The following is a 115,343-nucleotide window of genomic DNA, read 5'->3' on the forward strand; positions in this document are numbered from 1 at the left end:
GACCAGCTCCGACGACCCGAGCGCTCCCAGCAGAGCACGCCGATCAAAGGGGTCCCTTTTGGATGCCGATAGGGGGTCCCAGTCGAACGCCGATTGACACTGAAAAAGCGGGGTCTGCCACGATCATTGATAGTATGAGGCTGATGAGCCCGAATGTTAAGCCTCCGAGAGCGGATCGACGATCGTACAGCGCAAAGATCCTCGGACATCCTCGCCGAAGAAACGCATCTGTCGTAGTTCTGGAGCCGCGACACGCCGCAGCACAACGTAAGAACTCGCGCATCAGCTGCACCTTGCCGAGGGGGCCGGCAGCTGATTCTGCAGATGAGAAGAGATCCCAGGCGCGTGAATTGTTTAGCTCTCGCGGGCTATTGTCGAGCGCTTCTGGTCCGCAAGATGTGGTTCTGGTTGCCAGCAGGCAGGTTGCTCGGGCGAGTTGCGCGACGGCGCGTGACTGCTGCAGCTCTCTGCGGAGCGGGCCGTAGCCATATGCAGCCGCGCGCGCTCTCGTCGGCTGCGAAAACGCCGAGTGCGGACGCCGTAGCTGGCCCCACCGGCGGCGACAATCGAAAGGACAATAAGAGCTGCCATCATCATCTCAAGCGCGCCTCGCAGATCCTCAATGTGCCGCGCCGGCACCTTGAGCCCGGAATGTGTCTCGGTTCGAAGAATCGAACCGCTAGTTGGTACAACTTGACGCTAGGTACGATTCAAGGTGTCGGTTCTTGTTAGTTGTGATCATGCAGCGTAGTGGGGCTGCGAAATGCTCTTGCACCACGAACTTGCATGACGGCGGCGTAACGATTGCAACGTGGCTTAAATGGCGCAAATCATGCTCCGCGCTTCGCTATAAGCAGTGCAGCAACTAGGCCTTCATTGGGAAGCTGCAAAAACAAACGCCAACGCGCGAGTTCATAGAAGTGCAATTGTCAACCCACATCAAGATCGTCCCGATTTAGCCGATTTGGCGAGGAGCCCACATGCAGCGTCTTTTGTCCGACAAGAAATCCGCCTGGTGGCCGAGGCATCCGACCAGTCCGGCTTAATCCGCCTGCAGCGCGCAGCCGGCGCGTCTGGCCCGCCCTTTGCTGTAGTGATGGACCAACTGTAGAGCTGAATGAAGCTGACCACCGATTTTCGGGGAGCTCGGTCCGGCGCGGTCTCACTGTGCGGTCGACAGCGCTTTCGATCTGGGAAGAGAGCTGCTCCAAGGTTGGGATACGATACAGAGTTCTCGAGTTGTAGCGCCTGAGACGAGTTGCAGATTTATAGTAGTGGGCATTCGCCGCGCATTTAAGCGACGCGATCCCAGATAGGAGAGGTATGGATCGCATCGCTTGGGATAAACTCTTGCCAGAGCCCAACACGCAATTGTCTCATCTCGGTCGCGCGCCCGCTAAACACGCCGGGATGGTCAATGTTCCTGTCTATCGAGGTTCCACGATCGTTTCGGAAACCCTCGAAGAGTGGGATAGGCGCAAGCAGAATCCAGTGACGAACTACGGACGATTCGGCTCACCGTTGTCTCGTGCTCTCGAGGCTGCCATTTGTGAACTGGAGGGCGGGTATCGTTCGATCTTGTTCCCTTCGGGGCTCTCTGCGTGCTCCCACGCACTTCTCGGGATCCTGAAGGCCGGGGATCATGTTTTGATCTGCGATAACGTCTATGAACCGGTGAGGATGTTCGCGAACCAGGTTCTAACTAGATTTGAGGTCAAGGTGGAGTACTTCCATCCCACTCAGCCTTCGGATCTACTCGCGAAGATTGGGACAAAAACGCGAGCTGTGTACCTGGAATCCCCGGGGTCCATGACGTTTGAGGTACAGGATCTGCCCGCGCTGTGCGCGATCGCACATCAATCGGGTGCGCTCGTGCTCATGGACAATACTTGGGCGACGCCGCTCTATTTCAAACCCTTTCTCCATGGCGTCGACATCTCGATCCATGCCGCGACCAAGTATATCGTTGGTCATTCCGACGCCCTTCTGGGCATTGCTACCGCTAACAAGGAAGCGTGGCCGCTCCTGCAGCAAAGCGCTCATCATTTCGGGGAGATTGCTGGGCCAGATGACATCTATTTAGCTCTTCGTGGACTGCGCACACTAGCCGTTCGCATGAGGCAGCATTACGAAAATGGCCTCAAGCTGGCTCAAAGCCTGGAAGACCACCCGGCAGTGGGCCGGGTTCTACACCCTGCGCTCCAAAACCATCCTGGCTACAATATTTGGAAGCGGGATTTCTTGGGTGCAAGTGGCCTATTCGGCGTCGTTCTGAAGCCTATCTCCAAGGCCCAGCTTTCGGTTTTCTTCCAGAAACTGCGCCTTTTTGGAATCGGATTGTCGTGGGGTGGGTACGAAAGCCTTGTGCTGCCTGTCGATGGTCCTCAACGAACGGAAGCAACGGTTTCATTTGATGGACCATTGATTCGTATTCACGCCGGCATCGAGGGGCCGAGTGATCTCATTGCGGACATGCATCAGGCGCTGCAAGCCGCCTGCGAACACTGCGTGAGCGACGCTGCTTACCAGGATGAGAGCAGAGACGGGTGATTTCAAGGGCAGTATTGATGGCGCGGAGGAGACCGATAAAAGCGACGCTTGGGGGTGCTATGCTTACCGCACAACGAGCCACTATCGTCGCGAGATCACGCCCGAACTCGTCTCCGCCCGAAACGCGGCAACTGGAATCCGAGCAGATGTCAGTAGTGCAGACGGTCGCGAGTTCTGGGCATGTTGGCCGAGCGGACCGATGATCTACCATTTGTAAAGCGGATTTATGGCCGTGCATCTCCGAGGTGGAGCACCAGCCCCGTGCAGGAAGACCATGCGCACGGCTTCTGTCTGTCAATGTGCGTGAACAGAACGCCCATGATGTGCGGTCAGGTGAATGTCATTTAAGCCGCAGGTGCCATTGCCGTATTCGGATGATTCGCTCGCCCAAACATGTCCGGGTGCTTTTGAACACGAGCGCTTGGCAAGACGCGATCGCGCAACCGGGGATCTCCAGGGTTGCGTTCGGTACGGCGCGACCGCCATGGCAGACCGGTATCGCAGCGGATGCATGCCATTTCTGCGTCTAATTGCCTCTGCGCCCTATGACGCGGGCGCGGCCTAGCTAGCTCGGCTGGCCCCCGGGGCAGGGGCGGGAGGCTGACCAACGCGTAAACGATCGTTCGCGTACTTGCCGATGCAACATATATTTTTCAGCTAGCGCGAACAAGGTTGTCTCTCTTGCGACGAATGTCCGAATTCTAACAGTGAACGTTGCGTCCCCAGTTCTCCAGCACTCGTGCTTTTGCGGCACTGCTCCTGGCGCCTCAGCTGGTACGACATTTGCTGGACGCTTCAGGTCCGCCTCCTCCCGAAGAAGCGCATGCACAATGTTCTTTATCGAGCAACTATCCGATCTCAGCCAAGCCGATTGCAGCTCATGACGAGAAGTATGATTGTCGCGTTCGGTCGGGCACTTCGCAGAGAGGAGGCTGAAGTGGCGCAGGGCCCCTGCCCAAATCGATCCACTCAAAAGACGCAGCACCGGTTGCCTAAGTCGGTGGCGGAGGCACCAAATGGATCTATTTTGCTTCATCGAATGCGCAAAACAGAGTCGATCTCCCGAGGTGTTGTTCAATCTGCTTGTGAGCTGTTCGAGCGAACAGGGCTTCAGTCAAGTCGCTTACGGGACGCTGACGGACGCGGAGCCGACCCGCCGGCCAGAGTATCTGCCAGCCGCCGTGACAGTGAACTTTCCTTCCGCGTGGTGCGAGCGCAATGCTGAACGCCGATACAATGCCATCGATCCCGTGGTTCGGCGTACGACGATGCAGTCGGCTCCGTTTCTATGGGATCAACTTGCTCACAAACATCAATTGCAACCCGGCGAAATGCGTGTGTTGAACGAGGCCAAAGAGGCCGGTCTGAAGCACGGCGTAACCGTACCACTGTTCGGACCATTTGGACAACTATCTGTCGCATCCTTTGCATCCAGGTTCGACGATGTCGACCCTGAGTATCGCTTCAGTCGTCTCAACGCATTGGCTTGGCAGTTTCATCATGCATTTGCAGAAATCGCGCCGTCATCGGAGGGCAGATGCCATATCCAATCCAAGTGGCCCTATCCGAACGAGAAAAGGATTGCCTCCGCTGGGTGGAAGAGGGGAAATCATCCTGGGAAATCGGAGTCATCCTGAGAGTAAGTGAAAATACCGTGAACTTTCACCTGAAGAACGCGATGCGAAAGCTAGAGACGAACAGCCGTACCCACTGCGTTGCCAAGGCGATTCGCCTCGGTCTTATCTGACGTTTCGGCGCCGCTGCCCCGTATCGAGCTATGCCGGAGTCACGAGCGAGCGATCTGACCAGCGTGACAATATGACAATAGCAGCGAGGACGTTCAGCCCAAGGTGGAGAAGATGCTGTTGCCGCGAATAGCTGACAAGCCTGTCATCTCGATCGTCTTCGGGAGCCTCGATGCGCATCCCGCCGAGGGTTGTTTGTGTCTTCGATGCGTGAGAGGTTCGCACGATTGCCTAAATCCGACGTGGACTGGCCATGACGGGACACCATTCGCCGCATCGATGACACGCGTGCGACAGTGATCTTCGCAAGCTGGTTGGTTGTGGATGCCGCCACTCGTCCAATATGGGAGCAGTTTTTGGGCTTGAATTGCGACAACCTAGTCGCCTGGGACCCGCCCTCGCAAAAAACAAGCCCCGGCCATGGCCGGGGCTTCCGCCGTTCGTACTGCGGATCAATATTTCAGAAGAAACGGGCCGCCGAACTTATAGTTGAGCCGTGCAGTCAGAAGATCGAGATCCTGGCGGATGCGATCGGTTCCGCCTGCGGGCGTGGGGAAGTGCACCGCTCCGGGCTGCATGAACAGGTGGTCGTACTCGAGACTGACCGACCAGTTCGGCGCGAAACCGTACTCAATCCCAGCTCCCAATGCACCACCCCAAAAAATGTGGTCGCTCTTCCCAAGCTGCGCGCCCGTGAGGGTCGGGCTAATCTGATAGGTATTGCTCGTCACTGCGGCACCAGCTTTGGCGTAAAATAATACGTTGTCCATGGCATAACCGAACTGCCCCGTTACCACGCCGAACGCATCAATCTTGGTCTTGTTGATATCCGCAAACGCGACGCTGTCATTCGAGCCGGTCAAATCAGCCCAGTTCCCCTGGCCTTCAACACCAAGCACGATCTGGCCCATCTGCCTTCGATAGCCGATCTGGCCACCCACAGTAGCGCCGGTCGCATCATGGCAGCCCTCAGGCGTGCCGCCATTGAAGTCCCAGCAATTCGAGCTTGAGCCGAAGCCGCCGTTCATACCGACGTAGTAGCCGCTCCAGTCGTAGATCGTAGCCGCAACAGGCTGCGGAGCTTTGGTATAGAGAGGCTGGACAGGCTGCGCAGCCAGATCCGCACCGAATGCGGGCGCCACCGCGCCAAGCGCCACAATGCTTACAGTCGCAAGCAACAAGTTCTTCATTTCTACTCTCATGTCTTGAGTGCCCCGAGCCTCGCGCGTCTTAACAACATCCGCGCGAATAGCTGTAGCTGCATCGCAACATTTGGGCCGAAAGGAATGCTTGAACCGAACCCTGCGTCAGGTTGCGGCGTTGCGGATCATCTTCAACTGCCTCGCTATGCTCCTTCGCGTGCGAACGTAGATTGCGCAAGCGTGGGCGAAAAGCGGGCTGCTGATCTCAGCGGATGAAGCGCACCGCAAGCCACATGACGCCCAGCCACACCGCAACCGAAAAGAGCAAAGCGCTTTGCAACGCTCTTGCTCTGATCCTGTGACGCCATCGAAGGAGTTGCGATGAGCAACCGGTGAAGCGCCGACCCCGTACAACAGCTGTCACTTCATCGTAATCTGCGAAACGGAAGTGAGAGCGATGCTTGCGAATATACGCCAGCCGCTCAGTGGGTGAGAGGCACTGTGCCCACACCTCCCCTGCCTCATCATCAAAACACGCGCTATTCTCAAGGACCTCGGCTAGGCGCTCGTCAGGTTTCATGATGCATCCGCTGTACTGACTATCGCGGATCGAGTTCTAGGAGGGAAGCCTCACCTTCGAAACCTCTCAGTTTAGGTAGGCGAGTTCAGGTGAATCGAACTCGGCCAGGAAGCATTTGTCACGGTCATGCGGTGCTGATCCTGCGCGAGATGAAAGTCGAAGTCGTGCGATCACTCTGGATCTCTCTTCTCGCCCAGTGCAGATAGCCACGGGCATCGAAGCGGCGTAGATGCCGCGGGAGAGTGAAAGGTGCTCCTTGTCGATGCTGTCGCAATCGTGCTCGCCGTAGCGTCACGTCGTAGGAACCAGGCATCCGCCGCCTCGCGCCGACCAACTAGTCAACCACCGATGACGGGAGTGTGACGTCGAAAGGACCGCACTTTCGCTACGCTTCTCCTTCAGCTTGAATGACGGCTGAAGAAGTTGATGTAGAGCCGTGCCGCCGCATAGAGGCGCCCCATCATACGCGCCGTCTCGACGCCATCGAAGCGGCCATAGCCCATCAGGCGGCGGACGACGGCACCATTTTCTGCTCGACAAACGCTTGGTCGTTCTTCTTATAGGCGCGCGAGCGAGTGACTTCGATCTTCTGTTCGCGACACCATGGCACGACGACATCGTTCATGAAGGCGCTGTCGTTGTCAAAGTCCACGCCGCGCAACAGCCAGGGGAACAGGCTCTGTGCGCGGTTGATCGCCTCGACGACCAGCGAACCTTCCCGCGTCAGCAACGGCAGGCACTCCGTCCAGCCGTTGGCAACATCGAGCATCGTGAGGGTTTGGATGAACGAGCCAGCCACCGACGTGCCGCCATGGGCGACCATGTCGACCTCGCAGAAGCCGGGCACCAGGCTGTTCCAGTCATTGAACGTGCGGATCGGGACCTCGCGCCGGATTGCCGAATAAAATTCGGCACGGCGCCGCCTGCAGCCGCTCGCCGCGATCTTCACATCGACGAGCAGGCGATGGATGGTGGCGGCGCTGATAGCCAGAACACGATCACGGTCCGACTGGCCGAGCTGCAATCGGCCATGTTGCTCAAGGGCAGGCAGCAAGGTCGGCATCATCATCTTGAGCCACTTGCCGCACCACCCGATCCGACGCCTCCCACAGCGCCGTCAACGCGTCCTTGATCGTCGCGCGCGGACCATTAAAGGTGGGCAGAGAAGCCTGCTTCGGGATGCTCGAGAAAAACAGCCTGCAGCATTTCGGCAGCTGCGCACCCAAGCTTGCTCCATTCCCATCAGCTTCATAGCTGCTCAGGAGCTCAATCGAAGCCGCTCGGCTAACCAACGCTGCACAGAAAAGTGTCCGGGCAAGGGCTCGCTGGAGCGGGGCATGGATCAATGCATCTTGGGATGAGCGCTGCAGATACCGACTTCCTTAAGAGGTCCTTAGGGCGGCGCGGTTCTGGTCATGAACATTTTCATTGCAAAGTCGAGCGACCTGTATGCTCGATCGCGGACCGCCTGAGGCGAACCAGGAGTTGCGTCAATCGCAGCGCGCGCGTCGCTCATAATCTTATCTTTTGCGGAAAGAAGCTTTGCATCTAGTATTACATGAAGCGTCTCTCGAACTTCAGGTGAGATCGACCTATCGCCATCGATCAGTTCTCGAAGTTTCCAAAACATGCGCTCGACTGCTGCCATCGACCCGAGGACTGATATCAGTCTTGGTGACATCATTGGCTATCTCCTTCTCCAGCCAGACTCTGGCGACCATCCCAGCGAAATCAGACCTGTCCCCTTTGACAGCGGCGCGCTAGGCGACCTTGAACAGGCGAATGACTGGGATACATGTCCCCTGCTACGCCCCAGCGGGCGTGAGACGGACGTTCAAGATATGCTCAGGGGAACTCACAAACTGTGCGATTTGCGAGCAAGGCATTTATCTTTCCTGTGCTCTAGGCCGTAACACGGTAGCGTGCGGCGGCTCACGTGCAAAACTGACATCGAGGGTGTGCGCCGCTGTCCATTTGCCGCAATGCATGCAGCTGCATCGGAGTTGGACTTCTGCCACGCATCCGTGCTCTTCCGCTTTCTCACTCGGATCGCTCTGTTGACGAGGCCGAATTGAATGAGTGATCCCGGTCACGCAAAGGTGGTCATCCGATATCCCGGTGCTCGGGGCGCCCACCCGTTTTGTGATTGCGTGGGTGCATCGAGATCGAGCCTTCCGATTTGGCGATGGTGTGTTGGTCGTGCGCCACGTCGACCTCGATCGATCTCTCGAGTCTCCACCGGCTGTCCGGTCGAGCTCAAAAAAGTTAGCGACTTAAACGCGCAGATCATTTCCATGTCCTGGATTCCCGATCTCGGATTGGTTCATTTCGTCTGTCTTATTGTCCTCGCCACTGCACGGCCATGCTGTGCAAACCGTGCATTTCACCCACCAGCGGCCACCGCGCTTCTCCGCGCGCAACTTGCCGCGGCGGATCCGAGAGAGCACGCCTTCGGGGCTTATGTGGTTCATCGCTGCGAATCGCTGAACAGTGAGGTAGTCCTCATGCAGAGGTGGAGGGGTGCTAATTCCGTGCGCAGCCAGCAGAATGCGCAGCGAAGCCAACTCCGCCAGCACGATCTCGAGCTTACGCGCGATCTCCTCCGTCTGGTCGGAGCGCTGCCAGGACCGCGTCACGACAGGCCCGCCCGGGCTATAAGCCAAACCTTGGATTTGTGTGGAATGCAATTGACGAACTGGCGCGCCAAAGCGTGATGTAGTCGAAAGGGTCTCATGCGCGTAAGAGCCATTTGAATCATAAGAGCGGCTTGACAAATGCATCCGGCTGCGGTGCTCACGGCCCTCGGTGTTGCCATTTATTGCCTGGTCAAGGACGAACTTATTGGAACCGATGTTGGGTCACCGTCAGTGCTCTGCCGCTATGAGCTCGGAGTGAATCGCAGTTGCTGTGCTGAGGCAGGCATCCAGTGACAGAGATCCAAAGGCGAGCTGGCAAAGGAGATAGTTGGCGCCTGCCTCTTCCACATGATCGAGAAGAGTTTGGCGCACCGAAGCGCGCGTTCCGACAACGCACAGTTCACTCTCAATTGCGGCATCCAAGGTTAGGGGCAGGTTGGATGGAGGCGGGATGTCATTGAGCTCGTATAGGAACTTAAAGCTCTTGAGCCATGTTTCGTAGGCTGGCGCGGCGAGGGAGCGGGCGGCTGCTTCAGAGCTGGCAATTACGATCATGCGAAGTAATGCGAGAAATGGTGCTGAACCGTTGGCGTCATGCTTGGCGTTCTGATGAGCGCGGTAGCGATCTGTTACCTTGCGAACGGCAGAAGAGGGCCCCATGCACGCCAGATTAGCGCCATTCGCCGCCGCCCAATGCGCGGACTCTGGCCGATTTGTAGCAATCCATGTCGGGGGACAAGGACGCTGATGAGGTGAAAGCGTCAAAGGAACGTCGCTCAGCGCAAAATGTTGCCCTTCGTACGAGAGCGGGCCGCCATTCATCGCGTTAACGAAGATTTGGGAAGCTTCCTCGTAACGGCTTGAGGCAACATCGGCTCCAACTCCAAAATAACTCAGTTCGATCGGTAGGGAGCCGCGACCAAGACCGACCTCGACCCTGCCGCTGCTCAGGTGATCCAACATGCAGATCTCCTCGAATGCCCGCAACGGGTGGTAGAGGTTGAGCAGCATGACCAATGGACCAACGCGAAGTCGCCGTGTGCGTTGTATGACGCTTGACAGAAACAAGTTCGGCGATGGACCGCGTCCATGGGGGGTGCAATGATGCTCCGCCAGATGATAGGCATAGAAACCGAGCCGGTCGTAGGCCTCCGCCAGCGCGAGGCGGTCCGCGTATTGCCGCGCGATATCGGGGCCGTCCTCGTCAAGATGATCAAAGATGCCGCAGGTCAGGTTTGAGGGAAGAACGTTTCTCACTCAGTTATCTCCTATAGAGAGGACCGGAGTCCTCCGGGTCTTGGGGTGCAAGAGGCGCTCGCTGGCACTGCGGTGCATATGCTGCGAAGCCGTTCTCAACAGCTCGCAATGCGCCGATCGGACAAAAACTGACTCCGGCTGCGTCGCGAAGCTTCATCATGTGTGGGTCCGGATCGATGACGAACGGGGATCTGTGACCTGAGTGCAAGGGGTCACTAGCCACGGCATCCCATTTTCTTAAGAATGCGGCCGACAGCCGCAAGAAACTCATCCATCTGGCGCGTTGTACCGATGCTAACCCGAATGCACTCTTGCAGGCCGGCATCCGGAAAGAAGGCAACGAGGACGCTCTGGTCTTGCAACGCCGCCTGCCACCATCTGCCACCCTGGCCTACCGGCACACGGGCGAGAAGGAAGTTCGCGTGGGAAGGCGTTACGGAGAACCCAAATTCCGAGAGGGCGGCCGCTACGCGCTGACGCTGAAGCCTTACGTGGCGATGGTTCTCCTCGTAGGCGTCGCGATGCGCAAGGATGCTCATGCCAACGGCATGAGCGACCACATTCATGTTGAAAACATTCTGGATGTTGCGAAGCCGCCCAATCAGCTCGGGATGGCCGAAACCGAAGCCGACGCGAATGCCAGCGGCGGAATAACTCTTGGAAAACGTGCGCAAGACCAAAAGATTCGAATGGCGCTCAACGAGGCGTAGGCCGTCCTCAGGTGCGAAATCGACATAAGCTTCGTCCAATACGATCAATCGGTCAGATCGTATAACGAGGCGCTCGATCTCAGCGAGCGGAACAAAGCTTCCGGTCGGATTGTTCGGATTGGCCAGCAGAATGAACTTGGCATGTTTAGCCGGACCGAAAAGCAGCTCGTCCATCGGCAAGCAGTCGGGTTCAGACCAGGGAATTTCAATGAACCGGGCCCCTTGCAACATGGCAAGCTTGCGATTGAATGAGAAGCCGGGCGACATCATTGCGATGCCGTCGCCCGGGGCAAGAAAGGCTCTGTAAATGAGACTGAGGAGTTCAGACGATCCATTGCCAGCCATCACGCGATCAGTGGCAATCCCATAGGCCGCTGCGGCCGCTTGTCTCAAGCTGACATTGTCGTCTTCTGGATAGAGGTATTGCGCCTCAAGAGCTGCAATTGCGCTTCGCATCACAATGGCTGGCAAAGGAAATGGGTTCTCATTCGTGTTCAGTTTCACGCAAGTATTATCCAGAGTGGGTCGCCTGGATGGCAGAGCATCCAATTCGCGAGCCACCGGCGAGAGCGAGGAAAGCATAGTTTGTAGTTTTGCATCCAATTTGGTGTTCTCCCTTTTGTCGACGAGAGCAGTTGACGGCCTTCATCGAGCCTATGTGATGCGCGCGCTGTGTTCGGAGCCGGGAAGCGCAAGGTGTGCATGAATGTGAGGGGTGGGGTGCCATAGGCGGGCTCAGATCTAAGCGCAGCACCGGATCAGAGCCCGTCTCAAAATCCGGCAGCGATCAGCACGGATCAGGCGGCGCGTGGCGTTATTCCAGCGAATACCTGTTTCACGAGGGGAGGCAACGCCACGTCCACTCGGCCGAACAGCGCTGCTAACGCTTGGCTTGAACTCGCGTAATCCGCAGATAGACTGCGCAAGACTGACATCTTGCCACAAGCTACGTTCCTCCTAAAGAGGTCCTGGCAGCTCACTCCCGAGAGCGAGGTGCGCATCAGTTTCACCAGCGGGAAGAAGTCACCGATGTTCGTCGGCCTTACGAATGTGGAAGTGATGCTCACTCTAGTGGCACCAGGCGAATGGGAACGTACTCTTCGGGCGGCCGTTCGGGCGTGCACGACAGCTTTGATAGCATTGCCGCCAGGGCGAGAAATGCTGCGACTGCGGCGACTGCGACGCACGTGAGCAGCGCGTAATCGCTATGTCGAGGATGGTTGATCATTCGAACGCTCCGTGCGGTGTTGGTGCGGGCGGTCAGGTCTGCGCGACCGCTTCGACGGTATTGTCGCGCCAGCGGTAAACGATGAACCCAGAAGCGGCATTGTCTCCCTTGGAGTCGAATTGGACGTGGCAATGGCCGTATCGATTGAGCCCGAAGTAGGGACCGCAGCGACCCGCGTGGCATCGAAGGTGCCCGTCCGTTTGACTGAGCCTGCCTATGCTTGAACTGCGGCATCTAGAGCGTGCAACCTGCGGCAGATAGGCTCGTACCCTTGAGCTTGGCGACGACGGTTGCCCCTGCAGCATTCGTCGTCGGGTCCGGCATAAAGGTAAAGAGCGTGCCGTTTGTGCAGTCGCCGGCAACGGCCAAAGACGATCATCCACCGACTTGTTCTCGCTCAGCGCTCTCACCGGGAATTTCCGAAAGTGATGCCGATCATTGGAGTCTCCGTCGGCCTAGCCGGCGCTCTGTCGGTCGCCCCGCTGCTGCGTCGATGCTTTTAGAAGGTACAATGTGACGCTACGTGCGAATCAAGTACTTCGAAGGGTGCTCGTCGAGGGCGATTGTCAAAATCCACAGAGCGAAGAACCCCAAAGAGTGCCGACAACGCGGATTCGCAGCGAATTGCTACGGGCCAACGATCCTCAGTCAGACAAGGATCAGCATCACTTCATTGGGTTTAGAGACATTGCAGTAACCGAGTCGCGGGCAACCCCGTGCGTCAACTCTTTCCCAGCTGGTCCTCCAGCGCGGCGAGAGCGAGATCCAGGTATCGCATGAGGCTCGCATCCCAGCCCGCGAGATTGTGTGGTTCGGTCAATCGCGTCAGCACCTTAAGTATCATCGAGACAGTCGAGTCAACTCCTGCGATCTCAGTCAGCAGCGAACGGGCCTGACGCGCGACCGCATTTGCCCGATCACTGCATGGAGGCTCGCCCCGATCCATGCAGCTACGTAGCTCGTCCCGAATCTTGCGCCACCGATCTTCGCGGCTAGCGTTAGAGGCGCACGTGCAGATGGCCGAGGGGGTACGCTCCTCAATCCGCGACATTGCATCTAACGTGGCCGGCAGCTCGTCAACACTGACTTCTGTCTCACCTTGGGTCGTCATATTGCGCAATCGATCCCGTAATAGTGTCGCCCGCGCGACTTGAACTTCAATTCGCTCCAGATGGTTGCGCAATAGGTCCGTGAGAGATGTCCGCCCCTCGATGGCTTTGCGGATCTCAGGAAGCGAGAAGCCGAGCTCACGTAGCGCGCGAATCTGAGAGACGCGTTGTAGGCTTTCACGATCGTACATGCGGTGACCGCCATCGGTACGTTCCGAGACCGTCAGCAACCCGGTATGTTCGTAGTGATGCAGAGTGCGTACCGTTACGCCGGTCGCCTCTGCAAGTTCTCCAATGCGCCATCGGCGCCGTCGTGGTGTGGCGTTTGTCATGGTCCTCAATTTGCAAGCCTACAACCTGACGTCACGTGAGAATCAAGTTATTTCAATGATCTAGATGATGGTCTCTTGCTGCGAACCCCCGGGAGGACTGAGCGCATGCAGTTGATCAAGCGGCCGAGACAAGTGAAGCATCAAGTTCGCCAGCGACGCCAATTCGTCCCTCGCTGCGCGTTGCATCACAAGTCTTGCGATCGCCACGCGATTCTCGCTGGTTCGCATGCATGCCGGTAAAAACGCGATTGCTCGATCAAAAAGGTTTCCCAAGCTCGCGAGATCCTCCGGATCGTAGACTCCGCTCGGCTTATCCAACAGTAAGCTCCTTTGATTGTCGCACCGGCGCCGCACGTGACGAAGCCGTTTGGCTGTGGTGGGGCAAAAAGGAGACGGAGCGGCGACGTGCGCGAAAGAATGTGACAGGACGTTCGTGTGGTGCCGTTGTGCAACAGGCGTTTGCTTCCCTTTTGTCCAACACTGCCCTAACCGAAACTGTGCAATTTCTGCTGGATGCTGGCGCAGCGGTGGCCATCTGCTGTCTGATCGCCACGCGAAGCGAAAGCAGATACATGCAGCCCCGCTTGCTCTCGAGAGACAGCTTCACGAACGGCGGCCCAGACACAGTGCTGATCTGATCAGATGGGCCTCTTTCGGTCGAATTCTTGCTGTGATGTCTATCGTCGAGCCGGCGTTGGCTGGTCAATCAACGCAGATTAGTCGTACCACCACATCGTGGCGCGGCCGCCCGCTCGGCGCCTAAGAGCATTTTCGACACGCTGCTAGTCCTGTTGAGATGGCTTTGTGGGCGCGAAGGCGTTGTTCGCGCATGGCAACATCGGGTTTTGGAATGCCACAAGATGATGGCTGCTCTTCAACGGCGCAAGTCCGCGACGCAAAGCGTCGGTAGAATGAGAGAAGGCGGGCCGCAAAACCATTCCCGGCATGTATCTCAACGCAAGCGCACCTCGCGCGGCTGGCGAAAGGTTACTCGCGATTGAGGACCGAGCCTCGAAGGCTCGCTCCGATATCCGTTGGACCTGGAGGCGCTCAAAACGGGTCAGCAGGCACCGGGCGCCGCGCGGCCGCGCCGGGAAAACAATGACGTGCCATAGCTCCTACAGCAATAACTCGCATATCCAGACGTGAGCCGGATCAGTGTTGGGCAGCACAGTCCAGCTGTCGCGGGTAATGGCTTGCTCGTCCAGAAGCTCACTCACTTTCATCCTCGAACAGTATCGATTTTGGTCTGCGAGCGCTGGACATAGATGCTTTTGGTAAGATAGGCAAATCATGTTACCGCACCGAAGTAGCTCTTCGGGGACAGCGGTGAGGGGCCGCAACTCGGGGCTAACGGCGGCATCCCGCGCGCCACGCGCCACGACACTTTCGAAAAGAACACGACTGTCGCGAGATCCGAAAGGTCAACCCTGTGGGGCGGCCCGCGAAGAGGCGTCTAGCTACTGACATGCTTCGGCATTACTGCTGCGATCGCCGGGACAGTAGACCGCAAGGAGAATGCCCACCGGCAGGCGAAGAGCGGTGCGGGTGCGCTGCCAGTGTCCACGTTTGCAGCCTCGATCGCAGGTCTTGGGCTACAACCTGACGCGGTGTACGATTCAAGAGATCTTAGTGCCGAGGCCGGATCTCGTTTATCTGACCGGCCGGATCATTTCGCGAGCTCTGAGCTCAGCTCATGTAGAACAGTGCGATGCAGCCCGTCGGATCCGCGGAAAGTCATTGCGGAGCGCCGCCGAACGAGCTGTATGACGCGCAAAATCGTCACGCCACGGCGAAATCAATAGCGCCGCCGACCCGATCAGCGCGCCAATCCGAACACCAGCGAGGACCGGAGCTTCGAGCCTGGCGTAGATCTGGTTAACGAAGAGTAGGTCGCAAACGGCCGAACAATCCTAGAACGATCCGTGACATTGGTTGGTCTCGGACGGAGAGACCATCATGGATGCCTCTTGGAAGAACATGTTGCGCATCCAAATGCTTGCAGGATCAGTATTATGAATGGCGGGCCATTGGACGGCCTCGGTGAATGTGAGAAGTCGCAGCGGAGGTTCGATGACCCGCAGGGGCATCGTGTTTGCGAAATGGCTGACCAATCTTGAGGGCATGCTGGCTATGCGGTTGGTGCCCAATATCATAGGCGGAATCATACCAAAACCCTGCACAGCGACCTCGGTGCGTACCTTGAAACCATGCTCGAGCAAGAGCCATTCGTGGAAGGAGGGCCTCAGGGAGCGCCCGAACTGGGCTTCCACGTGCCCGATCGACATGTACTTCTCGAACGTAAGTCGCGGCGCCAGCTGCTTGTTCATGGGGCAGCCCACGCAAACGAAAGTGTCCTCGAACAGTGCCGCCTTGGGATGCGCACTCGACATGAACATCTCCGGATACATGAGAAAATCGACTTCACCGCGCCGGAGAAGTTCATCGGGTTCCTCTACGGGCGGCAGCAACTCGAAATTGATTGTCGGAGCTTCCCGCGCGACGCGGTCCACGATTCGTCGAAGAAACACGACAGTCATGAAGTCGGACAGGATGATTCTGAATCGCCGATTCGATTGAGACGGAGCGAAGCCGTCCGGAGAAATGATGGAGAGCTGAATGTGAGCGAGAGCCTCGCGAATCGGGACTGCGAGCGCTTGAGCCCGCGGCGTTGGGACAAGCTTCCGGCCCCTCATCGTGAATAGCTCATCGCGAAAGTAAGTGCGAAGCCGCGCGACGGCAGCACTCATGGCAGGTTGACTGAGGTTGATGCTTCTTGCCGCCGCAGTGAGATTGCCTTGCGTCACCAGGGCGTCGAACGCGACGAGGAGATTCAGATCGAGGCCCTTGAAACGCATAATCTTGAGTGATCCACGGTATGAATGTGTTCGATCGATACAATCGATTTTACCATTTGTACCGAATGAGGATAGCAAAGGATAGTTTAGCGAGATGTCAGATCTATCAGAATGGTTACAAATCGTAGCGCGTCTCAGCCCAGCGCCAGGGATCGATCAAGACATCTGGACCGTGCGGTCGCAGTTTCGCGCGTGTTGCGCAAGTCATATCTCGGCGAGCTAGCACGGTGGGGATCCGAAAATGTGCGTGGGCGTATAGGACGAGCAAACCATCGTATGGCTTCGCCAACCCATTCTATACCGGCCGTGTACCGCCGTAGAATTGAGCGAACGCTCAACCTGGCCGTAGATTTCCCTCCAGTTGAACCCCTTCGGTTGCGGGTGCCAAATGTGTTTTGGTCGCATCCGGTTGCGTCCTTGCTGCGGAGAAATCGTGCGGAACATGCAAGCGAAGGCGTCCCTGGCGAACCTCATGCGAGTTGCGCACACGCTCGACGTCGTGTCCATTGTGAATGCAGATCGGTCAGTGCGTGAAGCTCTGACAGACATGGTGTTTTCTGCGGGTTACGTACCTGAACCCTTCGAGAGCGCAGACGAATTCTTGAAATCGGGCCGCCGTTTGATCACGTCGTGCTTGATCGCGGACATGCAGCCGAGCGTGATGAGTGGCTTTGAGCTTTTCCATCATCTGGCTGCATCCGGAGGCGCGATTCCCACCGTTCTGCTCACAGACAACTCCGAAGACGACTTGAGGCGAGTCCTGCAAGCTGGACTCCAGTTCTTGAGCAAGCCTTTCGAGCGTAGCGAACTGCTGGCCTGCGTCAGGAGCCAGATAATGAATAGGAATTACTCTCTATGAAAATGATCGCGCCCGAATCCACACGAGGTGTTTCGGCGCGCCCTCCAGTTCGTTGGAGGCTGTGCTGGGAGAATGAGCTTCAACTTGCTGACCATATTGAATTGTCCGACTTCTTCCGGAAGACCTATGGTCCGACCGGGGCATTCAATGCAAAGCCCTTTGAAGATCATCGAAGCTGGGCCGGCGCAAGGCCTGAGATTCGGGCAATCGGCTACGATGATCGTGGCGTCGCGATTCACGTCGGCGCACTGCGCCGCTTCATAAAAGTTGGTGAGATCGATCTGCTTGTGGCTGAACTCGGATTGTACGGGGTACGCCCGGATCTCGAGGGGCTCGGCATCAGCCACTCCATCCGCGTGATGTATCCCGTATTGCGAGATCTTGGGGTGCCGTTCGGCTTTGGCACGGTCCGATCCGCCCTGCAGAAACATATTACCAGGCTGCTCGGGCGACAGGGATTGGCGACTGTTTTGCCAGGGCTCCGTGTCCGGTCCACTCGTCCGGATATCTATCTCACTGTGCCTCCCACGCGCGTGGAGGACGTGGTCGTCCTGGTTCTGCCGATTGCAAGGCCAATGAGCGAATGGCCGGCCGGTGAGATGATTGAGCGAAACGGGCCAGAACTGTGACGTCCGCAGACGACGAAACTAAAGCGCGGAGCGACTACGCCGACCTCGGCGGAGAGCACTGCGTCTATCTGACATTTGATGATGGGCCCAACCCGCATTGCACGCCGGCCATCCTGGATGTGCTGGCGCAGCATCGGGCCCCCGCCACCTTCTGCGTGATCGGTGCATATGCCGCGGGTCAGCCGGGGCTGATCCAGCGCATCATTGCAGAAGGGCACGAAATCGCAAACCACACAATGACGCACCCGGATTTATCCAAATGCATGCCGGATGAGGTGGAATACGAGATCCTCACGACGAACAAGGTCATCGGAATGGCTTACCCCCGAGCCTCTGTGCGGCACATGCGTGCGCCGTATGGGGCTTGGACCAAGGAGGCCCTCGCCGCGTCGGCGAAGGCCGAACTGGCAGCCCTGCACTGGTCAGTCGACCCGCAAGACTGGTCTCGTCCTGGCGCCGAGGCGATTGTTGCCGCGGTGCTGGCCTCGGTCCGGCCGGGGGCCATCGTGCTCCTGCACGACGGGTGTCCTCCCGACGAGTTGGAACGCTGCCCTCACTCTGGTCGGCGCGACCAGACTGTGACGGCGCTCGCCCAGCTCATTCCAGCACTGCATGACCGTGGATTTGCAATCCGGTCGCTTCCTCAAACTCACTGAATAGATCAATTCCCATGAGCCTGCTTGCCACCATCAGCACCGTTGCTGTTGCCTCCTACGCGTTGCTCTCCAGCGTCCATAAGAGCGCGCAGGCGCTTTATGCGCTGCGAACCGACGCCTCACTGCCGCCGTACGACCCGGTCGACACCGGTGCTCTGCCCAGCGTGGACGTCATCGTGCCCTGCTTCAACGAGGACCCGCTCACGCTGGCGGCCTGCCTGAAGTCTCTCGCAAGCCAGGACTACCCAGGGCGATTGCAGGTCTATGTGGTCGATGACGGCTCTGCAAATGTCGCTGCAGTGGCCCCGGTCCATGCGAGCTACGCATATGACCCGAGGTTCAACGTCATTCTGCTGCCGAGCAACGTTGGAAAGCGTAAGGCGCAGATCGCAGCGATACGCCGGTCGTTCGGCGATCTCGTGCTCAATGTCGATTCCGACACGGAAATCGCCAGCGACGTGGTCAGCAAGCTCGTACGCAAGATGCAGGATCCAGCCGTCGGCGCGGCCATGGGGCAATTGACGGCCAGCAACCGGGAGGCAAGCTGGCTGACCCGATTGATCGACATGGAGTACTGGTTGGCTTGCAACGAGGAGCGCGCGGCGCAGACGCGCTTTGGTGCCGTCATGTGCTGCTGCGGGCCGTGTGCCATGTACCGCCGCTCCGCGCTGCTGTCGCTGCTGGACCAGTACGAGACGCAGTTCTTCCGGGGAAAGCCGAGCGACTTCGGTGAGGACCGCCATCTGACGATCCTCATGCTCAAGGCAGGGTTTCGAACCGAGTACGTTCCGGACGCCATCGCCGCCACGGTGGTCCCGGACAGGCTCTTGCCGTATCTGCGGCAACAGCTCCGCTGGGCGCGGAGCACTTACCGCGACACGCTGCTGGGTTTGCACCTGTTGCCCGGACTGGACCGGTACCTTACGCTCGACGTGCTCGGACAAAACCTCGGGCCGCTGCTGCTCGCCATCTCTTCGATTGCCGCGCTCGCTCAGCTCGCACTAATCGGCACCGTACCCTGGTGGACCGGTCTGACCATTGTCGCGATGACCATGATTCGATGCAGCGTGGCGGCCCTTCGTGCCGGCCAGCTTCGATTTATTGGCTTCTCGCTGCACACCCCGATCAACATCTTCCTCCTGCTCCCGATGAAAGCCTATGCGCTCTGTACCTTGAGCAACAGCGACTGGCTCTCGCGCAAAGTAGCGAAATCATCACACGTTGACGAATCGAAGGCCTCGATCGAAGACGCCACAACTGGACCAAGCCTTAACCCGGCATCGAAAACGCCTGGCTCAATTCGCGCGGCAGGTCTTTCGCGCGCTCCCTCGCAGCTGATCGCGACTGATGGCATCGCGGCCGAGACTGACTGACAGCTTTGTTGAGGATTGAGTGGTGAGCGTGGACAAGACATATCAATCGCTGCAACGGGAGCTGACTAACGATGACCCGTGGCGGCTTGACGACAATCCGTTCGAACGTGAGCGTCACACCCAATTGCTACGGCTATCGCTGTCGAACGGCGCCGTCTCAACCGGTCTCGAGATCGGGTGCGCGGCCGGTGCATTCACAGAGAAGCTTGCTCCTCACTGCAAACGGCTCACGGTCATCGATGTTATGCCGCGAGCGATCGGTCGAGCGGTCCAGCGGACCAAGAGGTGGTCGCATATCAGCTGGGCGGCGACCGATATTCTGCAGTTCTCGACCGAAGAGCTGTTCGATCTGATCGTGGTCGCCGAAGTTCTCTACTATCTCGAGGACATGACACGGATGCGTACCGCAATCGACAAGATGGTGAAGATGCTTGCTCCAGGTGGGCATCTGGTCTTCGGATCTGCACGTGATGCCACCTGCAGGCGATGGGGGCATGTCGCTGGCGCCGAGACAGTCATCACGATGTTGACTGAAGCGCTCATTGAGGTCGAACGCGTGCAGTGCCAGGGGCAGTCGGCTGACGAAGACTGCTTGTTGGTCCGCTTTCGCAATCCGGAGCGATCTTCGATCCGTCCTAACGGCCGAGCTTGAAAGGAGCCACTATGCGTATCTGCGGTATCAAGCTGACGCATGACGGGGCAGTCGCTCTCATCGAGGACGGCCGGGTGGTGTTTTGTGTCGAACAGGAGAAGCTAAACAACAATCCGCGTTATCAAACCATCGACAACCTGGATGCCGTTGTTAGCGCCTTGGCGGAGCACGGGCTGGACCCGAGCGATGTTGATCAGTTCGTCATCGATGGCTGGGATGGAGAGTTCGAGTCGCAGTTTGAAGTCCTTAGTGGGACGACGACCATCAAGCTCAAGGGCGCGCCGTATGTCGAACGGCAAGGCGATAGCCCCCTGACGTCGCGCGATCGGATCGGTCTCATGCTTGATGGGAAGCTATATCCCTACCAAAGCTATCCCCATGTCACCGGGCACGTAGCGTCCGCATACTGCGTCAGCTCGTTTGCCAAATCCGCACAATCTGCTTTCTGCTTGGTGTGGGACGGCTGCATGTTCCCACGCCTCTACTATGTCGAGCCCCACGGCATCCGGTTCATCGAGTGCCTGTTTCCGATGATAGGTCACGCCTATGCGACGGCAGGACATCACTTTGGACCTTACAGGCGGGCAGACCGGACCAGCTGGGATCTCGGTATTGCCGGCAAGCTGATGGCCTATATCGCGCTGGGGTCGCCCGACGAGGACTGTATTAAGACGTTTCATGAACTTTATGAAGCGCACTTTGCCACGGATGCTGAGGGCGCTTGTCCTGAGCTTGAACAGATCAACAGCTCACAATCGCCGCTTGAAGCTCTGCACGACTTCTTCGAAGCGTGCGCAATGCGATTGAAGGAAAAGCAAGCCGAAGACGTCCTTGCGTCATTTCACGTTTTTCTAGAGCGTCTGCTGGTTCGCACCATTGCTGATGTTGTGGAGCGGCATTCGGATCTTGCGGGGGCGCGTAACCTCTGCATAGCCGGCGGCTGTGGCCTAAATATTAAGTGGAATAGTGCATTTCGTGCGACCGGCCTGTTCGATGTCGTGTGGGTGCCGCCCTTTCCGAACGACAGCGGCTCAGCCATTGGTGCTGCTTGCTCTGCGCTGGCGGCACAGCAAGGCTTTAGAGCTCTGGAATGGTCGGTCTACAGTGGACCGGCCGTGCGTCCCAGCGAAGTCCCGCCCGAATGGGAGGGCGCGCCCTGCACTATGGGCGAACTTGCGGCAATCCTCGCTTGCGACAAGCCAGTGGTCTTCCTTGCCGGGCGTGCCGAGCTCGGACCACGAGCCTTGGGTGGCAGAAGCATTCTCGCGGCTGCGAGCTGGGAAGGAATGAAAGATCATCTCAACGACATCAAACTTCGCGAGCATTTCAGGCCGGTAGCGCCGATATGCCTGGAGGATCGTGCGGCGGAGATTTTTAGCCCTGGAATACCCGATCCGTACATGCTGTTCGATCACCAGACGCGACCGGAATGGCGGGACAAAATTCCCGCCGTCGTACATCTCGACGGATCTGCTCGTCTACAGACCGTTTCCAGAACCTCTCAGCATAAAGTGGCCGAGCTTCTCGTCGAATACGAGAAGCTCACAGGCATTCCGCTGCTTTGCAATACCAGCGCCAATCTGCATGGACGCGGCTTTTTCCCGGATGCTGCCGCCGCGTGCCAGTGGGGACGCGTCGATCACGTATGGTGTGACGGGCTGCTTTGGACAAAAAAACGCGCAAGCGAGGAAGCGGCGCGAATAACGTCCGTCGCGATGGCGTAAGCAAATGTCAACCGCGGCAGTCGACCTTTTCCAGGTGAGCAAGTTCTACGACGACAGGGTCGTCGTGGACGCTCTTTCGTTTATGGTCTCGCCGGGAGAGTGCTTCGGTCTGCTGGGACCAAACGGCGCGGGTAAAAGCACGCTCGCGCGTTTGATCCTGGGTGTTGCATCGCCCGACGCAGGTAAGATATGCGTGCTCGGCGAGCCAGTGCCGGCACGGGCGCCCTTGGCGCGGCGGGGGATCGGGGTTGTCCCACAGTTCGATAACCTTGATCTTCAGCTCACGGTGCGCGAAAACTTGCTCGTTTTCGGGCGCTACTTCGCCATGAGCGCGGCTGAGGTGAAAGCGGTCACGCCGTCACTGCTCGAATTCGCGCGCCTGGAGAACAAGGCGGATGCCCGCGTCGCCGAACTGTCCGGCGGCATGAGGCGACGCCTGACGTTGGCACGGGCCCTCATTAACGACCCGCAGCTCTTGGTGCTTGATGAGCCGACGACCGGCCTTGATCCGCACGGCCGTCACCTGATCTGGGAACGCTTGCGCTCGCTATTAGCGCGCGGCAAAACGATCCTTCTCACCACCCACTTCATGGAAGAGGCGGAGCGATTGTGCGACCGCCTGTGCGTGCTTGAGCACGGCCGTAAGATCGCCGAAGGTCAGCCCCACGCGCTGATCGAGCAGCAGATCGGCTGCCAAGTGATCGAGATTTACGGCGGTAATCCGCATGAACTGCTGCCGTTGGTCAGACCCCAAGTGCAGCGCGCTGAGGTGAGCGGGGAGACGCTCTTCTGCTATGTCACGGATCCAGAGCAGGTGCGCCTCCGGCTTGCCAACCGCACGGATCTCCGCTTTCTGCAGCGTCCTCCAAATCTGGAGGATGTCTTCTTGCGGCTAACCGGGCGAGAGATAAAGGACTGAACGATGTGGCAACGTTTTGCGCCGGCGCTCCCTGCTAATCCATGGAACTGGATCGCGGTATGGCGCCGCAATTTTTTGGTTTGGCGGAAAGTCGCTCTGGCATCGATTCTTGGGAATCTGGCCGAGCCGATGAGCTCTCTGTTCGGTCTCGGGTTTGGCCTTGGAATGATCATAGGTGGTGTTGAGGGGACCTCATACATCTCGTTTCTGGCGGCTGGCATGGTCGCCACAAGCGCGATGGTCTCCGCAACCTTCGAAACGATCTATGCGGCTTACGCTCGCATGCAGACAAATTGCACGTGGGAGGCAGTGCTCTGTACGCCCCTTACGCTCGGCGACATTGTTCTCGGCGAAGTGGCGTGGGCAGCGAGCAAGGCCTTGCTCGCCGGGACCGCGATCACGATTGTCGCCGTCGCGCTGGGTTACGCAGAGTGGTCATCCATCCCCTATGCGTTACCAGCCATCGCCCTCACTGGCGTGACTTTCGCGAGCCTCGCAATGGTCGTTTCAGCACTTGCACCGAGCCACGACTATTTCATCTTCTACCAGTCGCTCATTCTCACGCCCATGATGTATTTGAGCGGGGCGATCTTCCCAATGAGCCAGTTGCCCGGTTCATTTCAACGCATCGCGGCCTTATTGCCGCTGACTCATTCGGTCGATCTCATTCGTCCGGCAATGCTCGGTCGGCCGGTCGACAGCGTCGGATTGCATGTGGGCGCACTTTGCATCTACGCAGCATTTCCCTTCCTCGTCTCGGCCATGCTGCTTCGGCAGCGCCTGATGCGGTGAGAGGAACAAGACCTAAAGCGAAGCATCGCGCGTGCGAGATGAGATATCGGGCGTAACGAACTTCCGATCGCGTGCGACGCTTATGTGAGTCTTGTCACGCTAGCGACGCCTGATCGGCCCCGCGACGACGTGCGGCCTACTCCCAAAGCAAGCGATACGAAATAGGCCGACAGGCCTCTCAGGATTAACGGAGAACAAGATGCTGTGTCTAGGATTGAGTGGCGGCCTCGACAGGGTCTATGAAAACCCCCTTGGACTACCGAACACGTTTCTGCACGACGGCGCCGCAGTACTTGTCAAGGACGGGCGCGTGCTCGCTGCCGTGGAAGAGGAGCGCCTCAACCGGATCAAACATTCAAACAAGCTCCCGAGCAGTGCGATTGAATACTGTCTTGCAGCCGCGGGTGTGGAGCTTCGCGACGTCGATCGTATTGCGTTCTACGCTACTGAAGCCTATTGCAATGCGATGCTCGAACGGTTGTTCATCTCACAACCGGAAATCTCAATTCCGCTAGATGCCAATCTGCTGTTACGGCACCTTCTAGCCACGGAGTTCGGTACCCAAGTTGATCCTTCGCGGGTGTCATTCGTAGGCCACCATCAGGCCCACGCCGTGAGCGCTCTGGCGATGTCGGGTTTTGAAGAAAGCCTGGTCCTCGCGATCGACGGTTGTGGCGACTTCCTGTCGGGTCTGTTGGCGGTCGGGTCGGGCACCGAAATGACCGAGCTTATGACCTTTCCAGAGAATAACTCTCTCGGACTGTTCTATCTGGAGACGATCCGATATCTCGGCTACGGCCTGTTCGACGAGTATAAGGTTATGGGGCTGGCTCCTTACGGAGATCCCGCACGCTATCGCGAGCTCTTTTCCCAATTCTATGAGCTCTCCGCAAACGGTGGCTACCGCGTTCACCTCGACCGTATCGGTCCGGCATTGCTGCGCAATATTGAGGTCCGGCGAAAGGGAATGCCGTTCACGCAACAGCATCGAGATGTGAGCGCATCGTTGCAGGAGGCGCTGGAGCGGATCGTGTTTCACATTCTTCGGCATTACCGTGAGTCGACTGGAATGAAACGGTTGTGCCTGGCTGGCGGGGTGGCTCACAACTGCACGCTGAACGGAAAACTCCTGTATTCAGGCCTGTTCGAAGACATCTTCGTGCAGCCGGCTGCGCATGACGCCGGATGCGCATTGGGCGCGGCACTGATGGTGTCGAACGAGGCCGGGCAGCCTGCGCCCCGCGAGCGACTACAGGCGGTTTATTGGGGGCCAGATGTCGGCAGCGACGACAGCATCGAACAGGAACTGAAGGGATGGGCTGCACACCTGGAGATTGAACGGACCGCTGACGTCGCAACCAGAGCAGCCGAGTGGATGGCTGATGGCGCCGTGATCGGCTGGGTACAGGGCCGATCGGAGTTCGGCCCTCGCGCGCTCGGCAACCGCAGTATTCTTGCAGACCCGAGACCCGCGGCGAACAAGGACCGGATCAATGCGATGGTCAAGAAGCGCGAGAGTTATCGACCATTTGCGCCATCGGTTCTGGAGGAGGATGCGGGCGCGTTCTTTGAGTTGCCGCATGGTCGCGCAGAATATCCCTTCATGAATTTCGTCGTTCGCGTGCACGAATCCAAGCGTGCTTTGCTAGGCGCGATCACGCATATCGATGGTACGGCTCGGCTGCAGACGGTTTCCCGCACGAACAATGCCGCCTATTGGGAACTCATCAATGCGTTCAAGAGCCGGACAGGCGTCCCGATTCTGCTTAATACGTCCTTCAACAACAATGCCGAACCGATCGTAGATTCCGTTGCCGATGCGATTACGGCGTTTTTATCGACCGAGCTGGATGGTCTTGTAGTCGGGTCATTCCTCGTCAAGAAGCGGGCAACAACGCTCGAAAGCTGGACTGCACTCACCGTATCACTGCCGCCCCATGTATCTCTTTACCGGGTTCGCGCTCATGCGGGCCGAGAACGCCAGGAGACAGTCTGCGAGATCCGCATGGGTCACTCCAGCCAGGACAGCGTGCGCGTCTCGCATGACCTGTTCGACATGCTGATGCAAATTGAAAAGGAAGCTGTTCTTGCCGATCTTCTCGCCAGGGTCACCTCTGACAGGACTAGGCGAGAAGCGCTCGTGAACGAACTGCGCGGGCTCTGGGATCTGCGCCGTATTCGGCTGCATCCGTCACAGACTGCGCGGTCGTAAAAGGTGGGCAATGCGGAAGAGGGCTCCTTGGACGCTCTTGCATGACCTGCCAATCGCGGTGCCGTGGAGGAGGGCTTGCGGGTTGATCGCCTTGCGTCCAGGTGACCAGCCGTCCATTTGGCGTGGATCGGAATCGCAGGAGTAGGTGCGCCACACAAAACTAATCTTGCGCAACGAGAAGGGTTTATAACTTGACGAAGGAACGCTTTGTTATTTCGCGCAGGCGTACCGGCTTTGGTGACTGCCTCTGGTCGCTGGCCTCAGCCTGGTCGTACGCGCAGCGGACCGGGCGGACGCTCGTCGTTGACTGGCGCGGTTCCTGCTACATCGACCAACCGTTCAGCAACGCCTTTCCGGTGTTCTTCGAGCCGCTTGAGGACATCGCTGGGGTGCCGGTGATTTGCGATGACCGGATCAACCAGCTCTCGTTTCCCGGACCGTTCTTCCCGCGGTGGTGGAATAGGCCGTCGATCGACTGCATCCATCGTCCGGATGAGCAGATCTTCAAAGAACGTGACGAACTGACCGAGCTGTTCCAGGCAAGAGAAGATAACGAAGCCAACACCATTGTCTGTGACGCCTGCCTGATGTGGCGTTGTGGCGAGGAAGCCGAACGACTGATCTTTCGGAACATCAAGCTCAGGTCCGAGATTCAAGCGCGGGTCGACGCCTTGTATGAGGAACACTTTAGCGGCCATAGCATTATTGGCGTTCATGTTCGGCACGGCAATGGCGAAGATATCATGGAGCATGCGCCGTACTGGGCCGATTCGGAGCTCGCCCTTCGTCAGGTCTGCATGGCAATCCGTAGAGCCAAGGCTTTGCCATATCCAAAGCCTGTAAAGGTCTTCCTGTGCACGGACAGTGCACAGGTGCTCGATCGACTATCGGATCTGTTTCCCGATGTCTTCGCCGTACCAAAACGTTTCCAGGCCGATCGGGCAGGGCCGTTGCATAGTGCGGAAATGGGAATTGAAGGTGGAGCTTCCGCTCTCATCGACATGTATCTTCTTGCGCGATGCGCTACAGTGATCCGCTTTCCCCCCACCAGCGCCTTCACGCGCTATGCCCGTCTGCTCGTGCCACGGATTATTGAATTCGACCAGAGCAAGCCGGAGCACTTGACCATGATCGATAACCCATACGAGCATTTCGCGGCTTCATGAAGCGCCAGAATGTGAGCCTGAGCAATGGCGGGCTAGATCATCGGTCTGATACTGCTGGCTTCGACACCATCGCGTTTCGCAACGTCTCGCAGGATCGGTGGATGGCTACTTCCGTCCCGCAAGCGACGGCTGACCGGCGCACCACCACGGATGCGGTGCGGTGGGAGGGCGAACACCTGCGAAGCGTAAGGCCAATGCCCGCGGGCACCGGCGGCCTTGCCCCGCAATGCTTCGGGCCCTCCTGTGTAAGTCGAGTCGCGCGGAAAGGTTATGGTTCTGTCATCCACCGGCCAAATCCGCCACCGCTGGCCAGACGGTGAAAAGCACGGCAATGGCGGTTCGGGTCGCCGAGGAAATCTGACGTAACAGACAGTCACGTCAGAATGTCCCAGCAGCAAGGAGGCGCGTCCGGTAGATGGATCGCCTTTGCTTGGCAACCCTTTTACGGTCAGCTCGTTATCTGGACGACGGCCTTGTTCATGCGCCGCTCGCAGAGTCCTTTCGGACGGAGGTGGATGAACCGCGGGGCCGGCGGCCCGTCGATATTGCTCAAGAGCCGCATGTGCGGCCGCGCGTACCATGGCCGAGAGCAACTTGGACGAACTGGCCATTAAATCCTGATCTCCGCCAAAGGCAGCTTACCTATCTCGTCCAGCCCGCATGACCCACAGACCACTCATGGAGGACGACGCAGTCAGCTCGCGATGGAAACACCAGCCTCTCGGCTCGAAGCCTTAGCGCACGCAGTGGGCAGCACCGGGAGCTCGACGACAGCCATTGCTGCGTGGTTGGTGTCGAAAAGCAAACAGGCCAGATGTTCGGAACCTGCCATTTGCGTCCTACAAGCGCGCCACCTGTGCCCTGCATCGCTCTGGCCCGGATCCTGCACCAGGTGCACAGGCGAGGGGAGCGGAGGGGAGTCGCGTGTGAATCTAGGTCTACCAGATGACAATGCGGTCACAGCTCAATCGTCGGAAACGGACGCTCGCGGTCCAATTCACGCCGATGGAGGGGGCCGTCCGCTGCGTGAGCGGAAAACGCTGGTATTGACCGGGGCATCGCGCGGTATCGGTCGCGCCACGGGAAGATTGTTTTCGGAAGCCGGTTGGCGCATCATTTCTTGCGCGCGCCAACCATTCGAGGCGGTGCGCTGCCCATGGGACTCAGAGGGGGATAGCTATATCGAAGTCGACCTGAGCGATCATCGGACGTTACCGCGCGTGATTGCCCAGATAAAGGAGCGCCTTGCCGGCGCACCGCTGCAGGGACTGATAAACAATGCCGGAAACTCACCAAAAACGCCAAACGGTGCCCGGCTTACGTCGCTGGCGACCTCAGTCGATACCTGGATGAGCGTGTTCCACCTCAATCTGGTGGCGCCGATCCTGCTCGCTCAGGGTCTGTTCGATGAGCTAAAAGCGGCTTCAGGCTCGATCGTCAATGTGACTTCGATCGCCGGAGCGCGGGTGCATCCATTTGCAGGAACGGCATATGCCACGTCGAAAGCTGCGCTCGCTTGTCTCACGCGCGAAATGGCGCACGATTACGCCTCACATGGCATTCGCGTCAATGCAATCGCGCCCGGCGAAATCAAGACGGACATTTTGTCGCCTGACACGGAAGCGTATCTTGTGCCAAAGATCCCACTACGCCGGGTGGGTACACCCGAAGAGGTCGCCAAGGTCATTTTCTTCCTATGTTCAGATGCGGCGAGTTATGTCACTGGCGCCGAAGTGCCGATCAATGGCGGGCAACACTTGTGAGTGAATTCGTCCCTGAACCCGGCTAACTGAGTTTCATCGGTGGAAGCCATGTTGGCCGGGGCGAATCCGCGCAGCGAGTTGGAAAGAATAAAGCGGCAAATCTAGCACTGTAAGTGCTGCCGGCGTGCCATGAAGAGGCGTCATCTCTCGCCCCGCCCTGAGAACCGGATGTCAGATCGAGGCAGGCATGCAACACGAGTCCAACAAGTCCGATCGAGGTGATGGGGAGGATCAAGAAAGGAACGGAGAAGTCATTATGCTGGACAGCGTTTCCCTGCGCGAAAGACCAAACTCAACCTCCGACGCGGGCCCTTCCGCTTCTGCGGGCCCTTCCGCTTCTATTCTGCCGTCGCAAGAGAAATCGCTAAGCACGATCTTTGAAATAGCGCACACGCTCACCGGCCTATGCCGGCTCGAAGCCAAGCTAGCGAGCGTCATCGAGCGTCTGCCATCGCTCGTGCAGATGCGGCGCGGCATCGTATGTCTGTTCGAACATGACGGGGTGCCCCAGATCATCGTAGACGAGGGCCGGAGCGCAGGGCGCGACGCGCGTTGCGGGGGGCGCTTGCCGCAAGGAGCAATTGATCAAATTGTGGCGACGGGGCGGCCGCTCATCGTCGAGAACGTAGCGCTGCAGCCGATCTTCAGTTCTTCGGACGTCGAGATGCTGGACGCCGCCGGTAATACGTGTGTTGCGTTCATCGGCGTTCCCATAGAGATTGACGAGAAGGTTGTGGGTACGCTGAGCATCGACCGCATCGCAGACAACGGGACGCATGCGCAGCTCGAGGACGACCTCCGCGTGCTGACGATGGTCGCAAGCCTTGTGGGCCAGACGGCGAAGCTGCATTGCGTTTTTGCGCGCGATCGCGGGCGGCCTACGGACGAGGAGTTCCGGCCGCAGAAGCAGCTGTCCGAACTCAAGCCTCATGGGTGGGAGCGTAAGAAGGTCCAAGTCGATGGAATTATCGGCGACAGCCCGGCGCTGCGCGCGATGCTTGAGAAGATCGAGCTGATCGCAAAATCGAATAGCACCGTTCTGTTGCGTGGCGAATCGGGTACCGGCAAAGAGCTGGTCGCGAAGGCTATTCACGAGCGTTCAGCGCGCGCCAAACGCCCCTTTATCAAGCTGAATTGCGCAGCCCTCACCGAGACAGTGCTGGAATCCGAATTGTTCGGTCACGAGAAGGGGGCGTTTACGGGCGCATTCAACGCGCGGAAGGGGCGCTTTGAACTCGCCGACAAGGGAACGTTGTTTCTGGATGAGATTGGCGAGATCTCGGCCTCGTTCCAGGCGAAACTCCTGCGCGTACTTCAGGAGCAGGAGTTCGAGCGGGTGGGCGGCAATCAGACGATCAAAGTCGACGTCCGCGTGATTGCAGCCACGAATAAGAATCTTGAAGAGGCGGTGGCAAGGAAGGAGTTTCGTGCCGATCTCTATTATCGCATCAGCGTGGTTCCTCTGCTACTGCCGCCGCTGCGCGATAGACGCACTGATATTCCGCTTCTCGCCACTCGATTCTTGAAGAACTTCAACAATGAGAACGGCCGTGCTCTGGTCTTCGATTCAAGTGCGGTTGACGTTCTTATGAATTGCGGATTTCCCGGTAATGTCCGCGAGCTGGAGAACTGTGTGCAGCGGACCGCGACGCTGGCGCACGGATCATCGATCGGAAGAGACGATTTTGCCTGCTGGCACGGGCAATGCCTGTCGGCCACGCTATGGAAGTGCGGGCCGGAGCAAGTGGCGCGACAGCCGAGCCCGATAATCTCACTTCCCACAAGGCTGAGCATGCCGCCGACACATCCTGTGGCACACGATCAGCCGGTCGGTAGCGAACTGACGCCGCTAGAGCCACCCGGCCGACCTAGCATAGGTGCCGCCAAGGTCACAGATCGCGAGCGTGTAGTCGCGGCGATGGAAAGGTCCGGGTGGGTACAGGCCAAGGCGGCGCGCTTGCTTGGACTGACGCCGCGCCAGATTGGCTATGCCTTGAGAAGGCACGGTATCGAGATCAAGCGTTTCTGATTAAAAAGTCGGGCTCGCGTCTCTCTCGCTCGCCCGGGCGCGGTAGGAGAACGTGCAAGAGGCGGTACTCTGGTCCATGAAGCGGATACGAAACCGATGTGCTCTGCTTGGGGGTGGCCATGCCCGGAAGTGTAAGCCCTCTTCGCGTCAGCCGGTGCTGGTCATCGTCCGCTTGCAATGTATTCGCCCTATGAGAAGTGATTAGGTGTCGAACTAGCGCAAGATCGCGGCCGCGCCGTTTATGGCGCAGCTCAGATCAGAGAGATCACGTCCGCTTTACGCAGCCCGTCGCAGTCCCCAACGGTCTCACCGTCAGTCGGCAGCCGTTGCATTCGTCTCTCATAGGCGAAATGCCTGGGGTGGTATGACAGTTGCTATTCGTGGGGAGCCTGCTCAACATCTTAGGAGAAGCATATGCACAGCATTGTCTGCATCAAACAGGTCCCCGACTCCGCACAAATCCGCGTGCATCCTGTCACGAATACGATCATGCGTCAGGGCGTGCCGACAATCATCAACCCATATGATCTGTTCGCACTGGAAGCTGCGCTCGAGCTACGAGACAAGTTCGGCGGCGAAATCACTGTTCTCACAATGGGCCCGCCGTCGGCTGAAGAATCTCTCCGAAAGGCGCTGACATTTGGTGCCGATCGTGCTGTCCTGCTCACTGATCGTAGTTTCGCGGGCTCCGATACGCTGGCGACGAGTTACGCGCTGGCGTGCGCGATTCGCAATATCGGGAAGGAATATGGCCCACCAGACCTCATATTCACCGGCAAGCAGACCATCGACGGCGATACCGCGCAGGTGGGACCTGGCATTGCGAAGAGGCTCGGGGTCCAGCAGCTTACTTATGTTTCGACAATCAAAGCGTTGGACTTCAAAGCACGCACGATCGATGCGGAACGGCGCTGCGAAGGAGGAGTCCAGGTGCTGCGTTCCAAGCTTCCTTGTCTCATCAGCATGTTAGAGGCAAGCAATCAAATTCGCCGCGGTGCAATGATCGATGCCTTGCGTGCGGCCCGTGCCTCAATCGTAAAATGGAGCGCTCAAACTGCCGGCGTGGATGACATGGCCAAATGCGGTCTGAGGGGGTCGCCGACCGTCGTCAAGCGTGTCTTCGCGCCCTCCGCACGAGCGGAGAAGGCGACGTGGGTGGAAGCGGCCGAGCAGCCGGCGCAAGCGTTGATCGACGCCATGTTCAAGCGCAACCCTACGCTCGAGACGGAGCTCGCACAGCTTGCGCGCGGTACCTCATCCGCGCAAACTAGCGGTGCGTGAAGTCGCGGCTGATCGAGCGGAGCCAGAGATGGCCCGGATCGTAGTCATGCATTGACCCGTCGGTCGGTCCACTAGGCACGATTGAAGGCTTTTCGACCGCTCGCTGAGGTTTGGCGAGCTGCGATACACCGGTCCACTGGGGAATTCATGCAACCTCAAGACGTGCCCGTTAAGTTTGCTTGGCAGCGCACGTGAAGCTCGCGCGAGGGATGTATCTCCCTCGCGCGAGCTCTGCCGTGTTTCACGTAACCGCAAAGTGCGAGCATTATCATCGCGCCGCCGACCACAGAACGAATCGCGCGTGGCGATAGTGCTCAGCCATTCCGGTCAACATCAGCCACGGCTCGTCCCGATACTGCTCGACTCGCATAGGAAGAACCGTGACCCGCAGAGTGGCACGTGGAGCACCGCGAGATCACCGCAAGGACCGCCGCGCACCCCGTTCAGTTCAGTCTTGGACGTGAAGGTCCCCCCCGTGGGCGCGCTGCTAATGCGTGGTAAATTGCGCGCTTACGGCCCGGTTAGACCGCTCGGGTCGCGACAGCTTCGCAACTCTCTTGGTGTTTCCTGGATAAATCGTAAGCGCGGCGATAATGCCGAGCAAAGCTGCAAACATCAACCAGAAACCCGGCGAAGCCTTGTCGTCGGTTCGATCGATCAGCCAAGTCGATGCGAGCGGCGTAAAGGTGCCAAAGAGAGCTGCGGCGAGTGCGAAGGCCAAAGAAAAGCAGGTTGTGCGAACGTGCTTCGGCACGATTTCGACCAAAGCGCCCAACATGGCGCCGCTGTAGGTGCCAAAGTAGAACGAGAACATCATCTCCACTACCAGCATCTTGCCAAAGCTTGGGGCGGTCACAAGCCAAGACAACGCCGGATATACAGTCACCAAGGCAAGGCCGGCAATGGTCAGCAAGACCGGCTTCCGACCGATTCTGTCAGAAATCGCGCCGCCAATTGGGTTCCAGATGAAGTTCGTCACGGCGACCAAAAGCGTCACCAAGAGCGTGTTCTGCGAGGACAGCTGCAATACGTGCTTGCCGAAGGTAGGCGTGTACACTGTGACGAAATAGAAGGTCGTGGTCGTCAGCATCGCGATCATCATGCCGAGAATGACAATGCGCCAGTTCGCAACTGTGGAGGCAAAGACCTCGCGGGCCGTTGGGTGGGTCTTCATGACCAGAAACTCCGGAGTTTCCTCCAGCGTCCGGCGCAGGAAGAAGATAAGCGGAACGATCAAGCAGCCCAGGAAGAATGGGATCCGCCAGCCCCAGGCCGCAACCATTTCGGCCGGAAGTGCTTCGCTCAAAAAATACCCGATAAGAGCCGCGACAAAGATCGCAACCTGCTGGCTCGAGGACTGAAACGATGTGTAAAAGCCGCGGTTGCCCGGAGTGGCAATCTCGGAGAGGTAGACGGAAACGCCGCCAACCTCAACGCCGGCAGAAAAGCCCTGCAACAGCCGTCCGAACAGCACGATCGCGGGTGCGGCAATGCCGATTGTTGCATAGCCGGGACAAAAGGCGATGATGACGGTGCCAACAGCCATGATCGAAAGCGTGATGATCAGGCCTTGCCGACGGCCAATCTGGTCAATATAGGCTCCAAGCACAATCGCGCCAACCGGTCGCATCAAGGCCCCCAACCAGAACACACCGAAGGTGTTAAGCAGTGAAGCGGTTTCGCTTCCTGATGGAAAGAACGCGTTTCCGATGGCACTGGCGTAGAACCCGAACAAGAAGAAGTCGAACTGCTCGAGGAAGTTGCCGCTCGTCGCACGTAAGATGGCGCCAATGCGCGATTTGGCATTTGACGCATGCGCGATGGACGCTGGTGACATGGCGAGTTTCCTCTCGGTTTGAAATGGCCGGTTCCGGAGAAAATCTCACGCCAGCCCAGTGCAGTTTCATGGCCGCGAATCTGCCATCAGGGCACTATCGACCAACCCGTAAGCGCCTGACGTTTCCGGCATATTTTCGGCAATTGCCGCAAACTCGCACAGTTTTTCGGGCGTTATTCCGCTCGCACGGCAGGAGTGACTCTCAAGCTACTGAAACCTCGGGCAATTCTCGGTGACAAGGTTGTTGTCTGTGGCCTGGCCGAATTCGCTCATTGAGCGCACCGACATGCAATGAAAAGGAAGAATGAAAAGGAAGGACGAGATGCAAGGCATTCGAGCGGCAGGGAAGAGCTCCGTGAGATGTCGTGCTAGAACAGCTCGCGAGCCTGCGATTGGGGCCGAGGTGCGTTAGCATCTCACCCCGACGTCCAGCGATTTGGCCTCGAGTTGCTCAAGTTAACCTGAGGTTTGACGGAAAACGTTTGGTGAGCGTGCTGGCGATCGAGCCCGTCCGATAGCGCCGATCGCCATGCTCGGCAAGTGCCACGTTGTCCTTCGAAGCGAGGCGCGCCTCGTACTTCGAGGGGCGCTGCGGTCCTAATGCGCTCCAAAACCCGTGTTGAGGGGGAAGAACGTAGCGGGCCTCCTCAGCGATAACCGAGCATTCGTTTGGATCAATCGAACAGGTTCATTTGGCTTCCACGCCGTACGAAAAACCTAACGTTCGTCACGAATTATGACCAGGTCCAAGCAATCGGAATGCCGTGATAAGTCATACGCGACTCCTTGCTTGCCGGAGGCAACGCCACACCAGCCTCGTACCCTGATTGGCCGTAGATTTTGCACATGAGTCTCGGCCTCCGTAAGCAAGCGCTATGAACCGGCACAAACCATGCTGTGGCATCGGGCCAGGAGCCGGGCGGCACATCGTAATTCGATCTGACCGAGACTTGTGCGCATTCAGAATCTGACCACGACACTTCCAGGCCGCATCACCCTGCCTTATTCGACGGTTACCGATTTCGCGAGATTTCGGGGTTGGTCGACGTCCGTGCCCATCAGGATGGCCGTGTGGTAGGCCAGAAGCTGCACCGGGATCGCATAGACAATCGACGTAAACGTCGTACCCATCTCCGGCAGCACAATCGTCGCGAGTGAATCCATGGATACCTCTGCGGCTCCCCGAGCGTCCGTTATCAAAATAATCTTGCCGCCGCGTGCGGCAACCTCCTGCATGTTCGAGATGGTCTTTTCGAACACCCGGTCGCAGGGAGCAATGACGATTACGGGAACGTTCTCGTCGATCAAGGCGATCGGGCCGTGCTTGAGCTCTCCGGCCGCATAACCCTCGGCGTGAATATAGGAGATCTCCTTTAGCTTCAGTGCCCCCTCCAAGGCCAGTGGAAACGACGTGCCGCGGCCAAGATATAGCACGTCACGCGATTTGGCGATGTCGCGTGCGATCTTCTCGATCTGCGGCTCGCTGGCAAGCGCCGCTGTAACGAGCCGCGGAATTTCGATCAGCACTCGCACGAGATCGACCTCGTCGCTCTCCGGCAATTCACCGCGCGCCTTGCCAGCAGCGACCGCAAGCGCCGCCAGGACGACGAGCTGGCATGTGAACGCCTTGGTCGAGGCAACGCCGATTTCAGGTCCGGCGAGTGTCTGCAACACTGTCCCGCTTTCGCGCGCAATGGTCGAACTCAGTACATTTACGATCGAGACGGTATGCAGGCCTTGCGATTTGGCATAGCGGAGCGCGGCCAGCGTATCGGCCGTCTCGCCAGACTGCGAGATGAAGATAGCAAGATCTCCCTTGCGCATCGGCGCCTCACGATAGCGAAATTCGGAGGCGACATCGAGCTCAACCGGAATACGAGCCAGCCGCTCGAACCAGTATTTGCCGATATGGCCGGCGTAGCCTGCCGTGCCGCAAGCCGTGATCGAGATGTGTCCGATCTCGTTGAAGTCGAACGGAAGCTCCTGCGGCAGTGCTACCCTTTCGGTGGCGATATCGACGTAATGCGCCAGCGTCTGCCCGATCACCCCTGGCTGTTCGTGGATTTCCTTCGCCATGAAGTGGCGGTAGTTTGCTTTGTCGACGACAACCGAGGACGCGCCAGATTTCACCACCTGCCGGCGGACAACCGTGCCTTGTGCGTCGTAGACCACGCTGAAGTTGCGGTTGAGCACAGCCCAATCGCCGTCCTCAAGGTAGGTGATCAAGCCGGTAAGGGGCGCGAGCGCGATAGCATCCGATCCGAGATACATTTCGCCTTCGCCATGCCCGATCGCGAGTGGTGAGCCCTTGCGCGCACCGATCATGAGGTCGTGTTGACCCTTGAACAGGATTGCAAGCGCAAACGCGCCGACTAGCCGCGGCAGGGACGCTTTTACTGCCTCCTGCGGCGAGCAGCCATCTTTCAGATAAAAGTCGATGAGATGCGTCACCACCTCGGTGTCTGTTTCAGAGGCGAAACAGGCGCCATGCTGTTTTAGCTCCGCTCGCAGCTCGCGGAAATTCTCGATTATGCCGTTATGGACGACTGCAACATTGTCCGTTGCATGCGGATGAGCATTGTGCTCCGTCGGCTTGCCATGAGTAGCCCAGCGCGTGTGCCCAATCCCGACATGGCCTGAGAGCGGATGGCACCGAACGCGTGTCTCAAGGTTCCTCAGCTTGCCCTCGGCGCGTCGAAGCTCGATTTGGTTTCCTTTGAGCGTTCCGATGCCCGCTGAGTCGTAGCCGCGATATTCCAGTCGCTTCAGTGAATCGATGAGACGATCCGCGACCGGACCGCGCCCCAAGATGCCGACAATTCCGCACATGCTAATCAGTTTACCTCAAGTTCAAAACAGAGCGTCCCGCAAGGCGCGCCTGACCAATTCGCTCGCTATAGTTATCGGCCAATCTAGCCGTGCCTGCCCTCCATCGGGCACGCGGCACCCGGAGGTGCGCGAGCTCCAAGCAACACGTGGAGCCCAGTCGAATTCGCCGGAAGATCCTAAAGCAACTTTCTGGCAATCGGACAATGAGCGACGTCAGCAGTTAGCAGCTGCATGAGGCTCACGTTTTGTCCGATGTAGCCGATACCGCCAAGAAGGCTTGGTACGTCTGCCGCATTCCATCTACAAGCCTTGTCCTCGCGCGCCAGCCGAGCCTGGCGAGACGGCTGACGTCGAGCAGCTTGCGCGGCGTGCCATCGGGGCGCGACGTGTCGAAAGTGATCTCGCCGCCGTAACCGACGACCTCAGCCACGACCCGCGCGAACTCGGCGATGGTGATGTCCTCGCCGGTGCCGATATTGACAAGGTCCGCGCTCGAATAGCTCTTCATCAGGTGCACGCAGGCATCCGCCATGTCGTCGACATAGAGGAACTCGCGCCGCGGCGTGCCGGTGCCCCACACGGCGACGCTCCTTGCGCCCGCGACCTTCGCCTCGTGGAAGCGGCGGATCAGCGCGGCAACGACATGGCTCAGTTCGGGATGATAATTGTCGCCGGGGCCATAGAGATTAGTCGGCATCACGCTGATGAAGTCGCTACCGTACTGGCTGCGATAGGCTTCCGCCATCTTGATGCCGGCGATCTTGGCGATCGCGTAGGGCTCGTTGGTCCGCTCGAGCGGGCCTGATAGCACCGAATCCTCGCGCAGCGGCTGTGGGGCCAGCTTCGGATAGATGCAGGACGAGCCCAAAAACATCAGCTTCTCGGCGCCGTTTTGATGCGCGGCCTGGATCACATTCGCGGCAATCGCGATGTTGTCGTAGATGAACTCGGCACGCAGCGTGTCGTTGGCGACGATGCCGCCGACTTTTGCGGCGGCGAGGAAGATCACTTGCGGCCGCGTTTTCGCGAACCAGTCGAACACGGCGGCCTGGTTGCAGAGATCGACCTCGCGCCGGTCGACCGTGACGAGTTGCACGTCCTCCCGCGCGAGCCGGCGCATCAGCGCGCTGCCGACCATGCCGCGATGACCTGCGACGTAGATGCTCTTGCCCTTCAGCTCAAACGGTGCGTTTGCCATGGGCCACCTCCCGTTTTGCTTCCGCCAGATCGCTTGCCATCATCTCCTCGACGAGCTGGACAAAGCTGCGCTTCGGCTTCCAGCCGAGCACCTGTTGCGCCTTGCTGGCGTCGCCGACGAGGAGATCGACCTCGGTCGGACGGAAGTAGCTCGGATCGATCCGCACCACGGATTTGCCGCTCTTGGCATCGACGCCCGTCTCGTCGAGGCCGGCGCCGCGCCATTCGATGCGGCGGCCGACTTGCGCAAACGACAGCTCGACCATCTCGCGCACCGAGCGCGTCTCACCAGTCGCCAGCACGAAATCGTCGGCCTTGTCCGCCTGGAGGATCAGATGCATGCCCTCGACATAATCCCTGGCATGGCCCCAGTCGCGCTTGGCCGAGAGATTGCCGAGATAGAGCGTCTGTTCGAGCCCGACCTCGATACGCGCGACGCCGCGCGTGATCTTGCGGGTGACGAAGGTCTCGCCGCGGATCGGGCTCTCATGGTTGAACAGGATGCCGTTGCTCGCGAACATGCCGTAGGCCTCGCGGTAATTCACCGTGATCCAGTAGCCGTAGAGCTTCGCCACGCCGTAAGGCGAGCGCGGATAGAACGGCGTGGTCTCCTTCTGCGGGATCTCCTGGACGAGGCCATAGAGCTCGGAGGTCGAGGCCTGGTAGAACCGGGTCTCCTTCTCCATGCCGAGGATCCGGATCGCCTCGAGCAGCCGCAGTACGCCGATCCCATCGGCATTGGCGGTGTATTCGGGGCTCTCGAAACTGACGGCGACGTGGCTCTGGGCTGCGAGATTGTAGATCTCGGTCGGCCGGATCTGCTGCACCAGGCGGATCAGATTGGTCGAGTCCGTCATGTCGCCGTAGTGCATCAGGAACGGCACGTCCCCGAGATGCGGGTCCTGGTAGAGATGGTCGACCCGCGCAGTGTTGAACGAAGACGAGCGCCGCTTGATGCCGTGCACGATATAGCCGAGCGACAGCAGATGTTCGGCGAGATAGGCGCCGTCCTGTCCAGTCACGCCGGTGATTAGAGCGACCCGCCGTTTGCTCTCTTGGTTTGACAAATCGTTGCTCTGCGCAGGCTAATGTCGGTCCCCGATCGACGACGTCAATCGCGTCTGGCCTCTTCGAATGCGGAAGCGTCGCGCTCTCGAACTGCCGAGTTCTGGACTCTGTATAGGCATTGCATCAATTGCTCAACTGTACGGAGGTAACCTTCCACATCGAAAGGGTTTTGAAGGACTATACGAAAGTTTGTAGCCCAGAAGATTTCGTTCGGCCTTCGTCAGGCGTTTCTCTATTGCGCGGGTGCAACTAATGAAATTGCGGCGCGGATAGGAGGTAAGCAGACCCGTTTGGCCGAGAAGCGTTCCACAGTCCCTGCGTGGTCAACTCGCGCGTTGAGCCAGCGAGTGTCCCTCATTTCGTGTCCTTACCTAAGAGTTTTCCAGTCTGCTGTTCATCCAGTGCAACCGCGAGCAAGCCGGGCAAACAAAGCATTGAAAATTCGTTCTCTTGTCGCGCAGTACTTATCATCATCGATCCATTGCTGGACAATCAAGTTGGTGATCTGGCAAGCAAAAGTGAAGGCGCGCATATTGACTCTGTGCTGTTTGAGTTCACAGAAAAACGCTGCATGAATGAGGCCAGTGCTATATGGGACCTCAAGGGGTTTATCGCGACGATCAGTGTGCCCTGCGCCACCGAATGACGAATTCAGTAGCGAAAAGCATCTGGCGGTTCATTGCTCGCGAGTGGCCACGGAATCAACAACAATCGTGCGTTTAGCGCGCGGACGATCTGGCTCAGAAGGTCAGTGCTCGGTTCGGCGACCATTCGGCGCGGGGGTGTTTTCCGCGCTCGCAAGCATGTCTTTGGGCCAGCCGTAGTATGACTAGGCAAAGCCCGCATGTGCGTGAATAAGCTCGCCTTGAGCACGTGCCGCTGCCATTGAAACTGGCGGTTTGCTGGTCCCGAGCGCCCCTTCTCTTATCGATGCCCGCGGCAAAGTCCCGGTTCTTGAGCAAGCATTCTGCGGACAGCAGCCTGAGCTGACGGATCAACTGCGTTCTACCTCAATTATCACATTTGATTTGCAGCCCCTCGGCAGAAAGAATTCGGATGAGCTGCTCGTGGAGAGGTTGACCCGGGCCTTTAAACCACGTGCCACCCGCTCGCATGCGCCGAAAGAAGCGTAAGCTTTAGAGGCGCGCCCTCGAAATGGATCGCCGGCTTATCGGCTTCGAACGCGGTGTTGCCCTCAATCAAGGTGCCGAGATCAATCTTCAGTCCCTCGCGGGTATAAACTTCCACTTCATTTCTGATCCAAGGCGCTCACATAAGCTTCTTAATACTCGTTCATCAGGTCTTGATGGGCCTCATTGCCTGGATCGGCGTTCGGCCCTGGGGCAATCGTCAGGCCTGCACGTCGCGCAGATCCAGCTCGCGGATCTATCGGCAGCTCTCTTGCTCCCGCGACGACCGCTGCCCATGCCTAGCAATTGCGCGCGCTCGTCTCGGATTACTGTTGGTCATCTAGTCTGCTTTCCTTCAACGACGCTGCGTCCGCCCGACCATGGCGTGACGTGCATTCGGGAATGGTGATAAGCGCACCATGATGACAGCTTTTGGCGAGGTCCCATCACAACAGGTTCGCCGCACATATATGCGGTTCCAGGATCGCCATTCCTGAAGCCAACAATGGCCCGGCATTGGCCCTCACAGTGATCGACGAGCAAGACCCTATTGGATCCATCGGGTCCTCTCACATGTCCGCTCCGGGATAGCGCATCAATCTCGCAGCGGCGGGTTGGGCACTCAGTGCCCGCAAACGTATATCGAAGCCTGCAAGGCTGGATCGGGCCTTCTTACATGTGGGCGATCTTGTCTTCATACGGGCCGGCGATCTGCGTGAACAGGACAGAAACAGCGTTCTTCGCAGTGAGCGCGATCCTCAGCCGCTTTGGCAGAAAAGCTCTCATCGCAAGCAACCGGCCTGCTCCGCTTTAGCACAGGAACTTCTGAAGCGACCGAACATTGGTGCTCCCTAGGGGGCACTCTACAATCTGACGCTACGTACGATTCAATCCCCCTGCGGGCTTATCGCGTGAATATGTCGAAACCGTCTTCGTTCGCCAGGAGCCAGCCGCATGACGAGGAGGGCGGGAGGCGCTTCACCAAGGCAGTTGGCTTTCTGTATTCGTCGTCTGCGGAACGCGCAGCTCGGGTCCGCTCGAGTGTGCGCGCATAGCTACGCCCAGCTGTGAGGCTGCTCGTCGCCGGCCACGAGTGATCAAGCGAATCAGTCAAGCTTACTTGAATGTGTGGATAGGAGCTGCCTCGGCGCCGGAATCAATCGTCCATGGCTGAATGCTCTCTCGAGTCTGTGCGAATTGGTTTTGTCTATCCAGCCGAGCTCTCCCGCTGTCCCGTCATAATAGGGCTGCTTCCCGGGAGTTGTCGGTGCCGCGGCGGCTGAGCAGAATAGGAAACGAGATCAGCTGGTCAATGAGCCAAACTCCCGTCAAGGCACCTAACAGTGACTTCGCCGTTCTAGATAACTTTGAACTATGGACCGCGAAAGGCGCCGTCAGGTGCAGGCCACGCGGGGTTGATCATCGCGGGTTCGATACTTGTGGGAAGATCTGCCGGGCGTCACGTTGGAAGCCCGCGCCTAAGCGGTACTCAGCCCTGGTCCCGTTGAGAGGGGCGCGGCTCGGGTCCAGATTGGCGCGTTTGCTACAATCGTTGTTGGTATCAAAGAGTTGCTATGCCGACTACTCCAGGTCGGCCAGGGGACAGACGGCGTTTTGAAGGCAATCAAGTGGCTGTTGGAACGTGCGGCGCAGTTGGCCATGCTCTCTGATGGAGGGGCGGGGCCTTGTAGCGGCGCCGATCGGTGTTCCTCCCATTCATCTTGAGGCGCGAGCGATTGTTAGGCCGGCATTCTCCAGCACATCCAAAATGCTGTCAGCAACCGCCCGCGGATCTCGCTGGTCCTCTTTGCTCACGGTACAAGCCAAGGTAGCTGCGATGATCGCGTGCGCTGCTTTGCGCTGGAGGCAATCGTACTCGGCATATTCACCGCAGGTATTGCAGTTGATCACTGGTCGGCCGCTCCAGGGATCGTGCATTGCGATCTCGCACCAGTTATCTGTGTGACATTTCGGACAGGGCATAGATCGAGATTTCCTTGTGGTCTGACCTCGCGCGCTCCATGGCCGTCAATTGAACGACTGCTTGGTAGCCAAAGCTGCAGAAGTCATTGCTACTCCGGAGGCCGTGTTGTCCGTCTTTGGATACGAAAAACATGATGGAGGCGGCGGCGGAGTCAATCCAGGCACCCGTAGGGGGCTCCGGCATGAGCGACCAGTCGGCGCATCTCTGGCGAGAATGCTGGCAACCGTGTATGCCTACAGCTACCTGTTTCGGCGTGAGCAAGCTATTGCAGGTTCGCCGCGGCCGCATCACGGCTATGTAAGATGAGTATGGCCTCCAACTTCCATTCCACTCTGAGCTGCGAGGCCCTGATCTCCGGACCGCGACCTCTGCGTGAGCAATCTACAAAGCGGCGCAATCGCGACGCGACAATGCTGCTGCGATCTTAGAATCCGGTTCTCCTGCAGCCTGGCTTCATCGCGACACGTTGCAATGAGTCGCCGAGGCGGCTTCACTGCGGCGTCCGAGACAACGCGGGCCTTCTGCAATCTGGCTCGCCAAACGACACACTCGAAATTGTGTCGCCCGGAAGCTGCTGTACGGCCAAGCACGCTCGCCACCTGTAAGAAGACCCTACAATCTGACGCTACGTACGATTCAAGCCCTAATGTCGAGAGTCGCGCATTTCGCGCCCCTCGCCGCGCTTGGTGCGAGCGGCTTGTCGCATCTCAGACATCAACAGAGCGGTCGGCACATAACGGCAAATGAGGTGCTTTTGCGACAGCCAACCTACGGGATCTTACGTAGGGCATGTGTCGCATTTTCTTGATCTAAAAACTGCATCGTCTTCCGCATGAAGCAAAAAAACCTGTTCTCAGACGCCAAACATTGGCGAAGCCGTGCTGAAGCGACCCGAAGAAAAGCGGAGTCGCTCGAGGACGACACATCCAGATGCAGGCTCATCAAGGTCGCTGAGGAATATGATAAGCTGGCTCGCCTCGCGGAGGGGCGGCAAAGAAATGAGGTTGACGGGCAGTTCTGATCGACCGGGCGGACGGTTGCACCGATCGTCAATGCTTGTGACCCCGGCGCGGGGTGTCTCTCCGTTGGAGCTCACAGCCCGCTAGGGCTGAACTGCTTCATGCGGTAAGGCGAATGAGCGAGGCTGCTGAACGAGTGCGGACCGCGCGTGCGAGCCTCTGACCATGAATTCCATTCTGAGTCACGGTGGCCGGCCACATAGATGACGCATTGACGGTGTCTCAGGCGGCAAGCCGGCTAACCGCTAGACATGAAGGAATGAGATGAAAGCCCACCGTCAGATCGTCGAAATCAAAGCCTCTCGCTCGATGAACTGGCGAGGCATTGGCGTCGCTTTGCACCATGTGCTGAAGCCTTCGACGCTTGTTTGGGTGACAAAGTAGCCGGTTCGCCGGATCATGCCACGCGAATTGGCTTCCGCCGCCATTAAGCGTTTCAGTCGAATTCTGGCATCTTGCACCAAGCACGGCGAGCTCAACGCCATACGTTGCGGACTTGTTCAGGCGACGAGGCGAGCAGAAGCTCCTGCTGGCACGGCTTGCCAAGACAAGCCATCGTAGATGTCTGCGCAGATTGTCTGCATGAGGCCAAGTTCGCAACGAACGTGCGAATGACGAGAAAGTTTAAGAGAGCTCAGATGTCGAAAGATAAACCCTGAACGATGCGGACAGAACCGATGTTCTTCATCCAAGTAAGTCGGTGCAGATGATCAGCGGCAGTTGGGGCCGCCCATGCCAGGGTACCAGCCGTTCGATGTACGAGTCGAACAACACGAGTGGTGCCGGATGCAACTCTATCGGCCAAAAGAAGAAGGAGGACGCATGAGGAAGCAAAGTGTAGAAAGACTCGAAGCGGGGCGCGTCCGCGATGGCCGATTCGCCACCGCACCGGGGTCTGGTCCTTCCGGTCTCTTCTTCGTGCAGGGGCCTTGTGGCTGCCAACTCAAGATCGTCGGCTTCGTCCGTCCGGGATGGGAGCATGTCTCTGTGTCGACGCCACGGCGATCTCCAAACTGGGAGGAGATGTGCTTCGCCAAAGATATGTTTTGGGATGAAGAGGAATGTGTGATGCAGCTGCATCCTCCTCATTCGCAGTATGTGAACAACAGTCGCTACTGCCTGCATCTCTGGAGGCCGACCCGTCAGGTCATTCCGATGCCTCCGGCAGCCTTCGTGGGCATCGTCGGGCTCGGGCCGTCTGAAGCGGCAATTCTGTTTGCGCAGATGAGTGCGACGTCTTAGCAGATCTCGCCGCGTCGTGCCAAGTCGGGCGGCGACGACGTGATCGAGAGTCCAGCGGAGTTGCTCACCACAGCCAGGGGCGGCGAGCAAGCCTTGGTGGCCACAGACCCGCCAAGGGCGCGCCGGGCCGCTACTCTGCGCCCCAGAGCCCAACCCGCTGCGCTTCTGGAGGCGGCGGGAGGTAACGCTCGCAGAGTCGGCTCGTCCGGGCCACCGTTTATTGTACGGGATGTGACGCGCATAACCACACCATCGTGGAATCGGCCAGGTGAGCAGATTCGTGAATCCGTTGTACACGGCGCGCGGCCAAATACATTTGTATCAGGAGAGGCTCCTACGGGGCGCAACTACCGTACGCATCGGCTAGTTACCTGAGTGAGGCGCGTCGAGGAGCGTTGTTGCGCTTGTCTCGGCCTCGCGAGGAAATCCTGCATGAGGGAGCGGCGATTAGCCTGATACGAGCGCCATGCCCGCGCAACTCGGCGATATTTCTCGTCAATAGCAGGCAAGAGTGTTGCTTTGCGAAGCTACGCACGACGGTGTCGCCTGTATGATCGACCGAAAATCTTGGGGGTGCTGTGGAAGTCGAAGGCAATAGCGGCCGCAACGGCGCGCCGGTCCGCCGCGACTGGGAACGTGCCGAGGCGGAACGGGTTTACGCGCAGCCATTTGCCGAGCTCCTATTTCAGGCCCAGACCGTTCATCGCGGCAATTTTGACCCAAACCACGTCGAAACCGCAAGCCTGCTCAGCATCAAGACGGGCGGCTGTCCTGAAGACTGCACCTACTGCGCACAGAGCGTGCATTACGACACTGGCCTGAAGGCGACTCGCTTGATGGATCGCGCTGATGTGGTCGCCGCCGCGCAGCGCGCCAAGGCGGCCGGGGCGAGTCGCTTCTGCATGGCCGCGGCGTGGCGCAGTCCAAAGGACCGCGATCTCGATAAGGTCTGCGACATGATTGCCGCCGTTAAACGTGTCGGCATGGAGACGTGCGTAACGCTCGGCATGCTCACGCCAAAGCAAGCCGCGCGGCTCGCCGACGCCGGCCTCGACTTCTACAATCATAACGTGGACACTTCGCCGGAGTTCTACCGCAGCATCATCACTACGCGGACCTTGCAAGATCGGATTGACACTCTTACGCGCGTGCGCGAGGTGGGGGTCAAAGTCTGCTGCGGCGGCATTATTGGCATGGGTGAGCACGTCGATGACCGTCTCGGCATGATGGTACTGCTCGCCAATCTTCCCAAGCATCCGGAAAGTATACCGATCAACCTGTGGAACGAGGTGGATGGCGTGCCGGTGAAGGTCACGGCGGAGCGTTCCGATCCGATTGCACTGGTGCGCCTGGTGGCGACCGCGCGGATCATGATGCCCAAGAGCGTCGTACGGTTGGCCGCCGGGCGCCAGTATATGACTGATGAACTCCAAGCCCTATGCTTCTTGGCGGGTGCGAATTCCATCTTTGTCGGCGATGTGTTGCTGACTACCAAAAACCCGCAACTTGACCGTGATGCAAGTTTGTTAGCCCGGCTCGGCATTACCTCTGGACTCGCTTAAGTCATCAGAACAACGGCGTGCTGCGTGCAAGCTATCAGCGTAGGTAAGAAATGCAGATTGTCATAATGAAGGGAAAGATTCATTGCGCCTCGGTAACTGAATCCGACCTGCACTTTGAAGGCTCGATCTCGATTGATCGCGCACTGCTGGACGCGGCCGGTATCCTGATTAACGAACGCGTCGAACTCTACAACCTCGAAACGGGGGCACGCTTTGCAACGTTTGTGACGGAAGCGCCACAAGGGTCCGGCACGGTAGACGTGAACGGTGCGGCGGCGCGACTGGCGATGCCCGGCGATAAAATAAGTATCGTTGCATACGCCTCACTTGACGAGGCGGATGCAAGAATCTTCAGGCCGCGCATTGTGCTGGTTGATCGACAAAATCGCATCGTGCCGGTTTGAATCCAACAAGCTAGCCGCCGTAAGACCCTGTCGTTGGCGACCAGTTGGGAGTTTTGCTGCGTCCATCCTTGCTCAGCGAGTGAAGAATGAATTCCATCATTGCGGGTAAAGTCGCCAGCTATGCGGCAGGCTTAGATGCGCTTAAAAACGACGACCGCCTGCGGAGTCTCAGGCCGCGCACCGGGATTGACTTTTCATCAAATGATTATCTGGCCCTGGCGAGCGCGCCGCGCATGAAAAAAGCCATCGTCACCGCGCTCGAAGGGGGTACTCCGATCGGAGCCGGCGGATCACGGCTTCTGCGCGGCAACTGCGAGGAGCACGAACGCCTCGAAGCAGCAGCGGCGCGGTTCTTCGGCGCGCAGACCGCGCTCTTCTTCGGCGGTGGTTATGTCGCAAATTTTGCGGTGCTGACAACGTTGCCGCAACGGGACGACCTGCTCGTCCTTGATTCCCTGGTTCACGCCAGCATTCACGAAGGAGCACGAGCTGGCCGAGCCGCGTTTCGAACCAGCGCCCATAACGACCCCCAGGTTATCGAAAGCGCAATTTGCGACTGGCGTGCCGCGGGCGGAGCGGGGCGGGTCTGGATCGTAGTCGAGAGCCTCTACAGCATGGATGGCGATTTCGCACCGCTTGAAGACCTGCTCGCGATCGCGGACCGGCACGATGCGTTCTTGGTTGTGGACGAAGCTCATGCCACCGGCGTTTACGGCGAGCAGGGGCGAGGCCTCACAGCGGCCTATGAAGGACGCGAAAATCTCCTGGTTATTCATACCTGCGGCAAGGCGCTGGGAGCCGCCGGCGCGCTTGTTACCGCCTCTGGCGTGCTGCGCGACTTCATAATCAATCGCTGTCGCCCGTTTATCTTCGCGACCGCCCCTTCGCCGTTAATGGCGGTAGCCGTACGGGAGGCTCTGTTGATCCTGCAGGAGGAGCCGGAGCGCCAACAGCGGCTGGCGAGGCTTGTCGCGTTCACGCATCGGGAGATGGTTGCGCGAGGCGAGAGAAGTCCTTCGAACTCGCAGATCCTGCCCTATATCATTGGCGAGAATGCCCGCGCCATGAGGCTAGCGTCCGCGCTACAGGCTCGCGGATTTGACATCCGAGGAATCAGACCGCCAACAGTGCCGGCCGGCACGGCCCGTTTACGAATTTCACTGACGCTCAACGTCGGAGAGAATGAGGTGCGTGCGATGCTCGATGCCCTCGTTGAGGAGACGAGGGGCGGATCTCGATGAGTCAGCGGATCGTGGTGACCCGCACAGATACAGGGATCGGCAAAACTGTCTTTTCGGCAGGCCTTGCCCATCTTCTCGGCGCGAATTACTGGAAACCAATTCAGGCCGGTGTTGAAGGAGAGACCGATAGCCAGCAGGTCGCACGACTGAGCGGTCTTCCGGCCGATCGGATCGTTCCGGAGCGTTACCGCCTTAAAACGCCCGCTTCCCCGCATCATGCCGCCGAAATAGATGGAATTCGCATCGACCCCGATTCGCTCGTCCTGCCGGATACCGGGGAGCGACCGCTCGTCATCGAAGGCGCTGGCGGGCTGATGGTGCCGCTGAATTCTAGCGCACTCTACATCGATATCTTCCAGCGGTGGCGACTTCCCGTCGTGCTTTGCGCGCGCACGCTACTCGGGACCATCAATCACTCGCTGCTCTCGATAGAGGCCTTGCGAAAGCGCCAGATCGACATTCTTGGGATCGCATTCATCGGGGAAAGAAATTCTGAAACTGAGAGCGCAATTTGTGACATCGCGCGGGTGCGTTGGTTAGGACGGCTGCCCTGGATTTCTCCTTTGACGGCAGACAGCCTACGGGATGTCTTCAAAGGCTCGTTTGTTCCCGGCGATTTCAAGCCATGAAGCCAAACAAGAGGTGGCCAATTTGGCACCCATTCACGCAGCATGCTCTTCACAACGAGATGACCAAGGTTGTGCGTGGCGACGGTGCTTATCTCTACACGGCGGATGATCATCGAATCATAGATGCAATCTCATCCTGGTGGGTCGTCACTCACGGCCATTGCCATCCGCAGATCGTGAGCGCGATTCAGGAACAGGCCGGCAAGCTGAACCAAATCATTTTCGCCGGCTACACGCATGATCCGGCCGAGGAGGTCGCTCGGCTCCTTTTGAAACTCACACCCCGAGGCTTGGACCACGTGTTCTACTCGGACAGTGGCTCAGCCAGCGTGGAAGTCGCCTTGAAGATGGCGCTCGGCTATTGGCACAATATAGGCGAACAGCGAACACGCATCGTTGTCATGCAGCACTCCTATCACGGGGACACGTTCGGTGCGATGTCAGTTGGTGCCCGCGGTGTCTTCAACGTGGCGTACGGACCTCTCCTGTTCGACGTGACCTCAATCCCGTTCCCTGCGAGCGGTCTTGAGCGGGCGACGCTTGATGCGCTTGAGTCAGCATGTCGGAACGAAAATCCCGCAGCCTTTATTGTCGAGCCTCTGGTGTTAGGGGCAGGCGGAATGCTGATGTACCCAGCTTGGGTGCTAAGAGAGATGAAGCGGATCTGCGAGGCGTCGGACGTCCTGTTCATTGCCGATGAGGTCATGACGGGCTGGGGCCGCACCGGAACAATCTTCGCCTGTGAGCAGGCCAATGTTGTGCCAGACATAGCGTGCTATTCGAAGGGTCTCACGGGAGGGGCGCTGCCGCTCGCGGTGACACTCTGCCGGGCGGAGATTTTCGATGCCCATTATTCAAAAGACCGTACGCGCACATTCTTTCACTCGAGTTCGTACACGGCAAATCCGCTGGCCTGTGCCGCCGCTAAGGCTAACCTGGAGCTGTGGAAAGACCAGGAATGTCACCGGCGCATCGCTGCGGTTGCAACCATGCAGGAGCACGCAATTGAAGCATTCCGCGCCGATCCGCGCTTTGCAAACGTTCGCCGTAGCGGCACCATCACAGCACTCGATCTGAAGACGAGAGATACCGGTTATCTCGCAGGCATCGGCCCGAGGCTTCACGCCTTCTTTAAAGACCGTAATCTCTTGCTGCGCCCACTCGGTAATACGATTTATGTGATGCCGCCATATTGTGTAACAGCAGGTGACCTGGACGAAATATATGCAGGCATTTGTGGCGCTGCCGATACACTGGCCTGAAAGAGACGCGCGGCAGCGCAAGATCAAGGATCCTGAGCTGTCGTCGGCTTCCCGAACGACTTGAGAGAGCCTTGCCATATACCTACGAAATGGACGATTGTGACCTCGCATCTGCAACGTGGGTGCTGCCGGCCGGGCGAGATCGCGGGCTTCGCCGGTCGGTCCACAGTGTCATCGCGCGTTCGGTTTCAGTCCGATCGCGTTCGCGATTGGTTGCGTGTTCATCTGTGTGGATGCCTGCGCGAAGTTGTTACAAAATCATGAAGTTATGCGTCCATTGGTGACGGCCTGTTGCGGAAGTTCCGCCGTTATTTCGATTAGATGAGATTGCCTGGACGGCAGGTCTTATCAAGCCTCTACGGACACGGAGATGCTGGACACGTCATCCGCATTCCGGAGTTTGCGGCAGCCGCGCGAGCGCTGGTGCATCTTTCCTATTTCCCTCGCCTGGTCGCGGTCGTTTGCGGAGCCTGCAGTCCGCCGAGGCCGTGGCTTTAAGCGCCAGCCCATCCTTGTCAGCAGCCAGAGGTAACGGACATGCCGCCTTAAGGGGCCGACAGCGGCTTTGACACGTAAATCGCAGCCTCATAAGCACATCCACTATCGCCGCTCGCGTGCGTCGTCTCCAGGCCGCCGTTTTTGACGCTCAGAATGTTCGGATGGTCAGTCCCTGGAACACCGCGCAGAGGACATGTTGAAAGACCTTATTTGCTGACCGCCCAATCATTGGAAACTTTGTGCTTCCGACTTCTCAGTGACGCGCCTTTTCGGGCTCCCTAATGACAGATACCTTTCGCTCTCCAAGGGGAAGGCCATTTCCAGAGACATGCGGGGCCGGATCAGATCGACATGAGCCACACTTCGCAGCTGCCGGTTGAACGCGTCACGATTCCAGTTCTGCAACGACGCAAGGAGGAAGGGCGCGCCATGGTGATGATCACGGCTTATGATGCGGGTAACGGCACGCATCGCCGATCCTGTCGTCGACGTCATTCTTGTCGGCGATAGCGTCGGCAACGTATGCCTTGGGTTTGATGACCACTTTACCGGTCAGCATGGCGACGATGAATCACCACCTGGTCGTGGTCGCGCAAACAGGGCCTGGCACCCTGCTTGTAGCTGACATGCCGTTTCTCAGCTTTCATCTCAGTTCCGACGACACGATATGCAACGCTCGAGGCGTCCTGCAGCGTGGCGCAGACGCCTCGAACTTGAGGGAGGGGGCGAGCGTGTTGAGATGATCCGAGCCTTGGTGAATTGCGAAATTTCCGTGATGGGTCATCTTTGGTCTCACACCATAAAAGCGTGAACGCGATGGGCGGCTTCAAGGTACAAGTTCGGAACGTGGACGATGCCCTACGCCTGCTTGCCGATGCGCACCAGCTACAGCAGCCGGATGCTTTGCTCTTGTCCTCGAAGGCTTCCCGGCCGAGCTCGCTGCGCGCGCGACTGAATCTGAGCACAACTTGCTCGCGATGAGTAATCGCCTCGCCATCTCATCGAACAAGAACGGCTTGTTCGTTGCTGAGGGCCTTTTACTTCGGGCAGCTGCGGGCCGAGACGGAGATTCGAACGACTGGACTCTCGGGTTCAGTACGGCACTCAAAGAAACATCTCGCCGAGTGTGATTGGATTAGGTTCGATCGCCAGATCTGGGTCGAAACCCGGCGGCTGGACGACTGGTGCAGCGAAGCTAATCTTACGACAGTCGATCTTATTTGGACGGAGGCAATGGGCTGAGTTCGCCGGTGCCATACAAACCTGATCAATACACGCTTCGATGGGGTTGCTCTTATGCCGATCACCGGCTCGACCGGCGGCACGCCGTCGCCGTCGGATCTGAGTTCGAGCGCTATTCCCGCGGCGTCACAAGCTATCGCCATACCCTGCCGTACAAACGTCAAATGCATACAGCTAGTTCATTGCAGGTTTGGCTTGCGGAAGACCAGAGCGTGGCGGCATTCCAAGGACGAGCTGCGACAGATATGGAACGCCGCGAACAATCGAGCGCACCGTTAGCGCGATCGCGATAATCGCGGCCCCGAGCATACCCGCGATGATCAACCGGGTCGTGAGATCCCAAAGTTCTCCGAATTGTACGAAATCCATGAGACGGAACACGGTACCCTGGACCAGGTAGAGCAGCAGCGTGGTCTGGCCCAACTCCACAGCGATAAAGCGGGCAATTCGATTTGAATGGCCAACGCTCCAGCATTGCAGCAGGAGTTCGATAGCGATTGCTGAGGCAGCTGCAGAGCCAACAAACATCAGAAGCACGTTTTTAGCCGACCGAAAATCGTGAATTACCCCAAGATTATTGTAGACATAGGTATCCTTGCCCCAAGCTAGAAAGCATACGCAGGTCACTATCGAGAGAAGTAAAATTAGGAGCGGCTTGTGATGTCGCGATGTACGCGTCCATCGCTCTCTCGATTGAGCAAGCAAGAAGCCGAAGCAGAAGAACGGGTAAGTGAATCTGATCAGGGGTGATATGGAGAATGTCAGAGGCGCGAGTGCGACCAGTATGGCTAAGCCAGATATGACCCACGATTGGTGGTTTAGCCTGGTAGAAATCTTGAGGAGAAGGTAGGAAATAAACGTGGCCCAGATGAACCAGTATGTGCCAGTGAAATCGTCTACAAATTCCAAAAGTCCGCTCGTTAGGCTGGGCGCGCGCCACAATGCCGCCAGCTTAGCTGTCTCCATGAACGTCCACCAAAACAGCATCGGCAGCAAGAGCTGCTTCGCACGGTCGCTGGCGGCTCGAGTGAACGACTTTTGCAGCAGTGATCGAGAAGAAAGATATCCGCTTATCGCCATAAAGAGCGGCATGTGAAACATATAGATCGATTTGTAGTACGGCGAATACCAAAACCCGTCGTCTCGGTAGATGACATACTGAATCAGGTGCCCAACGATCACCAAAACAATGAGCGCACCTTTCGCGAAATCTAAGCTTAGATCTCGATCGTTTGCCTCTGTCGTGCGCGAGCTCGGGGCGATCGTTCCAGTCACGCGTAGCAATGTGTCAAACATCTAGATATCTGTTGTTGATGAGCCGGCGGCCCGTCGTCCGCTTCTTCTGCCTCATTTTTGATCCAAACGAAAGGTGATGGCGGGAGTTTTTGGAACGGGAATAGTCAGGCCTTGAAGATGGAGCTGGCCGAGCGTCTCTGAATGCCTCGCGGAACTTTGTGGCAGGGCAGATATCTAATTTGAGATACTGGTGTAGCAGTACGGGCACGGCATACTATTTGCAGACGCGGTTCTGGGAGGAAGACTGTCGCGCTCAGCCTTCCACTCAGCCCGACGCATCTCGGACCCGGCAGATGCGTCGGGCTTCTTCGGTTGGCCCAGCATAGTTGACATTTGGTCCGTCACCTTCGCTTGCCGCCGAGGCGCTCACGCCAAATAGGGGCTTCTGATAGCTGAACTCGAGGACTCGCCCGCACTTCCGCAAATGCTTCGTCCACAGCGCCGGTCGCCGGCCAACCAGCCGGTGTGTGATATCTCTCGTGATGGCGTTGCTCTCCTTTGGAATCAGCACCCCGAGCCTACCGGCTCAAGGTGGCAACGCCGACCTCTTCAGAAATTCAACAGAACCCGGGACATCCCCACCGCTCGTTCCTTGACGGCGTTCGTCGCAACGCCGGCCGCCGGAGTGATTGTTGCTGCACCTATGCTGTAAACGGCTCAGGCTGGATCGCTGCTGCACAATCTACGGTCCTAACAAAGTCCGCACCCGTGCGGCTGGGCACGTGGGCACCAAGAAGCCATACCACACCATTTGACTCCATTCCGCTGCGAGCTCACCTTCGGCAGACCTCAGAGTGGAAACTTAGATAAGCCAGCTCGACCAGAATCGCTCGCGATTGCGAGGTTCTATGGTCAAGGTGCTGCTCGCACTCACGTGTTGTGGATCGAGGAGGGCAGCAGGCGTTCTCCGCGCATCAGCCGACTCGGAGGGTCACAGATAGAGTTGGCCTTCAGGCGTCACCTTCATGATCATGGCCTCAAAACTCCTGACCATTTCGGCGTGTGCGGCGATGCGGTCGCTAGCAACAGTTTCTCTCGTGTGCCTACAAGTTTAGCTTGCTCGGGCTGAATTCAACGTTTCGGTCAATGACTCCTCGAATATGTCTAGGCCTTGTCCCAACGTTTCTTGCTCGATCGTAAGTGCAGGCAAGAACTTTACAACCTGATCGGTCGGTCCGCATCGCTCGATAATCAATCCCTTCTCAAACGCTCTATGTGACGTCGCCTCTGCGATTTCGGTCGTTTTGCAATCGAATCCGCATACCATGCCCCGTCCACGAACAGCAAACCTATTTCCGTGCTGGTGCGCGATAGCATCGAGTCGACGCCGCATAAATGCGCCCAATCGTCGGACCTGTTGCGAGAACGTCTGGTTGCGCCAATACAGATTCAAAGCCGCTTTGCCAGAGACGAGTGCAAGGTTGTTTCCTCGAAACGTCCCCGTGTGACGACAGGAATGCGGCAAGATCGAAGGGCGAGGATCGCCACTGGCACGCGGTAGCACGGGTAATCGCGCATTGATCGACATCGTAAGCGCCGCGCGGGTGCGGCTTGGTCCAGAGTGCTTCCCCATTTTTCACGCGTTCGTTCCACCAAGCTGCTCGCTAAGCGCTTCATCGACGCAGGCGATCAACTCCAGACTGGCAAAGGGTTTGGCAAAAAAGCCGGTTACGCCGGCGCTCAACGCGCGGGCTCGCGTGCGATCATCTGCGAAGGCAGTCATCAGGATGAATGGCGCGGCGTGGCCCTGGGCCCGCATCTGTTCCAAAAGTTCAAAGCCGCTCATCATGGGCATCTGCACGTCTGCAATGACACAGGACGTATCGTTCAATTGAGATGACCGCAAGAATTCGTCAGCCGATGCAAACGTACGAACGTTGTGACCCTGCGATTTCAAAAGGTTGTTCAGTGCGGCACGAATCGAAGGATCGTCGTCGACAACGGAAATAGTTGAATACCTAGACAAGACGACCCGTTCTTAGTTGGGCGAAGGCGCTGGCGGAAGCATGACGGCCAGCAGAAGGATGCGCTTGCACGACGAAATTGTAAAACCATACCTAGGTTTGTACCCTGAAACGGTCGGTCCCAATTCCCAGCCTCTCAGTCATCCTGATCAAATCGGCCAGCGATCGAGCTCCCATCTTCTTCATCACGTGACCGCGATAGATTTTGACTGTAATCTCGGCGAGCCCGAGTTCCGCAGCTACCTGTTTGTTCAATAAGCCGGCGGCGACTAGTTTCAATACATCCTGCTCTCGTGGACTTAGGGCCTCAAACAAGGACTGCAGCCTCCTGACCACCTTGTCTACACCTCGTCTCTTCCGATCCTGTTCGATAGCTGCGACTACGCCATCGAGTAGTTCCTGATCGCGAAACGGCTTGCTGAGAAAATCGATTGCTCCACTCTTCATGGCTTTGACAGTCATCGGAATATCGCCATGAGCGGTGATGAAAATAATAGGAATGTGAATCTTCAGTTTGGCTAACTCACTCTGGAGCTCAAGGCCGCTCAATCCCGGCAGCCTGATGTCAAGCACAAGGCAGCTAGGAACATCAGGGAGCTCGCTCTGGAGCATTTCCCGGGCCGATCCGTAAGCAACGACATCCAGACCGATCGAACGAAATAGGTTGACCAGCGATTCGCGCATTGAGAGGTCATCGTCGACGAGGAAGACGCGCGGCCTCACCTCCGGCCCTACGACATTTGCGGCTTCCTTCCGCGGTTCAGAGCGCTTGGTCACGATCAGAGTCTCACTTGTACGATTTACAGTAGAGTCGTCGCCCTACTACGACCTTTGATTGACCACGTTGCCTTTCAAGGACTTTCGCGCAGTGCAAAGTTTGAGATTTTCCAGGTATGTGACGGGTCAGCCATTCGCGCCAGCGTGATGGTACAGGAAAGTCTAGCAAAAACGGCCCGACTGGTCGAGAACTGCCTTTCGCGGCTGTCCGCCGTCGCGTCGGATCGGCCCCGCGGCATCGATCAAACGATCAGCAGCGATCGAGAAGCACCGACTCCAGAGCTTGAGGCGCTCGCTTTAGCATGGCGGCGCGTGTCGCCTGGCCCTCGCGAATGAGGCTGCAGCGGACGACCCATTATGCGGCTGAAGGATCAGAATGCCCGGCGCCTTGGTAGTTCAACGCGGGGGCGCGAGCTGAGCGAATTGGCGCTATCGTGCCTGTGCATGCGCCGATCCCGCCGGCGTTGAGATCGGCAAGCGGCGTAGACTATCGCACCCATACTAAGGAAAATAGACATCAGAACGAGTAGCAGCGGCATCAGCACATGAACTTTTCTTTTTCTCAGAGCGCCTGTGAGTTGCTCTTTGCGAGGTTGAGGAAAGCACCTCGCACCGACTTCGTACAACCTGACGCTAGGTGCGATTCAAGTCCTTTCCGTCATGTTTGTCGTAAAGATGCTCGAACTCGAGCTGCTGCAGGGGCGCTCACGTGCGTTCGTTCGGCCAGCGCGCAGGACTGGGCTGGATCGACACGATCGGGCCACGCATTGGGTCGCGTCTCGGCGTGCCGCGGTCCACTCTTTGGCGGCCTTAATCGGTACTCGCGCCGTCTTGCGAAGTCCCTTCACAAGCTCGCCCCATATGTGTCAGGTTTCGGCTCAGTCCTTATTGACCGGGCGGGCAAATGCCGCGGGACCCCCTCAGCCGAACTCTGTTCGGCTCAAATGTCGACAGTGACATCCAGCCCCTGTGGGAGGACGGTGATCGCGCGTTCTGCCGTGCGAGGCAAATCCACGGCAGCAGGGCTGTCGTGCTTGTCGTGCGGCCCATCACGGAAGACCCAACGACGCTCGACCGCCTCGCCCATGAGTATGAGCTGAGGGAGGAGCTAGACGAGGCATGGGCGGTGCGGCCGTTGGAACTGATCCGGGAAGCTGGTCGGACTATGCTGGTCCTGGAGGATCCATGCGGCGAGCCACTGCTAAATTTACTCGGGGTCCGTATGGAACCCAAGCGCTTCCTGCACCTCGCTGTTGGTATCGCCAGGGCCGTGGGCAAGCTTCACCGGCACAGCTTAGTCCACAAGGACCTGAAACCCGCTCACATTCTGGTCAATTGTCCTGACGAACAGGTACGACTCACTGGTTTTGGTCTGGCTTCCCGTCTTTCCCGCGAGCGCGTGCCGCCTGAGCCTGCCGAGTTCATCGCCGGCTCGTTGCCCTACATGGCGCCCGAACAAACCGGACGAATGAATCGCTCGGTCGATTGTCGCAGTGATCTCTATTCACTTGGCGTGACATTCTACCAGATGCTGATCGGCACGCTGCCGTTCACGGGCTCAGATCCCTTGGAGTGGATCCATTGTCATGTTGCAAGAAAAGCAATACCGCCCGTCGAGAAATCACAAAACCTCCCCCTGCCGATATCTCAGATTGTGATGAAACTCCTCGCGAAAACCGCCGAGGAACGCTACCAGACTGCCGCTGGCCTTGAGCACGATCTGCAACACTGTCTCGCAGCATGGGCCACCCACGGTCGCATCGACCCGTTTGAGCTCGGCACAGACGACACACCTGATCGGTTGCTCATCCCCGAGAGGCTCTATGGCAGAGCCCTTCAGATCGAGGCTTTGCTTGCCTCTTTCGATCGCGCGGTGAAGAGCGGCACGCCGAGGTTGGTGCTCGTGGCCGGTTACTCCGGCGTCGGTAAGTCTTCGCTCGTCCAGGAGCTACACAAAGCGCTGGTGCCCTCGCGCGGGCAGTTGGTGTCAGGCAAATTCGACCAACTGAAGCGCGACGTTCCCTATGTGACGCTAGTGCAGACGTTTCAGAGTCTTGTCCGTCCTCTTCTCAGCAAAAGTGAGGGCGAACTCGCCACCTGGCGGCAAGCGCTCCGGGAGGCGCTCGGCGCGAATGGACGACTGATGGCCGAATTGATTCCCGATCTGAGCCTGATCATTGGCGAGCAGCCCGCGGTTGCTGAGCTTCCAGCCCGGCAAGCGCAAATTCGTTTCCAGCTGGTGCTTCGTCGCTTTATTGGCGTGTTCGCCCGGCGAACCCATCCTTTGGTGCTCTTCCTCGACGATTTGCAGTGGCATGATGCCGCAACGCTCGACTTGATCGAGGATCTCCTGACCCAGTCGGATCTGCACCTGCTGCTCATTGGAGCTTACCGCGGCAACGAACTTGATGCAGGCCATCCACTCAAACGCAAGCTCGACTCCATCAGGGGAGCCGACGTAAATTTCGAGGAGATCACGCTCTCGCCGCTCACTGCAGACGATGTCGCGCAGTTAGTCGCGGATACCCTTCGCTGCGGACCAAAACGCGCTGCCCCGCTTGCAAAGTTGGTGCATCAGAAGACGATGGGTAATGCGTTCTTCGCCATTCAATTCCTTTCTGAACTGGCCGAAGAGCAGCTGTTGACGTTCGATCACGAGTCGGCGCGCTGGCGATGGGATCTCGAGCGTATTCACGCAAAAGCGTACACCGAGAACGTCGTGGATCTGATGCTCGGTAAGCTCATCCGCCTGCCCGAGGAAACGCAGGACGCGCTGCAACAGCTGGCCTGTTTCGGCAACATCGCCGGGACGGCGGAGCTTGCGATCGTGCTCGAAATTTCGCAGGAGCAGGTGCACGCGACCCTGTGGCCGGCGATCCGGCAGGAACTGATCGCGCGCCACGGAACAGCCTACCGCTTTCTCCACGATCGCGTTCAAGAGGCGGCCTACTTGCTGGTGCCAGAATCCTCGCGCGCTTCTGCCCATCTGCGGATCGGTAGGATGCTGGCGGCACACGTCCCTGCGCACAAACGCGAAGAGGCTATCTTCGACATCGTCAGCCAACTTAATCGAGGTGTCGCGCTAATTGCCTCCGGTCAGGAGCGTGAGCAGCTCGCAGAGCTGAATTTAGTGGCAGGGCAGCGTGCCAGGGCGTCGGCGGCCTACGCCTCGGCACTCACATATTTCACCGTCGGTGCTGCGCTGCTCGCGGAGCACTCTTGGCAAAGGCGCCACGAACTCGCGTTCGCACTGGAGACAAGCCGGGCCGAATGCGAATTCTTGGTAGGCCAGCTGGAAATTGCAGAGAGCCTCCTGTCCGTACTGTCGAAGCGCGCCTTGAACGCGCCCCAGCGAGCAACGGTCGCATGTTTGCGGGTCGATCTTTACTTGACGCTCGGTCAGCACGGGCGGGCAGTGCTCACAGGGCTCGAATATCTTCACGACGTCGGGATCGAGTGGTCGCAGCATCCGACGGACCAGGAAACATTAGCCGAATATCAGCGGATGTGGTCACAACTGCCCGACGCAATCGAGGATCTTGCTAGTTTGCCTGCAATGACAGATCAGACCACGCTTGCCACGCTTGCCGTCTTGACCCGGATTCTTCCGCCCGCAGGTTTCACGGACGCCAATTTATCCGCTTTGGTCATCTGCAGAGCTGTCACCATCAGCCTCGAATACGGCAACACTGATGCTTCTTGCGCCCATTACGCATGGCTAGGCCGAATCTTGGCCGGGCGCTTCGGTGACTACCAAGCAGCTGACAAATTTGGTCGTCTTGCTTGCGACCTGGTTGATCGCGGTGAGTTCTCCCGTTTTCGGGCTCCCGTCTATTTGGCCTTCGGGTGCAACGTCATCCCGTGGACGAAGCCCCTAAGAGGTGGCCGGGTTTTGATTCGGCGAGCGCTCGCAGCTGCGGTCAGCAGCGGCGATGTCATCTATGAGGCGTACAGCTTGCTTCATCTAACCTCAAATATGATCATGGCCGGAGATCCCCTGAAAGAGGTACAGAACGAGATAGAGAAAAGCCTCGCTACGATACGGAATAGAAAGGTTCAGTTTGCTGCTGATACCGTAGCCGCTCAGCTCGCAATCATTAGAAGCATGCGCGGCCTCACGCGCTCATTCGGTTGCTTCGATGACCAACAATTTGACGAGCTAGACGTCGAGCGATCGTTGGCACGCAGTCCGGAGCTGTCACCTAGCGAAACCGTCTACTGGATCCGTAAACTTCAGGCGCGATTTATAGCCGGCGATTATGCTGCGGCTGTTGATGCTCGCTCCAAGGCGAAGCCCAAATTATGGACCATGCCGACAGAGCCGTTGATCGCGGAGTTTCACTTCTATGGTGCGCTGTCTCACTCATGTTATTGCGACAAGCCAGGCGAAAGCGAACAACAGCAACATCGGGATATCATTGATGCCCATTACAGACAGCTGCAGATATGGGCGGCGAATTGCCCCGAAAATTTTGAGAATCGGGCTGCCTTGGTCGGCGCTGAAATTGCAAGGCGGGAATACCGCGATACAGACGCAATGCGACTGTATGAACACTCAATCCAGACCGCAGCACGTGACGGTTTCGCCCACCACGAGGCAATCGCTTGCGAACTTGCAGCGCGCTTTTATGCTGCGCGCGGTTTTGACAGAATCTCCCGGGTTTACCTGCAGGACGCGCGGCGCGGCTACCTTCGTTGGGGAGCAGATGGCAAAGTGCGTCAGCTCGACGAGCTGAATCCCCATCTCAACCATGAGGAGACCACTCCTGCCGCGAATGGAATGAGGATCGGAGCTCCGGCTGAGCATCTTGATCTCGCGACGGTTACAAAAGTGTCGCAGGCGATTTCCGGCGAGATGGTTCTTCAAAAACTAATCGACACGCTTATGCGGACTGCCATTGAGCAGGCCGGCGCCGAACGAGGTTTGTTAATTCTGCTGCATGGAGGCGAGCCGCGGATCGAGGCGGAAGCCGCAGCGGTAGCGGATGCGCTGCTTGTAAAGGTGAATGAACAGCCCGTAACTCCGATGGCACTTCCCGAGTCCGTGCTGCATTTCGTCCTACGTGTCCGCGAAAACGTCATTCTCGAAGATGCTGCCGCCGAGCCTTCATTTGCGGAAGATCCGTATATCCGCGAGCGCAAAGCGCGTTCTATTCTTTGCCTGCCACTGATCACGCAGGGCAAGCTGATCGGCGTACTTTATCTGGAGAATAATCTCGCCGCGCGCATATTCTCGGCTGCCCGCAACTCGGTGCTGAAAATGCTTGCCTCGCAAGCTGCAACTGCGCTGGAAAACAGCCGGTTGTACAGCGAAGTTCAGCAACGGGAGTCAAAAATTCGGCGCTTACTCGACGCTAACATCATCGGAATATTTATCATTCGCGAAGGAGGCGAGATCATCGAGGCAAATCAAACCTTCCTCACGATGGTTGGATACGACCGAGAGGATCTCGTCGCGGGGCGAGTGAACGGTCTCGACCTGACACCGCCAGAATGGCACGAGCGCACACTGGATGCTGGAACAGAAGCAAAACGGACCGGAGCCGTTCAGCAGTTCGAGAAAGAGTATGTCCGCAAGGATGGCAGCCGCGTGCCGGTGCTAATTGGCCTCGCCGTCTTCGATGCGCGAGACGACCAAGGTGTTGGCTTCGTCCTCGACCTGACAGAGCGAAAGAGAGCGGAAGCGGAAGCCCGTGAAAGCGAACGACGGTATCGCGAGACTCTGATGGGGCTGGCACACGCCAATCGGATCACGACAATGGGACAGCTGGCCGCCTCAATCGCCCATGAGGTCAACCAGCCGATTGCCGCGATCAGCAGTAATGCGGGGGCGGGGCTAAATTGGCTCGGTGCTCAGCCGCCAAATCTGGAAGAAGTTCGGCAGACCTTCGGTTTGATCGTCCGTGACAGTATGCGTGCAGGGAACGTGATCCGTCGGATCCGCGCTCTTATGAATAAGGCTCCTATGCAAACGGAGCTTCTCGCAATTGACGAATTGATCTTAGAGGTGCTGGCCCTAGTTCGCGCGGAACTTGCGAAAAATGATGTATGGGTGCAAACGCGACGGACTGAGGCGTTGCCGCTCGTCCGCGCAGATCGCGTCCAAGTCCGGCAGGTGATTCTCAATGTGATCACGAACGCCATCGAGGCCATGAGCGAGATCAACGAAGGTGACCGCGAGTTACTGATCAGTGCGCGGACAGATGACTCGAATAACGTAGTGGTCACTTTTCGGGATACGGGTCCAGGACTTGATCCGAACAGCGCTGACCGCGTGTTCGAGGCGTTTTACACCACCAAGTCCGAAGGGATGGGCATGGGGCTGGCCATTTGCCATTCTATTATTGAGGCGCACGGGGGCCGGATGTGGGCGGGCGCCAATGATCCTCGCGGGGCGGTCTTTCAGTTCAGCATGCCGGTTGCGCCGGAGGGCGTGGATTGGTCGGAACAGGTCGCTTCACTGTCTTAGGCTCGAGTTCGATATCGAGCAGGGCGCTCCGGGAGCCCCGATCATCGTGACACAAGCGAGCGGCGAGACCTCGAGGATTTGAGACATTCGCGTTTCTTACTGCCCATCGAGGAGTGTTGGAGCGAGTGACAGCAACCTCGATCCCGCGGTCTCGCAGATTTTCGCGAATAATCAGAAGATCTACAGTCTGACCGTAACGTCAGATTCAGGACGCTTTGAGGGCTTCCTGCAAGTCTCTTGAGACTTGCAGGGCGTCAAGCGGAATCAGACGAAAGCTGCACACACGCAGTGTTCGAGAGAATGACGGCAATCGCCCTCCAAAGCATCCTTGTTTGAGTCGGGAGAGCGACATGATTTACTTTATAATGCATGCAATCGTCGCCTGTGGCTGCGCAGAGTCTCGGTGTGGCTGATCAGCTAGAGCCAATCCCAAGTGCTAAAGTGGTTTAGGAAGGGTTGCTTTGATGACAGTGGAGCCGGCGCAGCCCCCTTGAATCCGATCTCAATGCAGAGCATTCCTGTCATGCGCCCCGAAGCAGGCCCCGGATTGCAACCGGTGTACCGCTCTTCTCCGGAGTTGGCCTCAGGGCCTCGCGCCGCTGCTGCCGCTCGCAATAGGCGACGCGCAAGCGATGGCGTCGTGTATGGTTTTCTGTGCTCTGTAAAAGCGCCTGACCCGAGCAGGAACCGACCGGCGTCGGCGCATCGCTGCGCAGAAGGAGAGCAGTCGAGGATATGGAGAAAATGCAGGTGATACCGCGTCGTTCACAATACGTCGTTCGAGTTCGTCATCCTTTCGCAATGAGGTGAGCCACACGACGGTCTTCGTCACGGTCGCTCTTCGATAACCCTTCGATGACGCCGGCGCGATCCGCCGCATTGCGGTTCTGGCTCATCTTCCGCGTGCCATCGAGCCGTGTAATTTGCAATCGCAGACCGACAATCCGCTTAAGCTCCGTTTTGATGAAATCGGCAGGGGCGTCAGACACCGCCCAGCGGTCTTTGCCCGAGCGCTCATGCACATCGGTCAGCCGCGTGACCACCTTTCGCAGCCGATCGGCATCATCGAAGAATTCGACCGGCCCGTAGGCATGCACAGCGACATAGTTCCACGTCGGTACGGCCTCGCCTCTCTCGTGCTTGGTCACGTACCAGGAGGGGCTGACATAGGCCTCCGCTCCAGCGAAAATGGCCATCGCCTCGCCAGTCGGTGTCAGCTTCCACTGCGGGTTCGCACGCGCCACGTGGGCGTAAATCGTGCCCTTGGAGCCTTCGCGCTCGTCGAGTACTACGGGCAGCATCGTTCCAACAAGCCCTTCGTGAGTAGCGGTAATCAGTGTCGCCGAGCGTGCCTGGCGCATTGTCCGATGAACGTCGGTGATATCGACAACTTGGAAGGAGGGCGGCGTGTACATCGACGAAGCTCCCCGGCAGCCCGACGGAAAGCCGGGCGACTCATCATTCGGACTGGGTACACCTCATGCTGGATCATAAAAAGGATCAGTTTTGGTGGGTGGTTTCAGTCCTCCGCGCGCGCTAGGCCCTGGGGGCGGTAAACCTATGACGCGTCAAAGGTGCAGGTGCACATCGGAGGGTGAGTTTGCACTCTGGTCAGCCGTTGCCTTCTATGCGCCCGCTTGCAGACGAATTCGGCTCTTCGCGGCGATGACTGCAGCACATGAGCAGCTTCACCTTAGGGCTGTGAGTGGGGACGACCAGAATTGCGGCTGAGCCCTGCTGCATCAGCTCGAAGCGCCGCGAGTCGCAGGTTGGCGGTGACTGGCTGTGCTAGATCCGCCCCTGGCACTGGACAGACAATCAAAAACAAGGAAATCGTAGCCATTCCGGCGGCGTGATGATTGCCGGTCATGAAATCGATAGGAGGCGTCCGTCCGTGTGATGGGTCTGGCACGCGACATACGGGGCCAATCTGGCCCATCTATATATCGCAGAAGAAGGGGCCCGACATCCGACGTGCAATCCAGGAAGACGAGGATCCCAGCCGCGCCGCCTATCTGTTTCCCGCGGATGGGAATTATGATGCATCACGCGTTCTGGTGCAGGTCGAGAATGCCGAAGAGCTCAAGCGCCTCCCGCCGGTCCAGCAAAACGTCAGGAGCGACCGCCCATCCTCCCAGGCCGGACGTGTTGCGCGCTACAGTATTCCGCTGACGGGGCCTCGAAGCATCGACCGCTGCTTTCATCGGCCGTGATTGGCTCTATGGCTACCCAGATCCATCACAGCTGGCGCGGAGCCTGCGGCTGCACACTTCGGCTGTTGCGTCGCATGGTTCCGATCTTCCGATCCTGCCTCATTGAGGACGATCTGATGGCGTTAACGCCGCATGCTGATGGCCTATTCCAGTTCAGCATTTCAGTTCGAGAGTTCAAGTCCTCGTGCGGATTTTCCGGGTAAGAGAGAGCATATGCCTATGAAGGACACGATGAGCACATCAAGCGGTCGTTGCGCGTGCTCGGCGGACTTGCTGTCGTCGTCTGCGTCTCTTCCGTGCTCGGATCGAACAATGTGCGATCGGAAGCCCTCAAGGGCTTTGGCTCTGCAGCGACGGGCGGCCTTGGAGGCGAGGTAGTTCAGGTCAGATCAACCAAAGCTCTGAAGTATGAGTTGTGTCGTTCGTACAGCTACGGGCACTGCAATGACAATAGTCCGCGCGAGATCCAGGTAGCCGGAACAATAGACTTTACCGGTACGGAAGGGCAAGGCGGGGGGCAGGGTTGCCAATACGGCCGTGCTTGTTCGGCACCTTACAAGAGTGAGTCCCTTCTCCTTATAGACGGCAACGATGCGCATTGCGATGGCAAGGAGAAGACATTGGTCGGCTTCGACAGGGCCGGCAAGCGCCCGCTAGAGATTGGCTCAAACAAGACGGTGATCGGCGTTCGCCCGATCGCTACAATCAAAGGGAAGGGCTACGCCTAAATGGGGTGAGCAACGTCGTTATTCGCAATCTGACCATCAGTGATATCAATCAAGGCGTGATATTTGCCGGCGATGCTATTGCAATTGCACGAGCCGACCTGGTTAGGATCGATCACAACCGATTTCACAATATCGGGCGGCAGATGATTGCCGGCGGTTTTGGCCCTACGACGAATATTACGATTTCCTGGAACGACTTCGATGGCAGCGATACCTATTCCTCCTATTGTAACGGGGAGCACCATTGGAATCTCCTGTTTCTTAGTGTCCCGCAGACGATCACCATCGCAAATAACTATTTCCATGAGATGTCAGGGCGGGCGCCGCACATTGACGGTGCGCAGGCTATTATTCATCTCCTTAGCAATTACTTCCGCAATACGAATGCGCAACAGAGCGGCGGATTCTTCCATGCAGTGGATGCTGGACCATCTGTGCAAGTACTGATCGAGGGCAACTACTTTGACAACATTGAACACCTATCAAGACTGGTAGTCGACATATCTTTGGCTTGTTGAGCAAACCAGCCGGACCGTGCAGAACATCTGCCTCGCCTTGCTCGGACGTCTGTGCATCGAGAACATCGCGATCCCAGTACCGCGGATCAATGGCTTTCGCCTGGATGAAGCCGTAGTTCATCGTTTGGAGCTCTTCCAAGGTCATCTATTCCTCTTCCATTTCCAGCCGATGGTGTTTCGGCAGTGATCACGGCCAGGGCAGGTCCCGGACACCTTGAGAGCCGGTGATGGCCCTTTCGCAGAGGCGGCTCGAGACTGGCCGACGTCCGCACTGTTAAGCGGAGGGCGCATACTGGACGAGAACAGCACGCACAGCTGGCTGCCCGGCGTTGCACGAGGACCGTATGGCCGTTCTCTTCGGGTGCCGAGCGGTACATTCCTTATCGATTATGTGCCCTATGCCTTCCGCCGCCGACCCGGGTGGCGTTGGCAAGAGGGTGGGAGGTGGCATCGAGTTCCTGGAAATCTGTTCGACTCAAATCCGATCCTGTACCTGACGGACGTTCACAGCTCCGTTTTCCGACTGGCATGGTGCTTGCTCGAGAGTACCCGTAGCGCGAGGCTCGCCTACGAAACCGAGTCACACGCGCCCTTGCCCGCTTGAAGAATCCGCAAAGCTTGGAAAAATTCGCAATGAAACAAACGGCTTCGACCGAGAGTGTCATTCCACTGACCGACGTCGTCAAGCGCGCAGCGCGCATCGGTCTTGAAATCAGAAATATCACGCTCTCGGGTGATTTACCGAGCCAAACTATCGCTGGGATCAACAGCTTGCTGCTCGAACACAAGGTGATCTTCTTCCGTGATCAGGGGCATCTTGATGACGCGGAGCAGGAGCGCTTTGCTGCTTGTTTGGGAAGGCTGGTGCCGCATCCGACGCTCGGTACGATCAATAGAACGACCTCGATCATCGAGCTTGATTCCGCGCGCGGAGGTAGCCGGGCTGATGTATGGCACGCCGATGGAACCTTTCTCGCGGCGTATCCTAGACTTGCGGTGCTGCGAGCCATTGTGGTCCCATCGTCCGGTGGCGATACGATTTGGTCGAACGCTGTGGCCGCCTATCTGGATCTGCCGCGGCCGCTCCAACGGCTTGCCGACGAACTCTGGACCGTTCACAGCAACGCCTTCGACTACGCCGGGACCTGCCGTGTTCGCGAAATCGACCAGAAGCATTTTGATGAGGTCTTTACCAAAACGATCTATGAGACGGAGCACCCGGTGGTCCGTGTACATCCCGAGACCAGCGAGCGCGCGCTGGTGCTCGGCGATCTGGTGCAAAGGTTTATTGATATCCCAAAACGCGACGGTCAGAAGCTGTTTGATCTATTCCAGTCTCATATCACGGCACCCGAAAACACCGTACGCTGGAGCTGGAAAGAAGGCGATGTCGCGATCTGGGATAACCGCGCAACGCAGCATTATGCGGTCAACGATTACGGTGACCAGCATCGCGTCGTTCATCGTGCCACAATCGATGGTGACGCGCCCGTCAGCGTCGACGGTCGATGCAGTGTAACGCGCCTCAAGACGACGAAGCACCCGTCCACGAAGGTTGGCTAGCAAGGCTCGGCAAATCCACCGATCATGCACTGCTCTTATCGCATGTTCGCGCGAATAGATGTTTGAGAAGAGAAGTGAACCCAGCAGAACGCCACGCGCAATTGGGTGGGAGGGCTAACGCGCCGCAGACTCGGGAGGCGACCTCCTTGCTGGAGTAAGATGCTAAAGCTCGTCTCGACCGACGAAAATGAGTCAGCATTCGAGTGGCGCAAGTCATCCGGCCGCGTTCGGTCGATTTGCCGCCGAAGGGGGGGCACATCTCGGCCGACCTCGCGCATCGCGTTTCGGCCAGCGCCACGACCGTCGGACAGATATAGCGATTGCCGTGGTTGGGTAGCTTTGGCAGCTGTGTCGCGGTTCCGCTTACCACACCTGTTCGGCGTGAACTAAGCTCCGAGGGCACGATTTCGGCTTGTCATGGGGAGCTCGGACGCGAGTCTGACGAACTGCACCAGCAATCATTCAAAAGCAATGTCGCTGCCGCAAGCTCAGCACTCAATTGAACAAATGAGCATCGGAGATCATTCCGCGGCCGGAGGGTATAGCTCTTGCGCAAGTACGATGTCGGCCTATCGCCCGTAGACCGAAGCAGCAGGCTCTAACCTACCATTCCCAACAGCATGCTACGTTGGATATCACGGCTCAATTAGGGGGTACCCGGCTTCGCGTCAGGAGCACAGCGGATACCAAAATCGCCGTGATGGGTGGCCCACACCGTTGAAAAGGGCGAGTGGGGATATCGACTACATGACGGTCCGCGCAGTCCTGAGAGCCTAAAAGAATATCGACGTAGATACCAATATATTCAGGGCGTGTCCTGTTTGCGGCGTGTAGGTAATGCTTGTCGGGTGATTGATGTACGTCAGTCCTACGGTTGTATATATCCCGGGCGCCAGATGCGCCGTATACAGTCCCGAAATTGCTGTGCTGTCCCGGTGCGCCAGCTGCTCTTTCCCCAATGCAGCGTCCACCGCGAAATGGCTCCAGATGGTGTTGTTGACAACAAGACTCATCTGATCAGTGGGCCGGCTGTCAAACAGGCCCTTCGCATACAGGCGAAGCTCGTAGTACTGGCTAGCCCTATTTAGGTCAGGCGGAGCGTACATCGCAGAGAACCCGCCATAGATTCCGCGAGATGCCGAGCCATGGACGGCAGACTGCCAGAATTGCCTATCCGCAGCTACATAGTAGACGCTGTTCGCCTTGGCTGTCGGTTGCGTCGGATGCTGTAGGTCCGTGTAGCTGCTGTTGTTAAAGCCCGCGCCAGCCCGCAGCCAAGTCTCGGGTACCCCGGGAGCAGGCTTGTTCTTATAGCAAACTTCATCAAGTAAAAGAATGCTCGCGTCGCGCGTGCTCCAGTTCAAGCCGGTGGGGTTTTCGCTTACATGCGTATATTGACCGGCTGGACTGAGCGAGCGCTGGATTGAGAGCTTGTTATATAAGCGATCGTCAAAATTGTACTTCAGATTAAGAGCCGGCGTTGGCGCCCAATTGTTGCTCATGCCTGCTTGGAACAGCATCTTCGACGAGGGGCCAAACACTTTTTCTCCGGCACCCGCAAACTCATGTTGGTTCCTGAGGTAACCCACTTTGAGTTCGATCTTCCTTTCAAACAACGTTTGATAGTAGGAAACCGCACTGATTCCCAGTCGGTCTGGCCCGGCGCTCTTCCATGTCCAATATTGATGCTCTGCTCCCACGACGATCTGACCGTCGGGAATCCCAAACCGAGCGAGGTCATAGGTGACGATCATAGAGTTGACCGTACTAAATGTCGGATTCTGGCCGACATATTGTTGATTGGCGATGGTGCTTCTGGCGGCATTACCGAGTTGATTGTTGACAAACGTGTTTAGGGTCCAGCCAGCGAATCCAATCCCGAGATCCGAAAGCTCGGATCTGACAGAAGCTGTATCCTGATCTATGGTGTCCGCAGGACCAGGCCCAGTGAACGCCGCACCTTTTTCGCGGAGCTTCTCGAATTTTGCGAATGGGTCAATCTGCTTTTGACTTCTTCTCTTGGCCGTGACCTCCGCACTGTCGCGCGTTGTGGTAGACGGAGCTGCTTTTGGCAGCGAGTTCCCAGAAAGGCGCGCTGCTCCTTTGGGCCGGCCGCTTCGGAAGGTTACAGCCGGATTCGAGATTGTTTGGCTTCTTGCTTCGGCGAGCTCATCGGGGCTGTGACTTCTAGGGCTAGAGATATCACGAGATTCTGCTTCCGCCGAACTGCAGGCGAGACTAGCTATCAGGGAAAGGAGGATACGCCCTCTTGACTTCGCACTTGGTCGAGAGATGAAAGCAACTTCGCCAGCCGAGTATGTCCGCATGGATACTGGCGCTATACCGCAACAATGCATCGTGATTTCCACGTCCGTCGATTTGAATAAGGTGCACGTCCACCTGACGGCCCTAGACCGGTTCGGGATCCTAGTGCTCAAGGCGGATTAGGTGACGCTTGAGGCCAGCCGGCATCTCTATGCCAACGACACCCGCTCAGCCTTCCGCGCTATCACCACTGCTGGCGCAGCTTGGCCAACGTGGTGGTACCCAGCGCGGCGCAACCCAGCCGCTCGATCGCTAATCGAGTGCAAGCATCTGCTGCACCGTGTCGAGACGGGGAGTGGCCTGCTCGATGTGACGTTCGCTGGCAAGAGATTGGCGGCCAGCGCCGAAGCCCAGGGATTCTCGCGACAAATCCGCTGCCACGAGGATGTTCTTCAACAGAGAGCCGCGCTAGCTGAGCTCGCATAAGAACACGCCGGACCCTAGAAACGCCCGCAGCTCGGTCCATGGGATGAAGCACAGGCGGGCAGAAGGGGCTAACATCTTTTGACGCGCGTAAGCTCGCTGAGGCCGGCACGAGGTCTTGATTGGCTCTCATGGGAAGATGGAGAGCGCGATTGGAGGCGTTTTGATAGCTGCGGGACCAGACAGAACATCCATCAGCTCGATTGGAGTTACCGGATCTATATCGCATCGCGACTTCGTCCTTGATGTGGCCCGAGCGAGTTTCACCGGCACTGACTGGCATGTGTCCGTCATCTCCATCAATTGCTAGGTTTGGTAGGTTGACCGGGCGCGGGACGTCGGCCTCGCTGTGCGAATCTGTCGTGCCGCTCGGCGCGAGACCGTCCCGGCGTTCGGGACGAACTCCGGTATGGCAGCGTCGAGGGGTGCTATTCGGGAAGGTCGCTTCGATTCCGGTTGCGCGAGGCTCTTACGGGAAACTTGTTTCGATCCCGCGGGATCCGGTTCTAACTGTAGTGCTCGATTATCGTTGGCGCCGTGTCGCGCCGGCGCCGGTCCTTTTGTGCTCTTTGGTCTAGCTCATCGCGTCGACCAGCTGCTGCTCTGGATTGCACGCAGCGATCCGTAGCGATCCTGGTCGAGCGGCGACCATGCACATCAATAGGATCCGTCGTGCATCACCACGAAGCGCTCCTCTTTGCTGGGAGTTCGTATCCAGCGTAGACCGCAGGCTGATTGCGGTATCCCGGGCTGCCAGCGCTTGAGGAGGTCGAAATATCCTCGTACATCCGGACGAGCTCGATCAGGTTTTAGATACCGAAGTCGCTGAACGCCTACATCTCATCTTCTCCGACGCGGTAGACCCAAATGAAGCCGTCCTCGATCGCCATTTTGTTGGCGACGTCCCGCAGCCAGTCGTCGTCCTGGTCGAGGTCCGCGGCCACACGGGCAATGGTGGTGATGTGATGAACTTTGTCGGTCACGCCGCTTGAGCGGACTGCGTTGCAGTCGGGGGCGTCCAATTGCCGGCAGCAACTCGCCTAGCCGACTTCGCGGCTAGGGCCGGGTCGGCTCTCGTCGCGCAGCTGCGGACGGCGTCCTTTACGAATTTGGCGCTGTACGTGAGTGCACCAGGTGAGCGAAAATCGTTACCCGGGCTTCTGGGCGCGTAACGGAAGGTAATGCATTCATACGATCAGCGCTCCTTGGCTGGTCTTGTCAGAGCGGCGCGCCAAGATAAGCATCGAATGCGGCGGCCACGGCGCGAGTTAGAAAACGATGCTCCTGCCTCACGCGGATGAATCCCTTTTCCACCTCCACGATCCCATCCTCGGCGAGCATTGCCAAGCGTTCGGGTGAACCGAGGAACGGGACCGGGTCAAATCCATGAGCAATGCAAATTGCCGGCACGTCGACCTCGAAATCGCACATCAGCCGCTCGATGATTGCGGCCCGGACGCGGTCTTCGAGGCTGAGACAGTAGCCCTTTGACGTCGCCAGACGGCCGGCTTTGATTTGGCCGCTGTAAGAACCCGCTGCAACTTCATTCTGGACGTAACCATCGCCAACTCGGCCGATGGCCGACGGGCCGAAACCGATGACTTTATGGCAGGTGTTGGCCGAGTAACCCAGTGAGTTCCGCCGCAGGCGACCGGCTTTCTGCGCCAGCGCGAGCTCATCGTCCGGCAAGGCGAAATGGTCAAGTCCGATTTGGCGGTAGCCCGCAGCAATCAGTGTATTGGCCATTGCCGCGGCCTGTTCTGCACGGGCAGGGCTGTCTGGCAGCGCTGCCTCGTCGATCAGGCGCTGATTCTTCTTAAAGGAAGGAACGTGCGCGTAGCCGAATACCGCAAGCCGGTCTGGTCGCATGGCCACCGCCGTAGTCGCGGTCTGAACGCAGGACTGCACCGTCTGATTTGGCAGACCGTAGATGAGGTCGAAGTTGATGCGCATTACTCCATGCTGCCGCAGCATTTCGACAGCGCGCTCTGTTTGTGCCTCACTCTGAACGCGGTTAATGGCCTTTTGAACAATTGGATCGAAGCTCTGGACGCCCAGGCTCGCGCGGTTCACGCCGGCAGCCGCTAACGCTTCGGATGTGGCGAGCGTGAACGTGCGCGGGTCGATCTCAACAGCGATGGCGGCCGTTTTCGAAACCGCAAAGCGGCGGCGCAGAAGTTCCATCAGTGCCCCGAACTGCGCGGGCTCGATGAGGGTCGGCGTTCCACCGCCGAAGTGCACGTCGCTCACAGGCAGCCGTTGCGGCACCTGCGCGGCGACCAACTCGATCTCCTTACGAAGAACCGCCAAATATTCTAGGATGGGTGAATCCCGGCGAGTGATGCTTCGAGCGAAGCCGCAATACCAGCAAATCGATCGACAGAACGGAACGTGGAAATAGAGCGACACGGACTCATTAACCGGCAGGCGCTGCAGCCATTTCTCAGAGGCTTCGGCGCCGACCACCGTGGAGAACTGGGCTACAGTTGGATAGATGGTGTACCAAGGAAGGCGAGCATCGCAATACTTTTCCAGGACCGAGGTCTGCAACGATTGTTATCCTATGTTTACGAAGTTTGTGGTCGCAAGCGAAGTCTTTTGCATTCCTTTTTGCCGACAGTAGTCCGGAATGTCGCTAGACAATTGGAAGCTTGCGTGACGGCCGATCTGCTGACGAAACGCGGTGTGGGATAGCAAGCCGTTCCTCTCGAAGACAGAGAACAACTGCTGCAGGCGAGATACTCGAATCAACACGGCCACGGCGGGGCCCAGATTCAACTCCGCTTCGCTAATCTCCGACGTTCGCCAACGAGACATCCACCGGGGCTGTTGACGCTGCTAGAGCTCGAACTGCTCCACGACCTGACTCGTGCGAGGTTCATCGATCAAAATTGATACGTCGCCTCGCAATCTTCATCAACTTACAAGGTTTGGTAGTTGACTTCTGCCTGGCGTATTCCCCATCCACCCAGGGATCCTGCGCCGCCTCGGGGACATCCCGGTACATAGTCGAACTTCACCAATGCGAGGATCGTCGGTGTCGCGCGGCGCCACGGCTGTTGGCGTGAGTGTGTTCTCGCAGTTGGTATGGAAAAAGTAATGAGCCGGGTAGGCGAGCGAGAAGTGATCGATGCAATTGAACAGCCGTTTCAGACTTGCCACCGGTTTTGCACAGATCGTCAAGGCACCTATGGTGGGTGGTGGTCGTCTTCGCGTGTCTGGGCACTGCAGGAGTCTATTTTTGACCGACGTCAGACAATATGTCGAGAGCTCGGCGGTCCGTGAAGTTGCTCCAAGGCTGAGCTTGTCACCGACGCCGGGGCGGTACCTGTCGGAGGTTCCATCGGGACAGGCTCACGGTCAAGCGGCTTCACCCGAGCTCGCGTCCTCGTCGGGCACGGAGTGTGCAGAAACTTCCAAACACGGCGCAACCAGGACGTCGGGCCCCGAAGACGCATAGCCGAAAACGAGGCTCAAGAACCAGAACGCATTCTTCTTCTAATTCAGTGCATCCAGCCTCTTGAGATTGGATGACTTGACCTACGATCGAGCCTCCGCCGCGAACATTCTACTCGACGCCACTGTTCGTCCCATAGCCACAAAGCGCGCAAACCAACAAGCAAATCGTCCGGATGGACCAAAGTACGGCGCATAGCCCGGGAGATCGCGGCGCGCCTGATAGTTCTACGCGGTATTCCTGACTGCCTCAGCTAGCATCGCGTAAAGCTGCCGCTTGCTCATTTCCTGAGGCTGGCTATCTAGCGCCTTTTGCGACAGCTTCTTTCCGACGCAATCGCGACCAGCCGCCATCGCCGTCGGCCCTCGCTTCGGGGCGGGTCTAATCTTGGGTTTTGCTGTTGGTGGCTTGTGACCTCGAGTGAGGCCCAACCGAGCTAGCCTGCCGCAAACTGCGTTGCGACTGCACTCGAGATGACGCGCGATCTGCGCGGCACTCTGTCCCGCGGCCCAGAGCTTTTCCAGCTGTGCCAATTCTCTTTTATTCCAGCGCATGGACGCTACTTTAGTGCCAGTTGTGACGTCAGGTTAGTTTACTCTTCGTCCGGCTCGCGCACGATCGCCGGTTTGGTCTCCTGTTCATTCATTCTACGAAAGCCCGCATCGCGAGTGAAGGAAACGAGTGTCCTTGGCAAACCGCGCTCTCTTCTTAGTCCCTACCGTGATTAGGGTCCCATCTGCTCGCGCAATATAAGTAGTCGAGTGGCAACCGGGCGTGCCGCTGGGTGCCATCGCGGCGAGTGCTTGCGCCTGATGTTGACTACCACAAAAGCGAGTTCGCGCGCCTCCCCAATCTTGATAGGGGAGCTTCGCTCGCCTTTCCACTATTCTTTATCGACGGGGGCCGAACCAAGTTCCCAAGTAACTTCGGCCGTAAGATAATTTCAGAGTTCTGACGATTGTGCGAGCTCTCGCGAAGCCGAGCCATGGACATGCGTCACACATTGTTACTGTAGGGCCCAGCTCGTTGTGTTTCGACCGAGCTTCCATGCGAGTGCAAATAGCGCATGAGCCGAGCTTTCAAAATTGCACGCCAATGTCCGCGAGACAATCATGACAGACTTATCGGCAGAGAACGCTTGCGAGGAGGCTGACATCCCGCTGAGCCGCCTTGATGTAAGCGAGCCCAAGCGCTTTGAAGATGATACCGTTTGGTCTTGTTTCGAGCGGCTGCGAAGGGAAGATCCCGTCCATTATTGCGAAGACAGCCCGTACGGTCCATATTGGTCGATAACGAAATACCGCGACATCGTAGCCGTGGATTCAAATCACACAATATTCTCGTCAGAGCGAAGCGTCACAATTGTGGACCCGCCGCAGAAGTATTGGAGTCCCAGTTTTATTAAGATGAGTCCTCCTGTCCATGCTCAGCAGCGTAAGACTGTCAGTCCGATCGCGGCATCGGAGAACCTGGCGAAGCTTGAAGGCTTGATCCGCTCGCGGGTTCAGAAGATCTTGGACGGTTTGCCGCGCAATGATACCTTCAACTGGGTCGATAGAGTCTCCATCGAGTTGACGACCCAAATGCTGGCCACGCTGTTCGACTTTCCATTTCAAGATCGACGGCTGCTGACCTACTGGTCGGACGTAGCCGCCTTGAGTCCACAAATGGGCCACCAGATCGACAGCTGGGAAAAGCGAAAGGCGGTGCTGTCCGAGTGCTTGGACTATTTCACACGGCTTTGGAGCGAACGGGCAAAATCCGAGCCGCGCGCTGACCTAATCTCTATGATGGCGCATTCACCGGCGACCCGAAACATGGAGCCATGTGAGTTCCTGGGCAACCTCATTCTGCTGATTGTTGGAGGTAACGATACTACGCGCAACTCAATTACGGGTGGCGTCTTGTTCATGAGTCAAAATCCGTCCCAACTGCGAAAACTCCGCGATGATGCTTCGCTAGTGCCGGGGGCGGTATCCGAGATTATACGATACCAAACGCCTATCGCGCATATGCGCCGGACCGCTGTGGACGATTTCACGATAGGGCACAAGCAAATCAGGCGAGGCGATAAAGTTGTGATGTGGTACATCTCTGGCAACCGAGACGACGACGCTATTGCTAGCCCCAACAGCTTCATCATCGATCGAGAACATGTACGGCAACATCTCTCTTTTGGCTTTGGGATTCATCGTTGCATGGGTAGGCATCTTGCAGAGCTGCAGCTGAAAGTCCTGTGGCAGGAGATGCTGAAGCGATCTCTGGAGGTAAAGGTGGTCGGCGAACCGGAGCGAGTTCAATCCAATTTTGTGCACGGTTATTCCGCACTGCCGGTGCAGATTCCAGGTTAGTCTCGGTTGCGAGCGACATTCAACACTGGTTATATCGTGCAGAACCAGTTAGGACCTCGTGGAGACCAGTTGTCTCGGTAAGTTCACCGGGGTTGCCTTGCGGGCTTCTGGGTGTTTTGACGATTGCCGGCAGGGCCACAGCGTCGCTATCCCGCCGAAGACCTGGCCGGGCGGTTGCGATATTCATCGCGCCACCCCCTGGTGCCACCTCCGACGGCCTCGCTTTCTGTGTCCTGGTTGTGCTCCGCCGAGCGGCCCTCTCGCCTTGTTCTGGGCGAAACGGTCGCTCGCGTTCACCTTGGAGGGATGGTGAGCGGATCGGCTCTCTCCGAGAAGCCCCAAGTGGCGGACCGATCCGTAATGGCTTTGTTTCCATGGGCGATCGCCTGCCGGAACTTTCCGCCCCGGTCGCTTGGCTTCAAAAAGCGCGTCCCACCCGACAGTTCTGTCATGCGATATCCCCTCGACATGCCTGAGCGGGGCAAGGCCTTTTTGGCGGTAGGCTGATCGCGCTTAAGCGGCGTGAGCGGCGCTCTGAGGCTGTTCGATGCCCAGATTGACGACCGGGTGCTGATGGAAGCTTGCCGTGAGGCCGCGTCGTGGAACCGACTCTTGAGGATCGCCGTCAACGTCTCGGCCGCGCAATTCCGCAGAGAGAACCTCGATGCGCAAGTCCGAAAGGCGCTGGGCGAAAGCGGGCTGTCGCTGGCCGGCCTCGAGCTCGAGATCACCGAAGGCGTGCTGATCGAGGATGTCTTGCGCGCGAAGAAGACGATGCAATCGCTCAAGAGCCTCGGCATCCTGATCGCGCTGGACGACTTCGGGACCGGGTATTCCTCGTTGTCCTACCATCGAGGCCTTCCCTCTCGACCGGATCAAGATCTATCGGGCATCCGTTGCCTCGCTTGGACAGAACGAGCGATCGTTGGCCATCGTTCGCGCTGTCATCGGCTCGCTCAGGGTCTTGGCGTGCCGGTGCTTGCTGAAGGGATCGAAACGAAGGTCCAAATGTCGCTCCTTGTCCAGGAGGGCTCTGATGAGATGCAAGGCTACTTGATCGGACGCCCGTAGCGTCTTGCGGCGGAAAGTCGGTCCAAGCCGAGGGTCCCATCTGTCGTCCAGTCGGCCTCATAGGGGAGATTGCGGCGGGCTCGACAAAGTTGTCTTCAGGATTCGGCATTGAAGGACCCGGACTGAGATCCAGACCAGCGTCACTGGTGCGAGAGCTGCCAGCAGGCCCAGTACCGCGAAAATCAGGATGATCTAGAGGACGTCAACATCCGCGCCGCATTCGCCTGCGCGCACCGTAACGTCAGGCCGGCTGCTAGGCCACAACCTGATGGGAGAGGTCGAACCGGTTTGGTCGTTTTGGGCTTCAACTCCGCCGCAGCAGTTGGCACACGTTTTGGCAACTCTGATCCTCTTGGCCGGAAACGCAGCCCGCGGCTTGATTGCGGCAAGAAAGGCCCGCCGAAAATGCGTTCGGCGGGCCAAGTCGGAGAGGAGAAACGCGGCCGGGTGAAAGCGATCAGGCATCGAGATTGTGCAGGCGCTGGCGGTTGCGCAGTACGATCTGGCGGGCGCCGGAGAAGCCGAGTATGCGCTTTGCGTGAAGCTGCGAGAGCGCGCGCGACACGGTCTCGAGCGTGAGGCCGAGATAGTCGCCGATATCGCGCCGACACATCGGCAGTGCCATCATGCCGGCGACGGCGAGGCGGCGATCCATTTCGAGCAGGAAGGTTGCAACACGCTCCATCGCCGTCTTGCGCCCCAGCAGCAACATGTGATCTTCGGCGTGACGCAGCTCGCCCGCCGTCATGACCCAGAGCTTGCGCGCGACCTGTACGTCGGTGCTGGCGGACCTTTCGAGGCTGGCTCGCTCCACGAGGCGTACGCTGGTAGCGATAATCGCTTCGGCCGCAAGGCGATGCGTCTGGCCGGGTTCGAGGCCGAACACGTCACCGGGAAGATGGAACGCGCCGATCTGACGGCGGCCGTCGGAGAGCAGCTTGTAGCTGCGCACCGCGCCGGAGACGACCTGATAGACATATTCGGCGGGCTCATCCCCGCCATAGATCTCCTCGTCCTTGCGATAAGAGAACTCGGTGGCAACGAGGCCGGCATGTCCGGCGATCGCGCCGAATTGTTCGGAAACGGAACGCGCGGGAGCGATCTTACCGCCGATTTGCGTCTTAATCGCCTGGGTCTTGAGCGTCTGGGTCAGCATCTGCGCCATCTCCGTTGTGATGGTGCATTGGTACGCGGGATCGCGCGATCCGGAAATTTCGAGCGATATCTTAAGGAGGTTTACCTACGGAGAATCCCGTAGGTCAGTGGCCGCGCCTGTCCTGGATGGCGTGGCGGATGCATTTCGCCAGGTTTTCATCGAGGAGCGGCTTCAAAATCACGTCCGTGATCCCTGCCGCCGCTGCCTTTACCGAGATATTTCCGTCGGGATAGCCGGTGATCAGGATCACGGGCCTGTCGGCGTCGGATTGGCGCAGCCGCCAGGCCAACTCGATGCCATTGATGTCAGGCATCTTATAGTCGATCACGTAGCAGTCCGCGCCGGGCGGGGTCGTCGCATTGAGCAGCGCCGGAGCGCTCCTGAAGGTCCGCACGGCAAAGCCCTCGGTTTCCAGCAGGAAGCGCAGGGATCCCAGCACAGCGGCATCGTCGTCGACCACGTAGACGGTGGGCTTTGCCGATGCGCCTGGGGGCCGCTGATGGGGCGAGCCGATCTCGATCATGCCTGCGTGGCTACCACAGGCCCGCACACGTGCCTTGACCTGCCTCAATCCTTCAGCATGCCGGCGCGCATCGCCAGCCGGACCAGTTCCGAGAGGCTGTTGGCCTGCATCTTGGTCATCACATTGGCCCGGTAGACCTCGATCGTGCGCGGGCTGATGTCGTATTCGCGGGCGATCAGCTTATTGGAGAGACCTGCGATCAGCCCCTCCATGATCTGGTGCTCGCGCGGGCTCAACGAGGCCACACGGGCGGCCATATCCTGCGCGATAGCCTCGTTCTTGGCGACCGGTTCGGCCCGGCGGATCGCGGCCTCGATCATGGTGACGAGGCGGTCGTCCTCGAACGGCTTTTCCAGGAAGTCGACCGCACCAAGCTTCATCGCTTCGACTGCGAGCGGCACGTCGCCGTGACCGGTCATGATCACGATCGGGAACGGACTGTGCTGCGCCTTCATGCACTTGAGAAGCTCGATTCCGTCAACGCCCGGCATGCGGATGTCCGAGACCACGCAGCCGAAGGCGAGGCCGGGCAGGCCGCCGAGGAAGCCTTGCGCATTGTCGAATAGGGTGACGCCGAAGCCGCAGGAATCCAGCAGGAAGTTCAGCGAGTCCCGCATCGCCGCGTCGTCGTCGATGACGTAGACATGTCCCTTGGTTGTCATGAATCAGTTCTCGTCGGCTGCCGGGAGGGTGAAGCGGAATGTTGCGCCACCCGATGCGTTGCTCTCGGCCCACATGCGGCCGCCGTGAGCCTCGATGATGGAGCGGCTGATGGACAGTCCCACGCCCATGCCGGTCTCCTTGGTGGTGAAGAAGGTCTGAAACAGGTTTGAAATGACGTCGCCCTGGAAGCCGGACCCGCTGTCGGACACCTCCACTTCGATCACATCATCGGCGATGCGGCTGTTGGCAATAACGAGCTCGCGCCGCGGCGACTGCGCCATCGCTTCCAGCGCATTGCGAAACAGATTGACCAGGACTTGCTGGATCTGCACCCGGTCGGCGAGGACGAGATCGGCGTCCGGATCGAGATTGAAGCGGAGCTGCACGTTCTGCTCGCGGGCGCCGGCAAGCCCAAGCGCGCCGGCTTCCTCGATCAGCTTGGACAGGCTCTCGACCCGCTTCTCGGACTCGCCGCGAGACACGAAGTCGCGTAAGCGCCGGATGATCTGGCCGGCGCGCAACGCCTGTTCGGCGGCGCGGTCCAGCGCGCTTTCGATCTTCCGTGTGTTCGGATCGCTGCTGCCGGCGAGCAGCCGTCGCGAGCCCTTCATATAATTGCTGATCGCCGCCAGCGGCTGGTTGAGCTCGTGGGCGAGCGCAGAGGCCATCTCGCCCATCGCGGTCAGCCGCGAGACATGGACGAGCTCGGACTGCAATTCCTGGAGCCGCGCCTGGGTCTGTTGATGCTCGGTGAGGTCGCGGATGAATCCGGTGAAATAAGGCTCGGCGCCCGACTGCATCTCGCCGATCGCCAGATGCATCGGAAAGGTGGTTCCGTCGCGGCGCTTGCCTGTCACGATACGCCCGATGCCGATGATATGCGGATCTCCGGTGGTGCGGTAGCGCGCGATGTAGCCGTCGTGGCGGGTGCAGTCGGGCTCAGGCATCAGGATGCTGACGTTCTGGCCGATGGCCTCCTGCTCGGGCCAGCCGAACAGGCGCTCGGCCGCCGTGCTGAAGAGCTGGATGATGCCGTGGCCGTCGATGACGATCATTGCATCGGGAATGGTCTGGAGGATCGACTGGAGGTGAGTCTCGCGGGTGCGCAGTGCCTCCTCAACCTGTTTCTCCTCGTTGACGTCGAGAAAGATGCCGCTGAGATGGCGGGCGGCACCGGCGTCGTCCCGGATGAGACCTGCCCGGGCGCGAATCCAGCGCCCCAGGCCTGAGGCATTGGCAACTCTGAAGGATACGTCGAAGCCGCCGCCGTGGTCGACGACATGCTCGATCGCGCTCTCCAGGCGCGCGCGGTCCGCGGGACCGAGGCGCGAGAGAAGGAGTTCATAGCTCGCCGGTTGATTCCGTTCGATGCCGAGCAGCATTCTCGCGGTTTCCGACCACTCCAGCTCGCGCATCCTGAGATCGAGATCCCAGGTGCCGACGCCAAAGCCTTCGATCCGGACGCCGAAATGCTCGCCGCGAGCGTCCTCTGGCGGATGCGTTACGCGGCTCAGCGACAAGCTATTGCTCCCATTCTCCCGCGGAGGGGTCCCGTGGCGGCAATTTCGCCCAAGGCCGGACCGGAGGCAAGTTCGGATGTCTGATCGGCGGATTTCTCCCAACTGGGCGCCGAAAATTGATCTACCTCATCCTGCCTTGCGTCGGCGCGGCTAGATTTCCACAGCAACGTACTGCCCGGAGGCTCCCGATGACATATCCGACCGTGGTGGTCAGCCTGGCGCTCGATCAGCCCAACGAGGCACGTCTTCAGGTCGCGGGCGAACTCGCCGAGCGGTTCGAGGCGACCATTGTCGGCGTTGCCGCGGCGCAGTTCGCTCCGCCGCTCTATTTCGCAGATGGCGCCGAGGCCCTAGGCTGATCGATCGGGAGCAGGCTTCCGTCAGGAACGCCTTGCCGAGCTGGAGGCGCAATCCGCGCCGCGACGAAGGCGCGCGGCGGACACTCGGAATGGCGCAGCGCCCTGGATTTTCCCAGGCGGTTTGTCCTGGCGCAGGTGCGGTGCGCCGACATCGTCGTCAGCGGCGGATATAGCCCGCTTTCTCCGATGCCTTTTCGCTTGCAAGCCTGAAGGATCTGGTAATGCAGGCTGGCCGGCCGCTCCTGATGATAACCGACGGAGTCAACTGGCTCGATGTGCGTAGCGTGCTCATAGTCTGGAAGGACACGCCCGAGGCACGGCGGGCGGTTGTCGATGCATTGCCGAGGCTGCGCAACGCGAAGGACATAACCATCGTCGAGCTTTCGGAATACGCTGGCGACGGCTCGGCCGCGATGGGGCGCGTCACGGACGTTGCCACATGGCTCGCTCGCCACGGCCTCGCTGCGATCGCGCGCATCCCGGAAGCCACGAGAAACCAAACCGCCGCCGAGCAATTAGAGAAGATCGCCTATAACATCGGCGCCGGCTTGATCGTCGCCGGCGCCTACGGTCATTCGCGCTTCCGCGAGCTGATCCTCGGCGGCGCCACGCATCATCTGATGACGCAATCGGCCCGCTGCATGTTCCTGTCGCACCGACCGCCGGCGAACCCAGACCAATCCAGGAGGACGCGCCGTGTACAAGTCTCTTGAACAGACCGTCGGCGGCTACATGACACGCAACGTACGGACGGCTCAGTGCGATCTCGACCTGCTCGAACTCAGCGAGATGTTCGAGCGCGACGATTTCAACTCCTATCCAGTCGAGGATGACGGGCAGGTGGTCGGCATCGTCACCAAATTCGACATCCTGAAGTGTTTCGCCTTCACGCCGAGCCAGATGCTGCCGCGCTATCCCGACCTGATGAGCCGCAAGATCGGCGACGTCATGACGCCCGAGTTCATCTATGTCAGCCCCGACACAACGCTGACGCGCGTGCTCCAGATCATGGTCGAGCATCGCATCAGGAGCATCATCGTGCTCGACGGCGCAAGGAAGCTGGTCGGCATCATCGCCCGCGAGGACGTCATCGCGGCGCTCAAGGCGACGGCGCGGTACTGACGAAGCTGCCTTGATTCCCGCGATTTCAAGCTCCGTGATCTCCCGGAGGCAATGCTTCGCGGTGTGCGCCGTGCCGTGCGCAAGCAATTGATACTACTCCCTGATCCGCATCGGTCTCACGTCAACGGAAACCCAGCTAGCTTGATTTCAATCAATTCCCCGCGAGGGCGAATGTGGTTTCTGGCGACGTGTTCTTTCAGAGAGAATCCGCATGAGCCAGCCCGCCCTCTCCAAATCCATGACGTCAGGTGAAAGCGGCCTGGCTATCGTGTTCGCAGTCACCGCCTTCTTGTGCGTGATCGCCTCGGCCAAGGCGCTCGACGCGTCCTTCGCCTTCCACGCCGCGCTCAGCGCGGCGGCGAGCCTGGCGGCGGTGTTCTGCATCATCAACCGGTACTTCGATCGACCGGCGGCATTGCCGCCGGCTGAGATCAACGGACGCCCCAACTACAACATGGGCCCGATCAAGTTTTCCTCCTTCATGGCGATGTTCTGGGGCATCGCGGGCTTCCTCGTCGGCGTGATCATCGCCTCGCAACTGGCCTGGCCGGCGCTGAACTTCGATCTGCCCTGGACGAGCTTCGGCCGCCTGCGTCCGCTGCACACCTCCGCCGTGATCTTCGCCTTCGGCGGCAACGTGCTGATCGCGACGTCCTTCTACGTCGTCCAGAAGAGCTGCCGCGTGCGCTTGGCCGGCGACCTTGCGCCCTGGTTCGTCGTGATCGGCTACAATTTCTTCATCCTGATCGCCGGCACCGGCTATCTGCTCGGCGTCACCCAGTCGAAGGAATATGCCGAGCCGGAATGGTATGCCGACCTCTGGATGACCATCGTCTGGGTCGCCTATCTGCTGGTCTTCCTTGCCACCATCATCAAGCGCAAGGAACCGCACATCTTCGTCGCAAACTGGTTCTATCTCGCCTTCATCGTGACGATCGCGGTCCTGCATCTCGGCAACAATCCGGCCCTCCCGGTCTCGGTGTTTGGCTCCAAATCCTACGTCGCCTGGGGCGGCATCCAGGACGCCATGTTCCAGTGGTGGTACGGCCACAACGCGGTCGGCTTCTTCCTGACCGCCGGCTTCCTCGCCATCATGTACTACTTCATCCCGAAGCGCGCCGAGCGGCCGATCTATTCCTATCGGCTGTCGATCATCCACTTCTGGGCGCTGATCTTCCTCTACATCTGGGCAGGTCCCCACCATCTGCACTATACGGCGCTGCCGGACTGGACGCAGACGCTGGGCATGACCTTCTCGATCATGCTGTGGATGCCCTCCTGGGGCGGCATGATCAACGGCCTTATGACGCTGTCGGGCGCCTGGGACAAGCTGCGCACCGACCCTGTGCTGCGCATGCTCGTCGTCTCCGTCGCCTTCTACGGCATGTCGACCTTCGAAGGCCCGATGATGTCGATCAAGGTGGTCAACTCGCTCAGCCATTACACCGACTGGACCATCGGCCACGTGCATTCCGGCGCGCTCGGCTGGGTCGGTTTCGTTTCCTTCGGCGCGCTCTACTGCCTGGTACCATGGGCGTGGAATCGCAAGGGCCTCTACAGCCTGAAACTCGTCAACTGGCACTTCTGGATCGCAACCCTCGGCATCGTTCTCTACATCTCGGCGATGTGGGTGTCGGGCATCGTCCAGGGTCTGATGTGGCGCGCCTACACCTCGCTCGGCTTCCTCGAATATTCCTTCATTGAGACGGTCGAGGCGATGCATCCCTTCTACATCATCCGCGCCGCCGGCGGCGGCCTGTTCCTGATCGGCGCGCTGATCATGGCCTACAATCTCTGGATGACGGTTCGCGTCGGCGAAGCGGAAGTCCAGAGGCCCCTCGCTCTTCAGCCGGCGGAATGAGGAGTTTTCCATGTCGTTCTGGACACGCCATCAAGTCTTCGAAAAGAACTCGATCATCCTGATCGTCGGCATCCTGCTGGTGATCGCGATCGGCGGTCTCGTCGAGATCACGCCGCTGTTCTACCTCAAGAGCACGATCGAGGCGGTCGACGGTGTCAGGCCCTATACGCCACTGGAGCTCGCAGGCCGCAACGTCTACGTCCGCGAAGGCTGTTATCTCTGCCACTCGCAGATGATCCGCCCCCTGCGCGACGAGGTCGAGCGCTACGGCCACTTCTCGCTCGCCGCCGAGAGCATGTTCGACCACCCGTTCCAGTGGGGCTCCAAGCGCACCGGTCCCGACCTTGCTCGCGTCGGCGCCAAATATTCCGACGACTGGCACGTCACCCATCTGACCAACCCGCGCGCGATCGTGCCGAAGTCGGTGATGCCGGGCTATCCGTTCCTCAGTCAGACAGAGGTCGATCCCGACATGATCGCCGACCACATGCGTACGCTGAGAACCGTCGGGGTGCCCTACACCGACGATCAGATCGCGAGCGCCGGCGCCGATATGAAGGCCCAGGCCGATCCGAACAATTCCGGCAGCGATGCCTTCAGCAAGCGCTACGCCAAGGCCGTCGTGCGCAATTTCGACGGCAAGACCGGCACGCCGACCGAGATGGACGCGCTGATCGCATATTTGCAGATGCTCGGCACGCTGGTCGACTTCAAGATCTACAACGAGAAAGCCAATTTTCGCTGAGAAGGCATCAACGATGAAAGCCATCCTGACACTCGACAATCTTGCGTCCGGTCTCGTGACCACGATCTGGACGCCGGTCTTCATCGCGATCTTTCTCGCGATCATCGCCTACGCATTGTGGCCTCGCAACAAGCCCGCTTTCGACGAAGCGGCACACCTGCCGTTGCGGGAGGAGTGAGAGATCATGACCGATCATCATAGCGACATCGATTCCGTCACCGGCAGGTCCACGACCGGGCACGAGTGGGACGGCATCAAGGAGCTCAACACGCCGCTGCCGCGCTGGTGGGTAGTCACCTTCTACCTCACCATCGTCTGGGCGATCGGCTACTGGCTCGTCTATCCGGCCTGGCCGCTGATCTCCAGCAACACCACGGGCATGTTCGGATACTCGTCCCGCGCCGACGTCGCAGTCGAGCTCGCCAATCTCGAGAAGATCCGCGGCGACAAGATGGTGGCGCTCGGCGCGGCCTCACTCGCCGACATCGAAAAGGATCCGGCCTTGCTGGCGCTTGCCCGCGCCAAGGGGAAAACCGTGTTCGGCGACAATTGCGCACCGTGTCACGGCAGCGGCGGCGCCGGCGCGAAAGGCTATCCGAACCTGAACGACGACGACTGGCTGTGGGGCGGCACGCTCGACCAGATCATGCAGACCATCCAGTTCGGCGCGCGTTCCGGTCACGCCAAGGCGCATGAGGGCCAAATGCTCGCCTTCGGCAAGGACGGCGTGCTGAAGGGCGACGAGATCGTCACGGTCGCCAATTACGTGCGGTCGGTATCGGGCTTGTCGACCCGCAAGGGCTACGACGCGGCGAAGGGCGAAAAGATCTTCGCGGAGAATTGCGTCGCCTGCCATGGCGACGGCGGAAAGGGCAACCCCGAGATGGGCGCGCCGAATCTCACCGACAAGATCTGGCTCTATGGCTCGGACGAGGCGAGCCTGATCGAAACCATCAGCCTGGGCCGCGGCGGCGTCATGCCGGCCTGGGAGGGGCGGCTCGATCCGGCCACCATCAAGGCCATGGCGGTCTATGTCCACTCGCTGGGCGGTGGAAAATAGCCCATTGACGGAAGACGGGGGCGAACAAAACGCCCCCGTTTGCGCTGGATCAATGGACGGCGCCGCGTCGGGTCTAGGTTTAATCGCACCTGTCAAAAAGTACCAGGCGATGAACAAGATCGTGAGCCCGAACGAACTCACATCGGACGACGATTACGGGCCGCTCTACGCTGCCCGGAAGAAGGTCTATCCCCAGAGCGTCTCCGGCACGTTCCGCCGGATCAAATGGGGCCTGATGGCGTTCTGCCTCGGCTTCTACTACTTGCTGCCCTTCGTGCGCTGGAACCGCGGTCTCGGCGCCCCCAGCCAGGCGGTGCTGATCGATCTGCCCAACAGCCGCTTCTACTTCTTCTTCATCGAGCTGTGGCCGCAGGAGGTCTACTACTTCACGGGCCTGTTGATCGTCGCCGCGGTGGCGTTGTTCCTGATGAACTCGGTCGGCGGCCGCATCTGGTGCGGCTATCTCTGTCCGCAGACGGTCTGGACCGACCTGTTCTACGCTGTCGAGCGCCTGATCCAAGGCGATCGGCGCGAGCGGATGAAGAAGGACAAATCGTCCGATCCGATGAGGCTCGAGCGCATCTTGGAGATCGTGCTCAAGCATTCGATCTGCCTCCTGATTGCCTGGTGGACCGGCGGCGCCTGGGTGCTCTACTTCAACGACGCGCCGACGCTGGTGAAGGAGCTCGTCACCTTTCAGGCGCCGATGATCGCCTACGCCTGGATCGGCATCCTCACCGCGACGACCAATGTGCTCGCCGGATTCATGCGCGAGCAGGTCTGCGTCTATATGTGCCCCTGGCCGCGGATCCAGGCGGCGCTCACCGACGAATGGGCGCTCAACGTCACCTACCGCTACGATCGCGGCGAGAAGCGTACCTCGGTCAAGAAGGCCGCCGAGCTGCGTGCGCTCGGCGAGCAGGTCGGAGATTGCATCAACTGCTACCAGTGCGTCGCGGTTTGCCCCACCGGCATCGACATCCGCAACGGACCGCAGATGGAATGCATCCAGTGCGGGCTCTGCATCGACGCCTGCGACAACGTGATGGCCAAGATCGGCCGGCCGAAGCGGCTGATCGGCTACGACAACGACATCAACATCCATCGCCGCCAGGAAGGCAAGGCGCCGGTCTACCGCATCGTCCGGCCCCGCACGGTCGCCTACAGCGCGATCATCGCGGGCGTCGGCGGCATCATGATCTACACCCTCGCGACCCGCAGCCTGCTCGACGTCAACGTGCTGCACGACCGCAATCCGGTCGCGGTCAGGCTCAGCGACGGCTCGATCCGCAACGCCTACACGGTCCGGCTGCTGAACAAGAGCGGCTATGACCGCGTCATCGCCATCGACGCCAACGGCCCGGTCAACGCGACCATTCACGTCATCGGCGTCGACTCCGTGACGCCGGACCGGCCGATGATCGTGATCCCCCGCGACTCCACCAGCGAGCTGCGCATGCTCGTGACCGCGCCGGCGCAGAGCAATCCGGAGAAGTCGATTCTCGTCCGCTTCCACGTCACCGATATCGGGCTCGGCGAGGCCGCATCCGGCACCGACAATTTCGTCGCGCCGTAAGTCCAGGAGACACCCATGGCATCCAAGCCGCTCACCGGGACCAAGGTGTTCCTGATGCTGGTCGCCTTCTTCGGCGTCGTGATCGGCGTCAACGTCACCATGATGAAGCTCGCGATCGCGACGCTGCCCGGCACCGACGTCGACAGCCCCTATGCCGCAGGCCTCACTTATGACCGCGAGATCTCGGCGGCGCAGGATCAAGCCGCGCGCAAATGGCAGGTTAACGCTCATATCGAGCGGCGCGCCGATGGCAATGCCGTGCTCCAGGTCGAAGCGCGCGACGCTGCCGGGCAGCCGGTGAGCGGGTTGAGGTTCGGCGGACGCCTGGAGCGGCCGACCGACAAGCGCGCTGATCTCGCCGTCGAGCTCACCGAGGCGGGCATCGGCCTCTATCGCGGCGATGCCGCGTCCCTCGCGCCGGGCCAGTGGGACCTGGTGATCGCGGGTGAGGCGCGGGGGACGCGCGTCTTCCTGTCACGCAACCGCGTGATTCTGAACTGAAGGATTTCGCCATGCAGATCACGCGGGACTTTTCGTACTACGTCCGGACCGCGGGCGAAGGCGTCCAGCACATCGATCTCGCCGTCGACGGCGTTCACTGCGCCGGATGCATGGCCAGGATCGAGCGCGGACTGTCGGCGATTCCCGACGTCACGCTGGCGCGGGTGAACCTCACCGACCGGCGCGTCGCGCTGGAATGGAAGCAGGGCACGCTCGACCCAAGCCGTCTCATCGATCGGCTCGAAGAGCTCGGCTACAAGGCCTACCCTTACGAGACCGAGAGGGCGGAGGCGACTGAAGTTGCCGAATCGCGCTTCCTGCTGCGCTGTCTCGGCGTCGCCGCGTGCGCCACCATGAACGTGATGATGCTGTCGATCCCGGTGTGGTCCGGCAATGTCTCGGACATGTTGCCGGAGCAGCGCGACTTCTTCCACTGGCTGTCGGCGCTGATCGCGCTGCCGGCGGCAGCCTATGCCGGCCAGCCGTTCTTCCGTTCGGCCAGGCGCGCGCTGTCGCACAAGACCACCAACATGGACGTGCCGATCTCGATCGGCGTGTGCCTCGCGCTGGGCATGTCCGTGGTCGAGACCATCCACCACGCCGAGCACGCCTATTTCGACGCGGCGATCATGCTGCTCACGTTTCTTTTGGTCGGCCGCTTCCTCGACCAGAACATGCGGCGGCGGACCCGCGCGGTCGCGGGCAATCTCGCCGCGCTGAAGGCGGAGACCGCGGCGAAGTTCGTCGGCCCCGATGAAATTTCGCAGGTGCCGGTGGCGGCGATTCATCCCGGCGATATCTTGCTGTTGCGGCCCGGCGAGCGCTGCGCGGTCGACGGCACCGTGATCGAGGGGCGCTCCGAGATTGACCAGAGCCTGATCACCGGCGAGACGCTCTATGTCACCGCCGAGCAGGGCACGCCGGTCTATGCGGGATCGATGAACATCTCGGGCACGTTGCGGGTGCGGGTCTCGGCGGCCTCAGAGGCGACGCTGCTCGCGGAGATCACGCGGCTTCTCGACAATGCGCTCCAGGCCCGCTCGCGCTACATGCGGCTCGCCGACCGCGCCTCGCGGCTCTACGCGCCGGTGGTGCATGCAACTGCGCTCTTCACCATCCTCGGCTGGATCATCGCCGGTGCGGGCTGGCATGATGCGATCGTGACAGGCGTTGCTGTCTTGATCATCACCTGTCCCTGCGCGCTCGGCCTTGCGATTCCCACGGTGCAGACTGTCGCTTCCGGCGCCATGTTCAAATCCGGCGTGCTGCTCAATTCCGGCGACGTCATCGAGCGGCTGGCCGAAGCCGATCATGTCATCTTCGACAAGACCGGCACGCTCACCCTGCCGGATCTAGAGGTGACGAATGCGGCCGACATCCCCGCGGACATGTTCGACCTCGCCGGTCGACTTGCACTGTCGAGCCATCATCCGGTGGCCGCCGCGGTCGCGCAGGCCGCCGTCGCCAAATCGCCGATCGTGGGTGCAATCGAGGAGGCCGGGCAGGGCGTGCGGGTAACGGTCGACGGCGTCGAGATTCGTCTCGGCCGTCCGTCGTTCTGCGGCGCCGATGCCTTGGTCGGCGACGGTGCCGATCTAGATCCGGAAGCCTCCCGCGTGGCTTTCTGCAAGGGGGCCGAAAAATTCATCCTTTCGGTGCGTCAGGGCCTCCGCCCGGATGCGCAAGCCGTGATCGCGGCGCTGAAGGCGCGCAACATCGGCGTCGAAATTCTCTCCGGCGATCGCGAGCCGGCGGTGAGGGCGGCGGCCTATTCTCTCGGCGTTCCCGAGTGGCGCGCCGGCGTCACGCCCGCCGACAAGATCGCGCGGATCGAGGAATTGAAGCGGCGCGGCGCCAAGGTGCTGATGGTCGGCGACGGCATGAACGATGCGCCGTCGCTAGCGGCCGCTCATGTCTCGATGTCGCCGATCTCGGCCGCGCATCTCAGCCAGGCGACCGCCGATCTCATCTTCCTCAGCCGGCCGCTGGCGCCGGTCGTCGCGGCCATCGATTCCGCGCGCAAGGCGCTGCGCCTGATGCGGCAAAACCTCTGGCTCGCGATCGCTTATAATGTCCTGGCGGTGCCGATCGCGATCAGCGGCGTCGTGACGCCCCTGATCGCAGCAGCCGCGATGAGCGGCTCGTCGATCCTGGTCATGCTGAATTCGCTACGGGGGCGTAGCGCGTCGCGGGAGATTGCGTGATGGAAATCCTGGTGATCCTAGTCCCGCTGGCGCTGGCACTCGGAGGTGCAGGCCTCGTCGCCTTCCTCTGGTCACTTCGGAGCGGTCAGTATGACGACTTCGAGGGCGCAGCGTGGCGGGCAATTGCCGACGACGAGCCGCCGCAAGAGGCCCCGGCTAAGCCGTAAAGGGGTAGCCTTCCGCACGAGGTGCGGCGGACTTCCAGTGAATGGGAGAGCATCCCTGTCGTCGTTCATAGAGGGTTGACCAGGTTTGTTATGACGGCAGGTTGTGTCACTGCGTGGGGGGCGTTGTTCCCAATCGAAGGCGGCGCAACTGAACGGACCGGCGGCGTGGCGGGAGTCCGACCTCCATGTCCGGCAAATGCTGGCGATTGCGCAGCACGATCTGGCGCGCTCCGGAGAAGCCGAGAAGGCCTTGGGCGTGAAGCTCTGACAGGGCTCGCGAGACCGTCTCCAGGATGAGGCCGAAATAGTCGCCGATGTCACGGTGGCACTCGGACGGCCATCAGGCCGGCGGCCGCGGTGCGGGATGTCCGTCTCGAGCAGGAAGGTCGCGACCCTCCATGGCGTTCTTGCGGCCGAGCAGCAGCATGTGGTCCTCCGCGTGCTTCAGCTCGCCGGCCGTCAGGACCCAGAGCTTGCGCGCGACCTGAATGTCTGTATTGGCCGCCTTGTCCGGGCTCGCCCGGTTTACCAGGCGCACCGTGGTCTTGAGGATCGCTTCGGCCGCGATGCGGTGGGCCCTCGCCGAAGATCTCCTTGTCCTTGCCCGCTTGCGAATTCGCTGGCCACAGCGCCGGCTGGCCGACCAGCCGCCGAACGCAGCGGACGGCGAGGGCGCGGAGCGCGTCCTGGAAGGCTGCGCTCCGGAAAGGCGTGGCGGATAGAGCCGGCCTCTCGAGCGCGTAGGAGCGTATCGCGTGAGCGACCAAGTTCAGCGCGTCTTCGACGATTTTTTACGCGAGCCTTCTGCGGCCGGCAGAAATTCCCGGTAGCCCTTGACGGCAAGGAAGCGGCGCATCTCGGCGAACGTTTCGCGCGGTCGCCTGTGCAGATCTCGACTTCCTGGGCAAGACCTTTCGCCAGCTCCCGGTCCCAGGTGCTCGAGAGCATTTCTTTCACGGAAGGGTCGCGAGAGTTTTGTGGCAGTCATCGTCCTCAACCTCCGAATGGTCATGCGTCGTGAACAGCACCACCGCGATGCCGACCACAGCACGGTCGCGGATATCGTCGCGACGGTGGACAGAACGCTCATTGCCCTGAGAGCGCCCGTTAGGCCCTCCTAGACCAATTGATAAACGCCACTGCAAAAAGGATCCTCCAATTCAAAGTAGACCAGCATTCGGGAGGTTCGTACTCCAACTGGTGGATCCAGTCCGGCCCTGAACCGCCAGGCAGAGCTCGCCATACACATAATTCGACTAGGCGTCGGGCCGCGATTATGCGAGTCTTGCAGCATTTCGAGGCGTGTCGGACCGGAGGGACCCGATGTGCAGATCGTCTCTTTCGGCGTGGTTGGAATTGGGACGGGTAAAGTCCTGGGACACTCAAAGTGGCATGCGCCAGTGAAAGTACGCTCCACGACTGGACCGTGGGTGAGCGTGTAGTCGTTTGCGAAGCGGCTGGACCGCGTCTGAGCGGCAAGCAAGGAGTCGTTCTCGGGTTCGGTGCTACGCGCAGCAGGCTTCGCGTGTTGCTCGACGGTTCCAGAGGGCCGATCACGTTGCATATCACCTTCGTGGACCCGGTCGTGCAGCACGATCGCGCTTGAGAATGGTGCTGCCACAAGGGGAAAGTCCGCGCGGCGCAGCACAATCGCAGCGCGGAAGCGGAAATGCGCGCCATTCTGGAGGCCGCCGTGCGTCCCGAGGGCCGGCTGCGGCTCTGCACCGCCCTTTCGGAGATGAGCCGGAAGATCGGCCTCACCAATGCCGATGTCGAGGCACTTGAACATGGCCGCGACGCGCGTCCCGCTGAGCCGATGCGCTTCGAATGATCCTGCTCGATACCAATGTGGTCTCCGAGGCGATGAAGCCCGAACCGCATCCATCGGTCCGTGATTGGCTCGACGCCCAGGCGGCCGAGACGCTGTTTTTCTCCAGCGTCACCATCGCCGAACTGTTGTTCGGCATCCGCGCGCTGCCGCGCGGGTCGAGAGAAAGAAAGCCCTTGGTCAGCACCTCGACCTTGCAGCCGAGAACGGCCTCCCACCGTCCGTTCTGAGGCTGACAGAGGAATGGCGTGCTGCTGCTGCTCCTGGACATCGGCATGCTGATGCCGCCGAGGATGATGATCGGAATCACGCCGATCGGGATCGGTGCTGGTCAGCTTGATCGCTGATCATCATCATGTGGTAATCCCGATCATGATCGCGCGCGCTCCGAGGTTAGCCCACGGGTGCCGGTTACGTCGGCATCTCGCCGTGCGATGGCTCGCAACTTGCGCGCGCGATTTGGTGACACTGGCTTTTGCCGGGCCCTCGTCCGGCGCGATCCTCAACCGAGGTCCGCCAGTGCTTGGAGTTCTCCCGGAAGGCTCTGCCGGGGCGGAGGCGGTTCACGACGACAACAGTCTGCCAGGAATGCGGCGAAGGGACCGACATCACCTTGTACGCTCGCGCTCTCGAGTGCCCGCATGTATTCGTCGCGTCTGCCGACGGGAATGATTGTCCAAGGCAGTCCTCCCGATGCCATCATGACATTCATGAGGAAGCGGCCCGTTCGGCCATTGCCGTCTGGAAGAGGGTGTATGAAGGTGAATACGAACTGTCCGAGCACAGCTCTCACGCGCGGATCCTTCTCCTCCTTCAGGCAATCAAGAAAAGCCTCCATGGCGTCAGGTACCGATTCCCAAGCGACCGGTGTGTGTCCCGAGTTCCTGATGAAAACGAAGTGAGTTCGATAGCCGGCGAGGTTTTCGGGCTTGATAATGCCGGCTTGAACTGAGGGCTGAAAGAGGGCCCGGTACCAGTCGAGGTGCTCCCGATCGGCGATCTCGGCGGCGTCCTCGCCGTTGAGCACGCGGGCCACCGCGCCACGGACCAGCTGGAACGCATCCCAGTAGCCCTTCGCGGCCGTTGCATCCCTTTGTTTGCGATCTCCATCGCTGCCGTTGGGATCCCATTTCCCGGTCTTGACCTTCTCGATCAGTTCCTCCGTGACCGAGTAGCCTTCGATAGAAAGCGAGTGGTACGCGTCCGAGGTGTACCGTTCGTCGATCGCGGCCAGATATCCGTCATGATCGTTGATACGCCGCGGCTCAAGCTTGAAATTTGCTAACACCTTTTCGCGCATCTCCGCCCACATGAGACGGATTCGCGTCATGATTGGTGGCGTGGCCCGGCTTGGAAGCTGCATCGGTACCGGCGCCTTGAATGGATCGGCATCTTCCCTGACATCGTGCCCGCCCGCCGTCATCGCGGTGACGATATCGTCGGCGGCCCGCGTATTACCCAGCAGTCGGTACGCCCCGGCGATGCGCCCCGCCACGGCCGCATGTCCGCCTTCCAGGAGGACTTTTAGGATTGCACTGGCATTCCTCTGCGAACCGAGCAGGGCGATGACGTCGTTCTTTTGCGTCTGCCAGAAAGCTGGCGCGGCAGCGCAGATCGCCTGCGGCGCCGGAAAGGTCTGAACCCCGGCGGTCTCGACCGGGGTCACCGGCAGTTTGGTCGCCTTGTACAGATAAAGGGAGGTGCCATGGAGGAGGGGCTGGGTTTGGTTATTGGCGGTCGGTGCCGCGATCACGACCTGCTTCGGAACGTTAAGATTTTCTGCAAGTAGCGGGATTGAACTTTCTGCCGAGAGGACCCAGTCACTCTTGAAGCGCTCGTTGCAGTAGGCGCGGCAAAACTCCCAGAACGACGAGTACCAGGACGTGCGGTCGCCCAACCGCTCCTCGGGTCGCGGCATCAGCACCCATCCTTTGATGATCTCCTTCAGGAACCCGGCCTCCACCAGCCGTTCGCGGTGGGTGCGCGAAAGTTCGTCGCTCCGGAAGATTCGTCGCTTTCCGCCGTTGCTGAGGGTCTTCAGCTCGGTGAGGGACCGGGCGAGTTTTTCGTGGAGGGAGGGCATGTTCCAGCCCGCGAGGTTTCGATAATTTGATGTCGTGCGAATACAATAGTATAATGCTGTTCAACGTCAATAGTATTATGGTGAGCACCTCACTAAAACTCCGTTGCGTAATTACAATAATTTATTGCAACGGCGCATTTAGACCGAGAAGCAGAGCTGCGCCTTCCGGTGGAAGGCCGACGATACGCGCTTGTCCGGCTGAGAATGTGGCCGCCGATCGGCAAGAAACCCGGTTATGCCTACGCTCGCCCAGGGCCTCCCAAATATGACCTGAGGATCGAGCTCTCCCAAAGCTTTCATCGACGAGTCGTTTGCCGAAAACCCGACCCTGGAGAGCCCAATTCTCGCTATCTAAATACCTCAAAGTAATAAAATTGGCCCGCAGCTGGCGCCAAACCGGCCGGAAAAGGGGTCTAAGAAAGGATGAGGAGGCCAAAATTGGCCTAAAACGGCATGAAAACGGGTTAAAACCCCCGATTTTCCTGATCAGTTGACAAAGTTACTTATTTGGCAAAAATCATGAAGTTTGGTGATAACAATAGGTTTTTGCAGAAATTCTCGTCCGTTTGGGCCCCCGTTGGCCGAAAACCGAACGTGACCAAACGCAACCGAGCGATATCAACCTCGAACGCGGTGGCTTCGCCGGCCGGCATTCCGCCTCAAATCGAAACGAGGCGCTAGGAAGACAGACTTCCACTCGGTAAACGAGTCCTTGAAATTGACGGGCACGGCCAAACCGACAGGGAGAGGCCGTCGGGAAGATCGGGGATGAAGGAGCATTATAAGGGGGCTCGGACCGGCCCAACCGTCCGTCTGCACGCTCCCCGAAAGGCGGCCAGCTTCAAGTTCAGCCGGGAGGCCGCGGTCAGGTTTGGGTGGCACCAAGGCACCTATCGCGCCCACGAAATCGCGGCTCGCTATTTCAATGCTGAAACTGGCCGCATCTACGCAGATGCATTCGGCGTGCCGCGATCATGGCTGATGGACGGCCGCGGACGTGGTCCGTTGATCGACCCAGTTCCGCGGCTAGGTTTGAAATCCGCAAATCCGCCGCAACGCAGCCATCCTAGGATGCGGCGGGTCGCTTAAGGGTCGCGCGGCGGCTCACGATGGCGATAATCTAATCTTGGATTCATCGGCGGCGATGAGGCCAGCATAAGGATCCCTTGCGTGCTTTCGACGATGAGAAGGTCGGCCGCCTTGTCGCGTTCGATGGATCCGACATAGGAATCCCAGCCGATCATCGAGGCAGGAACGCGGGTAACCGCATCGATGAGCTCTTGATCGGTGAAAAGGCCGCCTTCATGATCGCTCACCAACTTTGTGATCTTGAGCTAGCCTAGCAGGTTCTTTGTCCCACTCGGCGCCCAGTCGCAACCGATTGCCACGGGCAATCCGGCCTGGCGGGGCAAGGCGACCTTGGTGGTTGGAAGCACGCGAAGAAGAGTAAGAGTGACCGTCGTCTTGCCGACGCCGTTATGGGTCCCGGCAACGATATACGCGCTTGACCTGGTCGAAAGAGCGCCCAAAGGAGGTCCTGGCAATCTTTTCACATTGCTATGTGTGCACGCCCCGGTTGCAAATTCAAGGCTTCGAGGCGCTCAACACTCCAACGGCCTTGGCATTGGCGTTCAAGAGCCGATGCCGGCTGGGCGACGCTCTTTGCGGGCTATGCGCCTGGGCAGTTAGTGCCACTTCGTACGACACCTCTTCTATTTCTACGACTGTCTACCCTTTGGCGCGTTTGGACCAGCCGCCCCGAAGGATGCTGATCGGAATGAGGCTGCCATAGACGATCAAACCTGCCGCTAGAGCTGCAAATAGCCTCGGCGGATGGGCTGCCCTCACATGACGAATTCGCAGAGATGGCGATGACGACGGCATGGTCTTTTTCGAGCTGTTGCTTGATCGAGCCGAAGGATCTCGGCCGGACGTAAATGTCGCGGTGCGGCGCCAGCGCGCCAGCGAGCCGCCATGCCGAATGAGCTCGGCGAGCAGGTCGGCCTTGCTCCAGCGTCCGTCGTGCGCGCCCTTGATCCTTTCACGGACGACCTCCCGCAGGTCACGCAGGCAGACGCCCTGTTTGGATTGCGGAACGTGACCGTGGTTCGACAGGAGAGCAGCCAGCCGGACGTCGAGCGGCTCCTCGGTAATGGCCGTCAGAGCAGGATACGCCGCGCCCGGATGTCGGCGGTGAGTGACTTTCCCGTCCCAGGAGGCCTCGCTGGTCTTCGACGGTCGCGCCCGGGGGTGGTGAGCCATGGTCGCGCCTGGAACGCAAGCAGAACAAAATCGAGGCCCATCGGGCCGGATCCTGACGGCCGCCGCCACGCTATGGCTGCACCAGTCCTCTACGGCCGCCTTAAGAAAGCTCTGCAAGCCGTAGGAAGTTTGCGAACAGTACGTCCCCTTGTGGGGTGAGTATCGACTCCGGATGGAACTGCACGCCATATGTTGGTTGATCGCGATGGGCGAGGGCCATGAGCTCCCCATCATCCGAGAGTGCTGTCACCGTGAGGTGACGGGCCGATGACGGATCCAATTCGACGATAAGCGAATGGTAGCGCCCCACACAAAGTGGAGACGGTAGTTCTTTGAACAGCCCGCCGCCTTCATGTGTGACATACGAGGGCCGACCGTGCATAGGACGACGTGCGCGCGTTACGCGTGCGCCGAACACCGTCCCAATGCACTGGTGTCCAAGACAAATGCCGAGAATTGGCACCTGACCCGAAAGTTCACGAACGACGGCTGTCGATATTCCAGCCTCAATTGGAGTGCACGGACCGGGGGAGATGACAACCGCGCGGGGCCTGAGGTCAGCAAGTTCGCTCACATCCATCGCGTCGTTCCGGACGACACATGTTGCTGCACCAAGCTTGCGGAAATATCGCGCAATGTTGAAGACGAAAGAGTCGTAGTTGTCGACAATGACAATCAAGATGCACCGGAGTCTTCAGCAATGAATGCGCGAAAAATGCGCTCTGCTTTTGCAAGGCTCTCCTCATATTCGGCGGCCGGATCGGACATTGCCGTTATCCCGGCACCTGCATGGAAGACGGCCTGGCCGTCGTCGATCGTTACGGTGCGAATGGCAATATTTACATCCATATGTCCATTGAAACCTATGTAGCCTATGGCCCCGCAATACACCTCTCGCGCCACACGCTCGATATCCAGGATAATTTCCATCGAGCGTACCTTGGGAGCTCCGGTAACTGAGCCGCCGGGAAAGCAGGCCCTAAGTAGGCCCACGGCATCCTCTCCGTGTGTTAGCTCACCCGTAACGACGGACACGAGATGGTGCACCGAGGCATAGGACTCGAGATTGCATAAGGACGGGACGTGGACTGATTCAGGCGTGCAAACGCGCGAGAGATCATTGCGCAGGAGGTCGACGATCATGGTGTTCTCGGCGCGGTCTTTCTCCGAATCTACCAGCGTCTCAGCGCGACGCCGGTCTTCTTCGCAATCAGCAGAACGCGCCACCGTCCCCTTGATAGGTCGCGTTTCGACCTGTCGCCCGTCAAGCTTTAGGAAACGCTCGGGCGAGCTCGATGCAATGGTGAGCTTGCCATACCGAAGAAGGGCGGCAAAGGGAGCCGGATTCATTTTCCGCAGCTGACAATAGAAGGCTATCGGATCGAACGAGTTCGCCAGGCGAGCGCTGAAGCGCTGCGCAATGTTGACCTGGAAGGCGTCACCCGACAGAATGAGATCAATCACGCGTTGTACCGCCGCGATGTATCCCTGGCGACTGAAGTTTGAATGCCATGAGCCGGCCTGGCCTGGTGTAAAATCAGGAGGGGGGGCTGAGACTGTAATCAGCGCAACAAACTCTTCGGCTCTTCGGCGAGCTCTCTCACGCCGGCGAACCGGATCCTGCTCCGGCCACCCGGTAGAAAGGACCCAGCATCTGTCATGGCGGTGATCGAAGCTTATCACGACGTCGTAAAGATGTAGGAGGGCCTGAGGCAAGCGATGCCCCCCGATGCTCGACACCGGCAATCGCTCCAGCGTCCTGTTCAGCTCGTATCCAAAAAAGCCGGCGGCGCCGCCCTGGAATGCCGGGAGATCGGCGCGATGCATTTGCGGATACTTGGCTAGCATGGCGCGAAGTGCCGCCCACGGATCGCCCACAATGGACTCTCCGTTGCAAATACCTCTCCCGTCCGCGATTATATAAGTGCTGAAGGGATCGCACGTCACATACGAGTACTGCCCGAGCACCGCGTGTCTCGATGCGCTATCCAGGAACGTGAGGTGCCTCCGATGCGAGAGGCGTCGCATGGCTGTGACGGGCTCAATCCACTGCAGTTCCAATACATGCATTAGTCTGTCGCTCAGCGATACATGGCTGATTGTAATCCCGCCCGGGAAGGCGAGCCTCACGGCACCCAAAAACCCCTACGTGCCTGCCAGGTTAATTACGCCCGCGGGTAGGGCCTGCCAAATGGCTCCGCATCTGTTGACATGCTGTAATCGGCCGCGAGACGTAGCTCTCGGAGCGGTCTGACCTGCCGGATCGACTCCTGATAAAGCTCGTGCGCTTTATAGGCTTCGAGTTCGACTTCGTCGTCGAATTCACCGTAGACGATCACGTCAATTTCGTTGCCAAGCCGGTCACTCTTGCGGTTGCGAGCGACCTCAAGCCGGCGTGCGTGCGGGATCTTGGCGAGAACGGAAAGGCCGTCGACTATTTTGTCGACATGCGCCTTATCTTTTGCGGTGAAGAATACGATGTGTCGAATCATAGATGACCGTCGGTAATCGCGAACATTGCGGTTTGACTTCGCCCAAAGCGACAGAAGCCTCATCGCAAAGTCTGGAAGGCTCGGGCAGCCGCTCAGATGCCACTGCACGGCAGCTCCCTGCGCGATCGCCCTGGCGGGTGTTTAGCTCGATTCTTCCTCCGCTATTACGCAAGGTAGACAATCTCTGAGACGAATTTCTGCATCGAAGTAAGGAACCGCCTGATCATCAGTCGCTAGGACAACTTTCAGTAGATGCTTCCGGCCATTAGCTTCGCGCGGATCTCGTGCATGAAACGGTCTCACTTGCAGGATCGCCGCATAAGAACTGCAGCAAAATGCGCTCTTTCGTTGAATACAGACTGGGTCATAAAACAGAAGGGGGAAGGCCGCCGCCAGCCCCTGGGTTGACATCGTCGCGTGACTTCAAGGTTGAATCCGCTGTTCGGCTGATCACCGCAGAGAGATCGATCGTGAAACTCTTTCATCGCGGAACGTGGCGATAGTCTCAGCCATACATGGCGCCTGGGAGGCGCTTATCGTTTCGGCGCTGCTCGTCGCGAAGCAACGAAGAAAGGTAGTACCTCGTGCACATCTTGCCTGGAGGCGCTTTCAGCGCGCAGCTGCATCGCACCGGAAGGCTGCGCTCCCTTCCGGAAAGTCGCTGAAATGCTGCTCCGCCTTCGCCGAAGTTTTGGCAAAATGGCCGCCCTAGGTGCCGCGGTTCTGATCGATGGCTCTTAGACTGCCTTCACTTGAACCGCGTCGCTTGCGTGCGCGTGAAAGCCCAACGCGCTAGTACTTCGGTGGATGCGATCGCCCAGGGAAGCGCGGCTGCCATTTGCTTGATCAACATCAATAGATGTAATTCGATGGTCTATCCTTAAGCAAAGCCTAGCGGAGGCAAGTCATGCGCAATCTGCTGTTTGTCGCTACTAGCACTTCCCATGCTAGTTGGCTTTGTCTCGCCTTCGAGTGTACGTCCTGCGACCCGCTTGGCAGGACGCTCATTGTCTGCAAAGACCGTATCTGGGGGTATCCTGGCAACTGCCAGTTCTCGTCATTTTGTCAGTGCATGGCCACTGCATCGGGCGCGGACGCCTAGCGGTATCGACCTGACCTACGCATTAGCGCGGCGGGTAGAACGATCGCGCTGACAACCAGTACAAGACGCCACGAAAAGACGCACAAGGGGAATGCGGGGTGTTGTTACGAAAAATCGTGTCTTCGACGAATAGTAGTGGTCTTTGAACGTGTGCAGCAGAAGCTGGTGACCCCGCAATGGCAGCCGCCGCTTAGATTACGACCGCACTACTGCGCCTTAACCCCGCTTAGCCCTTTTTGCATCGCATGACTTGGCTGGCCGTGTCAAACCGTCGACTCTTCGATGGCCTGACGCTTGGGCTGCCATGGCTGCTGCGAATTGAGCAGCAAGCGGACGGCAAGCGCACCGGCGCCTCAGGTCAGCGGCGCCTCTAAGCGGCTCGCCTGACAAGTCTGTACGCCCGGGTTATCCACACGCCATCGAATTAGCGGTGGCAGACGCGCGTCTGCATAGCTTTCACGGTCTGCTGCGCTGGAAAGCACTCCCATGCTTGCATCTGACGAAGGCGGGGCGGTCACTCCGAGCACGTTTGAAGAATTTCATCGCGGAATTACGCCCAGACGCAATTTTCGGCCGACAGGCAGGTGTTCATCGAACCAACCGATCGCGATATGCCGCTACAACAGAGGGTGAGCGCGAGGCCTGTTTCGGGAGCTGGAAAATGCCGAGTATCCTGGAGAAGGGATTGGAGCAGGGCGTGGTACGCAATTTCTATCAGCTCCGTATGGGGAAGTATGCCGGAGCGTTGATTCAGCGCAGCAGGTGCGAGCGGCAACAGATCCTCTGGCTGCAGTTGAACTTGATGAGGCTCGGAAACGAACTTGCTCCGGTAGAGTATTGCCTCAGTGGCAAAGCCAGCCAGTCCGACACGCAGGAGATGCGGTTAAGACAATGCCGCACGCAAATTGCGTCAGAATGATCCCATCGGCGCGTCCTGACGCCCAGCGTGACGCAAGGCGCTTCCAAATGACAATTTCAATCTGGGGAGTTCTTGCTTGATGGTCGCGCGACCATTGGATTTTTTATGCACGCGCCTGCTACTTTGGAGACGTATGTTTCCGTTTCACGGTTGACAGTTTTCATTCGTCCGCCATAAAAAAAGAGTGGTCCCGCGGGCTCAACGGCTTCGGTCGCAAGAATCGGATTACCGTTCGGCTAGCATATTCGGTGACGCGGGGACTTCGTGAGGGCGGTGGCTTCAAAATCGTAGGCGACACAGGTGAGATCAAATCAGTATCGCTTGAGCTGCGAAATCGACCTGAGGCCATCTGACGGAACGGATCGAAAATGAGCCACGCTTCGGAAGTGTCAGTTGAGCGGATCACGATTCCAATCCTGCAGCGATGGAAGCAGGAGCGGCGGCGTGTCGCCATGACCACCGCCTATGATGCGGTTACGGCAGGCATCGCTGACCCCATCGTCGACATCATTCTTGTCGGCGACAGTGTTGGCAATGTCTGCCTCGGTTTCGACAACACGTTGCCAGTCAGCATGGCGATGATGAACCATCATCTCGAAGCTGTTGCGCGCACAAGGCCCCGTGCCCTGCTCGTGGCCGATATGCCGTTTCTTAGCTTTCACCTCAGTCCGGAGGAGACGATACGCAACGCCGGAGGATTCCTGCAGCGAGGCGCAGATGCAGTGAAACTCGAGGGCGGAGCCAAGCGCGTGGAAATCGTGCGTGCCCTGGTCGATTGCGAAATTCCCGTCATGGGCCATCTCGGCCTCACCCCGCAGAGCGTCAATATCATGGGGGGATTCAAGGTGCAGGGCCGAAAAGCCGATGACGCTTTGCGGCTGCTTGATGACGCTCACCGTCTGCAGGAGGCCGGATGCTTCGCGTTGGTGCTTGAAGGCATTCCGGCCGAGCTAGCCCAGCGAGCGACCGAATCGCTGTCGATACCAACTATTGGAATCGGCGCGGGTCCCGGGTGCTCGGGCCAAGTGCTCGTATTCCATGACGTGCTGGGGCTGACCGAAGGTCATCGGCCCAAATTTGTTCGCGCCTATGCAGATGGTTTTCAGCTGTTGCAGGACGCGCTGTCGCGCTGGGCTACCGATGTCCGCAGTGGAGCGTTCCCGGCGCCGCAAGAGTCCTATCGGCTTCCTGAAAGCCTGGGTAACATCATCGCAAACTGGGCTCCTCCCAACCCAACCTGATGTAAGGTGCTCCGATGCAGACGATTACGACGGTCGCTGAGCTTCGTCGTGAGCTCGCGAAGGCTTGCAGCGCGGGCAAACGCGTCGGGCTCGTGCCGACAATGGGCTATTTGCACGATGGCCATTTGGCCCTGGTCAAGGCGAGCCGAGCGCAATGCGACGTCACCGTCGTTAGCATCTTCGTCAATCCGACTCAGTTCGGACCAAACGAGGATCTCAGCAGCTATCCTCGCGATTTCCTGCGCGATGAAAAACTGTGCCGCGATGCCGGTGTTGCGATTGTCTTCGCGCCGGGTGCACAGGAAGTCTACCCGGCTCAATTCGAGACCTTCGTCGAACCGGGCGAATTGGCTAAGCCACTATGCGGGGCTTTCAGGCGTGGGCATTTTCGCGGCGTCGCAACCGTCGTATGCAAGCTGTTCAACATGGTGCATCCGGACGTCGTGTTTTTCGGGCAAAAGGATTTTCAGCAATGCGCGGTCGTGCGTCGCATGGCAACTGATCTCAATCTTCCCATCGAGATCGTCACCGTGCCAACCGTTCGGGAACCGGACGGGCTCGCGATGAGCAGTCGCAATCGGTATCTCAGCGAGGAAGAACGTCGACGAGCCGTTGCCATCAGTCGTGGGCTGTTCGCCGCGGCGGATGAGTTCCGCTCAGGAGTGCGCGAGGTGGACAAGCTGATTGCGATCGCCGAGCGGCATCTTGAGACAGTTGATCGGCTGCAATACCTTGAACTTGTCGATGGTGATACGCTCAAGCGCGCCGCGAGCCCGCTGCGGCTTCCGGCGGCGCTCTGTGCCGCAGCCTACGTCGGTTCGACCCGGCTGATCGACAACGTACTGCTCGCGTTGCCAACTCTGTAGCGCAATTCAGAACCAAATCGATAAACTGTTTTCTTTTTATCCGTTTCGCCCGCGTCGTCGGTGCCTGGGAGTTCCGACGCAGCCGCCCCTCGCGCTTCGCCGCGGCAAGATTTGTCGGCGGGGTAGGGCGAAGTGGTCGAAACTAATGCGCACGTAGCCCGCGTCGACCAGGGCTTCCGCAATCAATTCCGACTGAAAATGACGCACGACTTCTGGGGCAGGGCGTATTCGCCGATCTTGCACTGCTGCTTCTTGAAGTAGGGAATAGGCGCGTAACCGAACACCGGACAGGCGATCCGGACGGAGTTCGATGCATTTGGCGACCGTGTCTAGCACTACAGCCGCAATTTTCGGGGTGGTTCTGACTCTATGGGCGACCATGATTCGGCATTTGATGATTGGTGGAGCGCCGGCCGAAGATACGCGACGCCGTGGGCTTCTTTGTTGGAGTCGTCAATGGCGAGCCGTGAGTCTACCAGGCACATAAGCTGCGTGCCTTCCATGATCAAAGTGTTTATGTCGGCGTCTACACCGCGCTGTCGGTTGCCACAACGTTTTGGCAGGCTACGCAAGCCCAGAGTAACCGGGTTGCAAACCCATCGCCTCGCATTGAGACCGATTGCGATCGGCAGATGGAATTTCATCTTGTTGTCAGCTTTGCGACTGAGCCATATTGATTTGTCGCGGATATGACTACGGGAGGCGAGGCCGCGTTGAAGGGCGCCACGGCGCAGTCTCGAGGCGCACTCGGGTGGTTCGTGCTCCTTCAGTGCGCGACCGCGCTCATCAATCAGCAAGTAACAAGCTTGTTGAGAGCCCCCAACGCTCCATGCCTAGCCGGCACAGTTGCCCGATCGTATCGAGTTCGGATCGAGACGTCACGTGCGTTTTCGCGGTGGCATCGTATTTGCTATCAAAGATGTCGTCGCGGATCGAACTAGAAGAGTGACGATCGACGCGATCCGATATCACGCGCTGAACGTCCGGCATGGCGGATTGCGCCAACAAACGATGTCCTCTCGACCGCCGAACCTGCGCACTCTCTGTCGCTCGGGAGTCCGCCGCTGGTACAGCGCCCGCGGGTCGTCTATCAATAAGGTCCCTGTCATGGCGTCTGCTGGTCAACCATCCTCTCGGTTAGCAACGTGTCTTGCATTCTTCGTTCCCGGGGTCGGCTTCGGGGTCTGGGCCCCGCTCGTACCATTTGCAAAAGACCGGCTGGCGGTCGATGACGGCGTGCTTGGCCTACTACTGCTCTGCCTGGGTGCTGGATCCATCATCGCGATGCTTCTGACCGGTGTTTTGAGCGCCCGCTACGGCGTCAGGCTGATCATTCTTGTGGGTGGGCTTAGTCTCGCGATCGTCCTGCCGTGCCTCACGATAGCTAGCAAGTTGGCGCTCGGCGTCGCGCTATTCGCCTTAGGCGCCTCGATAGGCTCGATTAGCGTGGCCGCGAACATTCATGCGATCGAGGTGGAGCGCACGGCGGAGTGCCCGCTGATGTCCAGCTTCCACGCTCAATTCAGCATCGGGGGACTTGTGGGGTCTGCAGCCATGACCGCTTTTCTCTCGCTGCAGATTGATGCATTTGTTTCGACTGTGGTCTGCTCGGGATTGATAGTGATAGCGATCATGCTGGCGTGGCCGCGATTGGTGCCAACGGCGCAGGCGGACCAGGGACCGTCGTTCGTTCTGCCGCGTTCCATCGTGCTCCTTCTAGCCGCGATTGCGGCGATCGCCTTCCTTATCGAAGGCGCGATGCTCGATTGGGCTGCGTTGTTGGTCGTCGGCGCTGGTCTTGCTCCAAAGACGCAGAGCGGCTTAGCGTATGTACTGTTCTCCATAGCCATGACGGTGGGACGCCTTGCTGGCGACGCCGTCGTCGAACGCGCGGGGGACCGCGCGACACTTATGTTCGGAAGTCTACTGGCCTTGGCCGGTTTCGGAGCTCTGCTGGCCGCACCGGTAGCCGTCATCGCCATGGCCGGCTTGCTGCTCATTGGTCTTGGCCTATCGAATGTCGCCCCGATTCTGTTCCGGCGCGCCGGCACGCAGGAGGCGATGCCCGTTGGTCCGGCGATTGCCGCGATCATGACGGTTGGCTATGCCGGAATTCTCATTGGACCGGCTGGTATGGGGTTACTGGCCAAGTACGTGGGACTGCCGGCCGCATTTGGGGTCCTAGCCGGGCTCATGTGCCTCGTCGTGCTCTTGGCGCCCATCGTGACGGCGAACACACGGTGAATGCGTTTGAAAGGTGACAGAGCGGCACCTGGTGCGCAAGAGAAGCGTCGATCGCGGCTTGTCTCTGATCGAGCAGACGGCAATGAGTTGGCTAGCTGATATCTGCCTGGCGCCGATGATCGGCTACTTTTGCTGGTCCCAAAGCGGTGCGCTTCTCCGGAAGTGATTCAGGCCCGGCGATTGGTGGTCCGCGCTCTTCCAGAGATCTGCCTTCATGCCTACGATGGGTCGCTTGATGCGCTTGCTGTTCGCCCAATCATTGCTTCATCCCAGGCTTCTATACCTGAGTGAATGCGCGCTTTCGGCTGTTCGCAAGCTCGAGTTTTCAACCCGATTGCGCAAAGCGGATGTTCGCCGAGCAGACGTTGATGCCTAAGGGACTTGGAAACACCGGTGTGTGGTATCTCGCAGCCCATGGACAGGTTTGTGCGGTGGCCTCGGACGGCAGACTTTCGCCCGCTGGAAACAGCAGCAGTTCAAGGCGTAAGGTCGGCGGCAGCGGCGCAGAGCTTAGCGCCAGGATCAGAGCGCATGGCTGCTGTGGCTCAATTCGCTCGACATCTCTCCTGATTTGGTGTCTTCGACTTGGCCGAGACACCTTATCTCCCTCAGATTGGCGCATCAAACGGCGAAATCACTTCGGACCGGCCTGATGGTGAACATTGGTGCCTTGTTACAAAGCACCTCGCGGATCCAGTCGAATTGTCGGTTTCGCTCGGCTGAGGCTTGACCTTTTCCGCAGCTGTCCGTTTGCCTTCGCTCCTTGCTCCACCGCCTGCCCAAACACATGAATGCCAGCGGATCTGGGCATTACATGAAGTCACCATCCTCTTCGGAATCTGCTGCAACCTCAGTATCACTGTCGACCTTGGAGAGATAAAGCTGAGATTTAGTTGCGCGCTGCCATTCACCAAGGCTGTTTTTTGTCCACTGGGCGGACTGAGTGGGGTCAAGTACCATGTCGTCCTCATCCACTTCAACGAAGCCCATTGTCTTTGCGCGGGCCTTCGCTTCTGCATTAGCAGGACGCCAGTTCACCAATGGTCGTTCGCCGTCTTGCCGAAGTTGATGTTCGAGCAGAATATCGCCGGCGTTTGCGACAAGCGGATGAGCAACCTGAAAATCCACAATTGAGGTGACTTCACTTCGTCCAGGGAACTGTTCTCGCCACTTATCGCTTTCGAACTCAGTCATGTTGAATCCGGCCTCCGTTCTTTGGAGGCCGACGCTCACATTTCCTAATTGGTAGCTGTAATATCGGGCGTCTTCTGAATCTCTTCTGATACCGTATTCCTTAGCGACCTCTGCTGTGCGCTTAGCTCTTGCGGAGACAAATTCCGAGTACTCGTGTGGATTGTTGGCGATGCGGTTGATTGCGTCGCCATGAAAGGTCCTCACTTCAGTCCTGAACGTAGCTCTGTCGATCTCGACCACAGGAGGTTTCCGAACGAGGGAATAACTCGGTTGCGAAGATGAGCTGCCAGCAGACTCCTGCAATCGCGTTCTAGCGAACGCATCGGCGAAGCTCTGGCTTTCGGCACCCGCTTCCTCAGCGTTGGCTGCCCGATGATATCTTTCTTCGGCCGGAATATCGGGCCAATTGTTAACTCGACCGTACATGACGACTGTACCTGATCATACATCTTGCATTGTTTCAGGTCGTTAGACCTTACCCGCTTGATAGACAGCTTAGCTGTCCGTAAGCTGACGCCAGCGCATAAAGGGAAAATCCCGCCACGCCTTTGGGCAGCTCGACCGCGTATCGTCGAGGCGTTGCGCGATGCAGGCTTCCACGTTATCCACCCAGAACGAGGCGCGGAGGTGCTGGACTGGTGCAAGCGGCGCGTCGCAAGGGGAACACGATGCGGGACACTCGGACCCGCCGAGGCGTCGAGCGCGCCGCGAGGAAAGCGACTTCCACCGCCCGAGCGTCTCGTGCGCTGGATGGCTTGCTCGACCTGGTGGCACTCCCAGTCCGAGGCAGCGAACTGCACGCAGTGTCGACCGGATATTCGGGTGGGCGCGTGGCGCGCAACGCGATCGCGAGAGTGACTCCGGATGACGTCACCTGCTACGTGGCACTGCCGTTCGACGAGCGCCTGATCGGCGGTTGGCGTAGGAAGGGGCGCGCCGCGCCCGAACTCATGGAAGCTCCGCCTTCCGAAGCCGAGTCGGAAAGACAGGCAGCCGGAGCTGAGCCATCGACTACATGCCCGCGGCTCGTCTTCCGGTCTCGAGCCAGCTCTGCTGGGATTATTGGCGGACGACGGTCTGGCCGCCGGCGAAGTGGTAGATTGCCTGAGCGCAAACGCAGCTCTTGTGCTCGCCGAAGCGCTCTCGCGGAAGCCGCGCATGCTCGTGGCGATCGCCTTCGCGACCAAGATGGCTCGGACGATTTGGGCATGGCCAATCGGAAGGTGGATTATCGGGAACCCAGCGCAGGCAGTGACGGCATCATGACGAATGCGGCACGAAAGAGCCTGATGTTGGTGAAGGGTGCGAGCAGGAGACGACCCTAATGGGCGGAACGATCGAACAGATCTGGATCAGGAAAACCAGTTAGAGCCGAAAGCGCCGAGGTGCTCGGAGATGAGAATTGGACTTGATCCGCGGATCACCATACCGGCCAGCGGCTTCTGAGGACGCCGTAAAAGGAAGGCCTGACAGAAGACCGCATCGTCCACACGCCGAACGGGTCAGAAACTTCTTGCATCACGGGTGGCAACGACAGAAGGCTCTACACGAAGTACCGTCAGCCCGCCAGTGGCCGCCGCCAAGGCGTCGTTTAGTCCGTCAACCGCGTATCGGACCGAGAACAACCCCGCCTACCATCGCAGAAGAAGGGTGGGCGCGGCCGTCGCCGGCCGGACCGGTTGGCCGATGTGTTTTGAGTCAGAAGTGGTGCCGATGCTCGAGGCAGCCCGATATCACCGATGCGCAGTGGCTGCAGCGGCTCCATTCGTTTGGGCTGTCGCGAGCCAGCTTTCGGCCCAAAGTACAGATTGCGGAGCCGCGATCCTACGTGCGCCAGCGCGAGCGTCTGATTGGGTACGCGGCCTCCCACATCAAGCATATGCACAAGGCCTTGACGGAGATAAATCTTCAACTCCACCAGGTCTCGCCGACATCACCGGCGCCACCGGCTGCGCCTCATCCGCGCGATCCTTGCCGGCGAGCGCGATCCTGAGGCGCTGGCGTGCTTGCGCCATTACAGTTGCCACGCTAGTGCGGAGACGATCGTGAAGGCGCTCACCGGAGGCTATCGCGCCGAGCGTCTGTTTGCGCTCGAGCAGGCACTTGCGCTTTAGGACGCCTACCACGAGAAAGCATCTGTCTGCGACGCCCCGGATCGAAGCCGTGTTGAAGGCGCGTCGGAATCGAACCGATCAGGCGAACGCTCTAGCTTACGAACGTCCGCGTGGCGCTGTTCCGTTGGTCGGAAAGGACGTCACCACGCTCGACGGCCTCGGTCCTTACCTCTCGCTGAAGCTGATCGCTGAATGGGGCGACGACCTCTCCTCGTGGCGAAGTGCAAAGCATTGTACCTCTTGGCTGGACTGGCGCCGAACAACAAGGTCTCCGGCGGCAGAATGCTCTCGTCCGAACGCGCGGATCCGGCGGTAGGGCGGCGGCACTTCTGCGCCTTGCTGCCGTGACCGTGGGCCGTACAGACACCGCGCTCGGCAGCTTTTACAGGCGACTTTCATCGCGTATCGGCAAGGCCAAGGCAGTGACCGCCACGGCCGGCAAGATCGCAGTTCTGTTCTACAATGCTGTGCGATACGGACGGACTATGTCGATCCAAGGGCCTCGTCCTACGAGACGCGTTACCCAACGCGAGTGGTCAACAATTCGCATGGGCGTGCCAAGGCATTGGCCTTTGTTCTCCAACCCTTGGAGCCGCAAGTCGGTGCTCTCGTTTCTTAGGAATCATTCTCCAGCGTCAACTCCCTGCTCTTGGCATTTAGTGACTTCACATCGACCGCGGGCGCAACCGTCGCCGAGCTCCCCGCGCCGAACACGTCAGAAGCCCAAGCCTCAAGCTGAGCTTTCCAGGCCGTCACCGGATGGGGTGGACGTCGAAGTGCTCGGCCAATTGGGCTATCGTCCGGTCGCACTTGACGGCGGCAAGCGCCACCTTCGCCTTGAAAGCCGGGCTGTGGTTCTGCGCGGTTCGTCTGTTCTTGGTCTCTCCTGTTCGCGGCCATCATCGCCGCTTTCAGGCAGAAACTCCAATTATCGACCAAATTCCGGACCCGGCTTCTCAGAAGAGTGGCGCCAGGTGCTTGGGGTGCGCCTCGAGTGCAGCGCGCGTTCTTCCGCCGCCGTTTGCCAAGTGGCGGCTTCGCCCTGACGACCTGGCACATACCGAGTTTCTCGACGCCGTGCTGTCGAGCGGCGCTGAAGGTGCAAGCCTCCGTCCCTGAAAAGGTAGGTACCCATCCGCACCTTACCCGCAAAACTGGCCTTTCAGACCACCGTCTGAGACGACGACGGCGTAGCGACCTAACTCGGAACGCCTGCGGCCTGCATGGGCTCGGTAAGGCGTGCCTTCAGGTCGTCCAAATGGTCCTCGGCATAGGACTGCACTTTCGAGATCGCCGTATCGAGGCCGAACTGCACGGTCTGTTCGAGCATCTCCTTTGCGAGGCCCTCGCGCAGCGCGAATTTGACCTCGGGCCCAGCGACAAAGCTAATGGCCTGCCCCGCAAGATTAAGGCCAACCTCTTTCAGGGCCTGTTTCATATCACCCCCGCTAATGCCCGTATGCAGAAGGCTCAATGCTTGCGACTCGAGCTCGAGCACCATCGACACGCCATCGGCCAACTCGCCCAGTCCCGGAATGACGCCGAGCAGGCCTACTGCCGTGGCCTCCCAGTCGAGCACCTTCGAGCCCACCTTGGCTACGTCATCGACCGCATGCATGAGGACCCCGCCATTCTTCTTCGGAGACGCGACATCGGGTTGGTCGGATACCCCCATCACCATATCTGTGACTGCATTTTGTTCAGCGGCGGTCTTGGGGACATGGGTCTTGATCTGCTGAACGGTATGGTTCGCAGGTGACATGTTGCTATAGAAGTGCCTGAAGTCGTTGTTGCTGATATTACCAGAGTCGACCGTATGCCCGCCGCCTAAGTCGAAGAACTCCTGATGGGTTTTGTAACCCGTAATCGAATTGTTTAGCAAACGGAACAAGAGCGGGTCCGAGAGCAGTTGCGATGCCGCTTCTCGTATCTTCGGGTCGAGAGTCTTGTCATCCACCATACTCGCCAACTTGTGTCGTGTCAGGTCGCCGTCCCCGAAGAAGGCATTCTGATTCTTGTTAATCGTGTCGAGCGTGTTCAGCTCGCTTTGCGTGGAATTCATCGACGACGAGGCGACTTGCAAGAAGTCTTCCTTGTGGATTTTATCAGTCGCACCACCGCACAACTGCTTCCAGGCGTCCGGGTGATCGAGGAAGTGTTGAGCCGCCGCGATCAGCTGAGGCGGACACTTACCGATGTCGGCGTTGCCGTCGACGATCCGCTTGAAATCGTCCAGGCTCAAATTCTTGGGCAGGTAGTCAGAATACTTGTAAAGCTCGCGCAATGCATCATTCAAGGTCATGACCGATGCTTGTCCCTTCGAGGTGCCGTCGGATGGAATATAGTTCTGCTCGTAGCTGTGCGCTTGCTGCTCCTGGAATGTAGCAACCTGCGAATGGCTGGCGGAAAACTCTGACAGATCCTTGGCCTTGATCTTGCCGCCGCAGCGGCCGTCCCCTTGGGAGCCAATCGCATAGAAGAGCTCTGGATCGCGTCGCAATCCGTCGATCGCCTCCTTCAGATCCGGGGGCGTCGACGGATCGCTGGCCTTGGCTGCCAGCGAGTCCCAGCTGAGTGGGCATTGGTCCTTGTGCCGGTTCAGCACTGCCACGATCTGCAACTCGGCATTGGTCAGCGTGCCGCCGTTCCACGTGATCCTAGAGCTTGGCACCGGAGTGCTCGGTACGTCAGGCGATGGAGCAGCCGTCGACGATGCGTCTGCACTAGGGGAGTCGACCGAGGAGGAATCGACCGAGGAAGAAAAAAGCGGATCCTTCATCAGCGCCTCGATCGCCGCCTTCGCGTGCGCTGACAACTGGTCCAGCGAATCCTGCGGGATCTGTCGCTCTGATTGCAGCAGATCCGGTGGCGTGGAGGGAACGTCGGATTTCTCCTCCCGCGAGTAGATGGACACCATTGCCTCGAAGATCGAAGGTTCGCCTTGCCGAATCTGGCCGGCGGTCTGCGCGGATGATCCCAAGGCTGGCGAAGCCCCCGGAACAAGCCCGAACTGAGCTGGATCTGCACTGGCGGGCAGCGAAACGCTGTTGAGCTGCATTAGGTTCATTTCCATTCCATTGCGGTAAATACTTGGCATCGACGTCGTAAGATCGAGGCTTTCATGTTAAGGGGGCGAGCTTTCGAGAAGCTGACGACTTTTAGACGGTGCAGGACGAGCCAATGTCGGTCGTCTTAAGATCCGGGAGAGGCGTCATCGCGCTCATGAAACTCATCTCCGGCTCAGAGCATGCGCAGGCACGACGCTGCTCTGACGCTTTCGGAAAGCAGGCGCCTGCGGTCGTCAGTCCCGAGTGACGATCGCTGTGGAGCCACGAAACAACATCACCACCGATTCCCGCGGTAGCATTTCCAACTGCGCGCGGTTTTGCCTCCGCCTCGCCATCACACCATTGAGCGTCCGATCCAGGAATGTGATGAGCTCCGCTGGACCAGCCCGCTATCTGGCGTTCGTCTACATAATGTAGAGATCAGATCGCCGTAGACACTCGCGCGGTGGCAGTCCCGGCATGCACCTGCGATTGCGCGCTCTCACCTGGCCGTTGATGCTGACTGATATTGAGGTTGTTGCTGCATCCGTCTTTCGACTCGTCAGCTTCCCGACAGCTAATCCCAGTAGCGTAAGCAACGTGGATCGCTCGGTGGTGATACCACCTTTCTGACCGACTGAAGTGAGAGGCACCAGATGGCCGGCGCAATCGAAAGCGTAATTCATACCAATTCTGACAGTGGCAGCTCGCTGTCTGAAGCGGATCGTCAAAACTTCGAATCGGCTTTCGGTTCGGTTTTTGCCAATCTCGCGATGCGAGAGATGACTCGAAACATGGAAAAAATTCACGAAGCTATGGCTGAAACAGAAGAAGATACCTGACGCCGGATTCGCCGACGTCAGTGGAGTGTCGCCATTCGTGGCGGCAGATTCAAGCAGAAGGTGAAGCGATATGACGAAAACAAGCGCTACTAACTCTTCTAATGGTAGTGTTGGCCACGACCAGAATGATAGCAAGACTGATAATAAGTCCACGGGTTCCGGTGGCAGTTCCACGGCGTCTACCGCCGCATCAGGCGCTGGAACTGCACTTGAGAAGGTTGGTGGGGCGGCTACGTTCGAGGGGCTAATCGCGGAGTTGAAGGCCGTTAGCCTGCAAGCCATGGTGCAGGACATCCGGTTGCGTTCACTGTCGACCGAGCTCTCGAGTGAGAGGAAGGCGGCCAGCGAGCGCGTCAACGGATAACGGTCAAAGGCGGGGCGAATCGTCGCTCCGCCTTTCCCGTCATCGGGGTGATGTGAGTGGTGCGGCCTAGGAATGAGTCGTGCGACCAATCGCCCTGCCGTGCTCGTCATGGTTCGGAGAATTGTCCGTGAATGAGGCCGCCTCCTTACATTTCGAGGTACTGTCGGGACCTTATGTCGGGCTAAGCGGGAAGGCGGCTGCCGGAACGAGTCTTATCGGTAGCGGCCTCGACGCGGATATGGTTTTCGTCGAACAAGGTCTTGAGCCGCATCACCTACGTATCACCCTCGTTGGCAATTCAATCGAGCTTGAGGCTCTTGCAGCCGTAAGCACCCCAGAGGGCGAAGGGGATATTGCCGCAGGTGAACGTGTTGTTCTTTTTCTTCCCGCCGTCATTCGTGCGGGCGCCATGTCTATTCGCTGGTCGATGCAGAATGCAGTTGAGGCTCGGTCGATCAGCCTCTCGCGCGTTTGGATCTCAGCTCTCGCCCTCGTGCTCCTCAGCTTTCTTGGTGTAGGCAGTCTCTCGACCATTTTCTTCAAAGCCACCGGAAGTGCACCGACCGGCATTGCGCCGCCTGCCGCAGAGCTTGTACCCAAGCTGGGCATGAACCGGCCTGACGATCGGCAAGCTCAGGCTGCAGCCGAAGTGCTGAAACAGGAAATTGATAAGGCGGGCCTGCTCGATATCAGGGTTGGTTCGGGGCCGGGTTTTGTTAGCGCTGAGGGAAAAGTCACGCCTGCAACCGTTGCGAAATGGCAGGAGCTCCAGCAATGGTTCGATGGTCGTGCATACGGTGCGGTGACACTGGTGAACGGAGTGATCGTCAAGGAGGAAAAGCAGCCATCCTCAATCGCGATCGAAGCTGTTTCGCGCGGATCCCAGCCCTATCTGCTTGTCGGTGGGCAGAAGTATTTCGTCGGCGCTCTCTTGGCGGAGGGATGGGCGGTCACTCGAATCGAGGATGGGCGTGTGCTGCTAAGCCGCAATGGCCGCGTTGTTGCCGTTCCGTATTAGGCTTTCCGTGCCCGAAGGAAGGATAAGGAGATCGTCATGTCAAAGCTGTCCCGCCACGATGTCGGGCCTGGCACTGCTTCGCAGAGACTCAGCGAGCACCATCATCAACCAGTGATAGGGCCGACCATCCAACCCAATAAAGGTGAGGCGGACGGTGCTCGTGCAAATGGCGAGAAGGAGCTGGCGTCGATCTGGGGCGAGCTGAACACGCGTTATAAGCCGCTGGATGTAGCGATCGAAGCCGCATCGGAGGCCAAAGATATTGATGCAGTCGGGCGTGTCAGTCTCAACGAGATGCGCACTCGCATTTATGAGATCGAGCAACCCGCTGGGGTGGGATCGCTCTACGGGCGCGATATCGCGCACGATCTACTCTCCTTCGTCACTCCAAGCCTTCGTCATCCGGACATGCTGCGGGCAGAGCGGTATAGCATTGTTCTGGAACGTCTCGTCCATAAGCTGGCGGCCGCGCCTGCGGATTCGATGGCGGAGGACGGTATCGTCGTCCTACGGCAGGGACTGCACTGGCTAGCGCTGCTCCGCCAAAATCGGAATAGCTTGATCGAAGCCTAACAATGTTCAACTCCGATGGAGCGCAACGGACGACCAACGTTTCCGAATCCGATAACGTCTCACTGAGTTCCGGGCAGGAGCGCGATTTGCTCTGTACACTTTCCTATCTTCACCTTGCATGTGGGCAGAGCGCAGAATGCGTGGCTCTCTTGCGACTCATCGTCGGCAACGACTCGCGAGATGTCGATCTATTACGGATTCTCGCCTATGCCCTCATCTTGGAAGGCCTCGGAGGTGAGGCGTTGCAGGTCCTAGATAGACTGAACGCACTTGATGACGAACCCTCGGCGCGTATCTCTTTGATGCTGTTGCGTAGCCACGCGCTGCGGCGGGCCGGCCTCATAGACGAGGCGCTCGCCGCTTTCCAACGCTATGTCTCGTTGCGTGAGAGCACTGGCCTGATCAATCAACGATCGGAAAGTCCCCATGACCAGCGTCCTGCGTAAGATCATTGCGCGCGCGTCGGCCAGCTCCGACTTGATGGTCGCGTTGATGCTGCTTCTGACGGTCGGCATGATGATCATGCCGATCCCTATAGTGGCGATTGATACGCTCGTCGGCTTCAATCTGGGCTTGGCCATATTGCTGCTGATGGTCGCTCTCTATATTAGCACTCCACTTGATTTCTCGTCCTTGCCGAGCGTCATTCTGATTTCCACGGTATTCCGTCTGGCGCTCACCGTCTCAACGACGCGGCTGATCTTGGCTGAGGGGGATGCGGGCAGCATCATTCGCACATTCGGTGATTTCGTCATATCGGGAAATATCGTCGTCGGCATTGTCATATTTTTAGTCGTGACCATGGTGCAGTTCATCGTCGTGGCCAAGGGGGCTGAACGCGTGGCCGAGGTGGCGGCGCGGTTCACGCTCGATGCTCTGCCAGGCAAGCAGATGGGAATCGATGCGGAATTGCGCAATGGCCATATCGATCAGAATGAAGCCCGCAGCCGGCGCGCTACATTGGAGAAAGAAAGTCAGCTTTACGGGGCTATGGATGGCGCCATGAAATTCGTGAAGGGCGACGCCATCGCAGGATTGGTGGTTATCTGCGTCAACATGCTGGGCGGGATCACCATCGGCCTGCTCTCCAAGGGAATGTCTTTCCAGGCGGCGCTGCATCAATATACCCTGCTGACCATAGGTGATGCGTTAATCTCACAAATTCCCTCGCTGCTGCTCTCGATTACAGCTGCGAC

The 115,343-nt window shown here is 58.9% G+C and carries 85 protein-coding genes and 6 pseudogenes (1 of these 91 running past the window's edge); 53 read left to right on the forward strand and 38 right to left on the reverse strand.

Annotated features, from left to right (window positions below; all coding sequences use genetic code 11):
• Positions 1-1,323 precede the first annotated feature (1,323 nt).
• The 3 genes from metC to IVB12_RS23105 all read left to right on the forward strand — a co-directional run bounded on the left by metC (position 1,324) and on the right by IVB12_RS23105 (position 4,297).
• Positions 1,324-2,550, forward strand: coding sequence for a cystathionine beta-lyase (metC, locus tag IVB12_RS23095; RefSeq protein ID WP_247281299.1), 1,227 nt, complete (start codon positions 1,324-1,326; stop codon positions 2,548-2,550).
• Between the two features lie 1,016 nt (positions 2,551-3,566).
• Positions 3,567-4,187: an autoinducer binding domain-containing protein gene (locus tag IVB12_RS23100; protein WP_247302354.1), complete on the forward strand. Its 621-nt coding sequence runs from the start codon at positions 3,567-3,569 to the stop codon at positions 4,185-4,187.
• A complete protein-coding gene (locus tag IVB12_RS23105; protein WP_247281301.1) occupies positions 4,088-4,297 on the forward strand; it encodes a helix-turn-helix domain-containing protein in 210 nt (69 codons plus the stop codon). Before IVB12_RS23100 ends, IVB12_RS23105 begins: the two co-directional genes overlap by 100 nt.
• Before the next feature lie 450 nt (positions 4,298-4,747).
• Here IVB12_RS23105 and IVB12_RS23110 read toward each other — a convergent pair whose 3' ends face one another.
• From IVB12_RS23110 to IVB12_RS23145, 8 genes are all read right to left on the reverse strand, one after another.
• A complete protein-coding gene (locus tag IVB12_RS23110) occupies positions 4,748-5,485 on the reverse strand; it encodes an outer membrane beta-barrel protein (protein WP_247302356.1) in 738 nt (245 codons plus the stop codon).
• 1,034 nt (positions 5,486-6,519) lie between these two features.
• Positions 6,520-7,086, reverse strand: coding sequence for a transposase family protein (locus IVB12_RS23115; protein ID WP_247302358.1), 567 nt, complete (start codon positions 7,084-7,086; stop codon positions 6,520-6,522).
• Positions 7,055-7,243, reverse strand: coding sequence for a hypothetical protein (locus IVB12_RS23120; protein ID WP_247302360.1), 189 nt, complete (start codon positions 7,241-7,243; stop codon positions 7,055-7,057). The genes IVB12_RS23115 and IVB12_RS23120 overlap by 32 nt, the downstream gene beginning before the upstream one ends.
• 1,047 nt (positions 7,244-8,290) lie before the next feature.
• On the reverse strand, positions 8,291-8,653 hold the full coding sequence (locus tag IVB12_RS23125) for a helix-turn-helix domain-containing protein (protein WP_247302370.1): 363 nt from the start codon (positions 8,651-8,653) through the stop codon (positions 8,291-8,293).
• A gap of 228 nt (positions 8,654-8,881) precedes the next feature.
• On the reverse strand, positions 8,882-9,910 hold the full coding sequence (locus IVB12_RS23130) for an LLM class flavin-dependent oxidoreductase (protein WP_247302372.1): 1,029 nt from the start codon (positions 9,908-9,910) through the stop codon (positions 8,882-8,884).
• A 215-nt stretch (positions 9,911-10,125) separates the two neighbouring features.
• Positions 10,126-11,202: a histidinol-phosphate transaminase gene (hisC, locus tag IVB12_RS23135; protein WP_247302584.1), complete on the reverse strand. Its 1,077-nt coding sequence runs from the start codon at positions 11,200-11,202 to the stop codon at positions 10,126-10,128.
• A gap of 1,367 nt (positions 11,203-12,569) precedes the next feature.
• Positions 12,570-13,289: a MerR family transcriptional regulator gene (locus tag IVB12_RS23140; RefSeq protein WP_247281307.1), complete on the reverse strand. Its 720-nt coding sequence runs from the start codon at positions 13,287-13,289 to the stop codon at positions 12,570-12,572.
• A 1,913-nt stretch (positions 13,290-15,202) separates the two neighbouring features.
• Positions 15,203-16,147 (reverse strand): LysR family transcriptional regulator, encoded by a 945-nt coding sequence (locus IVB12_RS23145; RefSeq protein ID WP_247302375.1) that lies wholly within the window; start codon positions 16,145-16,147, stop codon positions 15,203-15,205.
• Positions 16,148-16,589: 442 nt separating this feature from the next.
• Here IVB12_RS23145 and IVB12_RS23150 point away from each other — a divergent pair, with 442 nt between their 5' ends.
• From IVB12_RS23150 to IVB12_RS23210, 13 genes are all read left to right on the forward strand, one after another.
• Positions 16,590-17,006, forward strand: a complete 417-nt coding sequence (locus tag IVB12_RS23150) for a response regulator (RefSeq protein ID WP_247302585.1) — start codon at positions 16,590-16,592, stop codon at positions 17,004-17,006.
• Positions 17,003-17,635: a NodA family N-acyltransferase gene (locus IVB12_RS23155; protein WP_247302377.1), complete on the forward strand. Its 633-nt coding sequence runs from the start codon at positions 17,003-17,005 to the stop codon at positions 17,633-17,635. Before IVB12_RS23150 ends, IVB12_RS23155 begins: the two co-directional genes overlap by 4 nt.
• Positions 17,632-18,291, forward strand: a complete 660-nt coding sequence (gene nodB, locus IVB12_RS23160; RefSeq protein WP_247302387.1) for a chitooligosaccharide deacetylase NodB — start codon at positions 17,632-17,634, stop codon at positions 18,289-18,291. The genes IVB12_RS23155 and nodB overlap by 4 nt, the downstream gene beginning before the upstream one ends.
• Positions 18,292-18,305: 14 nt before the next feature.
• Positions 18,306-19,664, forward strand: a complete 1,359-nt coding sequence (gene nodC / locus IVB12_RS23165; protein WP_247302388.1) for a chitooligosaccharide synthase NodC — start codon at positions 18,306-18,308, stop codon at positions 19,662-19,664.
• A 22-nt stretch (positions 19,665-19,686) separates the two neighbouring features.
• Positions 19,687-20,316, forward strand: coding sequence for a nodulation methyltransferase NodS (nodS, locus tag IVB12_RS23170; protein WP_247302390.1), 630 nt, complete (start codon positions 19,687-19,689; stop codon positions 20,314-20,316).
• An 11-nt stretch (positions 20,317-20,327) separates the two neighbouring features.
• On the forward strand, positions 20,328-22,040 hold the full coding sequence (gene nodU, locus IVB12_RS23175) for a nodulation protein NodU (RefSeq protein ID WP_247302398.1): 1,713 nt from the start codon (positions 20,328-20,330) through the stop codon (positions 22,038-22,040).
• Between the two features lie 4 nt (positions 22,041-22,044).
• Positions 22,045-22,959, forward strand: coding sequence for a nodulation factor ABC transporter ATP-binding protein NodI (nodI, locus tag IVB12_RS23180; protein ID WP_247281314.1), 915 nt, complete (start codon positions 22,045-22,047; stop codon positions 22,957-22,959).
• A gap of 3 nt (positions 22,960-22,962) precedes the next feature.
• On the forward strand, positions 22,963-23,751 hold the full coding sequence (locus tag IVB12_RS23185) for an ABC transporter permease (protein WP_247302401.1): 789 nt from the start codon (positions 22,963-22,965) through the stop codon (positions 23,749-23,751).
• Positions 23,752-23,950: 199 nt separating this feature from the next.
• Complete coding sequence (locus IVB12_RS23190) at positions 23,951-25,963, forward strand: carbamoyltransferase (RefSeq protein WP_247302403.1); 2,013 nt, start codon at positions 23,951-23,953, stop codon at positions 25,961-25,963.
• A gap of 191 nt (positions 25,964-26,154) precedes the next feature.
• Positions 26,155-27,129: a nodulation protein NodZ gene (locus IVB12_RS23195; RefSeq protein ID WP_247302404.1), complete on the forward strand. Its 975-nt coding sequence runs from the start codon at positions 26,155-26,157 to the stop codon at positions 27,127-27,129.
• 995 nt (positions 27,130-28,124) lie between these two features.
• On the forward strand, positions 28,125-28,892 hold the full coding sequence (locus IVB12_RS23200) for an SDR family oxidoreductase (RefSeq protein ID WP_247281339.1): 768 nt from the start codon (positions 28,125-28,127) through the stop codon (positions 28,890-28,892).
• A 256-nt stretch (positions 28,893-29,148) separates the two neighbouring features.
• Positions 29,149-30,921, forward strand: coding sequence for a nif-specific transcriptional activator NifA (gene nifA, locus IVB12_RS23205; protein WP_247302406.1), 1,773 nt, complete (start codon positions 29,149-29,151; stop codon positions 30,919-30,921).
• Between the two features lie 414 nt (positions 30,922-31,335).
• Positions 31,336-32,202 carry an electron transfer flavoprotein subunit beta/FixA family protein gene (locus IVB12_RS23210; protein WP_247302408.1) on the forward strand — a complete coding sequence of 289 codons (867 nt, stop codon included), beginning with the start codon at positions 31,336-31,338 and terminating at the stop codon, positions 32,200-32,202.
• Between the two features lie 487 nt (positions 32,203-32,689).
• Here the strand turns inward: IVB12_RS23210 and IVB12_RS23215 are convergent, their stop codons facing one another.
• The 4 genes from IVB12_RS23215 to gmd all read right to left on the reverse strand — a co-directional run bounded on the left by IVB12_RS23215 (position 32,690) and on the right by gmd (position 39,132).
• Complete coding sequence (locus tag IVB12_RS23215) at positions 32,690-34,039, reverse strand: MFS transporter (protein ID WP_247302410.1); 1,350 nt, start codon at positions 34,037-34,039, stop codon at positions 32,690-32,692.
• 1,002 nt (positions 34,040-35,041) lie between these two features.
• Positions 35,042-36,868: a glutamine--fructose-6-phosphate transaminase (isomerizing) gene (gene glmS, locus IVB12_RS23220; RefSeq protein ID WP_247302412.1), complete on the reverse strand. Its 1,827-nt coding sequence runs from the start codon at positions 36,866-36,868 to the stop codon at positions 35,042-35,044.
• 238 nt (positions 36,869-37,106) lie between these two features.
• Entirely contained in the window at positions 37,107-38,066 is a 960-nt protein-coding gene (locus IVB12_RS23225; protein WP_276578160.1) for a GDP-L-fucose synthase, read from the reverse strand.
• Complete coding sequence (gene gmd / locus IVB12_RS23230) at positions 38,047-39,132, reverse strand: GDP-mannose 4,6-dehydratase (RefSeq protein WP_247302415.1); 1,086 nt, start codon at positions 39,130-39,132, stop codon at positions 38,047-38,049. The genes IVB12_RS23225 and gmd overlap by 20 nt, the downstream gene beginning before the upstream one ends.
• Before the next feature lie 362 nt (positions 39,133-39,494).
• On the opposite strand from gmd, the gene IVB12_RS23235 reads away from it, so the two are divergent.
• Positions 39,495-39,779, forward strand: coding sequence for a hypothetical protein (locus IVB12_RS23235; protein WP_247302417.1), 285 nt, complete (start codon positions 39,495-39,497; stop codon positions 39,777-39,779).
• Between the two features lie 443 nt (positions 39,780-40,222).
• Here IVB12_RS23235 and IVB12_RS23240 read toward each other — a convergent pair whose 3' ends face one another.
• The 3 genes from IVB12_RS23240 to IVB12_RS23250 all read right to left on the reverse strand — a co-directional run bounded on the left by IVB12_RS23240 (position 40,223) and on the right by IVB12_RS23250 (position 43,694).
• The gene (locus IVB12_RS23240; RefSeq protein ID WP_247302419.1) at positions 40,223-40,381 is read right to left on the reverse strand and encodes a hypothetical protein; all 159 of its coding nucleotides are present in this window, start codon (positions 40,379-40,381) and stop codon (positions 40,223-40,225) included.
• A 1,598-nt stretch (positions 40,382-41,979) separates the two neighbouring features.
• Positions 41,980-42,201, reverse strand: coding sequence for a hypothetical protein (locus tag IVB12_RS23245; RefSeq protein WP_247302421.1), 222 nt, complete (start codon positions 42,199-42,201; stop codon positions 41,980-41,982).
• Positions 42,202-43,544: 1,343 nt separating this feature from the next.
• Positions 43,545-43,694 carry a hypothetical protein gene (locus IVB12_RS23250; protein ID WP_247302422.1) on the reverse strand — a complete coding sequence of 50 codons (150 nt, stop codon included), beginning with the start codon at positions 43,692-43,694 and terminating at the stop codon, positions 43,545-43,547.
• 358 nt (positions 43,695-44,052) lie between these two features.
• Between IVB12_RS23250 and IVB12_RS23255 the strand changes: the two genes are divergently transcribed.
• The 7 genes and pseudogenes from IVB12_RS23255 to IVB12_RS23285 all read left to right on the forward strand — a co-directional run.
• Complete coding sequence (locus tag IVB12_RS23255) at positions 44,053-44,508, forward strand: hypothetical protein (RefSeq protein WP_247302424.1); 456 nt, start codon at positions 44,053-44,055, stop codon at positions 44,506-44,508.
• A 578-nt stretch (positions 44,509-45,086) separates the two neighbouring features.
• Positions 45,087-46,070, forward strand: coding sequence for a biotin synthase BioB (gene bioB / locus IVB12_RS23260; RefSeq protein WP_247302426.1), 984 nt, complete (start codon positions 45,087-45,089; stop codon positions 46,068-46,070).
• 50 nt (positions 46,071-46,120) lie between these two features.
• Positions 46,121-46,474, forward strand: coding sequence for an aspartate 1-decarboxylase (panD, locus tag IVB12_RS23265; RefSeq protein ID WP_247302428.1), 354 nt, complete (start codon positions 46,121-46,123; stop codon positions 46,472-46,474).
• Positions 46,475-46,560: 86 nt separating this feature from the next.
• Positions 46,561-47,715, forward strand: a complete 1,155-nt coding sequence (locus tag IVB12_RS23270; RefSeq protein WP_247302429.1) for an 8-amino-7-oxononanoate synthase — start codon at positions 46,561-46,563, stop codon at positions 47,713-47,715.
• The gene (bioD, locus tag IVB12_RS23275) at positions 47,712-48,344 is read left to right on the forward strand and encodes a dethiobiotin synthase (protein ID WP_247302431.1); all 633 of its coding nucleotides are present in this window, start codon (positions 47,712-47,714) and stop codon (positions 48,342-48,344) included. The genes IVB12_RS23270 and bioD overlap by 4 nt, the downstream gene beginning before the upstream one ends.
• On the forward strand, positions 48,341-49,606 hold the full coding sequence (locus tag IVB12_RS23280; RefSeq protein WP_247302433.1) for an adenosylmethionine--8-amino-7-oxononanoate transaminase: 1,266 nt from the start codon (positions 48,341-48,343) through the stop codon (positions 49,604-49,606). The genes bioD and IVB12_RS23280 overlap by 4 nt, the downstream gene beginning before the upstream one ends.
• Positions 49,607-50,455: 849 nt before the next feature.
• A pseudogene (locus tag IVB12_RS23285) lies at positions 50,456-51,063 on the forward strand (3-methyl-2-oxobutanoate hydroxymethyltransferase); the annotation flags it as partial.
• A 457-nt stretch (positions 51,064-51,520) separates the two neighbouring features.
• Here the strand turns inward: IVB12_RS23285 and nolL are convergent.
• From nolL to IVB12_RS23310, 4 genes are all read right to left on the reverse strand, one after another.
• Complete coding sequence (gene nolL / locus IVB12_RS23295) at positions 51,521-52,642, reverse strand: nodulation factor fucose acetyltransferase NolL (RefSeq protein WP_247302434.1); 1,122 nt, start codon at positions 52,640-52,642, stop codon at positions 51,521-51,523.
• Positions 52,643-53,693: 1,051 nt separating this feature from the next.
• Positions 53,694-54,215 (reverse strand): aminotransferase class III-fold pyridoxal phosphate-dependent enzyme, encoded by a 522-nt coding sequence (locus tag IVB12_RS23300; RefSeq protein ID WP_346658518.1) that lies wholly within the window; start codon positions 54,213-54,215, stop codon positions 53,694-53,696.
• 3 nt (positions 54,216-54,218) lie between these two features.
• Entirely contained in the window at positions 54,219-54,608 is a 390-nt protein-coding gene (locus IVB12_RS23305; RefSeq protein ID WP_247302438.1) for a response regulator, read from the reverse strand.
• Positions 54,609-54,699: 91 nt separating this feature from the next.
• Positions 54,700-55,383: a response regulator transcription factor gene (locus tag IVB12_RS23310; protein WP_247302439.1), complete on the reverse strand. Its 684-nt coding sequence runs from the start codon at positions 55,381-55,383 to the stop codon at positions 54,700-54,702.
• A gap of 904 nt (positions 55,384-56,287) precedes the next feature.
• On the opposite strand from IVB12_RS23310, the gene IVB12_RS23315 reads away from it, so the two are divergent.
• Positions 56,288-61,852: an ATP-binding sensor histidine kinase gene (locus tag IVB12_RS23315; protein WP_247302441.1), complete on the forward strand. Its 5,565-nt coding sequence runs from the start codon at positions 56,288-56,290 to the stop codon at positions 61,850-61,852.
• Between the two features lie 788 nt (positions 61,853-62,640).
• On the opposite strand, the gene IVB12_RS23320 is transcribed toward IVB12_RS23315, so the two are convergent.
• Entirely contained in the window at positions 62,641-63,267 is a 627-nt protein-coding gene (locus IVB12_RS23320; RefSeq protein ID WP_247302443.1) for an FMN-binding negative transcriptional regulator, read from the reverse strand.
• 1,049 nt (positions 63,268-64,316) lie between these two features.
• On the opposite strand from IVB12_RS23320, the gene IVB12_RS23325 reads away from it, so the two are divergent.
• From IVB12_RS23325 to IVB12_RS23335, 3 genes are all read left to right on the forward strand, one after another.
• Entirely contained in the window at positions 64,317-64,793 is a 477-nt protein-coding gene (locus tag IVB12_RS23325; RefSeq protein ID WP_247302444.1) for a hypothetical protein, read from the forward strand.
• A gap of 5 nt (positions 64,794-64,798) precedes the next feature.
• Positions 64,799-65,311 (forward strand): hypothetical protein, encoded by a 513-nt coding sequence (locus IVB12_RS23330; RefSeq protein ID WP_247302446.1) that lies wholly within the window; start codon positions 64,799-64,801, stop codon positions 65,309-65,311.
• A gap of 633 nt (positions 65,312-65,944) precedes the next feature.
• The gene (locus IVB12_RS23335; RefSeq protein WP_247302448.1) at positions 65,945-66,874 is read left to right on the forward strand and encodes a TauD/TfdA family dioxygenase; all 930 of its coding nucleotides are present in this window, start codon (positions 65,945-65,947) and stop codon (positions 66,872-66,874) included.
• A 773-nt stretch (positions 66,875-67,647) separates the two neighbouring features.
• On the opposite strand, the gene IVB12_RS23340 is transcribed toward IVB12_RS23335, so the two are convergent.
• From IVB12_RS23340 to IVB12_RS23360, 5 genes are all read right to left on the reverse strand, one after another.
• Entirely contained in the window at positions 67,648-69,201 is a 1,554-nt protein-coding gene (locus tag IVB12_RS23340; protein WP_247302450.1) for a carbohydrate porin, read from the reverse strand.
• Between the two features lie 250 nt (positions 69,202-69,451).
• Positions 69,452-69,595 (reverse strand): hypothetical protein, encoded by a 144-nt coding sequence (locus IVB12_RS23345; protein WP_247302452.1) that lies wholly within the window; start codon positions 69,593-69,595, stop codon positions 69,452-69,454.
• An 860-nt stretch (positions 69,596-70,455) separates the two neighbouring features.
• Complete coding sequence (locus tag IVB12_RS23350) at positions 70,456-70,644, reverse strand: hypothetical protein (protein WP_247302454.1); 189 nt, start codon at positions 70,642-70,644, stop codon at positions 70,456-70,458.
• Positions 70,645-70,840: 196 nt separating this feature from the next.
• Positions 70,841-72,172 (reverse strand): oxygen-independent coproporphyrinogen III oxidase, encoded by a 1,332-nt coding sequence (hemN, locus tag IVB12_RS23355; RefSeq protein WP_247302455.1) that lies wholly within the window; start codon positions 72,170-72,172, stop codon positions 70,841-70,843.
• Between the two features lie 1,134 nt (positions 72,173-73,306).
• Positions 73,307-73,633, reverse strand: coding sequence for a GcrA family cell cycle regulator (locus tag IVB12_RS23360; RefSeq protein ID WP_247302457.1), 327 nt, complete (start codon positions 73,631-73,633; stop codon positions 73,307-73,309).
• A 558-nt stretch (positions 73,634-74,191) separates the two neighbouring features.
• Here IVB12_RS23360 and IVB12_RS23365 point away from each other — a divergent pair.
• Together IVB12_RS23365 and IVB12_RS23370 are read left to right on the forward strand one after the other, a co-directional pair.
• Entirely contained in the window at positions 74,192-75,430 is a 1,239-nt protein-coding gene (locus IVB12_RS23365; RefSeq protein ID WP_247302458.1) for a cytochrome P450, read from the forward strand.
• 522 nt (positions 75,431-75,952) lie between these two features.
• The gene (locus tag IVB12_RS23370; protein WP_346658342.1) at positions 75,953-76,501 is read left to right on the forward strand and encodes an EAL domain-containing protein; all 549 of its coding nucleotides are present in this window, start codon (positions 75,953-75,955) and stop codon (positions 76,499-76,501) included.
• A gap of 457 nt (positions 76,502-76,958) precedes the next feature.
• Here the strand turns inward: IVB12_RS23370 and IVB12_RS23375 are convergent, their stop codons facing one another.
• From IVB12_RS23375 to fixL, 4 genes are all read right to left on the reverse strand, one after another.
• Positions 76,959-77,657 carry a helix-turn-helix domain-containing protein gene (locus IVB12_RS23375; RefSeq protein WP_247302468.1) on the reverse strand — a complete coding sequence of 233 codons (699 nt, stop codon included), beginning with the start codon at positions 77,655-77,657 and terminating at the stop codon, positions 76,959-76,961.
• 103 nt (positions 77,658-77,760) lie between these two features.
• Positions 77,761-78,180 (reverse strand): response regulator, encoded by a 420-nt coding sequence (locus tag IVB12_RS23380; protein ID WP_247278990.1) that lies wholly within the window; start codon positions 78,178-78,180, stop codon positions 77,761-77,763.
• A 44-nt stretch (positions 78,181-78,224) separates the two neighbouring features.
• The gene (gene fixJ, locus IVB12_RS23385; RefSeq protein WP_247302470.1) at positions 78,225-78,842 is read right to left on the reverse strand and encodes a response regulator FixJ; all 618 of its coding nucleotides are present in this window, start codon (positions 78,840-78,842) and stop codon (positions 78,225-78,227) included.
• 3 nt (positions 78,843-78,845) lie between these two features.
• Positions 78,846-80,363, reverse strand: coding sequence for a sensor protein FixL (fixL, locus tag IVB12_RS23390; RefSeq protein ID WP_247302472.1), 1,518 nt, complete (start codon positions 80,361-80,363; stop codon positions 78,846-78,848).
• A gap of 188 nt (positions 80,364-80,551) precedes the next feature.
• On the opposite strand from fixL, the pseudogene IVB12_RS23395 reads away from it, so the two are divergent.
• From IVB12_RS23395 to ccoS, 10 genes and pseudogenes are all read left to right on the forward strand, one after another.
• A pseudogene (locus tag IVB12_RS23395) lies at positions 80,552-81,435 on the forward strand (universal stress protein).
• On the forward strand, positions 81,419-81,844 hold the full coding sequence (locus IVB12_RS23400; protein WP_247302481.1) for a CBS domain-containing protein: 426 nt from the start codon (positions 81,419-81,421) through the stop codon (positions 81,842-81,844). The pseudogene IVB12_RS23395 and the gene IVB12_RS23400 overlap by 17 nt, the downstream one beginning before the upstream one ends.
• A gap of 211 nt (positions 81,845-82,055) precedes the next feature.
• Positions 82,056-83,705: a cytochrome-c oxidase, cbb3-type subunit I gene (gene ccoN / locus IVB12_RS23405; RefSeq protein ID WP_247302483.1), complete on the forward strand. Its 1,650-nt coding sequence runs from the start codon at positions 82,056-82,058 to the stop codon at positions 83,703-83,705.
• A gap of 10 nt (positions 83,706-83,715) precedes the next feature.
• Positions 83,716-84,450 (forward strand): cytochrome-c oxidase, cbb3-type subunit II, encoded by a 735-nt coding sequence (ccoO, locus tag IVB12_RS23410; protein ID WP_247302485.1) that lies wholly within the window; start codon positions 83,716-83,718, stop codon positions 84,448-84,450.
• 13 nt (positions 84,451-84,463) lie between these two features.
• A complete protein-coding gene (locus IVB12_RS23415; RefSeq protein WP_247302487.1) occupies positions 84,464-84,628 on the forward strand; it encodes a cbb3-type cytochrome c oxidase subunit 3 in 165 nt (54 codons plus the stop codon).
• A gap of 6 nt (positions 84,629-84,634) precedes the next feature.
• Complete coding sequence (gene ccoP, locus IVB12_RS23420) at positions 84,635-85,510, forward strand: cytochrome-c oxidase, cbb3-type subunit III (RefSeq protein ID WP_247302489.1); 876 nt, start codon at positions 84,635-84,637, stop codon at positions 85,508-85,510.
• Positions 85,511-85,619: 109 nt separating this feature from the next.
• Positions 85,620-87,086: a cytochrome c oxidase accessory protein CcoG gene (ccoG, locus tag IVB12_RS23425; RefSeq protein ID WP_247302491.1), complete on the forward strand. Its 1,467-nt coding sequence runs from the start codon at positions 85,620-85,622 to the stop codon at positions 87,084-87,086.
• 15 nt (positions 87,087-87,101) lie between these two features.
• The gene (locus IVB12_RS23430; protein WP_247278979.1) at positions 87,102-87,587 is read left to right on the forward strand and encodes a FixH family protein; all 486 of its coding nucleotides are present in this window, start codon (positions 87,102-87,104) and stop codon (positions 87,585-87,587) included.
• An 11-nt stretch (positions 87,588-87,598) separates the two neighbouring features.
• Entirely contained in the window at positions 87,599-89,791 is a 2,193-nt protein-coding gene (locus IVB12_RS23435) for a cation-translocating P-type ATPase (RefSeq protein ID WP_247302500.1), read from the forward strand.
• The gene (ccoS, locus tag IVB12_RS23440) at positions 89,791-89,958 is read left to right on the forward strand and encodes a cbb3-type cytochrome oxidase assembly protein CcoS (RefSeq protein WP_247302588.1); all 168 of its coding nucleotides are present in this window, start codon (positions 89,791-89,793) and stop codon (positions 89,956-89,958) included. The genes IVB12_RS23435 and ccoS overlap by 1 nt, the downstream gene beginning before the upstream one ends.
• Positions 89,959-90,139: 181 nt before the next feature.
• Here the strand turns inward: ccoS and IVB12_RS23445 are convergent.
• Positions 90,140-90,532, reverse strand: a pseudogene (locus tag IVB12_RS23445) (helix-turn-helix domain-containing protein); the annotation flags it as partial.
• Positions 90,533-91,585: 1,053 nt separating this feature from the next.
• Between IVB12_RS23445 and IVB12_RS23450 the strand changes: the two are divergent.
• Positions 91,586-91,789: pseudogene (locus IVB12_RS23450) on the forward strand (plasmid stabilization protein); the annotation flags it as partial.
• Positions 91,786-91,959, forward strand: a pseudogene (locus IVB12_RS23455) (PIN domain-containing protein); the annotation flags it as partial. The pseudogenes IVB12_RS23450 and IVB12_RS23455, both read left to right, overlap by 4 nt.
• A 329-nt stretch (positions 91,960-92,288) precedes the next feature.
• On the opposite strand, the gene IVB12_RS23460 reads toward IVB12_RS23455, so the two are convergent.
• The 6 genes from IVB12_RS23460 to IVB12_RS23485 form a co-directional block, all read right to left on the reverse strand.
• Complete coding sequence (locus IVB12_RS23460; protein ID WP_247302502.1) at positions 92,289-93,869, reverse strand: Fic family protein; 1,581 nt, start codon at positions 93,867-93,869, stop codon at positions 92,289-92,291.
• A gap of 1,085 nt (positions 93,870-94,954) precedes the next feature.
• Positions 94,955-95,185 (reverse strand): amidohydrolase family protein, encoded by a 231-nt coding sequence (locus IVB12_RS23465; RefSeq protein ID WP_247302504.1) that lies wholly within the window; start codon positions 95,183-95,185, stop codon positions 94,955-94,957.
• Positions 95,186-95,597: 412 nt separating this feature from the next.
• Positions 95,598-96,131, reverse strand: a complete 534-nt coding sequence (locus IVB12_RS23470) for a hypothetical protein (protein ID WP_247302506.1) — start codon at positions 96,129-96,131, stop codon at positions 95,598-95,600.
• Between the two features lie 100 nt (positions 96,132-96,231).
• Complete coding sequence (locus IVB12_RS23475) at positions 96,232-96,810, reverse strand: aminodeoxychorismate/anthranilate synthase component II (protein ID WP_247302508.1); 579 nt, start codon at positions 96,808-96,810, stop codon at positions 96,232-96,234.
• Positions 96,807-98,201: an aminodeoxychorismate synthase component I gene (gene pabB / locus IVB12_RS23480; RefSeq protein ID WP_247302509.1), complete on the reverse strand. Its 1,395-nt coding sequence runs from the start codon at positions 98,199-98,201 to the stop codon at positions 96,807-96,809. The genes IVB12_RS23475 and pabB overlap by 4 nt, the downstream gene beginning before the upstream one ends.
• Before the next feature lie 95 nt (positions 98,202-98,296).
• On the reverse strand, positions 98,297-98,623 hold the full coding sequence (locus IVB12_RS23485) for a Dabb family protein (RefSeq protein WP_247302589.1): 327 nt from the start codon (positions 98,621-98,623) through the stop codon (positions 98,297-98,299).
• Between the two features lie 907 nt (positions 98,624-99,530).
• On the opposite strand from IVB12_RS23485, the gene IVB12_RS23490 reads away from it, so the two are divergent.
• From IVB12_RS23490 to IVB12_RS23510, 5 genes are all read left to right on the forward strand, one after another.
• Positions 99,531-99,725: a DUF3551 domain-containing protein gene (locus IVB12_RS23490; protein ID WP_247302511.1), complete on the forward strand. Its 195-nt coding sequence runs from the start codon at positions 99,531-99,533 to the stop codon at positions 99,723-99,725.
• A gap of 661 nt (positions 99,726-100,386) precedes the next feature.
• Complete coding sequence (locus tag IVB12_RS23495) at positions 100,387-100,644, forward strand: hypothetical protein (RefSeq protein ID WP_247302512.1); 258 nt, start codon at positions 100,387-100,389, stop codon at positions 100,642-100,644.
• A gap of 368 nt (positions 100,645-101,012) precedes the next feature.
• A complete protein-coding gene (gene panB / locus IVB12_RS23500; RefSeq protein ID WP_247302516.1) occupies positions 101,013-101,885 on the forward strand; it encodes a 3-methyl-2-oxobutanoate hydroxymethyltransferase in 873 nt (290 codons plus the stop codon).
• A 14-nt stretch (positions 101,886-101,899) separates the two neighbouring features.
• The gene (panC, locus tag IVB12_RS23505) at positions 101,900-102,751 is read left to right on the forward strand and encodes a pantoate--beta-alanine ligase (RefSeq protein WP_247278971.1); all 852 of its coding nucleotides are present in this window, start codon (positions 101,900-101,902) and stop codon (positions 102,749-102,751) included.
• Positions 102,752-103,858: 1,107 nt separating this feature from the next.
• The gene (locus IVB12_RS23510; RefSeq protein ID WP_247302590.1) at positions 103,859-104,995 is read left to right on the forward strand and encodes an MFS transporter; all 1,137 of its coding nucleotides are present in this window, start codon (positions 103,859-103,861) and stop codon (positions 104,993-104,995) included.
• Positions 104,996-105,805: 810 nt separating this feature from the next.
• On the opposite strand, the gene IVB12_RS23515 is transcribed toward IVB12_RS23510, so the two are convergent.
• Positions 105,806-106,429 (reverse strand): effector protein NopP, encoded by a 624-nt coding sequence (locus IVB12_RS23515; RefSeq protein ID WP_276577992.1) that lies wholly within the window; start codon positions 106,427-106,429, stop codon positions 105,806-105,808.
• 1,241 nt (positions 106,430-107,670) lie between these two features.
• Between IVB12_RS23515 and IVB12_RS23520 the strand changes: the two are divergent.
• Positions 107,671-107,917 (forward strand): annotated as a pseudogene (locus IVB12_RS23520) (hypothetical protein); the annotation flags it as partial.
• 1,584 nt (positions 107,918-109,501) lie between these two features.
• Here IVB12_RS23520 and IVB12_RS23525 read toward each other — a convergent pair.
• Positions 109,502-111,361, reverse strand: coding sequence for an HrpF/NolX family T3SS translocon protein (locus tag IVB12_RS23525; protein WP_247302527.1), 1,860 nt, complete (start codon positions 111,359-111,361; stop codon positions 109,502-109,504).
• 645 nt (positions 111,362-112,006) lie between these two features.
• Here IVB12_RS23525 and IVB12_RS23530 point away from each other — a divergent pair.
• From IVB12_RS23530 to sctV, 5 genes are all read left to right on the forward strand, one after another.
• Complete coding sequence (locus IVB12_RS23530) at positions 112,007-112,192, forward strand: hypothetical protein (RefSeq protein ID WP_247302528.1); 186 nt, start codon at positions 112,007-112,009, stop codon at positions 112,190-112,192.
• A 491-nt stretch (positions 112,193-112,683) separates the two neighbouring features.
• The gene (locus tag IVB12_RS23535) at positions 112,684-113,574 is read left to right on the forward strand and encodes an FHA domain-containing protein (RefSeq protein WP_247302530.1); all 891 of its coding nucleotides are present in this window, start codon (positions 112,684-112,686) and stop codon (positions 113,572-113,574) included.
• 36 nt (positions 113,575-113,610) lie between these two features.
• The gene (locus IVB12_RS23540; protein WP_247302539.1) at positions 113,611-114,147 is read left to right on the forward strand and encodes a hypothetical protein; all 537 of its coding nucleotides are present in this window, start codon (positions 113,611-113,613) and stop codon (positions 114,145-114,147) included.
• Positions 114,148-114,149: 2 nt separating this feature from the next.
• Positions 114,150-114,593, forward strand: a complete 444-nt coding sequence (locus tag IVB12_RS23545; protein ID WP_247302541.1) for a histidine kinase — start codon at positions 114,150-114,152, stop codon at positions 114,591-114,593.
• Positions 114,574-115,343, forward strand: the beginning of a protein-coding gene (gene sctV / locus IVB12_RS23550) for a type III secretion system export apparatus subunit SctV (protein WP_247302543.1). The gene runs 1,381 nt beyond the window's last position; the window shows 770 of its 2,151 coding nt (coding positions 1-770); its start codon is at positions 114,574-114,576; its stop codon lies off the right edge, out of view. The genes IVB12_RS23545 and sctV overlap by 20 nt, the downstream gene beginning before the upstream one ends.

It is taken from the genome of Bradyrhizobium sp. 179, assembly GCF_023073535.1.
In the GTDB taxonomy this organism is placed as follows: domain Bacteria; phylum Pseudomonadota; class Alphaproteobacteria; order Rhizobiales; family Xanthobacteraceae; genus Bradyrhizobium.

Bases quoted from the DNA above. Each gene is read 5' to 3' on its own strand.
- metC (WP_247281299.1), top strand. From the start codon at position 1,324: ATGGATCGCATCGCTTGGGATAAACTCTTGCCAGAGCCCAACACGCAA.
- IVB12_RS23100 (WP_247302354.1), top strand. From the start codon at position 3,567: ATGGATCTATTTTGCTTCATCGAATGCGCAAAACAGAGTCGATCTCCC.
- IVB12_RS23105 (WP_247281301.1), top strand. From the start codon at position 4,088: ATGCCATATCCAATCCAAGTGGCCCTATCCGAACGAGAAAAGGATTGC.
- IVB12_RS23110 (WP_247302356.1), bottom strand. From the start codon at position 5,485: ATGAAGAACTTGTTGCTTGCGACTGTAAGCATTGTGGCGCTTGGCGCG.
- IVB12_RS23115 (WP_247302358.1), bottom strand. From the start codon at position 7,086: ATGATGATGCCGACCTTGCTGCCTGCCCTTGAGCAACATGGCCGATTG.
- hisC (WP_247302584.1), bottom strand. From the start codon at position 11,202: ATGCTTTCCTCGCTCTCGCCGGTGGCTCGCGAATTGGATGCTCTGCCA.
- IVB12_RS23140 (WP_247281307.1), bottom strand. From the start codon at position 13,289: ATGACAAACGCCACACCACGACGGCGCCGATGGCGCATTGGAGAACTT.
- IVB12_RS23145 (WP_247302375.1), bottom strand. From the start codon at position 16,147: ATGCGTTTCAAGGGCCTCGATCTGAATCTCCTCGTCGCGTTCGACGCC.
- IVB12_RS23150 (WP_247302585.1), top strand. From the start codon at position 16,590: ATGCAAGCGAAGGCGTCCCTGGCGAACCTCATGCGAGTTGCGCACACG.
- IVB12_RS23155 (WP_247302377.1), top strand. From the start codon at position 17,003: ATGAAAATGATCGCGCCCGAATCCACACGAGGTGTTTCGGCGCGCCCT.
- nodC (WP_247302388.1), top strand. From the start codon at position 18,306: ATGAGCCTGCTTGCCACCATCAGCACCGTTGCTGTTGCCTCCTACGCG.
- nodU (WP_247302398.1), top strand. From the start codon at position 20,328: ATGCGTATCTGCGGTATCAAGCTGACGCATGACGGGGCAGTCGCTCTC.
- nodI (WP_247281314.1), top strand. From the start codon at position 22,045: ATGTCAACCGCGGCAGTCGACCTTTTCCAGGTGAGCAAGTTCTACGAC.
- IVB12_RS23185 (WP_247302401.1), top strand. From the start codon at position 22,963: ATGTGGCAACGTTTTGCGCCGGCGCTCCCTGCTAATCCATGGAACTGG.
- IVB12_RS23190 (WP_247302403.1), top strand. From the start codon at position 23,951: ATGCTGTGTCTAGGATTGAGTGGCGGCCTCGACAGGGTCTATGAAAAC.
- nifA (WP_247302406.1), top strand. From the start codon at position 29,149: ATGCTGGACAGCGTTTCCCTGCGCGAAAGACCAAACTCAACCTCCGAC.
- IVB12_RS23210 (WP_247302408.1), top strand. From the start codon at position 31,336: ATGCACAGCATTGTCTGCATCAAACAGGTCCCCGACTCCGCACAAATC.
- IVB12_RS23215 (WP_247302410.1), bottom strand. From the start codon at position 34,039: ATGTCACCAGCGTCCATCGCGCATGCGTCAAATGCCAAATCGCGCATT.
- glmS (WP_247302412.1), bottom strand. From the start codon at position 36,868: ATGTGCGGAATTGTCGGCATCTTGGGGCGCGGTCCGGTCGCGGATCGT.
- IVB12_RS23225 (WP_276578160.1), bottom strand. From the start codon at position 38,066: ATGGCAAACGCACCGTTTGAGCTGAAGGGCAAGAGCATCTACGTCGCA.
- IVB12_RS23245 (WP_247302421.1), bottom strand. From the start codon at position 42,201: ATGCACGATCCCTGGAGCGGCCGACCAGTGATCAACTGCAATACCTGC.
- IVB12_RS23250 (WP_247302422.1), bottom strand. From the start codon at position 43,694: ATGGCGGCGGAAGCCAATTCGCGTGGCATGATCCGGCGAACCGGCTAC.
- IVB12_RS23255 (WP_247302424.1), top strand. From the start codon at position 44,053: ATGCAACTCTATCGGCCAAAAGAAGAAGGAGGACGCATGAGGAAGCAA.
- panD (WP_247302428.1), top strand. From the start codon at position 46,121: ATGCAGATTGTCATAATGAAGGGAAAGATTCATTGCGCCTCGGTAACT.
- IVB12_RS23270 (WP_247302429.1), top strand. From the start codon at position 46,561: ATGAATTCCATCATTGCGGGTAAAGTCGCCAGCTATGCGGCAGGCTTA.
- bioD (WP_247302431.1), top strand. From the start codon at position 47,712: ATGAGTCAGCGGATCGTGGTGACCCGCACAGATACAGGGATCGGCAAA.
- IVB12_RS23280 (WP_247302433.1), top strand. From the start codon at position 48,341: ATGAAGCCAAACAAGAGGTGGCCAATTTGGCACCCATTCACGCAGCAT.
- nolL (WP_247302434.1), bottom strand. From the start codon at position 52,642: ATGTTTGACACATTGCTACGCGTGACTGGAACGATCGCCCCGAGCTCG.
- IVB12_RS23300 (WP_346658518.1), bottom strand. From the start codon at position 54,215: ATGGGGAAGCACTCTGGACCAAGCCGCACCCGCGCGGCGCTTACGATG.
- IVB12_RS23315 (WP_247302441.1), top strand. From the start codon at position 56,288: ATGCCGCGGGACCCCCTCAGCCGAACTCTGTTCGGCTCAAATGTCGAC.
- IVB12_RS23320 (WP_247302443.1), bottom strand. From the start codon at position 63,267: ATGTACACGCCGCCCTCCTTCCAAGTTGTCGATATCACCGACGTTCAT.
- IVB12_RS23335 (WP_247302448.1), top strand. From the start codon at position 65,945: ATGAAACAAACGGCTTCGACCGAGAGTGTCATTCCACTGACCGACGTC.
- IVB12_RS23340 (WP_247302450.1), bottom strand. From the start codon at position 69,201: ATGCGGACATACTCGGCTGGCGAAGTTGCTTTCATCTCTCGACCAAGT.
- IVB12_RS23360 (WP_247302457.1), bottom strand. From the start codon at position 73,633: ATGCGCTGGAATAAAAGAGAATTGGCACAGCTGGAAAAGCTCTGGGCC.
- IVB12_RS23365 (WP_247302458.1), top strand. From the start codon at position 74,192: ATGACAGACTTATCGGCAGAGAACGCTTGCGAGGAGGCTGACATCCCG.
- IVB12_RS23375 (WP_247302468.1), bottom strand. From the start codon at position 77,657: ATGCTGACCCAGACGCTCAAGACCCAGGCGATTAAGACGCAAATCGGC.
- IVB12_RS23380 (WP_247278990.1), bottom strand. From the start codon at position 78,180: ATGATCGAGATCGGCTCGCCCCATCAGCGGCCCCCAGGCGCATCGGCA.
- fixJ (WP_247302470.1), bottom strand. From the start codon at position 78,842: ATGACAACCAAGGGACATGTCTACGTCATCGACGACGACGCGGCGATG.
- ccoN (WP_247302483.1), top strand. From the start codon at position 82,056: ATGAGCCAGCCCGCCCTCTCCAAATCCATGACGTCAGGTGAAAGCGGC.
- ccoO (WP_247302485.1), top strand. From the start codon at position 83,716: ATGTCGTTCTGGACACGCCATCAAGTCTTCGAAAAGAACTCGATCATC.
- IVB12_RS23415 (WP_247302487.1), top strand. From the start codon at position 84,464: ATGAAAGCCATCCTGACACTCGACAATCTTGCGTCCGGTCTCGTGACC.
- ccoP (WP_247302489.1), top strand. From the start codon at position 84,635: ATGACCGATCATCATAGCGACATCGATTCCGTCACCGGCAGGTCCACG.
- ccoG (WP_247302491.1), top strand. From the start codon at position 85,620: ATGAACAAGATCGTGAGCCCGAACGAACTCACATCGGACGACGATTAC.
- IVB12_RS23430 (WP_247278979.1), top strand. From the start codon at position 87,102: ATGGCATCCAAGCCGCTCACCGGGACCAAGGTGTTCCTGATGCTGGTC.
- IVB12_RS23435 (WP_247302500.1), top strand. From the start codon at position 87,599: ATGCAGATCACGCGGGACTTTTCGTACTACGTCCGGACCGCGGGCGAA.
- ccoS (WP_247302588.1), top strand. From the start codon at position 89,791: ATGGAAATCCTGGTGATCCTAGTCCCGCTGGCGCTGGCACTCGGAGGT.
- IVB12_RS23460 (WP_247302502.1), bottom strand. From the start codon at position 93,869: ATGCCCTCCCTCCACGAAAAACTCGCCCGGTCCCTCACCGAGCTGAAG.
- IVB12_RS23470 (WP_247302506.1), bottom strand. From the start codon at position 96,131: ATGGCTCACCACCCCCGGGCGCGACCGTCGAAGACCAGCGAGGCCTCC.
- pabB (WP_247302509.1), bottom strand. From the start codon at position 98,201: ATGCATGTATTGGAACTGCAGTGGATTGAGCCCGTCACAGCCATGCGA.
- IVB12_RS23485 (WP_247302589.1), bottom strand. From the start codon at position 98,623: ATGATTCGACACATCGTATTCTTCACCGCAAAAGATAAGGCGCATGTC.
- IVB12_RS23490 (WP_247302511.1), top strand. From the start codon at position 99,531: ATGCGCAATCTGCTGTTTGTCGCTACTAGCACTTCCCATGCTAGTTGG.
- IVB12_RS23495 (WP_247302512.1), top strand. From the start codon at position 100,387: ATGCCGAGTATCCTGGAGAAGGGATTGGAGCAGGGCGTGGTACGCAAT.
- panB (WP_247302516.1), top strand. From the start codon at position 101,013: ATGAGCCACGCTTCGGAAGTGTCAGTTGAGCGGATCACGATTCCAATC.
- panC (WP_247278971.1), top strand. From the start codon at position 101,900: ATGCAGACGATTACGACGGTCGCTGAGCTTCGTCGTGAGCTCGCGAAG.
- IVB12_RS23510 (WP_247302590.1), top strand. From the start codon at position 103,859: ATGGCGTCTGCTGGTCAACCATCCTCTCGGTTAGCAACGTGTCTTGCA.
- IVB12_RS23525 (WP_247302527.1), bottom strand. From the start codon at position 111,361: ATGCAGCTCAACAGCGTTTCGCTGCCCGCCAGTGCAGATCCAGCTCAG.
- IVB12_RS23530 (WP_247302528.1), top strand. From the start codon at position 112,007: ATGGCCGGCGCAATCGAAAGCGTAATTCATACCAATTCTGACAGTGGC.
- IVB12_RS23540 (WP_247302539.1), top strand. From the start codon at position 113,611: ATGTCAAAGCTGTCCCGCCACGATGTCGGGCCTGGCACTGCTTCGCAG.
- IVB12_RS23545 (WP_247302541.1), top strand. From the start codon at position 114,150: ATGTTCAACTCCGATGGAGCGCAACGGACGACCAACGTTTCCGAATCC.